Source organism: Pseudalkalibacillus hwajinpoensis (genome assembly GCF_039851965.1).
In the GTDB taxonomy this organism is placed as follows: domain Bacteria; phylum Bacillota; class Bacilli; order Bacillales; family Guptibacillaceae; genus Guptibacillus; species Guptibacillus hwajinpoensis_E.
This window is the reverse complement of record NZ_CP156674.1, coordinates 57,672-173,014: the sequence shown is the minus strand read 5'-3', so window position 1 is coordinate 173,014 and position 115,343 is coordinate 57,672. Positions and strand designations below refer to the sequence as shown.

Genomic DNA, 115,343 nt, shown 5'->3' with positions numbered 1-115,343 from the left:
TCGGACGCATAGGGGTATTTAGCTTTATATACGTTGTTTTTAAAATCGAAAAATCTAAAACGCGTTACATTAAAGAAGATCTTGCTGTCGGTTAAAGGAGCTGTTAATCATGCGAAAACAATTTTTAGTCATAGGTGCGGGACGATTTGCAAGAGGGATCATCAGAGAACTTTACGAGCAGAAATGTGATGTTGTTGTATGTGATAAGGATGAGGGGCCACTAGAAGACATCGATGACTATACAACACACTCTATTGTTGGTGATCTCAGGGAAAATCGGGTGATGGATGATCTAAAGATAGATCAGTATGATGCCGTCTTTGTGGCCATCGGTACAGATGCTTATTCAGCCATTCTAATTACAAACAAGCTTCGAGACAGAAATGCGAAAAAGATCATTACGAAAGCCGTTAGTCGCGAAATCGGTGAAATTTTGACTAATTTAGGTGCCGACCAGGTGATCTATCCAGAGGAAGAAGCGGGTATGAAGGTTGCGAAACAAATTATGATGCCTAACGTACTTGAGTATATTGAGATTACTAAAAATGTATCTGCCATTGAAATCAGGGTACCTGATGAACTTATTGGGAAAACGTTACTCGAACTCGATTTTTCAAGGAAATATGAACTCAACGTTTCACTTATCGTAAGAAATGAATCCCCAATTCTTAGTCGATATGCTGAAGTCGCCTTTCAACAGGGAGACGTTATTTTGATGGTGGGGGAAAATAAGAAAATCGAGCATTTTAAACATAAGTTTTCAATTTAATTACCATGTAAAAATCCGCATTTTAGATACGGATTTTTACATAGAAATACAAAAAAATAAATTTTATTTGAATGCGCTTCCATCCTTATCTCACTGGTCAATAACGTATTTTGTCGAAGGGTGGCACTAGGTCAAAAAAGATGACAAGAATAAAATTTCCTGGTTATAATAAGTTTATTGAAATATTTTTAATATTTGGTTTAAGTCTTCAAAAGAAAAAGAAAGGTTGATCGTATATGACAATTGATACGGCACGTTCTACCCAACAAAGTCACCACGTTGCCCTAAGACGTGACATTAACATGCTCGGAAGTCTACTCGGTGACGTTTTAGTGCAGCATGGCGGCAAAGAGCTTCTTGATATGGTTGAAGCGATTCGTGAAAAAACGAAGTCACTGAGACAGGAAGCAAAACCAGAAACATCCAACGAGCTTAAACAAACGATACAGGAGCTGCAATCGCCAATGCGTGAACAGGTGATTCGAGCATTTGCCCTTTATTTCCATCTCGTTAATATTGCAGAGCAAAACCATCGCATTAGAAGACGCCGGGACTATCAGATGCTTGAAGAAGACCAATCCCAGCCAGGATCTATTCCATATGCGATTTCGCTTCTTAAGAAAAACAATGTACCAGGTGAATTGATTGAAGATACACTTTCTTCGCTATCACTGGAGCTGATTTTAACAGCACATCCTACTGAGGCCACAAGGCGCTCGGTGCTTGAAATTCATAAACGGATCGCATCTTCGCTACAGCAATTAGATAATCCAATGCTAACGAAACGAGAACAAAAAGCGCTTAAAGAGGACCTATTAAATGAAATTACAACCCTCTGGCAAACGGACGAGCTTCGCCACAAGAAACCAACTGTGATGGATGAAGTAAACATGGGACTATTTTACTTTGAAGAAACGCTTTTTGAAGTACTTCCAGAAATTCATCAAGAACTTGAAGAATGCCTTGATGAGCATTACCCAAATGCAACATGGCATGTGCCGAACATCTTGAAATTTGGTTCATGGATCGGTGGAGATCGCGATGGAAATCCATTTGTCACGCCAGACGTAACATGGCAGACTCTTCAAAGACAGCGTGACGTTGTCCTTTCTAAATACAAGGACTCCGTAAAAGAATTAATGAGAAAATTAAGCCAATCCACTAACCGAATTCCAATCTGCGGGGAGTTAATTGCTTCGATTGAAACAGATCAAGCACTACTTCCTGAAGTGAAAGAGTGGGGCGTTCCACATGAATCTTATCGGGTTAAACTTGCATACGTCCTTGAGAAGCTTAACCGTGTTAATTCTGATAACGGATACAACGACGTCGAGAGTTTTATCGACGATTTAAAATTAATTGGAAACAGTCTTCGTCAGCACTATCCTGAAGGTTACCACTTTTCGGATCTAAATAAGCTGATTCGCCAGGCTTCCTTATTTGGTTTCCACCTTGCTACACTTGATATTAGAAATCACAGCGGTGAACATGAAGAAGCGATCACAGAGATCTTTGAAAGAGTTAACGTCGCTTCAAATTATTCTTCTCTTTCTGAGGATGAAAAGCTGAAGGTGCTTGTAAATGTTCTTGAAGATCCGAGACCTGTTCTTTCTACGTACGAAGATTACACAGAGAAAACACAAAAAATCCTTGATATTTTCTCCATGATAAAGAAAGCACATAACGAATTTGGCAAGGATTCCATCTCCGTATACTTAATAAGTATGACGCAGTCTGCAAGTGATCTTCTTGAAGTCCTTGTCCTCGCAAAAGAGGCGAATATTTACCGTCAACATTCAGATGGCATTGTTGAAAGTGATCTGAATATAGCACCATTGCTCGAGACTATCGATGATTTAAAAGCCGGACCTTCCATTATGCAAAAGCTTTTTGACCTTCCCGTTTACAAGAAGCATTTACAGGAGCTCGGTAATCGACAGGAAATTATGCTCGGTTATTCTGACGGAAGTAAAGACGGCGGAACACTCACTGCAAACTGGAAGCTTTACCAGGCACAACAGGAAATCAGTCGCATTGCTTCTGAGCGAAAGTTACGATTGAAGTTTTTCCATGGACGAGGTGGCGCATTAGGCCGCGGAGGTGGCCCGCTTCGCAGGAGCCTGTTGTCCCAGCCGCCTGAGACGTATACAGCTGGCGTTAAAATTACAGAACAGGGTGAGGTTTTATCTTCACGCTACCTTCTATTTGACATTGCCTATAGAAGTCTTGAACAGGCAACGACGACATTGCTAACATCAGCTGTTTCTGGTATTGAAAAAGATCCAAGGCAGATGAAGTGGCAGGAAGCCATGGAATCCATTTCTGAGGTATCTCTAAAAACGTATCAATCACTCGTTTTTCAGGATGATGGCTTCTTAGCTTATTTCAAACAGGGTACGCCATTACCAGAGCTAAGCGCTTTAAATATCGGCAGTCGACCAATGAGCCGGAAAGGAACGGATCATTTTGATGACCTCCGTGCGATTCCATGGGTCTTTGCTTGGACGCAAAGTCGTCAGCTGATGCCTGCCTGGTATGCATCAGGAACAGGTCTGAATCAATTTGCAGAAAATGAAAAAGGCTTGAAACTTTTGAAAGAAATGTATCAAGAATGGCCGTTTTTCGCTTCGTTAATTGATAACCTGCAAATGGGATTAATGAAAGCAGACTTAGCAACAGCTGAAAAATACATGGATTTAATTGACGATCAGCAATTAGCTAGTCGTATATTTGATAAAATTGTTGGTGAGTACCATCGTACGAAAGATGTGATTCTAACAATCACAGGACAGGAAGAGCTTTTGGATGGAACTCCAAATATTAAGGATTCCATTCGCCTCCGAAACCCTTATGTTGATCCTTTGAGTTCTTTACAGGTCGAACTCATATCAACTTATCGTGAAAATAATAGTGAGGATGATGATCTGCTAAAAGAAATTCTCCTCACGATCAACGGCATTGCTGCAGGTCTTCGAAATACAGGTTGATTATGGAAGATCCCTCATTTAGAGGGATCTTTTTTGGTATATTACGAAGCAATTCTCGGTAATTACCACAAATACTTTGCCCTCCATTAGAAAAACTAAGAGCGTAAGAAATAGAACTAAAGGAGGGCAACGCATGTACAAGAAATTAATGCCGTTATTGCTGCCAGGTTTATTACTACTTGGCGCCTGTAATGCAGACAACAATAACGATGAAGCACTAAATATTAATAAAACCAATTCGCCTACAGAAGGGGTCCAGCGCATAAATAGTGGGCAACTTACCAGTGACCCGAATTCATACAGCACAGATACACCGAGTGCTGAATTTCCACATGGTAAAATCGTTCAAAATGGACAATTTGAATTTAACGAGGGACTTCCAGAGGGAGTCGACCCGAGAGAATATTTACCTGAAGGCTTTCCAGAGCAATATGGAATTGGCGGCAAGGAAGAGCAGCAGCGTCAGCAAAAAATGAGACCTGATCAAGGAACCGGTCAAGCTCAGCCAGAGCAACGTGAACAGGCTGCCCCGGACCAGAATCAAAACAATAAAGCACCCGCTTCAGAACCATCAGGTGAAATAAGCAAAGAAGTGCAACAGGTTATCGATTTAACAAATGCGGAAAGAAAAAAACAGGGACTATCCAACTTAAAAGCAATGCCATCATTAAGTGATGTAGCACAGGAAAAATCACAAGATATGCAGGAGAAAAATTATTTCTCCCACACTAGCCCAACGTATGGCTCACCATTTGATATGATGAGGGACTTTGGAGTTGATTTTACTACAGCTGGTGAAAACATTGCACAGGGTCAGCAAACGCCAGAAGCAGTAGTAGATGCCTGGATGAAGAGCGAAGGGCACCGTAAGAACATCATGAACAAGAACTTCACCCACATCGGTGTAGGACTTGCTCAAGACGGTAATTACTGGACGCAAATGTTTATTGGGAAGTAATAAGATGATGGGGGTGGGGTCAGACACGTGTCTGACCCCACCCCCACACTTAATTTAAAACAATCTCTCCTAATAAGAAGGATGTATGCTGAACGTGTCGAAATAAGATACTAACCGGTCAGTAAGTTTCAAATACAATTTGATTGTAAAATAGGTCTTAGGGAGAGATGAATGATGGATTTACGTTTAACTGATGAACAGATTATGGTGCAGAAAACAATTCGCAAATTCGTAGAGAATGAGTTAATGCCATTAGAAAATGATGTGCTTCGCAACGAGCGTGAAGGAAAACCGGGTATATCTGCCGAAAAAATGACAGAGCTCCAAGAAAAGGCGAAAAAAGCAGGATTCTGGGGAATTAACACGCCAGAAGAATACGGCGGAGCAGATCTCGGTCAAATGATGCTCGCGATTGTGATGATGGAAGTATCGAAAACATTCGTGCCATTCCGTTTCGGTGGGTCCGCAGATAATATTCTTTATTATGGTAACGAACAACAAAAAGAAAAATATTTGATTCCAACAATTAACGGCGAAAAGAAATCCTGTTTTGCGATGACAGAGCCAGGTGCAGGGTCTGATACACGTAACATTAAAATGACGGCTTTGCGCGATGGCGATGAATGGGTTCTGAACGGTGAAAAAACATTTATTACTGGTGGGAACGAGGCTGATTTCGTTATGGTAATCGCCATTACGGATAAGGAAAAACACGCAACCACAGGAAGAGACGGAGTAACCTGTTTTATCGTTGACCGGGATATGGGCTGGAAATCAGAGTACATCCACACAATGGGTGAATGGGGTCCTGCAGGATTAGTGTTTGACGATGTACGCGTGCCACATGAAAATATCCTTGGAGAAGTTAACGGTGGCTACAACCTTGGACTTGAATGGATTGGGTTTGCACGTTGGATCGTAGGCGCAACCGCTGTTGGTGCAGGAGAACGTCTCTTAAAAATGGCCATAGACTATGCCAATGAACGTGAAACGTTCGGAAAGCCAATTGCTGAGCGTCAGGCCATTCAATGGCAAATTGCAGATTCTGCTGTTGAAATTGAAGCGGCAAAATGGCTCGTTTTAAATGCTGCCTACACGCTTGATGAAGGAAAAGACAACCGTCACCTGGCCTCAATGGCAAAGCTCTATGGATCGAATATGGGCAATCGAGTGGTAGACCGCGTACTTCAAATTCATGGCGGTATGGGCTACACAAGAGAACTTCCGATCGAACGCTGGTACCGCGAAGCAAGACTGTGGAGAATTTATGACGGAACTGACGAAATTCAGCGTCTCATTATTGCACGCAATCTCTTAAAAGGCCATGTGAAAGTTGGTCAATACGCTTAAGAACGGAGGTTCTATATGTTTGAAAACCTAATCGGAAAACAGTCAACACCAGTGAAAAACAATGTGGAACGCGGTTCTGTGAGAGCGTTTTCAATATCGATAGGTGATCCCGCACCGATTTACACGGATGAGAGCAGGGGGAAACAGTCTCGTTATGGCACAAATCTTGCACCACCAACCTACCCAAGAGTGTTCGACTATGGAACGATCGAAGGCTTTGACCTTCCAAATGTGGGTTTAATTCATGGGAAACAAACCTTTCATTATCAACGACCTCTTTTTGTAGGCGAAACCGTTATTTGTTCTTCGTCTCTAGAAAATTATTACGAACGAAAAGGGAAAAGTGGATTACTTGGTTTTCTCGTTATTAAACGATTTGGTGAAGGCACTGATGGTAACCTGATATTCACTGAGGAACAGGTAGTGATCATAACGGAAGCGGTTAGAAAGGGAATGACCTCATGATTACAGTGAGTGACTTTACGATCGGTACTCCCCTTGAGGGAACACTTCCTCCCGTATCACGACTTGATTTAATTAAATATGCAGGTGCTTCTGGTGATTTTAATCCCATCCATACTATTGATAAGGAAGCCACGAAAGCCGGTTTACCCGGGATCATTGCTCATGGAATGTGGACAATGGGACATCTTTCTAAATTATTCACCCCATTTTATGAAGAAGTTTTTCTTGAAGACTTTTCAGTTTCATTTAAAGGGATGGTTTTCTTGAATGATGTGATTACAATTCAGGCCTCGCTTATATCAATTCAACACGACCGCTACACATTCGCTGTTCAGGTGATTAATCAAAAATATGAAACGGTTCTTAATGGGGAAGCGGTATTAAAGCGATTTGAATAGTTCTATCCGTAAACGGACCTGCACGGCAGGTTCGTTTTTTACATTTTCCTGGTTAATTTGATAAATTCTGAAACTTCCAATCTTCTCACTCGTATTACTAGAGGAAGAAAATTACATAGTAATATTTCAAAACAAAGAGGATGATGATTTTGATATGATGGAATTTATCGGATTAATTGTATCTGGCATTGTTTTATTTTTCTTATTGGTTGTTGGAGGTATTGGCTTTTTCATTTTCAAAAAACGATACAAGACAGCAAGCTCGAATCAGGCCCTCATTATTACCGGTCCAAAACTCGGCGATGCCGAAAAAGACAACCGCATTTTCGTAGATGATAACGGCAGGAGCATGAAAATCGTCCGAGGCGGCGGTATTCGATTGAAGATGTTCCAAACGAGCACACCAATCGATTTAACTTCTTTTCAATTAGAAATTGCCTCACCAAAAGCCTACACCTCAGAAGGTGTTCCAATTAGAGCAACAAGTGTTGCTGAAATCAGTATTGGTAGTAAGCTTGAAATTGTTGCAAACTATGCTGAGAAATTTCTTGGAAAGCCTCAGAAAGAGAAAGAACGCGAACTAAGAGAAGTACTCGAGGGCCACCTTCGCGCAATTATTTCTTCACTTACGGTCGATGAAATCTACAAAGATTTTAATTCGGTTAACAAAAAAGTAAAGAACATTGCAGAAGAAGACTTAAAAAATCTTGGTTTTGAAATCACTTCCTTTGCATTAAAAGAACTGAAAGATGATGATGAAGAGAACGGCTATCTTGAAGCTCTTGGCCGACCTAGAATCGCTGAAGCAAGAAAAGATGCCGACATTGCTGAGGCGAATGCAAGACGTGAAACACGCATGCATAAGGCGAAAACGGACCAGGAAGCAGAAGAAGACGAAATTAGACGCCAAATTGAAATTGCTCGCTCACAAAAAGACAAGGATGTGAAGGCTGCAGAATACAAAGCTGAAATTGAGCGAGGACGTGCTCGTTCTGAACAGTCTTATAATTTGGAGCAAGCAACGCTGAATCAGAAAGTAAAAGAAGAAGAGATGCAAGTTCAATTCATCGAACGACAACGGCAGGTCGAGTTAGAACAAGAAGAACAGAAGCGCAGAAAAACGCAGGCTGATGCAAATGCATACGATATCCGAGCAAAAGCTGAAGCCGAGGCTGAACGAGATCGCATTGATGGCCAGACAAAAGCTGAAATTAATAAGCAGAAAGGGCTTGCTGAAGCTGAAGTGATTCGTGAACGTGGACGTGCAGAAGCAGAGGCAAAAGAATTAATGGCTAAGGCAATGGAGAAATACGGTGAGGCAGCAATTATTGAAATGATTGTTGAAATGCTACCGAAGTATGCACACGAAATTGCACAGCCGCTCTCGCAAATTTCAGAGATGAAAGTGATCGATATGGGTGGTAGTAACAGTAACGGTTCTGCTAAGATTACGGACAACGTGACGAAAACGATGACAGGTCTTCAAGCAAGCCTTAAAGAATCAACAGGAATGGATTTAAAAGCAATGCTTGAGAGCTTCGTATCGAGGGGGAGCTATACCAACTTCTCCGGTAAAGAAAAAGATTCTGAAACAGAGGAAGAGTCATCCCAACCTGTATCAGAAAACAATCGCTATGAAAGTGAAGTGGCTTCAGCTTATGAAGAAGAGATCGAAGAAACTGAGACCGTAAATGGCGAGACAAATGAGGATGAAAAAGAATAGCTGTAATTAAAGCCTGGCAATCGCCAGGCTTTTTTCTTCCACAAAATTGACGAATTTTATAAATTAGTGATAGAGTGATGGAAGCGTTATCAGAAAAATGCCAATTTTACATACGAATGGAGGAAATTCATATGAAGATCGTTTCCTTGCTGTCCACTTTCCTAGAAGATGATCAAATTAGTGTCAATGCGACTATTCTAGAGCAGCACAGTAAAGATGAGTCCTACCATACCCCTCATAACCCCGATGTAGTTGTTTTTCCAAAAACAACCGAAGAAGTGAGTAAGATCTTAAAAATGGCAAATGCCAACTTTGTTCCCATTGTTCCATTTGGGCTTGGCTCAAGTCTTGAAGGTCACGTCATTCCCTATCAGGGAGGGATTTCAATTGATTTTCAATTAATGAACAAGGTTCTTGAGGTTCGTCCTGAAGATTTTCTTGTCAGAGTTCAACCAGGGGTGACCAGGTCTCAATTAAATAAGGAGCTTAAGAAACATGGTTTGTTCTTTACCGTTGATCCTGGGGCTGATGCAACACTTGGTGGTATGGCCTCGACCAACGCAAGTGGAACAACATCAGTACGCTATGGTGTGATGCGTGATCAGGTACGTGATATGGAAGTTGTTCTAGCTGATGGTCGCGTAATTCACACCGGCAGCATAACAGCCAAATCGTCTTCTGGCTATCATCTTAACGGTCTTTTCGTTGGATCAGAAGGCACTCTCGGAACATTTACGGAGCTTACACTTAATGTATATGGCATCCCAGAAGCAACGCTTGCGGGTCGAATCGTTTTTCCTTCTATTGAACAGGCCGTATCAACCGTCACAAACATTTTGCATGCTGCAATACCAGTAGCAAGAATCGAGCTTGTTGACGCACGCTCAGTTCAACAGGTAAATAAAACAAATGAAACGAATTATATTGAAAAACCAACCCTATTCGTAGAATTTCATGGAAACGAAGCAGGACTCGAGCAGGACGTTACTTTTGCGAAAAGCATAGCTGAAGATAACGAATGTGAGGAATTCATTTTTGAACATGATACGAAGAAACGAGCCCTTCTATGGGAAGCCCGTCATAATCTGGCATATTCCTTCAGTCATGGATCACCTGGTAAGAAAATGATGGTAACCGATGTTTGTGTCCCTATTTCAGAGCTCACAGGTGCGATAACAGATGCCAGAAAAGCGATTGAAACCTATGGGTTAGACGGTGCACTTCTTGGTCATGTAGGGGACGGTAATTATCACGCGATTGTGATGATTGATCCTACTGATCCTATGGAACTGGATAGAGCAACCAAATTGAACCAGCACCTTGTTCATTATGCGTTAGAACGCGGAGGCACATGTACTGGAGAACACGGAGTTGGGACAGGTAAGGTCCAGTATCAACAAAAAGAACATGGTCCTGCTTTAGAAGTGATGATGGCCCTTAAGCAAACACTAGACCCGAATGGGATTATGAATCCAGGGAAAATATTTGCTCTTGAAAAGGAGCAGACAACCTCTATTTGATTTTCATTATACAAAAACTGTGACCATTACTCTCGAGGTGAACGCATTGAATTTATCTTCTATAGCTCAATTGCCTTTTCCAGCTTTTATCGCAAGAAAAGGAATCATTAGCTCCGTAAATGAGGCTTTTAACTCTATTATTAGTGATGCTGAAAAGAAGGAAGTTGATGACGTTTTTGACAGTATAGAAGAACATGATACCTTCATCATTACAAGCTACAAAGAAAAGCGAATATTGTTCATTTCAGAACATAATGAACATGACACATTGTACATTGGAAAAGAAAACACTGATTTGTCTCGTCTTGAAAAACAAGTAACAGATCTTGAAAAGCTCAATAGAGAATTGGATTCGATTATCGACAATTCTTATGACGGCATATATATTACAGATAACAAAGGAATAACACTTAAAACCAACGCAGCGATTGAAAGACTAACCGGTATTCCAAAAGAATATTATATTGGTAAAAACGTTGATCGACTTGTGAATAGGGGGATTTTAAAGGATTCAGTAACTAGAAAAGTTCTGAAACAACGTCGGACCGTTTCCGTGGTGCAGGATAATTTTGCGGGGAAAGAAACATTGATCACGGGGAGTCCGATATTTAACAATAAAGGCGATATCGAAAAGGTTATTACAAACATTCGTGATCTTTCCGAGTTAAATGAGCTTCTTTCTGAATTGAATAATGTTCAGAAGAAAAATGCTGAATACGAGAAAGAACTTGAAATGCTTAAGGGCTATTCAGATTCAGGAATTATCATTGAAAGTCAATTCATGAAAGATCTTTATGAAACGGCGAAAAGAATTGCAAACTTTGACGCCACCGTTCTGATTCTTGGTGAAACTGGGGTTGGAAAAGATGTGCTAGCTCGATTTATCTATTCAAAGAGCAACAGATCAACAAAAGGGGAATTTGTAAAAGTCAATTGCGGTGCGATACCACAAGAACTTATCGAATCGGAACTGTTTGGTTATGAAGCAGGAGCTTTTACAGGGGCAAGCAGAAAGGGAAAGCCAGGGATGTTCGAAATGGCAGATAAGGGGGTACTTTTTCTTGATGAAGTTGGAGAACTACCAATGAATACTCAGGTGAAATTACTCCAGGTTATTCAAGATGGAACAATCCAGCGTGTAGGTGCCACGAAACTAACCAAAATCGATGTTCGCATCATTGCCGCAACTAATCGAAATCTACTCCAGATGGTAACCAAACAAGAATTTAGAGAGGATTTATATTATCGACTAAACGTCATCCCACTCTCTATACCCCCATTAAGAGATAGAAGAGATGATATTTTGCCACTTATCCAGTTCTTTTTAAACAGAACAAATAAGAAGTATAACCTCGATAAAATTTTACAAGATGACTTAAAAAATTCACTATACGAAATGGAATGGAAGGGAAATGTAAGAGAAATGACTAATTTAATTGAACGAATCGCTTTGACTTCGTCTGCTAGTAGAATTTCTCTTAACCATCTTCCAGAGGATTATAAATCTATAAAAATAAAAACAGAAAAACCTCATCAGGTAATGAGTCTTAAAGATGCAGTAGAACATACGGAACGCAAATTATTGGAAGAAGCATATGGAAAATATAAAAGCACTTATGAAATTGCCAGAGTCCTTAAATCAAGTCAGCCAACGATCGTCCGAAAGCTAAAGAAATATCAAATTGAAACTATATAACGTCAACTCGCCTCTGGCGAGTTTTTTGTTTGGCATTAAACTTGCATAATACATAGGTAAAGGAGGAACGAATTATGAAAGTTGGCATTGCTGGAACTGGAGCTGTAGGAGGGTATATTGGTGGTACCCTTGCTCTTGCAGGTCACGAAGTTGTTTTCCTATCCAGGGGGACTAATTTACGTACGATGCAAGAAAAAGGGTTAACAATTAGTAATTCTGAAAACGAATTTGTTGTTCATAAGGAGTTTACAAATTCACTAGACAGATTTAGAAATGTGGAGTTAGTTATTATAAGTGTAAAATCAAACGATACGAGTCATATGGCTGAAAAATTGAGTTACACTATATCCACTGGAACCCCGATACTCCTTTTACAAAATGGAGTCGATAATGAAGAGAAAGTCATGAAATACTTTGGAATAAATCGTATTTTTTCAGCCGCGGTTTACTTAACTTCCAGAATAACTGCACCGGGAAGAATTGAGGTTTTTGGCAATCCTCGATTAACCATCGGCTCTATTGATCCTGCAAAAATGAATGAAGCTAAAGAACTCACAAACTTGTTTAGAGAGGCAAGCATTCAATCACATACATCATCAAACATTATGCGTGCTAAATGGAAGAAACTGTTATGGAATGTTACATTTAACCCACTTTCTGCTTATGCTGGTGTTACAGTAGGGCAGATCCTTGATCAAATAGATTTACGACATTTAGCTGAAGTCGCTTTAAGAGAGGGGATGAATATATCTGATTTGAAAGGGTACTTTTTCCAGGAAGAATTGATAGATCAGATCTTCAAAAGTGCTCAAATAGCCGAAACTCATTACACAAGCATGCTTCAGGATAGACTTAGTGGGAAAAACCTTGAGATTGAATCGATTTGTGGTTACTTTGTTAAAGAAGCGGATAAGAAGAGTATTTCGATTCCTGTAATTCAATCCCTCTATACCAGTTTATCTTCTTTAGAGAAAACGAATAGACGCTCATGAACTCATTTGTTCAAAAATCATCCAAACGCAGTTTGTTAGGTTTCATGCTTCTCACAATAACCTTTCTATTTCTAGTTCAACAATTTATTAATTCAAAATGGATAAATGCGATCAGTGACATTTATTTACTCTGCATGATGATTATCCTACTTCCGCTTGTTAAGCGTGGTTTAAATTTATTTTTACTTATCTTAATCCTTATTTCCGCACTCATTTTCATCGTAAATGAGGTTCCCTTTCGCACAATTAGAGAAAGTATTACCATCAATCAAACGTTAGTAGCTCTTTTTATAAGCGTACCCTTCCTTGGAATTCCAATTAAACAGCAGGTTTATCTTGAGGCATTAAAACAATTCTTTGGGCGATACATGAAAAATCCGACTACTTTTTTTCTTCTTACACAAACGTTTACTCATATCATGGCAGTGATTCTAAATGTGGGAGCAGTAACCATATTCTATTATCTAAGTAAAGCTCACCCAACTGTTACTTCAGCAAGGGCGAAAGCGAGTCCATTACTGAGAGGTTTCTCTACTGCTCTTATTTGGTCTCCGTTTTTTGCAGCAATGGCACTAGTTACCAGTCAATTGCCAATTGAATGGATCAATGAATTGCCGTTTCTACTTGGTTTTGTCTTTATTAGTTTTACAATAAGTTTTCTATTAGAGCTTACGATGAATCGGGAGGCTAAACAACAGTGCTTATCCTTAGAAAACAAAGATGAAGGTAGGAAAAGCATCAACTTGATCCCTTTAGTAGATCTCTTTTGTTACTTATTGCTTATTGTTTCTTCTGTACTCCTATTAGATAAATTAACAGCACTATCTATGGTTACACTGGTTATCCTTATCGCATACGTTTACCCCTTTATATGGATGGTTTCACATCATCAATGGAAAAAATTCATAATTGAATCAGTTCATTATCTGTTTGTAACTGTACCTCTCATTAAAAATGAAGTTCTCCTTTTTCTTACTGCTGGATTTTTAAGTGGCGCTATAGCAACTACGAGCTTTGGAGCACAACTTGTACAGTTTTTAAACAACTGGTTTGGCTCCTCTACTATAGGGATGGCCATTTTCATTTCGCTTAGCGTTATTATTCTAAGTATTTGTGGATTTCATCCTATTATGGTAATCACAGTGTATATCACTAGCTTAAACCCTTTAGAGGTTGGAATGAGCCCTATGTTTTTTGCATTGTTATTACTTGGCTCATGGGGTATTGCTACATCAATTTCTCCTATGACAGCTGTTAGTCATCTCTTAGCACATGAAATGAAAGAGAAGGTTTTCAATATCTCAATAAAATGGAATGCAACATATAGCATCATTTCATTTATCCTTTTTATGATGTATTTAACTGTTTTAGAGCAATTTAACTTAATTTAACGGAAAGCAATGCAAAATTGAATCAATGATTCATTTTTGTATTGCTTTTTCGCTTTTTTGGACAACTATTTTCATAATATTGTAAATAGAAAAGTGAAAAATTCAGATTTTATCAGTTCACCAGCATTGGCATAGAACTTGCATATTACAAAGATAACAAAACAAAGGAGGAACACGTCTATGCCTGCAACTATATCTAATGAATTGCATCAAATGAAAACAATGATTCGAAACTTTGTTGAGAATGAAATCGAACCCTATGCACAACAAATTGAGGACGAGGACGCAATCCCAGATCATTTGATTGAAAAAGCGAAAGATCTCGGTCTCTTCGGGATGAGTATTCCAGAGGAATATGGAGGCATTGGATTAAACACCGAAGGAAAAGCAGTTGTGCTTCAACAGCTAGGAAGAACCCATAATGGCTATGTTTCATTAATTAGTGCTCATACAGGAATCGGAAGCACCGGACTAGTTAAATTAGCTTCTGAATCTCTTAAACAAAAGTACTTACCGGAAATGGCTGCTGGAAATAAAATTGCTGCTTTTGCTCTTTCTGAGCCGGGAGCAGGTTCAGATGCAACAAATTTATCAACTAATGCCGTAAAACAGGGTGATAAGTGGATTCTTAACGGCATGAAGCACTTTATTACCAACGGTCCAGTTGCTGATGTATTTACTGTCATAGCATCTACTGACAAATCCAAAGGTGCAAAGGGCGGGATTACCGCATTTCTAGTGGAAAAAAACTTCCCGGGTTTAATTGTAGGAAAACGAGATAAAAAAATGGGGCTGAAAGGTTCCTATACCTGTCAGATCATTTTTGAAGACTGTGAAGTGCCAGAAGAGAACGTTATTGGTGAAGTAGGCATGGGGTACATATCAGCTCTTAAGATTCTTGGAGAGGGTCGCATCGGTCTTGCTGCCCGAGCAGTAGGCTCCTGTGAAAAATTAATTGAGATGTCAGCAAGTTATGCGAAAGAGCGGATCCAATTTGGTAAACCTATTTCATCGAACCAGGCTATTCAATGGATGCTTGCTGATATGGCAACTGAGACCGAAGCAGCAAGAGCATTAACCATTATGGCCGCTAAAAAAGTTGATGATGGGAAGAAAGTTATTAAAGAAGCTTCCATGGCAAAGCTCTTTGCATCAGAAGTTTTTAATCGCGTTGCCGATAAAGCCGTACAAATACATGGAGGAATGGGCTATGTATCAGACTACCCTATAGAGAGGTTTTACAGAGATGCAAGAATTACGAAGATTTATGAGGGAACAAGCGAAATTCAGCGCATGATTATCTCAAGACACATTTTAGATGAGAATTAATCTATCAATCTTTTTAATGACGTTCTAAAGGCATAGAAAGGAGCTGAATCGATTGAGTAATAGTCAATCTGGTAATCCTGTTCAAAAGATTGATACCACGATTAAAGACCGTCCAGCATTTATTGAAGAAATCTGGTTATCACGTAAAGAGAATTGGAACTTTGCTAGAATTCTCATTGTCTTAACGTCACTACTGGCAATTGGATTGTCTTTCTTTCATATTTATACGGCAGGGTTTGGAACACTGTCGTCCTGGCAGCAAAGAAGTATACATGTCGTCTGGGCTCTCCTATTAATCTTTCTAATTTTCCCTTTTAAAAAGGGAAGTAAGTTCGGAGCAATTGATTTATTATTTGTGATAATCACCTTAATTGAATCGGGATTTATCCTTTTCCAAGGAGATGCGATACTAAGTAGACAGGGTAATCCAAATTTGTCTGACATCATTCTTGGTAGCTTTTTCATAGGATTAGTACTTGAAGCAACGAGAAGAACGAATGGGTTCCTCATGGCATGTATCGGATTGTTTTTTATTGGCTACATATTTTTTGGACCTTACTTTCCAGGCGCTCTTGCTCATCCAGGGGTGAGATATGGAAAAATGGTAGATCAAATGTTTAATGGGACTCTGGGGATATTCAGTGCACCGATCTATATCAGCTCAACGGTCTTAATCTTGTTTGTCATTTTCGGGGCATTTTTAATGAGGTCAGGTGGAGGGCAATTTTTTACGAATTTTGCTTTTGGTGCACTCGGGAATCGCGCAGGTGGACCGGCATTATCGGCCGTTGGAGCAAGCGCAATGGTTGCTACTATTACCGGAAATGGAGCGGCAAATGCAGCTGTTACTGGTTCTTTTACCATTCCATTAATGAAGAAACTCGGTTATAGCAAACGATTCGCTGCAGCAGTGGAAGCAGTGGCTTCACAGGGTGGACAAATCATGCCGCCTATTATGGGCGCTTCGGTTTTTATTATGGCTGAAACAACAGGGATTCCCTATATCACGCTAGCGTTATATGCCTTAATTCCAGCAATCATCTACTTTCTCATAGCCGGGTTTATTGTCTACTACCATGCGAAACGCTTACAGATGGAAGGCATTCCTAAAGAACAGCTTCCCGATCCTAAGATGGTTCTTCTCAAACAGGGATATTTATTCCTTCCAATCGTCATGATTATTTATTTAATGATCGATGGGTTTAGTCCCATGAAAGCAGGATTTTACGGTATCATCGCAACGATTTTATTAAGTTGGATCAGAAAGATGACTAGAATGAATCTACTCGATATTCTTGCATCACTGGAAAATGGAGCAAAAAGCGCCCTTGCTGTCATATCAGCTTGTGCGACAGCAGGTATCATTGTTGGGGCAGTATCACTCACGGGGCTTGGACTTACTTTCTCAAGGTTTATGATCGATACAGCAGGTGGCCAATTATTCGTTCTCCTCATCATGTTAGCAATTGCCTCCATTATTCTTGGAATGGGTATGCCAACGGTTTCAGCCTATGTCATCCTAGCCGTTTTAGGGGTACCCGCATTAGTAGAGATGAACGTTAATATTGTTGCAGCTCACATGTTCGTATTTTACTTTGGAGTGATGTCAGGGCTAACACCACCTGTAGCAATAACCGCATATACGACTGCTGGAATTGCAGGATCGAATCCTTCTTCAACAGCATTCTACGCCATCCGAATTGCACTAGGAGGATTTTTTGTACCATTCGTATTTGTTTATAATCCAGAACTACTTCTTCAGGGCGGTGATATTCCTGCCATTGTGACAGCATTGATCTCTGCAGCAATCAGCTGTGTTCTTTTTGCAGGTGCTGTCGAAGGATACTGGTTTGGACATGTAACTCCGCTCAAACGAGTGATTTTATTTATTAGTGCTATTTTGCTAGTAATGCCAGGGATAATCGGAGACCTCACAGGACTTGTGCTTGTCAGTTTCACTTTCATCTGGCAGAGATCACAACGTGTGAGTAAAAGCTCACCACAAGAAATAAGTGGATAAAAGGAGGATTTCAATGCGTAAATCATTAATTAGTTTATTGATAACGCTTACACTAATCATAGTAACTGCCTGTGGCAATAGTGCTTCTGGTGATGGTGAAGGGATAGAGGCACCTGATAAGTTCTTAAAAGTTGGATCCGGTCCAATGGGATCGGGGTGGTATCCAATTACCACTGCTCTTTCAGAACTTTACATGGACCACTTTTCAAGTCTAAATGTTTCCCAAATTGAGGGGGGGAGTACATCAAATCTGAAAGCCCTCCAAATTGGTGATATCCAATTTGGAATCCATTATACATCTGACTTTGCAGATGCGATTAAAGGGACTGGGAGCTTCGATGAAAAGCTGGACCAGGTAACTGGACTTGCATCTCTATATCCGGTCTATCAGACTATCGCAACTCTTGCTGATAATGATGAGATTACTAGTATTGAAGATATTGTGGATAAACACATCTTTTTAGGTCCGAAAGGCGGCGGGGGTCCAGTCGCCTTCTGGAGAATGATGGAGGAATACGGCATTGATGAGAAGTCTATTGAAGAAGCAGGAGGAAAGATTTCTTATGGAAACTATTCCGACGGTGCCTCAATGCTGAAGGATGGAATCGTTGATGTTTTTGTTGGTGGAGGTGCACCTCAAGTAACCTCACTCCAGGAAATCGAAGTAACGAAACCAATAAAGGTGATCCCAATTGATGAAGAAAAGCTAAAAGGGATAAGTGAAAAGGGATTGGGTATCTCATACGACAATCTCCCCGCAGGGACTTATAAAGGATTAGAAGAAGAGATCCCGACATATACACTTGTAGCCATGTTCAGTGTACGTTCAGATCTACCAGAGGAATACGTCTATAACTTAACAAAAGTATTCTGGGAAAATCAGGAGCCATTTGAAGATCAAATCCCACAAAGAGCAAAGAACTTCACTCTGGATACCGCTTTAGACGGGATTGACCCTGAGACACTCCATCCCGGTGCAAAAAGATATTACGAAGAAGAAGGAATCATTGAGTAGAAGAAACAGTAGAGAACTTCTTAAAGGTGGGACTGAGCGTGGAAAAGCTTATCAATCGACCATGGTACCGTTTTTATCCGGAAATCATGAACACTTATCAATCATTCCCCGAGTGTTCTGTTTACACCTTATTAAGCGATAGTGTAAAAAAACACGAAGCTAAAATAGCTATCCGTTTTCAGGATCAGGAAATCACTTACTCTCAACTATTGGATAAAGTTGATCGACTGGCATCTTCCTGGAACCAGATGGGAATTAAAAAAAGCGAACGGATCGGCCTTATGTTATCGAATCAGCCTATGTATGTGTTTGCCTATTATGCTGCGCTTAAATTAGGAGCTACTGTTGTCCAGATTAACCCCTTGTATATGCCCAGGGAAATTGAAGAAATATCACAAGAAGTGCAGTTATCTTATCTTGTGACAGAAAGCCAATACATGGATAAAGTTCAAAAAGTAATGAAGAGCTATTCTTACAAACAGTTATTTATTACAGACCAGGATATCCCCATACATTTGCCGAATGCGCAGCTGATTGAAAAGCTAATTGGAGAAGAAAACACTCCTATTGACGTTGTTCCAATTAAAGCCAGGGAAGATGTTGCTGTGATTCAATTTACCGGCGGAACAACAGGAAAAATGAAAGGAGCGATGCTGACACACTATAACCTTGTTTCAAACGTGATTCAGAGCTTTCTTATGTATGGATCAAAAATGAAAATGGGTGAGGAAGTGACATTAACAGCAACACCTCTTTATCACGTTTATGCGATGACAAGTGGAATGAATTTAAGCATTCACATCGGAGCAACTAATATCATCATTCCTAAATTTGAGGTGAACGTCGTGATGCGAATCATCAAGCGATACCAGCCGACTTTCTTTCCCGGAGTGCCGACAATGTATAATGCATTCGTCAATCACCCTGACGTGCATGAGTATGAACTTAGTTGCTTTAAGTTTTGCTCGAGCGGTTCCGCTCCACTTCCGATCGAAGTCATTAATCGCTTTGAGGAATTAACAGGTGCTGTTATTGGAGAGGGGTTTGGCATGTCAGAAACATCTCCTTCCACACATCGGAATCCACCATTTGGTGAAAGGAAAATCGGCAGCATCGGAATCCCTTTTCCCGGAACAGACAGCCGAATCGTTGATGAAGAGAGAAATGAACTCCCCATTGGTAGTGTAGGAGAACTCGCTATAAAAGGACCTCAAGTCATGAAGGGCTACTGGAACAAACCAGAAGAAACGAGTAAGAACTTAAACGATGGATGGCTATTTACTGGTGATCTAGCCACGATGGATAAAGATGGGTACTTCTATATTGTCGGACGTAAAAAGGAAATGATTATTACAGGTGGGTTTAATGTGTATCCTCAGGAAATTGAAAGTATTCTTTATGATCACCCATCTGTTAAAGAAGCTGCAGTAATTGGAATCCCACACGAATATAGTGGAGAAAGAGTGAAAGCATTTGTCGTTGTTAACGATTCTTGTATCTCTGAAAAAGATTTAATTAACTATTGCTACGAAAACTTAACTCGCTATAAAGTTCCTAAAGAATTAGAAATAAGAGCATCTTTGCCACGCAATACTGTTGGAAAATTACTGAAACGGATCCTTGTTAAGGAAGAGTCTTCAAAGAAAACCGGAGGTATGGCATATGAGTAATGAGAGCATAGACAGGGTTGGGGTAATTGGTTCAGGAACAATGGGTTCCCAGATTGCAATGGTTTGTGCCCTTGCTGGTTATCCTGTTGTATTACATGATATTGAAGGGGAATGTCTAAACAAGGCAATAGGTTCTCTTCAAGGACACATGAATCGAAGGATTAGTAAAGGTAAACTTACAAGTGATGAGGTTGAACAAGCATTCCAGATGATAACCATAAGTACTTCACTTAATGATTTAAAAGAAGTAGATCTAGTCATCGAAGCAGTCATTGAAAAGCTAGACGTTAAGAGAGAATTATTCGCTAAGCTTGATCAGATCTGTCCCAAACACTGCATTTTCGCGACGAACAGCTCTACAATCGTAAGTTCAAAGATTTCAGATGCAACCCATCGTCCAGAGGCCATATGCAACATTCATTTCTTCAATCCGGCGCTCGTTATGGATTTAGTAGAAGTGGTGAAAGGACCCCATACCTCAGAGAAGACAGCAACCAAAGCCATTCAATTTGTGGAATCCATTCAGAAAACACCAGTCCTTTTACAAAAAGAAATTTCTGGGTTTGTAGCGAACAGAATCCTAGGGAAATTAATGGATGAGGCTGTTTTTTTACTTGAAAACGGTTACGCAAGTCATGAAGAAATTGACCTAGTATGTACAAAAGCTCTAAATCACCCAATTGGTCCATTTGCATTGATGGACCTCACCGGTATTGACGTAAACTATTACGTCCGCAAACAGAGGTTTGAAGAATCGGGAAATGAAGCAGATCGACCAGCTCGAATAGTAGAAGAGAAAGTAAACAAAGGAGAACTTGGCAGAAAAACAGGCAAAGGATTTTATAGCTATCAATCTTAGATGAAAGGAGATTTTCCATGAACAATATTCTAGTAACTAGTGAAGATCATATAGCTTTTCTATCAATTAATAGACCAGAAATAAGAAATGCTCTAAACAAAGAAACATTAACAGAAATAAAAGATACTCTTGAAAAGCTTGAAAAACAGGATGAGGTTAAATGTGTCGTTATCACAGGTGAAGGTGAAAAATCTTTTGCAGCTGGTGCTGATATTTCTCAGTTAGAAAAGAAAACAATGTACGATGCATTCAAATCAGGTAGTATGCAGGAAGTTTATGACTATATTGAAGGATACTCCAAGCCGACGATAGCGATGGTAAATGGATATGCGCTAGGCGGTGGATGCGAGCTTGCCATGGCATGTGATATTCGAATCGCTGCTTCTCATGCAAAGTTTGGGTTACCAGAACTCAATCTTTCTATCATTCCTGGTGCTGGTGGCACTCAGCGTCTCACAAGGCTTGTCGGTAGAGGAAAAGCACTTGAAATGATCTTAACAGGGAAAATTATTTCGTCTGAAGAAGCAGTTGCAATCGGTCTCATTACTGAGAGCGTAGAAATTTCGCTTTTAAAAGAAAAAGCAGTTGTAGTCGCCAAGCAAATTATTAGTAAAGGGCCAATGGCCGTTATGATGGCTAAACTCGCAGTTAACATGGGCGCTGATACAGATATGAAAACTGGATTACTAATCGAGAAGCTGTCACAGGCAATTCTTTTCGCATCAGAAGACAAAAACGAAGGAACTAGAGCTTTTCTTGAGAAAAGAAAGCCAGTTTTTCAAGGTAAATAGATGGAGGCAAATTCAAATACTATTTACGAGAGTGTTAGAAATGATTTTGAGACAAGCCCTTTTTTCAACCTTTTAGGTTTTGAATTAACTTCCCTTACTGAAGATGAAGTGATTTTGGAGCTGCCCATTGAAACAAAGCTATTAAACACTCACGGGAGTCTACATGGCGGGGTATACGCAACAATGATCGATAACATCATTAGCCTGAAAATGCGCTCTATGATAGGAAGTCCTGTCATAACGATTAATTTAACAATTAATTATGTAGCACCAATTTCTGGTGGGAAAATCATCGCAAAAGCGCTCATTTATGGAGAAGGAAAACGAACCAAAATGGGTGAAGGCATCGTCCTTGATGAAAACGGTAAGCTTCTGGCTAAAGGAAGTGGCACGTTCAAAGTAATCAATCCTAAATAATTAAGGATTATTATACGCTGAATGACTAGGAAGGGGACCGTCTATTTTGTCTATTCAAAAAATCGCAGTAATCGGAGCAGGAACGATGGGAAGAGGGATCGCATATTCAGCTGCCTCTGCTGGACTTTCTGTCATTGTTCAAGATGTAAGTGATTCATCGTTGAACGAGTCTAAAAATTATCTTAAAAAGCAATTTAATCGTGCAGTAAGGAAAGAGCTGCTTACTCAAGAAGTCGCAGATGAACGATTGAATAGCCTTCAATTCACATCGGAAATTAGGGACGCCGCCGAAGGACGTGATCTAGTGATCGAGGCTGTGCTTGAAGTAATGGAACTAAAAACAAGCATTTTTAAGCAGCTTGATGAGCTGACACCAGATCATGCGATACTCGCTACAAATACATCGACGATGAGTCCGACAGAAATCGCTGCACAAACAAGCAGACCTGAGCGATGTCTTGCACTTCACTTTTTCAACCCGGTTCCTAAGATGAAGTTGATCGAAGTGATTTGTGGGCTGGAAACTTCAGAAGAAACGATTGAAAAAGCGATGAACTTTGGTGAAGCGATTGGAAAGGAATGTGTCAGGATAAGCGAGTTTCCAGGGTTTGCGGTTAGTCGAATGAATTGTTTGATTGGAAATGAAGCGATGAACATGGTTATGGAGGGTGTAGGTTCACCTGAAGACATCGATAAAGCAATGAAGCTCGGATTGAATCATCCAATGGGTCCGCTTGAGCTCGCTGATTTAGTCGGTCTTGATACACGTCTTCGAAACATGCAATATCTGTATGAAACACTCGGTGAAAAATACAGACCTTGCCCTATTTTAACAAAGTACGTTAATGCTGGAAGACTTGGTCGAAAAAGCGGAAAAGGCTTTTATACATACGTTTAAAAAAGGAGAGAGAAAGATGGACTTTCAATTAAATCAGGACATCGAATTTCTAAAGACGAACATCAGAAATTTTGTGGAAAATGAAGTGGAAAAAGTAGCGATGATGATTGAACGTGAAGACCGAATCCCAGAACGAATCATTGAAATGTCCAAAGATATGGGCCTTTTCGGTTTGAGTATCCCTGAGGAATATGGCGGTCTTGGGATAGGGATGGTTGGGAAGTGTGCCCTCTATGAAGAGCTTGGCAAGACTCACAATGGCTTCACGACGCTAATTGGCGCTCACACTGGAATTGGATCCGTTGGGATCGTAGAACTTGGGAATGAGGAGCAAAAGCAAAAGTATCTTCCCGATATGGCAAGCGGTAAGAAAATCGGGGCATTTGCATTAACCGAACCTTCTGCAGGATCCAATGTTTCCAATCTAAAAACAACAGCAGTTAAAAAAGGAAATAAGTACATTTTAAATGGCACAAAGCATTACATTACAAACGCGACGGAAGCAGATGTGTTTACAGTAATGGCTGCAACAGACCCCACAAAAGGAGCCAAAGGAATTACATCTTTTATAGTTGAAAAAGACTTCCCGGGCTTCCACGTCGGCGCAGTTGAAGAAAAAATGGGACTTAAAGGATCTCATTCAGCTGAGCTGATCTTTGATAACTGCGAAGTACATGAAGAAAACATCCTGGGTGAAGTAGGGAAAGGTTATGTCAATGCATTAAAAATTTTAGCAAATGGGCGTGCAGGACTGGCCGCCCGTAACCTAGGATCTTCTCAGAAACTCCTGGACTTAAGCATGGCATATGTCCAGGAACGCGTTCAATTTGGTGTACCAATTATTGAGCATCAGGCTGTTGCTCATATGGTGGCGGAAATGGGGGTTGAAATTGAAGCACTCAGGTCGTTTACATACCGAGTGGCTTGGATGGTGGATCAGGGCGAAAAGATAATCAAAGAGGCTGCTATGCTTAAATTATATGGATCAGAAGTCTACAACAGAGTCGCTGATAAAGCCCTCCAGGTTCATGGAGGTATCGGGTATATTTCCGATTATCCAATCGAGCGATACTTTCGTGATGCGCGTATTACTCGAATTTACGAAGGCACTTCTGAAATCCAGAAAAACATTATAGCGAGTCAGCTACGGAAGGAATACAGCTAAAGGAGGAACATAAATGGCTAATATTGTAATTGTTGAAGCGGTACGAACTCCGGTAGGAAGGTATGGTGGTGCGCTAAGAAGCTTAAACTCTGGTGAGTTAGCGGCAATCACGATTCGAGAGTCGATTTCAAGGGCTGGATTATCGCCTGATCTTGTTGATGAAGTAATCCTCGGGGAGGTCAGACAGACTACGGAATCATCGAATGTTGCAAGAGTAGCAGCTCTTAGAGCAGGGGTTGCGGATACGTCACCAGCTTTTACAATTAACCGCCTTTGTGCTTCTGGCATGCAGGCAGTAGCTTCGGCAGTTCAACAAATTCAATCCGGACAGGCTGAGATTCTGATTGCAGGTGGCACAGAAAGTTTAAGCCACGCTCCCGTTTATTTACGAGACAGCAGGTTCGGTGGAGATAAGACAAAATTAGTTGATTCAAATCTTGAAGCAGGGCAACAGCCGGTTGAATTATTTGGAGAAAAGCTCGGAATGGGGATAACAGCTGAAAATGTTGCTGATTGCTATCATATTTCACGTGAAGAACAAGACTCTTTCGCAGTTGAAAGTCAGAGACGTGCAGCGCTTGCAATTGAAAAAGGAGCTTTCACCAATGAAATTGTTCCTGTGGAAGTGAAATCACGTAAGAAAAACTCGAAAGTAGAACAGGACGAGCATCCAAGACCGGGAACTACAATCGAAAAGTTGTCCACTTTAAAGCCTGTTTTCAAGGAAAATGGAACCGTTACGGCCGGGAATTCATGCGGAAGGAATGATGGTGCTGTAGCCATGCTGGTGATGACGGAGGAGAAAGCAAGGGAACTGCAGCTTAAACCACTAGCTAGAATCATTGATTGGGCTACCTCAGGTGTTTCTCCAGAAATCATGGGGATTGGCCCTATTCCAGCAGTCATGAAACTCCTTAAACGAACAGGCAAGAACCTGAAGGAAATTGGATTAATTGAACTAAATGAAGCGTTCGCCGCTCAGGCGTTAGCCGTTATTCGAGAACTTGATCTTGATATGGATAAAGTCAATGTGAATGGTGGAGCCATTGCACTTGGTCACCCGCTCGGTGCAACTGGTGTGAGAATTCTTACATCACTTATGTATGAAATGCGAAGTAGAGACGAGCGATTTGGTATCGCAACACTATGCGTCGGCGGCGGACAGGGAATGGCAATGATGGTTGAAAATATAAATTGATTGTGATTCCACGTGACAGCACTTCGACTGCTGTCACTTTCCTATTTTCTACTGGTATGAAAGGTGGAGAATTACTTTATGATCAAAAATTCCGCTTTTTTAACCATGTTTGTTGAGAAAATTCCGCGTAATTCCAATTGAAGCTAGTGCCGCTCCAGCCGTTTGTCCATAACTACCTAACGCAATAATCTGTTCTCCCATCTCACGTTTACGTTGTTTAATATAAATAACACCGATCGCTTCAACCGCTACGCTAATGGCTTGAACAATTTCTCCAGCTATAATGATCGGAGCAAATTCAGAAAGATTCAGAGACACACCAAGCGCTTCAAAAGATGCTCCAGTTGATTGGCATACGTCACCAATAAGATCAAGGTTTAAGGCTTCTTGAATTTCCCCTTTTAAAACAAGCGCACCTGCTACTACATTTGCTATATTCCCTCCAGCCTGTAACCACGTACCCAGAATAGCAAAGTCTCGTCCATTATCTTCTCTACGTTTCTTACTGCGTCCAACCGCCTGAAGGGAATTACCTGTAGCTTCAATGCCATTGCCGAGTGTATACAACTTCACTCCAGCTTCCTCAGCTCTTGTATTTATCTCTTCCCTTACAATAATGGTATCTCCTATCGAAGCGACAGCAGCTCCGATTGTTTGAATCCACGCGCCTGTGACCTCGAGTAACTCCGCATACACTACCATGTCAATGAAACACCTCCTAACCCACAACTATTTCCTTTCATTCGTGAGTAGCGACTATTCTGAAGTAGTACGTTTGATTAATATTGGCTTTTATTCATAATTATTTTATGCAGTGCAGGGTACTAACGTTCATAAGATGAACCTGCTAAAATGATCTATCTTTTCACCTGCTTGATTTCCGTTAAATGGATAATACCGCGATCAATAGACCCAGAAATGGAACATGCTTATAAATGATAATAGTTCTCAAGTATCATTGACTATGATAATCATTCTCAACTATCATGGTAGATGCAAGTTGTTGAAAATGATTATCAAGTAGAAAGGGCGTTATCTATATGACAGTTCAAGAATTGATAAATAATCAATCATTATTAGCTCAACAAGAAAAACGGGAATCAAATGCAAGGTCCTATCCAAGAAGAATTCCAATTGCTATCAGTGAAGCCGAGGGAATCTTTGTTACAGACATGGAGGGAAAACGGTATTATGACTGTTTAGCAGGGGCAGGAACACTTGCGCTAGGTCATAATCATCCTGCTGTGATTGAAGCTATCGAGAAAGTTATCCACAACAAACGTCCTTTACATACATTAGATATTACAACTCCGATTAAAGAAGAATTTATTAACGAAGTGTTTGCAAGCTTGCCAGGAAATTTCTCAGATCGGGCAAAGATCCAATTTTGTGGTCCAACTGGCGGCGATGCTATTGAAGCAGCATTAAAATTAGTCAAAACGGCGACTGGACGAAGTAGTATTCTTACATTCCAGGGAGGATACCATGGTGCAACACATGGAACGATGGCAATCAGCGGTAACCTTGCACCTAAAGAACGTGTCCATGGGTTAATGCCAGATACACACTTTATGCCATATCCTTATACTTATCGTTGTCCATTTGGTGTAGGTGGAGAAGAAGGACATCGAATCTCAAGCACCTACATTGAAAATTTATTAGATGATCCAGAGAGCGGTGTTTTACCTCCTGCAGCAATGATTCTTGAAGTGGTACAGGGGGAGGGTGGTTCTATCCCTGCGCCTATTGAATGGCTGAAAGAAATGAGAAGAATTACAAGCGAACGAGGGATACCCCTTATAATTGATGAAATCCAAACCGGACTGGGTCGTACTGGCAAACTGTTCGCTTTCGAACATGCGGGTATTATCCCTGATGTTATTGTACTATCCAAGGCTATTGGAGGGAGTCTTCCACTTTCTGTAGTTATTTACGACAAAGAGCTTGATCAATGGAACCCCGGCGCTCATATCGGAACATTTCGCGGAAACCAAATGGCAATGGCTGCAGGATCAGCTTCACTAAAAGTTATTAAAGAGCAAAAGCTTTCTGAACATGCAGAAAAAATGGGTGAGAAGATGCTTTCATCATTACAAAACCTCCAACAAAATTACAAGGAACTCGGAGATGTGCGGGGAAGAGGGCTCATGATTGGTGTAGAAATTATTGATCCTACATTAACTCAGTCATCATCTGGTAGTTACCCTGCAAAACCTGAATTAGCCAGTCTTATTCAGAGAGAATGCTTTAACCGAGGACTAATCCTTGAAGTAGGAGGTAGAAACGGAAGCGTTGTTAGACTGCTACCACCGCTTATCATTACAAATGAACAGGTTGAAGAGGTATTACGTATTTTCGAAGAATCTGTAGCAGCAGCGATTGGAAAACTAAAATGAATTCATTTTTGGAAGTAATTGATCACATTCAATTAACTGAAAAAGACTCTTTTGATTCACTCTTTCTCCACAGTGGTGAAAAAGGACAAGCAGCTTTTCAGGAGCAGATTGAACAAGTAACCAGGAAAATCGTTCAGACATTCAACCATAATGATGGCCCATTCGTCGGGAAAAAACCTGAAGAAATTCAGTCGGAAATTGAAGGGTTAATGGAATTCCCGGACGATTCTCGATCATTTAATGATGTTATAGAAGAAATAGGTACACCATTATTAAAAAATAACCTCCAAGTTTCACATGAAAAAAGCATTGCTCATTTGCACTGTCCACCGCTTGTACCAGCAATCGCAGCTGAACTTGTTATTAGTGCATTTAATCAATCGCTTGATTCGTGGGACCAGAGTACTTCAGCCACTTACATTGAACAGCGGATGGTGGATTGGTTAACAGGTCAATTTGGTTATTCAGAAACATCTGATGGTACATTCACAAGCGGAGGGACTCAATCTAACTATATGGGGCTTCTCCTTGCCAGGGATGAATACTGTTTCAAAAAATGGGGACGAAATATAAAAAAGGATGGGTTACCAGCAGATTTTCATAGATTAAGAATACTTTGTTCAGAAGAAGCTCATTTCACAGTACAAAAGTCAGCTGCCCAGCTTGGATTAGGAGAACGCGCTGTCATTAGTGTCAAGACAGATGACGACCACCGAATATCAACTCATCATCTTAAACAGGTTCTTACTTATTGTAAGCAAGACGGGAATCTTCCATTTGCATTAGTAGGTACTTGTGGCACAACAGATTTTGGCAGCGTCGACCCTATCGTTGAACTTGCACAAATCGCTGCACAAGAGGATCTATGGTTTCATATTGATGCTGCATTTGGAGGTGCACTTATCCTTTCAAACCGTTTCAAATGGAAACTAGATGGAATTAACCTAGCTAATTCCATTGCAGTTGATTTTCATAAACTCTTTTATCAACCGATTTCATGCGGGGCATTCCTTGTCAAGGATAAGCAATCATTCCAGTTCCTGAATCACCATGCTGATTACTTAAATCCAGCTGAAGACGATGAAGAAGGTATTCCAAATCTGGTTAACAAATCAATCTTAACCTCCAAAAGATTTGATGCTTTTAAGCTTTTTCTTTCCTTGAAAACAGTTGGCGTAAAGAAATTTGCTACCATGATTGATTATACATTTGCGCTAGCTCAAGATACCGTAAACTACTTAGCACTGCAAAACGATATGACTGTCTTGAATCATCATCCAGAGTTAAATACGGTAATATTCCGTTATGAACCGAACGATCTGTGTCCAAACCTTTGCCAGTTAAATCGTAAAATACAACAACAAATGTTGTACGAAGGAAGTGGAGCTATTGCGAAAACAACAGTGAATGGCGATACCTATTTGAAATTCACAATGCTGAACCCAAGAACAAAACTTGAGCATGTGGAAGAAATCGTGTGTGAGATTCGTGCATTGGGAAAGAAATGGAGGAAAGACTTGTGAACCATTCAAAGAAAACGGCTGAAGAAGCTACGATACAAGCTTTTATGAACTGTTACCTGCGAGAAACACGGAATTATGAAGTCATTGCGAAGCCAGACGATCTAAAGTTGTCTACTTTTCAAAAATTAATCTCGTGCCAATTACCAGAACAGAGCATAGAACTGATTGTTCCAGTAGCCTACTGGTCGATAACTGACAGGCATCTTTTTCATTTTCCCTTGTACTATCGGGCTATGAATGGCTCTTTAAACACATTAGACTATGTGACTTTGACGTCACTAATCGTTAAAGAGCTACTTATTGATCAAAACCGTCCTGATGCAGAAGATGAATTGATGATGCGCGTTATATTAAGCTGTCAAAGCATGAAAACATATATTGCGGCCAGAGGCGGGGACAAAGACCGGTTAACTGATGCTGAATTCGATTATATCGAAGCAGAGCAATCCCTCCTTTTCGGTCATTTACTTCATCCTACTCCGAAAAGCAAACAGGGTCTTACAGAGGAAGAAGATCGGAATTTTTCCCCGGAACTTAAAGGAGAATACCAACTTCACTATTTCAGTGTTCATCCATCTCTGATTGTAGAAGACTCAAGCCTTTCTTATAAAGCAAACGAACTCATCAAAAAGGAGTTAAAGGGTGATCCAAAAATCGATCAAAAGTGGCTCGATCAATTTGATGATCGCATTCTACTACCAGTACATCCTCTCCAGGCAGGCACACTTATTAAGAAAGAGAAGCTAAAAGAGTTGATGCTTAAGGGGAAGGTTGATTACCTTGGACCTATCGGACGAGAGTATACAGCCACCTCATCTTTTCGAACAGTATACAGCAAAGGCTCTGAATATATGCTTAAGTTTTCTGTACCTGTCAAAATAACGAACTCACTACGAATCAATCAGCAAAAGGAGCTTGATCGTGGTGTAGAAGTCTCGAGACTACTACAAACGGAAGTAGGAAAAGAGTTAAGAGATCGGTTCTCAGGTTTTGAGATCATCGAGGATCCAGCTTATCTAAATTTACGTGTCCCTGGTTTTGATACAGGATTCGAAGTGATGATTAGACAAAATCCATTTTATAAAGAAAGCAAAAATGTAAGTCTGATAGCAGCTCTCTGTCAGGATAATGCATATGGAGAGAAAGCACGTATTCATTCCATTATCACCTCCATTGCGAGAAGAGAAGGACGCGCAATTGAAGAAGTTAGCTTAGAATGGTTTGACCGCTATTTGTCATTATCTCTAGATCCGATGTTATGGCTACATCAACGGTATGGCATCGCCCTTGAAGCACATCAGCAAAACGCGGTGATCAAAATGAAAGATGGGTATCCATCGAAATTCTACTATCGCGATAATCAGGGATACTACTTCAGCGAATCAAAAGCTGCTGAGTTAACCAGACTCCTGCCAGATTTGAATCAAAAAAGTGATACCATTTGTTCGGATGAAGTGGCTATTGAACGATTTCGCTATTACTTCTTTTTAAATCACTTATTTGGACTAATTAATGCCTTTGGGGTGAATGGACTTATTGACGAACAACGTTTAATCAATCAATTGAGAGAACGACTATTAGCTTATGCTTCCAAACATCATTCATCACTTGTATTAAGCTTACTAGAGGAGCCAGTACTGCCTTGCAAAGCAAATCTATTAACTCGCTTCTATGATATGGATGAGCTAGTTGGTTCAATGGCTACTCAATCAGTTTACACAATGGTAAATAATCCGATTGCAGAGGAGGTTCATGTAGGGAATGGAAGCTGATTATCAACTTTACGACGGACAAAAGCAAAAGACAATATCATTTACAAGAGTTGATTATGATCGCGATATCGAAGTTATTCATAAATGGATGAACGAGGAACACGTTCACCCATTCTGGCATTTAAATTTACCTATTGAACCATTTAGAAACCATTTACGAAAAGCACTAAATGATCCTCATCATACACTATATCTTGGATTAGTAAATAATATTCCGATCAGCTACTGGGAGGCTTACTGGGTTAAGGGAGATATTACTGAAGAAATGTATGAAAGTATCCCTTATGATCAGGGAATTCATCTATTGATTGGCGAAAAAAATTACCTTGGTAAAGGATTGTCCCTTCCTCTTCTTCATGCCATGGTGGCTTTCCAATTTGAGGAAAAACGAACAAAACGTATCATCGCAGAACCGGATATTCGAAATGAAAAGATGATTCATGTCTTTGAGAAGTGTGGGTTTGCGTCTATTAAACCAATCGAATTACCAGATAAAACCGGTCTGCTTATGATCTGTGATCGTGATCAGTTTGAAAGGAAGTGGTTGAATGTCAGCGCGTATTTATGACGCAATCGGGATCGGGATTGGGCCGTTTAATCTCGGATTTGCAGCATTAGCTGAAGAGAATTTGGACGTCCTTCTTTTCGACCAGAAGGAAGAGTTTAACTGGCATCCAGGTATGTTAATTGAAGGAACAACCCTACAGGTTCCGTTTTTTGCGGACCTTGTGAGCATGATCGATGTAAAAAACAAATTTAGCTTCCTTAACTATTTACAGGTTCATAATCGAATGTACCATTTTTATTTTCTAGAGAAATTTCACATTCCTAGGAAAGAATACAACGATTACTGTAAGTGGGTAAGTGATCAGCTATCCTCATGTCGATTTGGCTATGAAGTAACAGAGGTTTCACCATACGAAACGGAAGATGGGGAATCTGTTTATGCTGTCCATGTTCGAAATGTTAAAACACTTCAGTATGAAGAATATATGGCGAAACACCTTGTGATGGGGATCGGGTCCTCCCCTTCAGTTCCGGAGCATTTAAAGCATGCTCTAGGGGAGACTGTGTTCCATTCTTCAGAGTTTATGGAAAGGAAACAGAATGCCCAAAAAGGACAGTCCATCGTGGTCGTCGGATCAGGTCAGAGTGCAGCTGAAATCTTTTTGAATCTTACAAGAGAGCAAGAACTTTATGACTATTCGTTGTGCTGGTATACAAGATCACAGGGATTTTTCCCAATGGAGTATTCTAAGCTTGGACTTGAATATTTTTCACCTGATTACACTAAATTCTTTTACCAGCTTCCACAATCCCAAAAAGATCAATTACTTCAAAAGCAAGATTTATTGTACAAGGGAATAAGTGCTGATACCATCTCGGACATATATGAAGCATTGTATGAAAAATCGATTGGAAATCAAAATCCTGCCCTACATCTTCAGGCGATGAGTGAAATTACTGAATTAGAGAAGAAAAATCACTCATGGCTAGGTAAGGGGCAACACATCGTTACAGGCGAATCTTTTGAATCTGAAGCTGAAGTTGTCATCCTCGCCACAGGCTACAAACAAACAAAGCCGCAATTTCTACCAGACTACCTTATCCAAAAAGATGAGCATGGTAGGTTTCAAATTTCAGAGGACTATCGATTAAAGACGAATATAGCTAATCAGAATGATGTTTTTATTCAAAACGGTGAGCTTCATACCCATGGTGTTGGAGCACCTGATCTCGGTCTTGGACCACATCGAAATGCCACCATCATCAATCAGATTGCACAACGAGATGTATATCCCGTTCAATCTAAAAATGTCTTTCAAACTTTTGGTACGGTAAATAAGCCTGTTCTCACAACAAATTGATTAGAAAGTGGTGAACGTATGAATTCCAGAAATGAATTAGAACCTGTTCTTTCAAAGGAAAGCTGGTCCCTTGTTAATAAAAAGCTATTAGCTAAGATGCTATCAGAGTACATGTACGAGGATATGATTTTGCCTGCAATCCTTAAAGAAGATCAGGAGTATATCCATTATGAATTAGTCGTTTCAAAGCAGAAAGTTTACCGCTTCAATGCTATTCCAAGATTATTTAATAGCTACGATGTTGACTGGCAGTCTATTGAGGTGGTGAATCACGCTAAAAAAGAGGAAAACCTGAGTGCTATAGCATTCCTTCTTGATATAAAGCCACTTATTGGCATGTCTTCTGAAACTGCCGGACATTTAATCAAAGAGCTGAACCAAACCCTTATTGCTGACGCACACCTGCTAAGCAAGCCAATTTCATCTGATGAGCTTGCAGGAGTAGATTATGCTCTCCTTGAAGGCTATATGACCGGCCACCCGTGGATCACATATAACAAAGGGCGAATTGGTTTTGGATATGATGATTATCTCGCATATGCTCCAGAACAACAGAAGGAAGTGAGATTATCCTGGGTTGGAGTACATAAAGACATTAGCTCATTTCAGTCGATTAAAGACCTTTCATTTGAAGAGCTAGTCAATGATGAACTAAGTGAAGATGATCTAAAACGCTTTCTTCAAATATTAAAAAGCAAGGATGTTAATCCATCTGATTACTTCTTGATGCCAGTACATGAGTGGCAATGGAAAAATGTCTTAATCCAAAATTTTGCTGAGGAGATTGCAAATAGGAGGATCATATCGGTCGGAGAGTCTTGTGATCACTATCTTCCGCAGCAATCGATACGTACTTTTGTTAATCAGTCAAATAAATGTCGGCACCATGTCAAACTTCCAATCAGTATTTTAAACACACTTGTTTATAGAGGGTTGCCTTCTGAACGAACGTTGATTGCTCCTAAAATTACGGAATTTATAAAAGGAATCTATGAAAAGGACTCATTCTTAAAAGACGAATGCAAGGTTATTCTGCCAGGGGAAATAGCAAGTATAAATGTCGACCATCCTTACTTTACTGAGTTAGAACAGGCACCCTATCAATATTTAGAAATGCTTGGCGTCATTTTTAGAGAAAGCATCTATACCTATCTCGAAGAAGGAGAACAGGCCATCACACTTGCAGCCCTTCTGTATGAAGATCATGATGGTAAGCCTTATATACAAAGTCACATCGAAAAATCAGGGCTTTCAGCAGAAGAGTGGGTCAAACAATTTTTAGATGTCACGATGAAACCACTATTACATTACTTGTATCAGTATGGAACCGTCTTCTCTCCGCATGGCCAAAACACGATACTCGTCTTGAAAGATCATCAACCATACCGGCTTGCGATTAAAGATTTCGTCGACGATGTTAATATAAGTGATCAACCATTTGAGGAACTAAGTCGATTAACAGAAGAGTTAAAGAATGTTCTTCGTAGTGAAGCACCAGAAGGGCTCACTCAATTTATTTTTACAGGGTTATTTATTTGTCACCTTCGCTACTTATCCAATATTCTTGAAAAATCGAAGTTAATGGATGAGAAGGATTTCTGGAAGTCTCTTTCTGAAACCATTCATTCCTATCAAGAGCGTTTTTCCCATCTAGAAGATCGATTTGAACTGTTTGATTTCTTTAAACCAGAATTTACTAAACTTTGTTTGAATCGAAATAGAATGGTTGATTATGGCTATTCAGATGGAGATGATCGCCCGCATGCCTCAGAATTTGGAAAAGTTACAAATGCTCTTAATCGGTACAAAAAAATAAGAAATTAAAAAAAGGCAGGGATCCCCCGCTTTAGGAGGAATAGTTAAAGATCGAACGATGTTATTACGACGAAGAAGTGCGAAAGTAGTTTATCCCCACCCCTAAAGTATACGAAAGTTTTATGATATCGGTTTAATGATTGTGATAGAGGGAAATTCCCATGTAATGGTAGCTCATTCAAATTTATTGGAGGCTGGTCAAAATTATGAAATATCGTCAATTAGGCCACACAGATCTTAACGTAAGTGAAGTAAGCTTCGGAACATGGGCCATAGGTGGTGCATGGGGAAAAACAAATGACGAAGAAGCATTAAAAGCTCTACAATTCGCAATTAATGCAGGTGTTAATTTTTTTGACACGGCTGACGTTTATGGAGATGGTCATAGTGAAGAACTTCTGGCCAAAGCAACGAAAGGGAAGGAAAAAGATATTCATATTGCAACGAAGTTTTGTCGAGCAGGTGATATATATGATCCAGAAACCTATTCTGAAGAAGCGGTTAGAGCATATCTCGATGGAAGTTTAGAGCGACTTGAACGCGATCAAATTGATCTCTTTCAAATCCATTGTCCGCCGATTGAAATTTTAAGAGATGGAAAGGTATTTGATGTGCTGGACAAGCTGAAAAGTGAAGGGTAAATACGCTATTACGGTGTCAGTGTAGAGACGCTTATTGTGCCTTGATTATCCGAATGTGAGCACACTGCAGGTTATCTTTAATATTTTTCGCCAAAAACCTCTTGAGGAACTGTTTCCCAAAGCTTATAAGCAAGGTGTAGGCATACTTACGCGAGTTCCGCTTGCGAGTGGGCTCCTAACAGGCAAATTCAAGAAGAATTCATCATTTGAAAGTGACGATCACCGGAAGTTTAATCATAATGGAGAGTCATTCAATGTAGGTGAAACCTTTGCAGGTATTGAGTTTGAAAAGGGTGTTGAGTTAAGCGACGAAATCAACTGGATTGGAAGAAATAGAGGAAGCATGACATCCGCTGCTCTGAAATGGATTCTTGAACATCAAGAAATTTCGTGCGTCATTCCAGGGTTTAGAAATGTACAGCAAGTGGAAGAAAATCTTCAAGCAGTTGAAGTCGCAGATTTTACTAAGGAAGAAATGGAAAAGCTCAAGGAGTTTTATCAACAGGAGGTTCATGGATTGATTAGAGGTGCTTATTAAATGAAAGGGAGAGGATCGTATGAGTAACCCCATTGAAATCGCGAATATCCGGATCGAACAGGATAAAGGTAAAAATCGACGTGCTTACATTGCCAATTTCGAAGATCCCGTTCAATATGGGGTACACGGTGGGGTAAAGGAATTTTATAAAGCTTCTCCTGAAGAGGAGCATCCATCAACACTAGACCATATCGTAGCTGCAGCGGGTGGCTGACTAACCGGTACATTATCAGGTGCGCTGGAAGCGCGCCATATACCGACATTTCCAAATAAGCTATCAGGAAATTTTGAGGGGATCATTGAAGCGTCAGACGGTGTTCTTAAAATCACGAAAATAAGATGTCATTACAAGTTGACAATCCCCGAAGGGAAGAGAGAAGCAGCAGAGCGAGCACTTCAAGTGTTTGAACGCGGATGCCCGGTCGCAGAGACATTAAAAGGCTGTGTGGCATTTGAGCATGATTGGGAAATAGAAGAGGAATAGATCAAAAGCTGATGTATGGACCAGACATACATCAGCTTTATATTTTTTCTGTTTTCCTTCTAATTGCCGATCCCACCTAATTGAGGTAGAGGGCATTACTTTTCAATAATCGGTTCTGCTAGTTTAATAAACTCTTTGACAGCAAAAGGCAAATATTTATTTCGTTTCCAGATCATACCGAGCTCTAGATTAACATTTGAACAAGTGAGCTTTAGCGATTTGATTGCAGGGTTTTGGATGGTTAAAGTGATTTTACTAGGAAGCAGGGCAACACCGAGTCTAGCTTCTACCATTTCAATCATGAAATCTTTTTGAGAGCTCTGACAGACGATGTTCGGATAAAATCCTTTGTTAGAGCATTCTTCCAAAATTCGATCATGCAGGGTGAAGTCGTCGCGATATAAAATGAAAGGTTCGTATTCAAGATCAGCAAGGTCAACTTCAGAGTAAACCGCAAGCGGATGCTCACTATGAACAATCAACATTAGCGGATCCTTAATGACTTGGACCGCTTCAAAGCTGTTATTTTTGAGTGGCGTGTTACAAATCAAACCAATATCAAGAGAGCCATCATCCACTCCTTGCTTGATCCTTTTTGAACCAACTTCAGTTAACAAAATCTCTACCGTCGGGTAAAGTGCCTTGAACTGACTGATTAATTTTGAAAAAAAAGCGGCGCCAATGATAGGCGGAATGCCAATTTTAATTTCTCCCTTTTTTAATTCTGTGATATCTGAGAGTTCAGTTGTTAGATTCCGAAAAGCACTCAGTACATGCTGGGCATTGATGAGAACGGCTTTACCAGCATCGGTTAATTCCAATTGCTTTGATCTGTAGAATAGAGGGACCCCAAGCTCAGTTTCTAAATTCTTAATCGCTTTACTAATCGATGGCTGTGATACATGTAGTGTTGAAGCAGCTTTTGTAAAGCTCAGCTGCTTTGCAACTTCTGAAAAATATTCAAGATGACGGATTTCCAAACAATCACTCCAGACATGATAGATTAATAGAAAATTCTGAATTATAACTTTAGAGCATACTCAATATGCCAAATATGTATTTTATAAATAACTGATTTCATTATAAGATATTACATAACGAAAGGACAGTACCTCAATATGGTTCTGTTCACTTTATACGAGGAGGATATACGATGGAAAAATATACACAGATCGGTTCTCTACAAGTTGCTCATGAACTTTATGAATTTATTAATAAGGATGTTATTCCTGAAACAGGGGTTTCAAGCGAGCAATTTTGGATGGGGTTCGGTGACATTGTGAAAGATCTCGCTCCAAAGAATGAGAGATTATTAACCATTCGTGATGATCTCCAAAACAAATTAAATGAGTGGCATAAATCAAATCAGAAAATTGATTTTAATGAATACAAATCATTCTTAAAAAAATTGAATTACCTGGAACCTGCGACAGGTGAATTTACGATTACAACAGAAAATGTTGATGATGAAATTGCCGTTCAAGCGGGGCCACAACTAGTGGTACCTGTCAACAATGGCCGTTATGCGATTAATGCAGCAAATGCAAGATGGGGAAGTCTTTACGATGCGCTTTATGGAACTGACGCGATCAGTGAAGAAAACGGGGCGGATCGAAATGGCGACTACAACCCTGTTCGAGGAGATAAAGTGATTTCGTATGCGAAACGTTTCCTTGATTCGTCAGTTCCGTTAAAAGAAAGAAGTCATTCAGATGTGATCCGTTATTCGATTGAACAGGGCATGCTGAAGGTTCATTTTAATGACGATAATGAAAGCGTTTTAATGGATCAGAATCAATTCGCAGGGTATCAGGGGAATGAAGATGAACCAACCACTATCTTATTGAAAAACAATGAAATTCATCTTGAAATTCAAATTGATCGTTCTCATCCTATCGGTAAAGTAGACCCCGCCGGCACAAAAGATGTTTATGTGGAATCCGCTTTAACAACGATTATGGATTTTGAAGATTCAGTTACAGCTGTGGATGCCGAGGATAAAGTGCTTGTTTACCGCAACTTTCTTGGATTAATTAAAGGGGATCTTTCCGCATCGTTCCAAAAAGGAACAAAAACAATGACAAGAACATTAAACCCAGATCGAGAGTATACGTCGCCGGATGGTCAGTCCTTCTCAGTCCGTGGCCGCTCTCTTATGTTTGCGCGTAATGTCGGGCACCTAATGACGACAAACGCGGTGCTCGATCAGGACGGAAATGAAATTCCAGAAGGCATCTTGGATACGGTTATTACGGGACTAATTGCAAAACATGATGTGCTTAAAAATGGTCAGTATGAAAATTCTTCTAAGGGTTCGATCTATATTGTTAAACCTAAGATGCACGGTTCAAAAGAAGTGGCATTTGCGAATGAATTATTTAATCGAACCGAAGACTTACTTGAACTGAAGAGAAACACTATGAAAATTGGTGTGATGGATGAAGAACGTCGCACAACGCTCAACCTTCGCAACTGTATCAATGAAGTTAAGGAACGCGTTGTTTTCATCAATACTGGCTTTCTGGATCGGACAGGGGATGAAATCCATACGTCAATGGAAGCAGGACCAGTTATCCGCAAAAATGAAATGAAGAACTCGAACTGGCTTCAGAGCTATGAAAAATCCAACGTCCAACAGGGACTGAAAACCGGTTTTTCTGGAGTAGCGCAAATTGGGAAAGGAATGTGGGCAATGCCTGACTTAATGGCAGATATGCTTGCGCAAAAAGGAAGTCAGCTTCAAGCAGGAGCAAACACAGCCTGGGTACCATCGCCAACAGCCGCTACACTTCATGCGCTTCATTACCATGAAGTAAATGTCCCTAACATCCAAAAAGAGCTTTCTAAAAGCACAACGAACTATCAAGACGCTATTCTAGAGATACCCGTAGTTGAAAAAAACAATTGGAGCAAAGAGGAAGTTCAAGAAGAGCTCGATAACAATGCCCAGGGCATTCTTGGATACGTTGTACGCTGGGTAGAGCACGGCGTAGGCTGTTCGAAAGTACCGGATATTCGTAACATTGAACTAATGGAAGATCGAGCTACTCTCCGGATCTCCAGTCAGCATGTGGCAAACTGGCTCCATCACGGTGTTTGCACTCAGGATCAAGTAATGGAAACGATGAAACGGATGGCAAAAGTTGTTGACGAACAAAATGCTAACGATCCTGAATACCTTGCAATGTCAGCAAATTATAAAGACTCCGTTGCTTTCCAGGCCGCTTGCGATCTTGTTTTTAAAGGATTCGAGCAACCGAGCGGGTATACAGAACCTATTTTGCATAAACGGCGTCAAGAAGCAAAAGCAAAGGTATATGCAAAGAAGTAATCTTACTAGCAAAAGTGGCCTAAGGCTGCTTTTGCACTCTTTTACCATTCCGTTATCTGAATAATCTTAAAATACACGCGGACAAACTTGTCTGATATGTGACTTCTGAAAGGTGGTTTTCATTCTGGAGTTCAAACGAATATCCTCCCAAAAAATATCAGAAAAAGTAGAGGAACAAATAGTGCGATTAATTAAGGAAGGCAGCTACAAAGAAGGGGATAAACTTCCTTCTGTGCGAGAACTGTGTGAATCCCTTGAAGTGGGACGCTCCGCAGTCCGTGATGCGCTGACGACACTAAAAGGGAGGGGATTAGTTGAAATCAGGCATGGTGAAGGAACGTTTGTAACTGGGTTTAATCCGAAACGCTATTTTCAACATATGTTAATGCCTCATCAGAAGGAGCTCGAATCTTTATTTCAGGTTCGTGAAATCTTAGAAACAAGCATTGTCAAACTAGCTGCTGTTAATCGGACAGAGCAGGATTTAGTTGCAATGAGAACAGCTCTGGATGAGATGAGTGCTTGTCACTACGACGAAAACGGTTTTCATGATTGTCAGTTTCATCTGGCAATCGCACATGCATCAGGTAATAATATTTTGCATCATTTGCTTGAATCCATATCCCAAACCATGGGGAAATCGATGGCCGATTTTCATAGGTTAATTGCTTCTAAACCAGATCTCATTCATGACATTCATCATCAGCATGAACTTATCATGGAAATGATCGTTTGTGAAGACGCATCCGGTGCACATGAGGCGATGTTATTACACTTATCCTATGTGAAAAAGCATATGAGAAAAGGATTTTCAATACGATCTGAATTTATTGAAACACACTGAGGGAGGGGAAGGAGTTGGACAACCATTTGCTTGTTGAATTACTGACTGATTCTGGGACACGATTCGGGAATCTAAGCTCTAATGTGCTTTTTCCAGAATCTGAGGATGAAGTAGTAGCCATTGTAACAGAAGCAAATCAGTCTGGAAAGAAAATCTCTATTATGAGTGGTGGAACAAAACTCGGGTATGGGGGGCTGAAGTCAGATTATGATCTCACTCTCTCATTAAGAAAATTAACAGGTATCGTTGAACATACGGTAGGTGACATGACCGTCACAGTAAAACCCGGAACCAAGATTCGTGTACTTCAAACATACTTGCGTCAGTACAATCAAATGGTCTCATTAGATCCAGCGTTCCCATCTGCTTCTACAATTGGTGGGGTCGTTAGTGCGAACGAGAGTGGTCCTAAGCGTTTAAAGTACGGGTCGGCTAGAGATCACGTTATTGGTATGCGCGTTGTTTATCCTGATGGAAAAGTTATACGAACAGGTGGGAAAGTCGTTAAAAACGTGGCTGGGTACGATATGAACAAATTAATTATTGGTGCAATGGGGACCCTTGGAGTCATATCCGAAATCACCTTAAAATTGAGGCCGATCCCTAAATATACGAGTCTAGTCACCTTAACTGTTCGAGAAGAAGCTCTCGAGGAATTGAAAGCGTTCACAAAACAAATTCAGGATTCACTTCTAGAACCTGTTTCTCTCGAGATTCTTAGCCCTTCCCTTTCTGATCTGCTTTTTAATAAAAAAGAATATAGTCTTTTGATTGCACTCGAAGATGTTAAAAAAGCGGTGAAGTTTCAGGAAGCCTGGATTGATGAAAACAAGCCATCGGAAGCTGTGTTTTCCATACATGATCATACAGAAGACTTCTGGCAAAAGTTTAGTGATCTAGCCCCTAATGCCCTGACCGATTTTAATGAGATAACTCAGGCAGTCTTGAAAGTAGGAACAAAAAACATGGACGTTTTTCCCTTACTACAAGAGTGTAGCCGTATACAACATGAAGGTGAAGTCAGGATTACTGCACATGGTGGAGCCGGGCATGGACTAAGTAACATAGTGATCTCAGGAAACTCGGAAAAGGTCGTTCGTGTTATTCAACACATTCAAGCATTTTCAGAGAAGTTAGGTGGCTATGCGGTTGCGAAACACCTTCCGATTGAACTGAGAAAACAGCTGAATGTCTGGGGACCACAGAGTGGATATCTCAAGCTGTTTAAAGGAATTAAACTGAAGCAAGATCCCAAGAACACGCTGAATGAGCAACGCTTTATAGGAGGGATATAGCATGTCTGTAAAAGAAAAAGAGCTAACAAAATCATCACCTCCATGCACAAATAACAGTCTTAGCAATTATTTATGGGACGATCATCCTGATGAAAACAAGTGGGCAGACTGCGTACATTGTGGCATGTGTCTTGAAGCATGCCCAACCTATTTAGAAACAGGCCAGGAGCAGCATTCACCACGTGGTCGCGTTCACCTCATTAAATCCGTCGCAGAAGGAAAGCTTGAGGTAAATGAACAGTTCATGGATCCTGTTTTTCAGTGTCTTGATTGTCGGGCATGTACAACAGCTTGTCCTGCAGATGTCGATGTCGGCGGATTAATTGAAGAAGCTCGCGGACAGGTGAGGCAAGCTATGCCATTAACAGGAGTAAAGGGAGTAGTAAGCAGCTTTTTCCTGAAGGGGATTTTCCCTCATCCTAGTCGTCTCCAGTCTGCAGGTGGATTATTAAAGTTCTATCAAAAAAGCGGGCTTCAAAAAGCAGTTCGGTCGTCAGGAGTACTTCGCGTTATGCCTGACCATCTTGCTGAAATGGAAGCGATTATGCCAGAGATTCAGCAATCTGTTCACAAAAGGTATAAGAACGTGGATGTCATTCCTGCAAAAGGAGCTTCGAAAGCACAGGTAGCGATGCTGAAGGGATGTATTATGGATGTGATGTTTAGCGATATTAACGAATCAACGATCAACGTCCTCACCTACAACGGAAACGATGTAGTTCTCCCCAAAAAACAGACTTGCTGTGGTGCATTACATATTCACGCAGGTGATCGGGAGACAGGAAGGAAACTCGCGAAACAAAATATTGAAGCATTTCAAGATGCTGAAAGAGTCGTCGTTAATGCAGCCGGATGCGGTTGTGCACTTAAGGAATATCCAGAGCTTTTCCGGCATGATCCAGAATGGAAAGAAAAAGCGGAAGCATTCTCTGAAAAAGTGGAAGATATTTCGAAGTACCTTTATGACACAGGCTATGAGAAGCCGCAAAGTGCAATAAACAAGCGAATTACCTACCACGATGCCTGTCATCTAGCGCATGGACAGGGAGTAAGACATGAACCAAGGCAGCTAATTAAAGACATTCCAGGTGTTGACTACGTTGAACAGCCTAATGCGGATACATGCTGTGGCAGTGCGGGGATTTATAACATCACAAACCCTGAAATGGCGTCCGCCGTTCTTGAACGGAAAATGGAGCATGTCCCTGAAGACGTCGAAATGATTTCAATGGGTAACCCAGGTTGTATGCTCCAAATGGCCATGGGAGTTCAGAAATATGGTCGGGGTGGACAGGTCGTTCACACCGTACAGCTTCTTGACTGGGCTTATCAGGAAGATGTTAAGAAGGGAATTGGAAATCAGGCTGCGATAAAGGAGTGAGAGCGTGCTGTTATCCAGGAAGAAAAAACAGAACATTGACCCCGATATTTTAGCGCTCACAAACATTGTAGGTGCTAAATCCATTCTTCATCATAAGGAAGATCTTTTATCTTACGATTGTGATGGGTTTACGATTCATAAAGCGATGCCAAAGGCCGTCATTTTCCCCAAAAATACGGAAGAGGTGGCGGCAGCTGTGACGTATTGTGCTGAGAATGATATCCCATTTCTAGCACGCGGCGCTGGAACAGGGTTGAGTGGAGGGGCTATCCCTTTAAACAATGAAGTGATTATTAGTCTTGTGAAGATGAAGCATCTTCTTAGCGTCGATTATGAAAATCGACAGGCTGTTGTTCAACCAGGGTTCGTTAACTTGAAACTAACAAATTCCATTTCTCATAAAGGCTATTATTATGCACCTGATCCTTCCAGTCAATATGTGTGTACGATCGGAGGGAATGTTGCGGAAAATGCCGGTGGTGCTCATTGCCTTAAATACGGGGTGACAACGAACCATATTCTCGGACTTGAAGTTGTTCTTCCTGATGGAGAAATCATTCAGATAAGCTCTAGTGGTGTTTTGGATACCCCAGGATACGACCTCCTTGGAATCTTGACAGGCTCAGAAGGAACGCTCGGCATTGTGACAAAAATCATCGTAAGGATTCTTAAGAATCCTGAAGGAAAGAAAACGGTTCTGGCTTATTTCGATCGAGTGGAAGATGGAAGTCATGCTGTATCTGATATTATTTCTGCCGGCATCATTCCTGCCGCACTTGAAATGATGGATCAAACCGCGATTGAAGGCGTTGAGGCAGGAGCTTTTCCTGTCGGACATCCAGATGATATCGAAGCTCTCTTATTAATTGAAGTGGATGGGATCGCTGAAGGAATAGAAGAGCAAATCGAACAGATTTTATCCGTTTGTGAGAATCACAATGTTCGTGATGTAAAAGTAGCTCGAGATGAAGAGGAGCGCGGACGCTGGTGGGCGAATCGGAAGACCGGATTTGGAGCGATGGGAGCAATTTCTCCTGACTACCTGGTTCAGGATGGCGTCATTCCTCGGAGTAAGCTTCCTTTAGTGCTTGAAGAAATCAGAGCGATCAGTAAAGAATATAATCTTCGCATTGCAAACATTTTTCATGCCGGAGATGGCAACTTACATCCGCTAATCTTGTTTGACTCCAGGATTGAAGGTGAAACGGAAAAGGCCTTGAAAGCGGGAACAGCATCCCTGAAAGCTTGTGCAGATGCTGGAGGCTCAATCACCGGAGAACACGGTGTTGGTATAGAGAAGAAAGAAGAAATGCGCTTTATTTTTAGCGATGATGAACTTGATGCACAGACGGCGATTCGGGATGTGTTTAATCCGGACAATCTATTAAACCAGGGTAAACTGTTTCCAACACCGAGCAGGTGTATGGATATTAAAAAAGTAATTAAGGAAGCTTCAGTAACGTAAATCCCTCATAAAAGGAGAAATGGACATGAAATTCGGAAGATTTACTTATCAGGATAAGATTCATTTTGGTGTAATGGAAGACAAGATTGTAACGATTATTGATGGAAATCCTTTTACGGATTGGTCCTATACAAATGAGAAAGTTTCCATAGAAGATATCGAGCTGCTCTCTCCCATCACACCGAGAAACATAATTGGAATTGGAGCAAACTATGTAGCGGATAAGGAATCATTACCAGACGTAATTCCAGAAATGCCCGTCTTCTTTTTCAAACCTGTGACTTCAATTGTCGGTCCAAATGAACCGGTCGTTATTCCTGACCAATTAGATGAAGTGAAATTCGAATCTGAACTCGCTGTTGTGATTGGAAAGGAAGCAAAGAACATTGAAAAAGACAGGGCGCTCGAGTACGTGTTTGGCTATACCGTTGGAAACGATGTGACTGCACCACAATTTTTCCATAATGATGGCCACTGGACGCTCGGGAAATCTTTTGACACCTTTACACCAATCGGGCCAGTAATTGAAACTGAACTTGATCCTTATCGCATACACGTAACAGCAAAAGTAAACGAAGAATTGAAGCAAGACAGTCCAACAGAGTGGATGATTGTACCGATTAAAGAGATGATTGCTTATCTTTCAACAGTCATGACCCTTCATCCAGGGGATGTTATCCTTACCGGAAGTCCAACGGGTGCACATTTCGTTAAGGAGGGAGATATGATCACATGTCATATCAAGGAAATCGGTTCATTGTCGAATCAATTCACGCAGACCCCTTCTCAAATCGGGGTTACTCAGAAATAAGATAAGTTTCTAACTAATTAGGGGGAAGGAAGGTAATTCCCCTCCTAACAAGATATTATTTGAAATTTCTGAATTTTGTTGAAAATGGGTGAAAATTACTATATGCTAATTTCAGCTGTTGCATAACAGATACATACTACAATAAAGCAATAAAACAGCAACTGCTTCAGGGAGGAGGATAACGTTTCATTACCAACAAATTTAATTATTGGAGGATGAGCAATGAGTACAGGATTATTAGCGATTTTATCGTTACTGCCGATTGCAGCCGTAGGTATTTTTCTCGTTGGATTAAGGTGGCCTGCAAGTAAAGCGATGCCGGTCTCATATATCGTTGCGGTTGTTCTTGCTCTGTTTGTTTGGAAAGTTCCCGGTGCTACTGTAGCCGCTGCATCGATTAATGGATTAGTTGTCGCTGCTACCTTACTGTACATTATATTCGGAGCCATACTACTCCTGAATACGCTCCAAGAAAGTGGTGGAATTAAAACGATCCGCGAAGGCTTTATCGGTATTTCACCTGACCGTCGTATTCAAGTGATTATCATTGCCTGGCTATTTGGTTCCTTCATTGAAGGTTCAGCTGGATTTGGTACCCCTGCAGCAGTAGCTGTACCACTTCTTGTAGGACTTGGTTTTCCTGCTATGGCAGCCGTTATTGCCGGCATGGTCATACAAAGTACACCCGTTTCATTTGGCGCAGTTGGGACGCCGATTCTAGTTGGTGTCCAATCCGGCTTAGCTGCTGATGCAAGCATCACCAATAATTTTCTTGCGCTTGTTACAATGGTTGGCGGCCGTGTAGCCATTCTTCACGCCATTGTTGGTACACTCATTCCTTTATTTGTTGTTGCACTTATGACTCGATTTTTTGGTAAAAACAAATCATTCCGTGAAGGCATTAAAGTGTGGAAGTTTGCGCTGTTTGCAGCTTTCGCCATGACAATTCCATATGTTATTGTAGCAAACGTATTAGGACCAGAATTCCCCTCCATGATAGGTGGTTTAGTAGGGCTCGCAATTGTTGTGACAGCGGCGAAAAAAGGATTCCTCATGCCGCCACCGGAGGAGCAATGGGATTTTGATGATAAATCTAACTGGGATCCGTCCTGGACTGGAAGTATCGAAATAAAAGACATTGCACATAAAAGCGGGCACATGTCTATGGTAAGAGCCTGGACACCCTATATACTTGTTGGTTTACTTCTCGTAGCAACAAGATTGAAAGCGCTTCCTTTAATCGATTGGTTCCAGGCCTGGACAGTTTCGATCCCCAATATCTTTGGGACTGAAATATCATCGAGCTTTCAGCCGCTTTATTTACCAGGAACCATTTTTATCATTGTGTCACTGATTACATTTGTCATTCATCAAATGAATACCACAGCCTACGTTCGAGCGTGGAAGCATTCGGGGAAAACCATGATCGCCGCATCAACAGCGCTTGTTTTCACCGTCCCGATGGTTCAAGTGTTCTTAAACTCCGGCGGAGGAGGGGCAGGGTTTGATAAAATGCCAATTGAGCTCGCCAACGGGGTTGCGGCATTAACTGGTGACTTCTGGCCGTTATTTGCTTCATTTATTGGCGGTATTGGAGCGTTTATCGCCGGTAGTAACACCGTCAGTAATATGATGTTTTCCTTATTCCAATATGATGTAGGATCTCAAATTGGTGTTGATGCTTCATGGATCGTTGCCCTTCAGGCTGTCGGTGGGGCTGCAGGAAACATGATCTGCGTGCATAACGTTGTAGCAGCATCTGCCGTGGTAGGACTTGTTGGTAAGGAAGGCGAAGTTATTCGAAAAACTCTCATCCCGTTCGTCTATTACGCAACAATGGCAGGAGCTCTCGGCTATTCGATTGTCTGGACAACTGAAAAAGGCATTTTTAACCTTGGTACGATTATCGCAACCATCATTGCAGCTGCAGCGATCTATATCATTGCAACAAACCGTTCCCGAAGTCCAGTCATTACGGTTGATAATAAACCGTTTAAATCAGCTAAATAAATTAGTAAAGCATCTGCCGAATTAGGGCAGGTGCTTTTGGATGCTACAATGTTTTTGATTCAATAAGTGATCCCAGTTCAGTTATTCTTTTAGACGGCTGTTACTTAAAAAGCCTGATTCCAACGGAACCAGGCTTTAGAATAATTAACCTTTTGTTATATCAGAAAGAAGCTTGTACGAATGCTTGCGTTTATCTTGATCATAAATGGAGGAAATAACCATCATTTCGTCCGCCTGAGTAGCATCTAGAAATTCTTGCATTTTCATTTGAACCGTCTCAGGTCCACCAATTATGGAAGTTGCAAGTTGTTGATCAAGAGCTGCCAGTTCATATTCACTGGCATTAAGGTTTTCAACCGGTGGCTGCATAGGTACTTGGTTATTTCGTATTAAATTTAGAAATTGCTGTTGAAGTGTTGTTGCAAGGAAGTTTGCCTCTTCATCCGAATCTGCCGCAATCACATTAACTCCAACCATAGCGTAAGGCTGATCAAGCACTTTAGATGGTTTGAAGTGCTGACGATATGTTTCTAAAGCACTAATGGTGTTTTTCGGTGAAAAGTGGCTGGCAAATGAATATGGAAGTCCTAATTCTCCTGCAAGTTCCGCGCTATATAAACTCGATCCAAGTAACCATATCGGAACATCAAGGCCTTCACCTGGCACAGCGCGAACCGGAGAAGTCCCCGCACTTAAAGATGGGTCGAAATAAGACCGTAATTCAGCTAGCAATTCTGGGAAGTCCTGCCCCATAGAACCCTGGCCTCTTCTCAATGCAAACGCAGTGCGCTGATCGGTACCAGGCGCACGCCCCAGTCCAAGGTCAATTCGACCAGGGAAGAGAGATTCAAGCGTTCCAAATTGTTCTGCAATAACAAGGGGAGCATGGTTGGGAAGCATGACGCCACCTGAACCCACTCGAATTGTTGACGTTCCTGCAGCAACATGACCAATGACAACTGATGTTGCTGAACTAGCAATGAAAGGCATATTGTGGTGTTCTGCGAGCCAGAACCGATTATATCCTAAACTTTCTACATACTGCGCTAGATCTCTTGTCCGGTGAAGAGCATCAGAGATGGCTCCAACTTCGGTTACAGGAGCTAAATCCAGCACGGAATATTGAATATCATGTAATTGTTTTTGATGAGTTTTTGACATGTTTTCATCTTCTTTCCATAATATTGTAGATTTCATCGATCTTTCGATTGATAGAATTCCTACATAATCATTACTCTGATCGTTTAGTTCTTCCTAGATTCATAGGCTAAGTATTAGGATCTCAATCTATTAGAATGAAAAACCTATCCTTAATTTTATCAGGGGTGTAATCTAATAGAAAACAATCCGCTCACACTGTGATATCGAGGTATACCAGAAGCTTGAGAGGTTCATACTGGAGATAGACTAAGAGAGGAGCGGAAGAGGATGAAAGAACAGCGATATAGAGTAATGTTTGTTTATCGAATGAGAAGTGTTGGATTCTTATGTATTCATTGTTTTGATACGGTGGAAAAACAAATCGTGACAGTGCCTGTATTTAGTGGTTATCAAGGCATCGAAATGGATCACAGTTCAATGCAGAAATTTCCTGAAGAACTGAAGCTTACACTTTTAAGTGAAAAAGAGAAGATTGATCGAGGGTTTTATTCCATTCGCACATGGGATGTTGAGAATTTCGGATAATAGAAAAGCAGCCATTCATCTCATGAATGGCTGCTTTTCTATTATTAAAGAAGGAGAATAGCAACGAATCCAAGAACTCCTGAAGCTACCGCGTAAAAAATCATCGGTCCAATCGTCATTCGAATGATTGTTCCTTCCTTTCCAACCATATCTACTACAGATGCAGCTGGCTAGGACATTCAGTACACAAATCATATTTCCGGCATTTGCGCCAAGCACCTGAAGCGCGAGTACAAGCTGCTCATTCATTTGCAGCTGATCGGCAACACTGAATTGAAATAGAGAGAACATCATGTTACTGAACGTCGCACTTCCAGAGATTAAGGATCCAAGTACACCGATAGAGGGGGCAACTAGTGGCAGGCATCGCCGACAGAATTAGCTACGAGCGTTGCCAGTTCCATGGGCATGCTCATTAAATCTGCACCATTTACTTCAGAGTTAATAAAAATCCTTACCATCGGTACAGCTGTACCGAGCGCTATGACTGTACCCGCCATGGTTTTTATGGAGCTCATAAATGTACTGGCGACACTCTTAAAGCTCATTTTATGGATAACAATTGTGATTACAATGACAACAATGAAGATGGTGCCAGGCAAATAGAATGGTTCAAAAGACGTGCTGATTTCTGTGCCAAGAATCTGGTTCCACCCAACTTTTACAGAACGCAACCATTCTTTAAGCGGTAGGCGTTAATTCTTGTAAGTACTAAGAAGACCGCTACAAGAAGGTAGGGCAACCACGCAATCCAGAGCGGGAGAATTTTCCTCACTGTCAAGTCAACGTCAGCAGCTTTGGATTCTTCAAAATCCCATGACTGATCAGGGAGTAAAAATCCCTGTTTTGCTGCTGGAACAACAATCCCAAGGCCAACTAATCCTCCTATGATAGAAGGAAACTCCGGTCCAAGAAATGTCGCCACCATAAAGGCCGGAACAGTAAAACTAAAACCTGCAAAGATAGCAAATTTCCATAGAGCTAATCCTTCACGCCAGGAGTGATTCTTGCCAAAAAATTTTGTAAGGATCATGACTATAATTAGCGGAATAAGACTACCTACGAATAAATCAATAATCACAGCACTTTGTGTTACAGACTGGAGATAGTCTGCCATCGTTTGATCACCAAGAGATGCTGCCACTTGATCGGCAATAGCAGGTCCCTGACGAAGCCCCTGGTCAACACCGACGATCACAGGTGTTCCGACTGCTCCAAATGAGACAGGACTACTATCGGCAATAAGGGCAAGGGCGACAGCAGCTAGCGGCTGCAATTTGAATCGCTGGGATTTTCCAGACAAGATAGGCAGCCATTACGGTAAATAGGAAGCTAATTGGCATGGCAAGTGTAGCGGGCAGTCTAAGTGACCAACAATAGATATACAGCCAGTACAGGAGTCAGTGCAGTTAATAGTTCAATACCATTCATGTCATTCACCCTAATCCGTATGACTTTATTTTTTGTGATATGATTCACATATAATGATAAATGAAAATTCATTTACACAAAGTGATATTTGTCACATAGAATTGGTGTGCCCAGTATGAGTTCTGATAAAATAGCATTAGAATCATTACGAAGGAGCTGTTTTGATGTTAAATAAAGTAGATTATTTTTTCTATCCAGTCGAGGTAAGGCAACCAACGGGAGCAGAGGTTACATATTATTGGGAAATTAGTGTTGCGGAATACAATGGTAAAATCTATGCTTATGCCAAAGCCGATGAATTTGGTAGAAAGATTCGCTGGCATGAAAGTGACCAGCCTGATAAAGAAACAGCGCTATCTGTTATTATGGAAAGGTGTAAGTCCCAAAGTAAATAAGGCAAAGAGAAGCTGGCGAAAACTTCGTTGGCTTTTTTTAAAAATTCCTCGTTTTTGTTTTATTCTGTTACTGAAACTAAAATTTTCGAAAAGAAGAGTTTTCCATTGATTAAGGTAACTGAGAATCAATTATTTTTGATGAATTGAAGGAATCCAGACTAACTGGTTGCGACTTGGTTATACTTCTAGTAGTATTAAAATGAATGGCTAAGAATTGAAAAGAGGGTTATACATGAAACAATCAATATACGGATTAACGTTTGATCAGCTAACTGAATGGTTGCTTGAACGTGGCCACAAGAAATTCCGTGCTTCTCAAGTGTGGGATTGGCTTTATAAGAAGCGAGTAAAAGAATTCTCTCAAATGAATAATGTAAATAAAGATTGTATCAAGCTGTTAGAAGAAAACTTTGCGATCCAGACATTAACACAGGAAATTAAGCAGGAATCTTCTGACGGTACGATTAAATTCTTATTCAAATTACAGGACGGCAATGTCATTGAGACGGTTCTTATGCGGTTCCATTACGGTCTATCTGTTTGTGTGACAACTCAAGTTGGCTGTAACATCGGTTGCTCATTCTGTGCAAGTGGACTACTAAAGAAGAGCCGTGACCTTACAAGCGGTGAAATTGTTGAGCAGATCATGAATGTGCAGCACGCACTTGATGAAAAAGCCCAGGAAGAACGCGTAAGTCACATCGTAATTATGGGAATCGGTGAACCATTCGATAACTACGATAATATGATGGACTTCCTTCATGTCGTAAATTCTCAAAAAGGTCTTTGCATTGGTGCGCGTCATATTACTGTTTCAACAAGTGGACTTGCCAAACAAATTTACGACTTTGCGAATGAAGATCTTCAGGTGAACCTTGCGATCTCTCTACACGCTCCTAACGATGAGCTCCGTACGAGAATTATGAAAATCAACAAAGCTTATCCACTTGGAAAGCTCATGCCTGCAATTGACTATTATCTTGAGAAAACTAATCGCAGAATTACGTTTGAGTACATTATGCTAAAAGACGTAAACGATCACAAGGAAGAAGCTGAACAGCTTGCTAAGCTTTTAAGTGATAAGCGTCATCTATCGTACGTAAACTTGATACCTTACAATCCAGTAGATGATCACTCTTATCAGCGTAGTGAAAAAGAGTCAATTCTAGCGTTCTACGACACGCTTAAGAAAAGAGGCATTAACTGTGTCATCCGTCATGAGAATGGTACTGACATCGATGCAGCTTGTGGACAGTTACGTAGTAAGCAAGTGAAAAAGCTTGAGAACGTCGGGAAGTAATCTTACCACTAAAAACACACCTAAATGGGTGTGTTTTTTTTATACACCTTTCCTAGTCTCCCGAATAAAGTAGAAACAACCGGTTTTAGCATAAGGAGCGAAAGAAATGAAAGGTTTATTCGTTGTTGGTGTCCTGATTGTCTTCTGGGTTGTATTTGGTTTAAAGGGAGATCGCCTGCTGAAAGATCCGCCGTTTGTAATGGATGAAGACGACATAGCGACAATGTCAGGATACAATCATGTTCATGCCATTATGGAGAAAGAGGAACTTGTGAGATTGGATATTTATGATCAAACAAAGCAACTTATTAAAACATACACTCCATCTCAACTTGGTGAGTTGTATCCCTCAGGGAGCTTTCAAAGTTTGATTTCAGATAATGACCGATTTTATCTTGTTTATAAACAGGATAATGACATCGAAGTTAAAAAAAGGATCGTTGTAGGAGCGAGAGGGTCGTTAACATTTATGCCAGAACGGTATTAATATAGCAAATCATATTGTATGTATCTCAGTAAGCCTGGAGATACTTTTTTCATGTTCACTTTCCATTAGCCCAATCTATTAGCTTTTTCCTTAATTTACTCTTCTTATTAGATTACGACTCGGGTAATCTTGGGAATATTGAGTTCTTGATTTTTAAAAAAGTCTTACGGTGCTAATTTCCCCGTTTTTTACATGGATTTCCTCTATTAATTTTTAATTCTATGCACCCAAACAGAAGATATTTACTGTTATACTTGCGTTACTATCAATTCAGGAAGTGATTTAGATGAAAGAGACCCTCACGACAACAGAACGTGATCAATTATTTGGGGACTTATCGAATGATCAGCAACATTATGTTTTAAATTATGTTAAAACAGCTAAGAAAACGATATTCGCTACTATACTTGCAAGCTACAAGGGAAGAAACATCCCTCAGGGTGCTTCAGAGCAAGAAATAAAGATGCTACTTGACGATTGGGTATTAATAGATGTTATAGATGCAGGATATGTTTCAGTAGATCACCAATGTGAATGTGGACAAGCCCTAAGATACCAGTATATTGTCAGGCACGTTCAAACAGGTGAAACACGCCATTTTGGGATTGATCATTTACAGGATCATATAGGATTATCACCGATGATCGCGAAAGATGTCATCAATGGCTTTGAGAGAGTGGACGATGAGGTAGAAGAGCTTTTAGTGAAAAAAGCACTCGAAGAATCAACCTATGATATCCCGCTAGAAATGGACTTACCTTCGGATATTCGTGATTTCATTGAGCTTCAACTGCCACTACTATCTCGTCAAGAAAAAATACTGAAAGGCTTAATAAGAGCACATCGTGAAGAATTAGAATCGGTTGAACGTAAAAGCACGATACCTGAACCATTTGTTCAAAAACCAGAAAGGCCAGAGCCAGCATTAGACCAAGAAGAAGAGGCACAGGCCGCATTTGATTTATTCGCAGAAGAAGTTCCTGCTTCTGTTTCCCCAGCTGAGAAGCAAACGCAAAAAAACACGCATGTGGTCGGAGATCTTTCTTTTATTATTCAGGAAGCAATTGATACTTACATTGAAAGGGGAATTGAAAGTGCGTTAATGATCTGCGAACTTTTAATTAAAGATAAGAAAACATTAGATAATAGATACTCCACGCAAAAGCCGAAGGTTTATTATTCTGTGTGTACGTATTTAGATTCATTTGTTCAGCAGCGAAGGATGACAGTTCAATCGAACGGGAGGGAAGATCGTATTTACCGTCTAACACAAAAGGATTCATGTTAGATACAAAGCTTCCTCATATTTCGTAATTTCTTTCTATTATCCCATCTATAATTTTAACCATGTTAAAAATTGAATCTACACTTTTATTAAGAGCGGCTGAGGGATTAGGCCCTATGATGCCCGGCAACCTTTCAAGTAAAGCTTGAAGATGGTGCCAAATCCTACAGACTGAACTGTCTGGAAGATAAAAGGAGGATCATGCGATAAAACCCATTTTCTATTTGGTAGTGATGACTCACTTAAAGCAAATAATTCGGGCTATCGTACTAAAGCATAGTCAGAATGAGACCTCCCTATTATATGTGGAGCTCCTTTTTATTCCTTTTTAGGCACGAACACTATAACACACCTTTCTACATATTAATTACTATAGAGACTTTGAATAAAAAGTCCTCTTCACTTAAATCAAAATCACATCCAATCTTTACAAAACAAGCAGTTCCTTTGGCAAATTGGCCATATTCAAGTTCAAATTGTGTTATTATTTTAATTGTGTTTGAATATTTCAGTAGGACTAGAATCTCTAAAGGAAGCTTCTAGATACTCGCGAAATGTTAATACTACTAAAAAGAACTTGTTCAATAAGTGAGGTAAGCCATGGATAACAAACGTGTTTTAAATGAACTAAGAACAATTCTGCCATCAGCAGAGCTGAAAATAAACGAGCCTTTAAATGAATATACCTACACTAGAATGGGTGGACGTGCTGACGTTCTCGTATTTCCACGATCGGCCGAAGATGCGAGAGCAGCGGTGGAATACGCCTACAATGCTAACTATCCTTTAACGATTCTTGGAAAAGGCTCTAATGTAATTATTCAGGATGGTGGCATACGGGGCATCGTATTGAATCTTTCGTCGTTGAACACCATCCGTAGAACAGAGGACAAAGTGTTGGCCCAAGCAGGGGCACGGATCATCGAGGTGTCCGAATTTGCATTGCACAGTAAATTAACAGGACTTGAATTCGCATGTGGCATTCCAGGCTCTGTAGGCGGTGCTGTCTATATGAATGCCGGTGCATATGGTGGAGAGATTGCCGACTGCCTTGAAAGTGTGCTTGCCGTTACGAAAGAAGGCGAATTGGTTCATCTGGGTGCAGGTGAACTCGATCTATCCTATCGTCACAGTAATGTAGAAGAATCGGGTCTTCTTGTTCTTGAAGCCACCTTTAGTTTAAAAGAAGGAGATCAGGCTGAAATAAAAGCCATCATGGACGATTTAACTGAGAAGCGTGAAACCAAACAACCGCTGGAATACCCATCATGCGGAAGTGTCTTCAAACGCCCTCCAGGTCTCTTTGCTGGTAAATTAATTCAGGACTCAAAACTTCAAGGAACGCGAATCGGCGGGGCAGAAGTATCTAAAAAACATGCAGGATTTATCGTTAACATCGACAATGCGACAGCAACCGATTACTTAGATGTCATCCATCACGTGCAGCGTACAGTGAAAGAGAAATTTGATGTTGAACTCGAGCGAGAGGTTCGTGTTATTGGAGAACCACCCGAGAAGTAATTTTGATAAGCAGCGTATCCCAATTAGAAGGGGGATACGCTGCTTTTTTAATTGAATATGTTATTAATATTGAGAAATTGACTTTCCTGCACAATAAATCCATGATTTGGGTGTAATGTTGATTCCGCATCATAGCTTACACTATGAAACAGAAAATTAAAGGAGGATATTTATGAAAAATAAAATGATGATGCTCGGCATCCCATTCCTTACTTTTGCATTCATACTGGTGGGGTGCGGAAATGACAGCGAGAATTCCAAGCAGGAAAATAGCGAGGAACAATCAAATATGGAATTAAGTTCCAAAGACGACATGGATCACATGGATCATTCGGGTTCAGGGAAAGTTCCTGAGAATTTAGAAGAAGCAATGAACCCGACTTATGAGATTGGTAGTCAAGCAATTATTGAATCTGAGCACATGAGTGGAATGGAGGGTGCTGAAGCAACAATAAAAGGCGCATATAAAACGACAGCCTACGTAGTTTCCTACACTCCGACAAACGGAGGAGAAAGAGTAGAGGATCATAAATGGGTCATACATGAAGAAATCGAAAAGACTAGTAACGAACAGTTTGAATCCGGTAGTGAAGTCACGTTAAATGCCTCTCATATGAAGGGCATGGAGGGCGCGAAGGCGACCATTGATTCTGCTAATGAAACAACTGTATACATGATTGATTATACGCCGACAACTGGTGGTGAAAAAGTATCAAACCACAAATGGGTGACAGAAGATGAGCTTTTTACAAAATAGTCTGAATCCCTAAGTATGCTATTTATTATGATCAAAAACCTGTATTAAGTTTCAAGGCTAACCAGGCTGCTAGAGTGAGAATGGCTTTTTTAATTTGACAAATATTAAGTGATTCCAATCAAGTCAATTATATATTCCCCTGAAATATGGAGAATTTGTGCAGAATTAATGAAATTCCCTTTTAAAGGAATTTAATTGAAAATTAAGTTTAACATCTAATTTTCAGGCTAATAATAAAGTGCAAACAAATTTAGAGGAGGAATGTAAAATGTCACATGAAAAATATGGTTCCGTAATTGAGACGCTTCATGAGTGTATGACCGCTTGCAATCACTGTTATGATTCTTGTTTAAAAGAAGATGATGTAAAAATGATGGCTGATTGCATCCGACTGGACAGAGAGTGCGCCGATATTTGTGGTTACTTAGAACAAGCTCTTGTTAGAGGGACACCTTTTGCATCTCAACTTGCAGAAGTATGTGCAACGATTTGCGAAGCATGTGGTAATGAATGTAAGAAGCATGATCATCAACACTGCCAGCAGTGTGCAGAAGCTTGCTTTAAATGCGCGGAGGAATGCAAGAAGTTAGCCTCATAATAAAAGAGCAAATCAATTTTCTATATAATAAACCTGCTTATACTGTATAAGCAGGTTTTTTGGTGATTTTTATATACGTTTTCCATGAAGAATGATCGTTGGTGATAAGGTTGAGCATATAAAACGTGCACAATTCCTCCATACTTTTTTGATAAAATATGAAAGGATTGAACCTAAAAAGTTGAAAAGGATGAAGTATGGTGAATAAAGAATGGATTAGTGTTCTTGGAACAACGATTTTACTTGTTACTGCGGGTTGTCAGTATGATAAAGAAGCACCGTCTGAAAATAACCAAGAGGTTGTCGAAAAGGAAGAGGGAGTTACCGAGCTCGTCTCTTTACAAGAATCTAGCTTATATAAAATGTTGGAGGATAAACAAATCGAGCATGTGCATGGGATCGGATATCCTGGCAATCGAAATGAGCTCTTCATTGCGACCCATAACGGTCCAATTGTTTATCATAATAATTCCTGGTACGAAGCCACAGCAAATAAAAATGATTACATGGGTTTTACTGCAGTATCTGATGGATTTTATAGTAGTGGACATCCAGGCAAAGGTTCCGACCTCCCTAATCCACTTGGATTAATTAAAAGTTCTGATAGAGGAAAAACATTACAAGAACTCGGGTTCCAGGGGGAGTCGGATTTTCATTATCTAGCAATAGGCTATGAAACTCATGCGATCTATGCTGTGAATCAACAGAAGAATAGCAAAATGGATATGGGTGTTTACTATAGTGAAGACGCAAAAGAATGGAAAAAAGTTCAGCTAAATGGGACGCCGGATCAGGTAGGTGGAATTTATACCCACCCACGTAATTCAAATGTGCTGGCCATTACATCCCCAATGGGTTTATATGTCTCAAATGATCAAGGTAATTCATTTGAGCGAGTAACAGAAGAAATCGGAATTAGTACAGTTGTATTTCTTGAAGATAAACTTATTTATGCCGAGCAATCTCCTAATAATCAGCTAGTCATTCAGGATCTAAGTAATGGTGAAGAAAAGGAAATCTTAATGCCCGAGAACGAAGTAGAAACGATTGATTATTTAGCTATCAACCCGCAAGACGAGAAAGAGATTGTTTTTCACACGATTAATGAAACAATCTATCGAACAACCGATTCTGGTGAAACTTGGAATATACTTGTTGAGCAGGGGCAAGTTGTAAAGTAAACGGTACATACTATTTACTTATTCACCTGAACCCCTTCAGAATATTTCCTCTCGCAGGACACTCCATTTGCATCTCAACTCGCAGAAGTAAGTGCTTCCATTTGCGAGGCGACATGAAATGAATGTAGAAAAACGAGCCTCCAAATTGAAAGGATTGTGCTGTTGCCTGCTTCAAGTGTATAGACAAATGTAAGAATTCATCATCTTAGTCTAAGAACATAACGAAATGAACCTGCTTATAACCAAGCAGGTTTCTTTGTGTATACAAAAATCTTAATAGCTTAAAGCTATAAAATTCTCAAATAAAACTTATGAGACATGATGCACAGTTTCTCGATATAATACTGATAGAATAGCTGTTGTTAAAGGAGCTCAAAATGACATTTAGAAGGAAAAACAAACTCGCAACAAAGTTAGGGCTGTTGTTCCTCATAAGTATATTGTTTCTTGAAGGGATTTTATTTGTTGTGCTTTATTTTGGTTTTCTTAACGAACGGACTAAGGCCGAAACCGACGCTTTGCTAGCACGTGGGAATAGCCATAGAGACGTTCTTGAGAAGCACTTCGATTCCGATACAAGAGAGCACGTTGCTTTGATGGAATCAGAAGCAGAAACGGAAGTTGTCATCACAGATCAAGAGAATAACATTCTAGTCCATTCCAATGAGCTAACATCTGCTGTTCAACAAACAATTAAATCTTCTAATACCATCCCATTTGAAGGGGCAATTATTGAGGGTAATTGGATGAGGGAACCAATCGTTGCAACAGGGTCACCAATTATGAAGAATAATCAAGTGATTGGTTATGTTTATATGATTCTAAACACTCAGGGAATTAGAGATGTACGAGACCATTTAACATCACAATTTCTAATTGTAAGCGGTCTGGCCTTATTCCTTACTGTTATAACCATCATTTATTTATCGCGCTTCATAACGGAACCACTAATCCATATGAAAGAAGCCACACAGAAAATGAGCTTAGGAGAACATGATGTATTTTTAAAAGAAGACCGTAATGACGAACTAGGCGAATTGGCGAGAGCCATTCAGAGCTTATCAGATGACTTGCTTCGATTAAAGAACGAGCGAAGTGATTTCCTTGCAAGCATCGCTCATGAGTTGAGAACACCATTAACCTACTTAAGTGGATATGCCGATATTACTAAACGGGAAAACCTCTCTCCAAAAGAAAGGAACACTTATCTATCCATTATCAAAGAAGAATCAGAAAACTTAACAGCCCTTGTGAAAGATTTATTCGATATAGCAAAGATGGATCAAAAAGGTTTTGTAATTGAACGAGAAAAAATTGATTTATGTACCCTTATTAGACAAGTAAGAGAGAAGGTAACCCCAGCTTTTGAAAATAAAGGAATATACCTTCTCATTTCCTGTCAGAAAGACATTCACATAACCCTGGATCCTGGACGAATTTCCCAGGTACTACTCAATCTTCTTGATAATGCTCTTCATTACACAAAGGAAGGAAATACCGTTCTAATTGATACCTCTGTGAATAATTCTACGGTAGAGGTGAGTGTAATCGATGAAGGAGAAGGGATACCAGAGAAAGACCTTCCTTATATCTTTGATCGTCTTTACAGAGTAGATAAGTCCCGATCCCGGAAATACGGCGGTTCAGGGTTAGGACTTGCGATTGCTAGAGAAATTATCGAAAATCATGGGGGAAGTATTTCAGCATTAAGTCATGAAGGAAAAGGGACAACGATAAAAATTGTTTTACCAGGAGATGATTAAAATGCCGCACATCCTAATCGTTGATGACGAAGAACGAATGGTAGATTTAATTTCCCTCTATTTAAAACCGCATGGGTATACAATATCGAAAGCATACACTGGAGAAGAAGCGCTTCAACTCTTACAGGAAAACAAAATTGATCTTGTTTTATTAGATATTATGATGCCGGAAATGGATGGTTGGGTAACATGTAAGGAAATCCGCAAACTTTCAGATGTACCCATCATTATGCTGACAGCAAGAGAACAAGTTGAAGATATTGTGAAAGGGTTAAAATTAGGTGCCGATGACTATATGACTAAGCCGTTTGAAGAGCAAGTGCTCCTCGCTAGAATAGAAGCTGTTTCACGTCGACTGCACCAAACCAATGGTAGCTTCCTCAATGTTAAGGGACTGATGTGGGACAGTGAGAAACATCTGGTAACTTATAAAAACCAGGTCATTTCCATGACACCACTAGAGTTTAAGCTTCAAGGACTCTTTATGAAAAATCCTGAAAGAGTATTCAGTCGAGAGCACCTAATCCAATTAATATGGGGATTTGAATCCAATACTGAGGGAAGAACCATTGATTCACATATTCGCAATTTGCGTGAAAAATGTAGGCAAACAGGATTTCCCATCGACGATTACCTAAAAACCATCTGGGGTGTCGGTTATAAGTGGAAGAACTAGTTAGCATTTATTGCGTTTAATTATGATTAGACTCCAATACTAAATAGCTGCCACGATAATATGTGGCAGCTATTTTTTTATTGTATAAGTATTTGTCGTTAGGGCACTAGTTGGACCTAGCCAGATAAAGCAGTAGGTTTAGCCACTATATGTGAGTCTCTATTTTTATGAAATAGTTATATTCGTTATCGATCTTCACATAAAAGGTATCGAATTTTGATAATAGAGGAAAAGTAAAGAAGAAAAGTAAAGAAGAAAGAGGGACAAGAGATGAGGTACGATTGTATTATTATTGGTGGGGGAATTGCTGGACTTCAGGCTGCGATCCAACTAGGAAGATACAAAAGAACTATACTGACGATCGATTCGGGTGATGGGCGTTCCACACTTTGCAGAAACTACAAAAACATCCTTGGATTTCCTAACGGGATAAGTGGGCAGAGTTTACGTGCGGCTGGTGTTCAGCAAGCAAAACAATACGGAGTAGAATTCTTTCAAGACACCGTTACACACCTACATAAAATCGAAGATGGTTTTAAAGTTAACACCTTTAAGAATAAAACATTTCAAGCCAAAACAATTTTACTTGCTACAGGAGTGAAAGATAATATCCCTAAAATTCCTGGTATTAGGCCATGTCTTGGTCTCTCTATTTACGTTTGTCCGGATTGTGATGGATATGAAATCTCAAATCAAAAAACAGTTGTTATGGGGAGCGGAGATGTCGGTGCATCTATGGCTTTAACCCTTCTATTCTGGAGTTCAGATATCACGTATATTAATCATAATGGGAAAGATCTCTCTTCTAAATGGCTACAAAGACTTCAAGAAAATAATATTTTAGTCGATACATCTGAGATTAAACAGGTTCTACATGAAGACGGGGAATTTTATGGAGTGGAAACAACCGATGGTAGAAAAATACTAGGTGAAAAGAGTTTTGTTGCTTTTGGAGGTAATCATGTTCGCTCGGAGTTAGCCTTACAGCTTGGTGCCCAATCACTTAAAAATAACCATTTATATGTTGATCCCAAAACGAAAATGACGAGCGTAAAGAATGTATGGGCAGCTGGAGATACCGTCGCTCATTCAGAGCTCGTAACAGCAGCTATGGGAGATGGATCCCTCGCAGCGATTTGGATACACAAAACATTGATGAGTGTTTAGTCATTATTTTAAATACTTAACGAAGATATATGATATGGTGAAATGCGGTTATGGGCTGTCATAAATAGTGTATGACAAAAGAACGGCATTACACGTATACTAGAGGTCTATGTTCGCAACAGAGAGGAGACAGAGATGTTAGATTACCAGTATCACCACAAATATAATAAAGAAACCATCGTTTTATTGCATGGGTTAGGTGGCAATACGACGATGTTTCATAAACAAATGGATGCTTATAAAAAGCACTTTGATGTATTAGCTATTAACTTGCCCGGACATGGGAACTCACCGTGCCCAACAAGCTATACTCAACCTTTTTCTTTTGCCATCATTAATAATGAAATACTTGACACTCTAGATACCCTAAACATTAAGCGCGCTCACTTTGTAGGAATATCAGTTGGGGCCATTGTCGTCCATGATTTCCTACAAAGGAACCCTGAACGTGCCATTAGTGCTGTACTCGGGGGATGCATCACTCGTTACAATGCCTTCTCCGCATTTTTGCTTTTTGCAAGCAACCTTTTAAAAAATGTGATACCTCACATGTTGTTATATAAAGTGCTTGCTCATATTATAATGCCAAGAAACAACCATAAGATCTCACGTGATTTCTTCGTTAGGGAAGCCCAAAAGATAGACAAAAGTCGGATTTTACCCTGGGTGGATTTAGTTCAACATGTTCGAACGACATACGTTGATGTTCAAAAAAATAGTAAGAACGTACCTAAACTTTACATATCAGGTGCCGAAGATCATTTATTCGTCAAAGCGATTCTTGAGGATACAAAGAAAGATCAAAGCTCTGAAAGGCTTATTCTCGAAAAATGCGGCCATGTCTGTAATCTTGAAAAGCCTCGGGAGTTTAATGATGCTTCCTTGAAATTTATAGGAGAAAATAAACGAAACGAAGTGCAAAACTATCCTGTCTAACATGTTGATAATAAAAGCTCAAAGGAGATGGAAGCTAATAATCCATATGATAAAAGCAGCTTCTATTAAGGAGCTGCTTTTATCCATATCAAACGTATAGATTTACCTACCGCGTCTTTCTTCTGATGGTTCTTCATCTGGATCTGGCTGTTCTTCATCCATGTTGAAAGGTGTATCAGGCTCATTAGGTTGCCTTGTATTGCGAGGATCAGTATCAACATCTGGACCTCTATTATTATTGTTCATGTCAATGTTCTCATCATTGCGAGTCGGTTCATACCTAACATCCTCAGGTTGCTCATTCATGTCATTGTTACCGTTGTTTCCACCTGCACAAGCCGATAGCATGCTGACTGAAAGTGCAAGAGACATGGTAAAGAGCATTAATTTCTTTTTCATGAGATAACCTCCATTTTGATTTTGTATAGCGTTTATTAATATTTACTGTGATTTATTTTTTACTCACTAACTGCTCAAGTTCCATATTGGTAATTTTTATATCAACCAGGTAAAAGGCACCAGTATATTAAATCTCAGGTTACTTAAACTAACACGTGTTTCTACAAGTGGTTTAGAAACAAATGTTTTAAATTCTTAATAAGGAAGTGAGCTCACGTGAATAATAAAAAACGAACCAATCAAGGTAGAGGTAGAACGGCAACAATGGTCGCATTAAGCGCATTAGGCGGAGCAGCAGCTTATGGTTTAACTAATCGAATTCGAAACGGTAATGGAAATGATACGTTCCAACAACTTTCTCAGAATGTAATGGGCGCGATGAACAATCAACAAACTAAAGGCCAGTCAAATGCAGGACAGGGGATAGATAACCAAGCAATTGAACAATTTACTAATGCCGTAAAAGACGATTTGATTTAACAAGAAATAACCCCCAGAAATTGGGGGTTATCTTTAATTAAAATCAAGTTTCGACTTTATTTTTATGAGAGATCCATATTGCAAATTGGAGAGTTAATGCATCTCTGAAGCATTTAGGATCGTATCCGGTTTCTTCTTTTATTTTATTTAACCGATAAATTAAGGTATTACGGTGGATATACATCTCATCAGCAGTTTGTTGGATTTTAAGATTTTTCTTAAAGAAACATTCTATTGTCTCTGTATACTTTAAAATCGAGTTATTGATAATTCTCTCTGAAAACCTTTCTGCAATATTGGGCTTAATTTGATAGAGTAAAGCTTTCGCTTCTATGTCAGCAAATGATATGATTTCTTGATCTTTATCGCTAATTTCAAGTGCAAGATCACAATCTTTATAAGATTGGCTAAATCTTTCGATTATCTGAAAAGGAATACTATAAGAAAGTCTGAAACTAAGGGGCAATTTTTTAAGTTCATAGTAAAGTTTCTCGAGCTGTATTTCAGATTCAGATTCGGTAATTCCATAACAAGTAATACACAAGCGATTAACATTAATAAAGCCTACAAGTGGATCCTTTTCGCCAAGTATTTGTTCAATTTTCTTTATCAATGCGGTGTTAGAAATACGCCGCTCAGTCATTTGAATGATATAGGTAATATATGGTGGACTTAAAGTAATTCCTAGTAAATTCAAACCCCGATTTACATGTTCGAAAGAGGGATCTGCCTTTATCAGTTCTTCAATAACCATTTCTTTTGTTCGTTGCTTCCATTCCATTTGGGAGGCGATGTATTCTTGTTTAATCATAAGCTCTGTTGCCATTTTAACCACTCCACCAACGTCTTCCATATCATCAGGATTGCCCGTTATGCCAATAACTCCCACAATTTGGTCTTGAAAAGAAATTGGTAAATTTAATCCAGGCTGAGAACCTCTCCACTTGCCATCTTCATTAGGGAAAATTTTTAATGGCTCTTGTTGCTTTAGAACTTCCAGTGCTCCTTCATGAATATGGTCGATTCTTGTAGTGTTCCCTGAAGCAATAATCACTCCATGGTGATTCATGATATTCACATTCCGATTTAGACGTAATGAAGTTTCAATTACGATTGTTTTCGCAATCTCTCGAGTAAGCATTTACTGTTCCTCCTATTAATTTAGCTAATACTTACTAAAATTTCAAAAAAATCAGTATCTTTTTTATACAATATACATAAAGAAATTCACAGTCAAGAAGCTTATAATAATAGACAACGAATTGAAAGCGCTTTCTATAAGAGGTGATATGTTGAAAATTGTAATAGCTCCAGATTCATTTAAAGGCAGTTTAAGTGCTATGGAAGCAGCAGAGGCAATTGATCGAGGCATTAAGAAAGCAATACCTGAAACTGAAACTGTTCTTCTACCAATAGCAGACGGAGGAGAAGGGACACTAGAAACTCTCGTAGCAGCAACGGGGGGGTCAAAAAAGAAAACGGCTGTAACGGCCCCACTTGGTAACAGTGTTCTTTCCGAATACGGAATACTTGGAGACAACAAAACCTGTGTTATTGAAATGGCTAGTGCATCAGGATTGGGACTAGTTCCAAATGAAGAACTAAACCCTTTAGTTACTACCACCTTTGGTACCGGAGAACTTATTAAACAAGCTCTTGATGATGGGTTTACGTCTTTCATTCTTGCTATTGGAGGTTCAGCAACAAATGACGGTGGGGCAGGTATGCTTCAAGCGCTAGGAATTAGACTTCTTGACGAAAAGGAAAATGAAGTTGGTTTTGGTGGTGGAGAACTAAATAAAATCACCTCAATTGATGTAAGTGGATTTGATGAACGTATAAAACACAGCACGTTTCTCATTGCTTCAGATGTACAAAACCCTCTCATAGGCCTTGAGGGTGCTTCTCATGTTTTTGCACCCCAGAAAGGCGCGACAAAAGAGATGGTGAAGAGATTAGATAACAGTATGATGAACTGGGCAGATGAAGTAGAAAAGGTAACTGGTGTACATCTTCACGACAAACCAGGTGCTGGTGCAGCAGGAGGGATTGGAGGTGCGTTTCAAGCCTTTTTTCCTTCGAAAATGAAACGTGGTATTGACGTAGTAATTGAGTTTACTGGACTGTATGAATCACTTTCCAAAGCTAACCTTGTAATTACAGGCGAAGGCCAAGTTGATTTTCAAACCGCTTCTGGAAAAACTCCAATGGGTGTGGCACAGGCAGCTAATACACTGAATATCCCAACTATCGTAATGGCAGGGTCTGTCGGAACTGGAATTGAGGTTTTGTATCAATTTGGTGTGGTGAGCGTCAATAGCATTATAAATCAGCCTATGTCTCTAAATGAGGCGATGGAATATGCTCCTCAACTTTTGGAAAGGAGTACAGAACAGGTTATAAGATCTTATTTTCATAATCGCGTTTATAACAAACAAGGGGGTCTTGTTTTATGAAGATTAAACAGACGATTGAAAAAGTTCCTGGCGGTTTAATGGTAGTTCCACTTATGTTTGGTGCACTCTTTAACACCATTGATCAAATGCATCTTCCAGTTGTTATGAACTTTTTGAAAACACTGGGTGTCGCACCTACATCAGAAGGCTATTATGAGTTGTTAAGAATTGGTGGCTTCTCAGAAGCTTTGTTTAAAAACGGAGCATTGGTTTTAATTGCACTTTTCCTCTTTTCAGCAGGTAGTCAGATGAATTTGAGAATCGGTGGTGCAGCACTTAAGAAAGGGTCATTGTTGATCGTCAGTAAATACTTAACAGGTTTATCGGTTGGTATTCTTTTCGGGTATTTCTTTGATCCAATGTCAGGCTTGTTTGGATTATCGACACTTGCGATCATAGCAGGGATGACAAATGGAAACGGTGGCATGTATGCCGCGTTAACTAGTCAATACGGAAACCGATCAGATGTTGGAGCAGTAGCCATACTTTCTCTTAATGACGGACCATTTTTAACATTACTTGCGTTAGGACTACTCGGTTCAAGCTTTCCTGTTATTGCCTTTATCGCGGTTCTACTTCCGATCGCAATCGGTATGATCCTTGGAAACCTTGACCCTGAAATAAGAGAGTTTCTTAAGCCAGGTGAAATTTTACCAGTACCATTCTTTGCATTTGCGCTCGGAGCCGGTATGAACCTTGCAAGCTTCTTTAATCCAGATGTTGTTGCGGCTGGGTTAACAATCGGTATTCTTACGACTGTTCTAACAGGCGGGGCTGGTATACTTATTTTCAAATTGTTTAAAGAAAAAAGCTATATCGCTCCCGTTTCTGAAGCTTCTACAGCTGGAAACGCTGCTGCGACACCAGCCGCTATAGCCGCAGCCGCTGCAGTAGCTGCTGGATCAGGAATGATGTCTGCTTCCGAAGCAGCATCGTTTGAAGCAATTGCTGCTGTTGCGACGGCACAGATCTCTATCGCAACCCTTACAACAGCTATCCTTTGTCCAATTGCGGTTATTTTGGTGGATCGTTACCAGAGAAGCAAAGGGATCGACGGCAAACTTGAGACGAATAAAGGTAAAAAGCAAGAAAAAAACGACAAAAACGCCCAATCTGCCTGAGTCCGACTTGGATTAACTCAATTATTTTGAGTCAGTCCTTTTCCATTTTATGTTTTAATAGAGATGTAGAAAAAATAGGGTAACAGTAATGTAGAATTAGATGAAATGGGAGGGAGTTACTATGGAAACAACATTGCTATACGGAAAAGATGGTCTTTCAATTAATATACCTGATAATTCGTTCATGGTAGAGCCCAATAACCTTGAAGGGTTACCAGAGACAAACCGTTCTATTAAGGAAGCGCTTCAAAATCCAATTGGAACATCACCTTTAAAAGAAGTGGTAAAAGCAACGGATACAGTTGCAATTGCAATTAGCGATATTACAAGACCTACACCAAACCACATCTTAATCCCTTTACTTATTGAAGAGTTGAACCATGTGCCACTAGAAAACTTTGTGATTATAAACGGAACAGGAACACACCGTGATCAGACACGTGAAGAATTTATTCAAATGCTTGGAGAATGGGTCGTTGATAACATCCGAATCGTGAACAACCAGTGCCATGATAAAGATTCTCTTGTAAACCTCGGTGAAAGCAAATTTGGCTGTGATGTGTATTTAAACAAAGATTACGTGGAAGCGAATTTTAAAATTGTAACAGGCTTCATTGAACCGCATTTTTTCGCAGGATTTTCTGGTGGGCCCAAAGGAATCATGCCAGGAATTGCTGGTATTGAAACCATCATGACATTCCATAATGCAAGAATGATCGGTGATCCTCTCGCAACATGGGGAAATATGGAGAACAACCCTGTACAGGAGATGACTCGAGAAATTAACGGCATGTGTAAGCCTGATTTCATGTTAAATGTAACCCTAAACAGAGAAAAAGAAATTACGGCAGTATTCGCAGGCGAGCTTTACGAAGCGCACGATAAAGGGTGCGAATTTGCAAAAGAACATGCAATGATTAAATGCAATGAGCGATTTGATGTGGTTATTACATCTAACTCTGGATATCCGTTAGATCAGAACTTGTATCAAGCAGTAAAAGGAATGAGTGCTGCTCACAAGATTGTGAAGAAGGGTGGGGCGATCCTGGTCGCTTCCGAATGCTCAGATGGACTTCCGAGTCATGGAAACTACTCGAAAATATTTGAAATGGCGGATAGTCCTCAGGCACTGCTTGATATGATCAACAACCCGGAATTTAAGATGTTTGATCAATGGCAAGTACAGAAACAAGCGGTAATTCAGGTGTGGGCAGACGTTTATGTGTATTCTAAGCTAACAGATGAGCAGGTTAAGGGAGCTATGCTAAAACCGATATCTAACATTGAAAAACAACTGGATGAGTTAAAGAAAAAATATGGAGAAAACATGTCGGTCGCTGTATTACCGTTAGGACCATTAACCATTCCATACGTGGAAGAATGAGATGGTGTGATAACGTGAATGATGTAAGCTGGCCTCGAATCTCTTGATGTACAGGGGGTTGAACCCCTTTAATTAAATATTGACTGGATTTTGACTGGTTCTCTCAAAAATTACGTCTAAAATCTCAGAAGCCTCTCCCACTGCAGACCTGAAGCACCTAAAATAAATCGATCATAAGCTTGATTTAAGCCAAATTAGGGACCAATTTGATTCATATATGATGTGTCCTCTTGCCATTTTATTAATAATTCAAATAATTTTTAGCAGTATTATTACAATCATAATTTGAAAGTAATCCTATATAAATTGCTTCAATGTAGTTATTAAAAATTTCGTTTGGAAACTGTCCCTTTTTATTATTTAAAGAATCAATCCCATTACTCTTTAAGTACCGAAGAAACTCATAATTAAATTCTTTATATATAATCCTAATGTTGCATAAGTAGATAAAAAATCTCCGGTAGTAAGATTGAAGTTATTGTCTTCTAAATGTTGAAGTAATAATGGAATATCCACATCATCCCAGAAGGAGGCACTTTTCAATGCACTTAGGAATTCATATAAATCTATAGTAGAATGAATTCTCCGATTGTTGAGAAAGGATGTCTTTAACTAAGTTTAATTTTTCTCCTTTTTTGAGTTGGTATAATACTCTATAATTATTCGTTCCATATTGCCTTTTAAAGTTTTCAATAACGGCCGAATTTTTGACTGAATTAATATATATATGAAAGAAGAAGAGGGGTTTTTCAAATTTCGTACTCTACCAAGCATTGGCAGCAGAAGCGTTTGTTGCAATACTTTCAATTTCTAGAATCATCAAGGGAAATTTATGCCCTTTTTCTAAAAACCAAGCCACATCAATTGCTTCTTTAGTTATTCCTTTTTCCACCGGATATTCCGAATTTACATAATAACCCAGCACTTCTCCTAACATTTGTAGATTTTCTATCAAATTAATCCCTGGAGTTTTGCTATGAATACCCAATTAGACCTCAGTTAAATTATAATTATGTAAATATTACCAAATGATTATTCATAATTATTTATATAAGTGAAAAAGTAACTAAATAAAAACCCGTATATACACGGTCCTATACCGACCAATTGTATATTCGGGCTTCTATAACTTCTTTATATTATTCAATATAATGCATCTTTCATTAGCTCACTGAACTTTTCCGATGCTTTTTGTTCCATGTTATTAGTAATATGAGCGTAAATGTTCATGGTCGTATTGATATCCCCGTGCCCTAGCCTTTGCTGGATCTCCTTGGTTCCTACTCCAGCCTCTATTAGAAGAGAGGTATGTGTATGTCTAAAAGAGTGAGGGGTGACATTCTTTTCTATACCACTGAACTTTAACAGACGTCTCATCCTGTTTTCAACCGTTTTTATAAAGTCTGGGTAACCTGGGTTATTAATCTCTTTTGCAAAAACAAATCCCAGATCTTTATATTGATTCCCAAGTGCTAATTTCATTTCCCGTTGTTGGATACAGTATTTTTTTAATTCACAGATTACCTGATTGTCCATTTTGAGAGTGCGAGTTGATCTCTTGGTTTTTGGTGTAAGTAGTTGATAGTTTTTTGTATTATTACTCGGATTGTAGTAAGTTTTAGTAATTCGGATTGACCCGTTTTCAAAATTAACGTCGTTCCATTTTAGTGCCATTAACTCTCCTACACGAATACCACTATAAGCCAAAGTTAAAAACATAACATAGTCTCTATCCAAGCCTTTTTCCTTGGCAGTCTTTAAAAAAGCTATTAGTTCATTTTTTTCTAGGAATTTTAGAACCTCTTCATTTTGTTCAATTTCTTCTACTGTTTCAATTTTCTTAGGGATTTTTGCGAATTCACTTGGATTTAACTTAATTAGGTTATATTCCAATGCTTTTTTAAATAACATACGTCCAGTCGTGTGAATGCCATAGAGAGTATTGTGAGCATATCCCTTTTCGTGAAGACTATTGAGTAGTGCTTGATATTGTTTTCTAGTAATGTCAGATAGCTTCATTTTGGAAAAATATCTTTTAAAATGAATTATTTCCTTTGACCGAACTCTATGGGAACTGACTTTAGAATTTTTCGCATAGAATGTAAGCCATTCATCTGCAAATTCACTAAAATTGATGCTATTCTCATCTAAATAAGTTCCATCTCTTAATTCCTTCTCAATTTCTTCTGCTTCAATTCTTGCATCTGTTTTTCTAGTAAAACCACTCTTAGTTTTTGTCTTTCTTTTTCCTGATAAAGGGTCAATCCACTCAATTTGATAAGACCACTTAGTCCCTCTTTTTCTTAAGTAAGCCATTGGCATTCCTCCCATGTACATCGTAAATTAAATAGGAGGTTTATAATGGTACAATTTCAATAAAAGGGTTGACTAGCGTTAACTACAGTCCTCAAATATATACAAAAGTGTTATTTTTTATTGCTCATTCGGCATACTATTGGTTTTAATTTTTCCTGTATTATGGAATAAGTTGTTGAGTTTTATAGTCGGATTTGAAATAATTGGTATTCCATAAAAGGGCAGGATAACGGAATAACAAAAATTAACATAGAGCATAAAATTGGACATACCCTCTAATAGGAGGTGTTCAATTTGAAAAAGAGTATAATTGGTCTTGTCATAATTGTTTGTATAGCTTTTGGTGCATATTTTGGTTTTAATTACAACTCCGAAGAAAAACCAAATTTGCCTGAAAGTGAACAAATCGTTGACCCTGAGAATATAGGAAGGGAAATGTCTCTATTACAGTTGCAAGTTATGGAAGGCTTAAAAGATAATGGTATAGTGGGAGATATTCTTACTGATTATCAAGAGTCTATAACCATTCAAACTTCCATAAAAAGTTCTGATAAGGATGCTGAGGCTTTAAAAAGTGATATAGAGGAAACAGTAAATGAAATATTGAAGTCGGAAGAACTTAAATCCGTGTCTAAAGTTGATTCATATAAGATTTATGTTAGTAATAAAGATGGTGAAATAATCAAATAAAACATTATATTCATCCTAAAGATGGAATGAATTTTTAACAATCAGCTAGCACCTGCTGGTTGATCTTCTATTAAAGAGGAGCTTTAATAGAAGACTACCTTTTATTTTTGGAGGATGTATATGTCGTTTGAACAATGTCAAAACGTTACTTCTTTGATGACGGATTTTAATAAATCGTGGTTTATTGCCGGTGGTTGGGCTAGTTTGGAAATGGTTTAAAACCAAGGAGTATCAGCACTTAGAACGTATGTCATAATCTATAAAGTGATTCTACTAAAATACAGGAGGATTTATCATGTTAGGAATATACAACCTGGAATTGCCACAGATGATAGTGTTGTTGTTCATTACATAGAGCAAGAAGTTAGTAAAATAGTCAGTTCAAGACCTAATGCTAAAGCATATCAAGTTTCCTTTGATGAGAAGGTTATAGAGAAGGAATTACAAACAAAATTTTTAGGGAATTCCTAAACAATCGAGGAGCGATTACCGCATACTTAGGTAATCGCTCTTTCCAGTAAATTTTTTATTAGACAATTAAAGGTGGTTTAGAAATGAAACGAGTAGATGTAGTATATGCGTTTATTTTTGACCCATTAAAACAAAAAGTATTAATGGTGAATAATGCGCATTCAACTTGGTCATTGCCAGGTGGAGCAGTTGAATTAGGAGAAACCTTAGAACAAGGAGTTATTCGTGAAACAAAGGAAGAGACTGGTTTAGAAATTGAAGCAGGGCCGATTCTAGCAGTTAATGAGGCATTTTTTACAAAGCAGCAACATCACGGTTTAATGTTTACATTTCAAGCTACTGTTATTGATGGAGAGGTTCAACTTGAAGATAAGAATGAGATTACTGAGATACAGTGGGTAGACATTAATACTGCTAACGAGTTAATGCCCTACCATAAAAAAGGAGTAGAGGAATTACTGAAATCTTCTTCAGCTTACACTTTTCAGGGGAATGTTAACTAGCAAACTAGATAATAAGGCACAGCCCTTATTCGATAAAAGAGGAGCTTTTCTGTAATAAGATAAGCTCCTTATTTTATTTAGTTGTGTAAATGAAGTTGTTTTGAAATAATTGTTAGTGAGCAACTTTTGTAACACTACAATGCTTTTTTCGTTATATGGAGGGATTCATTTTGGAAAAGACGTTAGTTAAAACTGGTTTATATTCATTGGCTATTTCCTTTCTAATATTGTTTGCAGGGGTAAATAGAGTGAAGTCTACAACAGATGTAAATGGAATGACTTCAGCTATGGAAATTCCATATCCGGATTTCTTTTTTATGATTTCACGATATTCTATTATCATTTCATTCATTATAGTTATTAGTGTATTTGCAATAATGCAATATAAAAAATACAAACGAAAAAAATCATCCTGAAAGTTGGAGATTTGCTTAAGAGATAAGTGTTGTTAAAGCGAGATAGGTACAGTTTAATATATAAAAGTGATCTTCCTGTATCGAGGAGCAATTCAAGAATAACCTTTGCCTGGAGGAACTACTTTGAGTTTATTTAAATCTATGACTAATAGACAAATGATAAATTGGAAAAAGGGAGCAATAGTTGGCTTTTATACCTATTTGATATTGTTATTTGTGAACTACACTCATAATCTAATTTTTACAGATGATTTCTTTTCATCGGCTATAATCTTTTGGTCGGGTTTAATAGTTGCCTTTGGTTATGAGATTGTTTTAAATCTTAATGATAAAAGAAAAATAAGAAAGAATTTAGAATGAGCGTGAATGACGTATAGATTAAAAGCGATTGATGTTGCGTCTTCCATTATAGGGGGAGATTGCTCAATAGAGTACTCGCCTTTATTACATTAGCATTAGCATAGGAACTATCGGGAATTTAGCATTTTTAACTGACGGGGCAGGAATAAATACTTAGATTTACTTAGGTGGTATAAGACAATGAAAATGAAAAGGTTAAGAAATTGGATAATTGGGTTAATGGTTTTGGTTATGTTGGCTATCGGAGTTGCTTCCAGTTATAACGGATTTGCAAAAGCTAAAAATGCTTGTGTGGGAAATAATAGAACTATCACAGAAGAGAACTTAGATTTATTAGCTATTAATTGGTCAGTATCTTGCGAAAAATAACATAGTTATGAAATTGTGAAAGAAGGTACTTAAATTAAAGGCTGCTAAAATAAAGGACTTTATAAATAAATCTCGATTTCGTGTCTTCAAGGTGTCACTTTTGATTTTATTTTGCACATATATTGAGTGTTATTTTGCACTATCTGACAAGTAAAAAATCTATCTTCATTTCAAAAGATAGATTTTTAAATTTACTTGATTCCGATTACTAAACTGTCTCGTGCAGCTTCAACAACTTCTGTTGTTATGGTTTCAAGATTATTAATTTCAAGTATTCTTTCTATCTGAGTGAAAAGTCTCTGTATGAGCCTAAAGTTTCCTCCAGTAATTTTAATGATACTGGTTATTGCTTAATCGGAAAAATCTTCTAGTTTTATAGAAAGACCTAATTCTTCCCATTTATACTCCAAAATATGATGGGTTTCATCTTTACTAAGTTTATCAAATTCATGAGCAAATCCAATTCTAGAGTAGAGTTGGGGATATCGAGCTAATCGCTTCTCAATCCCAGGCATTCCAATTAATATCATTGCTATGTCATTTCGATCATAGATATCCCTAAGTTGTTCTAGATTTTGTACTTTTAGTCGATCTATTTCATCGACAATAATCAGATCGATATCTTCATAAGCGTCGGCGGAATATTTTTCTTCTTCTCCTTTAGTGAGTACTTTATACATAGTTCTTACCATATTCATTCTGAATCCAATAGTACTAATCTGATCAGTCATTTTAGTCGCTCGTACTACTGGAGCTGTATAAAAAATTGTTCTTGCTTCAAGTATCTTTTCATCTGCATCTAAGCCTACTTCCTTTGCTGTTTTATAAGCTATTTGTTTTTCGATGGAATCCCAATTTGAATAATATCTTGAGGATAACGTTTTTCCAACACCAGGTAATCCATAACAAATTCCTATATATTTATATTTGATACAGGCATCACAAAACTCTGCAAATCTTTTATATTCTTTTGTTTCAATAAACTTTTGTGTTTTATTCATTGAAATACCTCTTTAGTTTCGACTTTTTGGAATTTGATTTATTCCCCTTTTCCTCCAATTCTTTTTGTTTTGACAAGGCAACTTCTGCAACAGTATTTCCAGAATCAAGTTGTTTCCTTAGATTGTTCCGTATTTTATTTCGTGCTGAAACAATATCCTTTAAATCTACTGTATAATCGGAAATTTCAGGGGAAATAGCCGTACATAAGTATTTATCTTGATAGAACACTCGGATCTCCGCAATACCCCTTGGATCATAACGAATAATGACTGTTTCACCAACGTATGCAGCTAGGTTTGTATCTATATATCTTAGTCCTTGGAAGTGAATCCCATCAGAATGAACCTTCCTTGGTTTTGCTACATTTAGTAATAATAAATCAAGACTTTCCAAACTCTCAGGCATATTGGGAAGAAATCCAGAATTATTCCATGCATGTATCGGTTCTTTTTTTGTTGTACCATGAACCCTATGGTGATAGTTAAATATGATGAAATTCAATAATTTTTCATCTAACTCCTTAAGGGTAAGATGTGAAGCGTCAGACTGATTCCCCAAATAACCGGGTAAATCTTCGAGAAACAATTGATTAATGGTTAAAAAGAATCTTTCTATTTTCCCTCGCCCTCTTGGAACACCGATTGCAGAAAAGACTAGGTTAAATTTTAAATCAATTGCTACTTGCTCCATATGGTTGGACGTAAAATCACTTCCATGGTCCGTATAAAACATTTCAGGGATACCACATATTTGCCAATCGGGATTACTTTTTCTCCATATTGCTTGGTGTAAGACCAAAGATGTATGTATGGCAGAGGGGTTTTCAAAAGTTAAAAAGTATCCAGCGATTGCTCGGCTATAATCATCTAAAATGATTGTTAGCCAAGGTCTTTCTGGTTTTCCTTTTTCATTTAAAACTATAATATCTAACGGGGTATGGTCTGCTTGCCAAATTTCATTGGGATAGCTTGCTTCTCTTCGATGAATTAAATCATATTGATTGTCGTATGCTTTTTTGCCATCATGCGCTAACTTTTTCAAGCTTGGCGAAAGGGACTGCGATACCTTATACACTTTATAATAACTCGGTTCTTGCCAGCCTTTTTTCCGACATTGCTCACAGGTCATTCGATGAATAGACGTTAATGAATTCCTTTTGTACTTCAATATCAATTGTTCAATCGAAGCGACAATTTCCGGCTCTAAATGTATTTTTCCAGCATCATTTCTCGTTTTTCGAATTAAACCTTTTAATCCAAATTGTTTATAGTCCCGAATCCAGTATTGTAGCGTTCTTTTTGCAATGCCGGTTTCTTCTGTAATGACAGTTAATGTTTTTTCGTCGGTAAGATAAGGCGCAATGATTTTATACTTTACCATCGCTGCTTGTCGTTGTTCTTCTGAGTACGCTGTTAATGGAGGATGTTCATTTTGCATAGACATCAACCCTTCCGATTTACTGTTTTTCTAAATAGCGATAAATCGTAGTGCGAGACACACCCCACTTTTCCGCAACATCTTTAATCGGTGTGCCACTTTCAATTAAAGCTTTCATCATTTCAATATCTTTTAATCCATACTTCTCCGGGCGTCCACCTAGACGCCCACGTGCTTTTGCGGCTGCTCGTCCAGCAGCAGAGCGCTCCTCAATCAAATTACGTTCAAATTCCGCAAACGCTGCGAACAAGTGAAACATTAATTGCCCTGTCGCATTGCTTTTGTCCATTGTTATGTTTTCTTGTAGACTATGAAAGCCAATACCTCGTTCATTTAAGCTGTTCACAATTTGAATCAAATCGTGCATGTTACGTCCTAGTCGGTCCAATCGCCAAACAACAATTGTATCGCCTTTACGTGCATACTGAAGTACTTCTTCTAAACCGGGACGTTGTTTTTTTGTACCACTCATTTTATCATGAAAAATTTTCGCACAACCGTGTTGCGTTAAAGCATCTGATTGTAAATCCAAATTTTGTAATCCTTTTGACACACGTGCATATCCAATTAACACCAAAATCACTCTTTTCTCATTTTTCCTTATATTCCATTGTAACATAAGATAAATAATAATAGGTTAATACACATAGAATAATGAACGGAGTTTTGTTACATTTTAAGTGATAAAAAGCGCTCGTTTCGAAGTGCAAGGAGCGTGTTCAGAAAAGGACGAGTTTTGTTACAATGACTTCAATTATTCACTATATATGTTTATTGTTTGAGGGGCATTTTCTCCTCTTTTTTTTGTAGGAATAAATGAATTTAATTACTTATACGAATTAAACCTAAAGGGTTGATGTTAACACTTAACATTACTGGTTTTTATTTTTGAAACCGTTGATTACAGCCATCGAATTGAGCCAGTTCGGACATCAAGAGAGCCACTACCAAAAGGTAGTGGCATGAAACAGACTATTCTTTAATGCCATGGTTGTAGTTGGATATGTAAGGTTGATGCCCGGGTGGAGGGTCCCGAATTGTAGAGGAACAAGAAGTCAGGGACTATATCTATCAATACTTGAAATCAGCCACTATAACCATCATTAAATAACGGGTGCGATAGTAAAATTAAGGGAGGACCTATGAAAATAGAAGAAAAAAATGACTTAGTTATTATTGATGACTTTGACTTTGAAGGTTTTATCGATAAAGAACAAGGTTGTTCTATTTGTAAATTCAACTTAGTTTACTATGAAGATTTTGATGCTTATTTTCTTTACCGATCGTTCTCAATATGTTATATTTTCGATGGGAGGAGGAAAATAGAATGGCAAGAAGCAAAGAATTCGAAGAGAACGTAGTATTAGACAAGGCGATGAAGCTCTTTTGGGCACAAGGTTATGAGAAGACATCCTTGACCGATCTGGTCGAGCATATGGGAATCCATCGCAGAAGTTTATATGACACATTTGGCGACAAACATACGCTGTTTTTGAAAGCTATGGATCGATTTCGCGATAAAGTCAGAGCTGAGCTTACGGGAGAAGTTAAACGCTCCAAAACTGCAGCGGAGGCTCTTCACTTTATTTTTAGTTTCATGATATATGGTGAAGAGAACTCGCCTTCAGGCTGTTTAATGGTAAATTCGGCGGTGGAATTGGCAATGCGCGATGCCGACGTGGATTCAAAGTCCACTGAATCGTTCACACTATCAGAGCAGCTACTCAAGGATATTATTCTGTGGGGGCAGGAGGAGGGAGAATTTACCTCAGATTACGATGGCGGCGAACTGGCGGAACATCTGCATACTGTATGTGTTGGGTTAAGGGTAATGACAAGAACCTCCATTCCAAAAGAAAAACTACACGGTATAGCCAATTTATCCATAAAACTTTTAGATAAATAATTATTTTATTCTTAGAATAATAGTTCCTATATGAGTAAGTCTGAGCTGTAGTAAAGCTTACTCCTAAGAAGATATCATTGCTTATGGATTTTTTAGAATGATCAGATCGTTCTCGTATATGAATCTTTCCTTGCTTAAGCTTTCTCCATGAAGGGATCATTCTTTTGTGCTTTTTAGAATGGTCGTTCTCGTATATAAGTCTTGCCTTACTTAAAGCTCTCTCCATAAAGGGATTTTGTGCTTTTTAGAATGACCATTCCCATATAGTGAGACTCGCCTATGTCCAAAACTTTTCCTTAAGGAAATCATTACTTGCGTAGTTTTGAGGAGGAAGACATTTTGTTGTACCAAAATTAAATAATAAAAGGAGCACATAAAAATGAAAATTTCTGAACAAGTCGCATTTGTCACCGGCGCGAACCGAGGTTTTGGACGCCATTTAGCACTTGAACTTCTATCCAGAGGGGCTAAGGTTTATGCTGGTGCAAGAAATCCGGAGTCCATTGACATTCCCGGTGTAATTCCTGTAAAGCTTGATATTACCAACCCTCAAGAGGTAGCTGCAGCCGCTATGGTAGCTAAGGATGTTACGCTTTTGATCAACAATGCAGGATCGTCTACAGGTGCTTCTTTGATTGACGGTGATCTCGATAAAATACATTTGGAGTTTAATACGCATTTCTTTGGCACACTTTCCACGGTTCGTACTTTTGCACCGATTCTATCAAATAATGGGGGAGGATCGATTCTGAATATTCTTTCCGCATTATCTTGGGTTAGTTCGGGATCTGTTGGCGCTTATACGGCTGCAAAGGCGGCAGAGTGGGCATTGACGAACGACCTACGTTTAAATCTCTATCCTCAAAATGTGAGAGTAGCTGGATTACATGTAGGCTTCATGGAGACAGACATGACGTCGAGCTTAGAAGTTCCCAAATCCAACCCTGAGGATATCGCAAAAATTGCTATTGATGGATTAGAATCCGACAGCTTTGAAATTGTTGCTGATGACGTGAGCCGAAAGATCCAAAGAGATTTTGCCGGTGGTGTATCTGCGATATACCCACATCTCTCCTAATACAAATTACTAATTCAGTGATTTGTCCAAGATTTCAAACAAAAGGTAAAAGGACACGTTCCACAATGAGCTGACGTTGTTACCGTAGGAACTTGGTTAATCTCAAACCCTGATTTGGTGGAACGTTTAAAAGTTGGCGCACTATTGAACGAACCTGACCGAAATACAATGTATGCTGGCGGGGCGGAAGGATATATCGATTATCCTTCTATGAAACAATAACTGGCATATAAACAGCAGGAATGATTAATGAAACTTTCCCATATCTATTCAAGTTTTGGGGGAGTTTCATAATGTTTGCGTTTAAAGAGAATGATGAAGTTTCAGGATATCTTGTTTTTACAATAAAATCAGGAATTTACTAGTAATTAATGTAGAGAGGCAGGTGTTTTGGCGTGAGAGCATTTGTAATAGAAGGATATAAAAAAGATCCTACTTTTATTGAACGACCAATGCCCAGAATAAGAGATAATGAGGTGTTAGTGGAAATACATGCAGCGAGTATAAACCCCCTTGATGCAAAAATACGTAAAGGCGAATTAAAACTTTTGTTGCAATACGACATGCCTTTAACATTAGGGAACGATTTTAGTGGAACCATTATCGAAGTTGGTAAAGGGGTAACCAAATTTAATGTGGGTGATGAAGTTTACGGTCGTCCTCGTTCAGAAAAGATGGGTACATTTACAGAATATCTATCTGTTCATGAAGCAGATATTGCTTTAAAACCTAAAAACCTTAGTTTTGAAGAAGCAGCTTCTATCCCTTTAGTTGGATTAACTTCATACCAAGCACTTCACGATATATTGAGTGTGAAAAACGGTCAAAAAGTTCTCATTCATGCTGGCTCAGGCGGCGTAGGAACTTTTGCTATACAACTAGCAAAAGAAATGGGAGCGTATGTTGCAACAACTTCTAGCGAAGGAATTGAATTAACCAAATCACTTGGAGCAGATAAAATTATTAATTATAAATCTGTGAATTTCGAAGACGTCATAAAAGATTATGACGCAGTAATTGATAGTGTTGGAGGTGAAACATTAGAGAAGTCATTTTTGACAGTAAAAAAAGGGGGTAAAATTGTTTCTATCGCTGGAACTCCGAATGGTCGTTTCGCAAAAGAAATGGGACTTGGTCTAATTAAGAAAATAATTCTCTCATTAGCCAGTTCAAAAATAACTGGATTGGAAAAAAAGTATGATATAAAATACACCTTTCTTTTTATGAAACATAGTGGGCAACAGTTAGATATTTTATCAGAACTTTTAGAAGCAGGAACAGTGAAACCAACAATTGACCGAGTGTTTCCTTTTGAAGAAGCTAAACATGCTTTAGCGTATACAGAGACAGGTAAAGCTAAAGGGAAAGTAATTCTTAAGTTAAGGTGATACTGAGTGTCTGAATGAGCACTAACACTATAAAAAAGTTACCTTACTAATACAAATGTTCTTAAACTAACGGGTTAGCGTTAGTGCAAGAAGCTAGTTTCCTTTTAGTACCTAATACCTATCGATTCTTTCTTCAACAATCAGGCGCGATTGCTGAACAATGAGCAGTAGCTTTTTTACTCGAATAGTTCCATAAATGATTGAATGTAAATAATTAAGAAACCCAGCTAATCTTCTAATGTGAAGGTAGCTGGGTTTTTAAAGTTGGATGTGCAAAATAAAACTCAAAATATACGCAAATTATCGGTCAAAGTGACAGCAAGTGAAGCAGTAATCAATCGTTACAAAAATACTGGTTTTTGGTAAAGCTATGTATTAACATGACAGTCATGTTAATCAGCAAACGGGCCAGATTGTTGCAAAAAAAATGAAGAATAAAATGGATATTTATGTTAAAGTACAAATGAGTTTGTGAAAGATTGTACTTAAAGTAACGAGGCAGATTAGTGGAAGAAGAGTTGCTTAACCTCCATATTTTATCTGACCCTTATAAAAAATAAACAACTGACACTTGGATACAGGACAGTTCGTTTATATAATTCTACCAAAGAAGAAAAGGAGAGAAGAATTATGGAGATAACACCAGTAGTATTAATAGGAGATAGAGTAAAGATACAACCTATGGAGGATTATCACGTACAGGAATTATTTGATGCGGGAAACAATCCAGATATATGGGCATACATGCCAATGAAGGTTCAATCGATTGAAGATATGAAGTACCTTGTGAATGGAGCACTTCTAGCGAGAGAGCAAGGAAGCGAATTTCCTTTTGTTATCTTCGATAAGGATTCGGGGAAAATTGTGGGAAGCACTCGTTTTCTTAATATATCCATACCAAACCGTAACTTGGAAATTGGTTGGACATGGCTGTCTCCAACTGTTTGGCGAACTAGAATAAATACGGAATGTAAGTATCTTCTTTTGAAACACTGCTTTGAGACACTTGGGACGATTCGTGTTCAATTGAAAACAGATAGTCGAAATGTGCGGTCTCAGCAGGCAATGGAACGGCTGGGTGCGGTAAAAGAAGGAGTGCTTCGAAATCATGTGGTTATGCCTGACGGTTATCTAAGAGACTCTGTTTTTTACAGTATAATCGACCAAGAATGGGTGCTAGTGAAGGACAATTTGGAGAGTATGCTACGATAATCCAGTATTTTCGAAGTGTTGCTTATTAAACTAACTGGGTGCGTTAGCGCAAGAGCTAGTTGCCTTTTAGTACCTAATTCCTATCGATTATATCTGCAACAAACAGGCGCGTTTGTGAAGTAACAAAAAAGGTCTAATTTCCCAATTTTAATGCTGGGAAATCGGACCTTTTTATATTTACATATAGTGCTAAATAGCACTTGAAAGGGTGCAAAATAACTCCAAAAGTGACAAAGAAAAGAGCTTAATTATAAAAAATTCTTATTCATTTATCTGGAGCTTTTCAGGAAAATCAAATAAAATAAAACACCTAGCCAGTTCTTTAGCACTGGCTAGGTGTTTTATTAATTATTGATTATCTTGAGAAAAACTTACATTTAATCGATTTGTTAATTTATTCAACGTTGGATGCAGTACAAAATAAATCGAAAAAACAATATAACCAGCACCAGATAGTACGAGGATGAATAAAGCGGAACTTATTTCCCCCAATAGACCCCCAAGAAAATAGCCAAGAGGACTTAAGGAACCTAGAAGAGAAGATAAGAAGGCAAACCCAATTCCTAAATATTCTTTAGGTAAATTAACCTGAATGAGTGTTTGTATATAGGTGCTTAAGATACCCACTCCTATCCAGGCAGCACCAAAGAATAAAAAAGGGACCAGAAATAGACCATGGAATTGCTTTTATCTGGATTGAGAGGCATAAAAGTTGGCTAGGGCTCTGGGAAGGAGAAGAATATTTAACCGAATACCATCCATCACTAAGACATGTGGCTTTTAGGATTCCATTTGAAGAGATGGAGAACTCTGTGAATTGGTTGCACAGTAAAGGGATAGAAGCTGTACCTTTCGGAAACAGGATATCAGTGCAGCCATTTGTATGGCCTAATCAGGGGAATGCTTCTGTCTATTTTAAAGATCCAGATGGAAACAGTTTGGAGTTCATGAGTTTTGTTTCTGTTCCGGACGAACTTAAACAAGAAAGTGGGAAATTTGAAATGACAAAGTGGATGGAAATAGTACGCCTAAGAGGAGAAGAGGATACCTTGTGAAGATAAGAAGGGTTACTTTAAAAACAAAAGATCTTGATAAAATGAAAATTTTTATACAGAAATTCTAGGTATGCCATTATCAAAAGAATGCCAAGAAAGTTTTCAGGTATCAATTGGTTCAAGTCAATTGAAATTTACATCAAGAAATGTAAAAGGCGATCCTTATTACCATTTTGCTTTCAATATCCCTTCAAATAAATTCAAAGAGGCTAAAGCATGGCTAGAAGGTAAAGTTGAACTGAATTATGAAGAAGGAAAAGATGAGGCGGATTTTCCGAACCTTCCTGGCCATTCACTATACTTTTATGACCCTTCTGAAAATGTAGTTGAGTTTATCTCCAGACATTCTATAGCCAAAGCTAGTGATGAACCATTTTCACAAAATAGCATTCTAAATATTAGTGAAATTAGCCTTACTGTGGATGATGCAATAAAAACTGGAAGACAATTAATGGACATTGGGATTAACGAGCGTGATAACCACCAAATAAGCGACGAATCACTTAATTTTATGGGGAATCGTGCAATTGGAGTCTTTATTTTGTTAGTTCAACTAGGTAGAAGATGGATATTTTCTGATAAGGTTTCTGCTATTTATCCAATTGATCTAGAGGTAAATACGAATGATCAAATAGTAGTAAATGAGAACCATGCAGTAACAATTAATCCGACTAGCTAATAGATTTTAGGTGCTTATTCAAGTATCTCGGAGCTTATCTTTAATAAGATAGGCTCTTTTAATTTGAAATAAAAGATTGAGTTATGTGGATTGATTTGAAATAATTGGTATTAGAGATACATCCTAAATGTTCTGGTAGGTTAAAGGTGTTGTTAGATTAAATTAATCGTAAAGCGAGTGATTCCAATGTGATTTCTGAGTTGTACAGCATCGATATTATAAAACTCAGGAGGTACTGCGGTTATGACAGAGATAGTTACATTCGCTCCTGAAAAGGAGTTTAGAATAAATGCAGAAACAGTCTTTCAAAAACATTCAGAGTTGATTAAACAAGTATTGCCTGAATCACAGGTTTACCACGTTGGTAGTACGGCAGTTAGAGGTTCTTTGACAAAAGGAGATGTCGATCTTCAAGTTCGAGTGACTCAAGAAGATTTTGCTAAAGCAAAAGAATCATTGATGGCAATGTATAGTCTAAACAATGGTAGTGACCAAACTTCCTTTTTTTGTGCATTTGAAAAGGAAGATGAAATACTCCCTGTTGGTATCCAGCTCACAGTTAATGGTTCTTCGGTAGATAAATTTCGCAAAGTAACTCAATTTTTCTGCGAACATCCATCATATACAGAAGCCTACAATCATTTGAAGATGAAGTTTGAAGGCGAAGATATGGAGGAGTATAGAAACGAGAAATCTTCTTTTATTGCAAAGATCCTTTCCACAACAGAATATGAGCAACTATCCAAAAGGATGGATCTTTATGAAAAAGTAAAATTTGTTGAAGGTGAAACATTTTTAACAATTGAAGAAACGAAGAATCTTACTCATTCGGAAATGGTTGAACTTATTAATCATTTGAAAATAGATCCTTCCATTAGTATCGTTAAAAATGTCATCGTCCTTGTTAACTCTAAGTTTAATAGTGAAATTGACGCACTTTTAGTAAACAATGGTTTTGAGTTGCGTGAGGAAAATATTACTGTACGAAGAGATTTAGATAACATTTCACTAAAAGAAGATGTTCACTTTTCAATTAAATCATTAAATGAAATTTCCACGAGTGATTTTAAGAGAGTTTGGAAAGAATCTATGGCTAACTCGTTAAATGCACCTTCTTCATTAAATGTAGATGAACAAATGCGAAGTGTAGAGGTTGAGCTAGGTCCAACCTATAAAGCATCTTGTCTTGTAGCATATGAAAGTGATCGTCCTTTAGGTGTAGTAATGCCACATATAGAACCAGGTACTACTAACGAAGGTCGACTTTTTTACTTTGGATTAGTTCGAAGTGAGAGAGGTAAGGGGAAGAGTAAGCAGCTTCATAAGCAAGCGTTGGAAATATTGAAAAATGATTTTGATGCTGCCTATTATATCGGGAGTACGGGAAAAGATAACACTCCTATGTTAAAGACTTTTAGAAATAGTGGGTGCACTATCGTTGAAAGCAATAAGGTATATAAGAGAAAAGTATAAATCATATACAAGAAACCATGAAGTTGAACCATCTGTTGTTTGAATTCCTCAGTAAACGTACGCCGTGATCGTTTGGTCATAATAGACGCTCCTCATATAAAGGTTTTAGTAAAGTCTATATGACCTTAATTTATTTGTCTAACTGAGTGTAGCCGATTCAATAAGACTAATATTCAACAAACGGGAGGTTCCTTGAATAATACTTTTGCGTATGTTCACGTAAATACATTATCCTTTTCATTACGATTATAGAGTATTTAAAAGAGGTGTGACTTATGATATTAGTGAGTTCCTGTTTAGCTGGGTTAGAGGTAAGGTATGACGGTCACCATAGTTTAAATACAAATGTTAGAACATTAGTAGAGGAGAATAATGCCGTAACTATCTGTCCTGAATTGCTTGGGGGATTTTCAACTCCAAGAGAACCTGCTGAAATAGTAGGCGGGGACGGTGAAGACGTCTTAAATGGTAAGGCGAGAGTCATTGAAAGATCTGGTAAAGATGTAACCCAACTATACATAAAAGGAGCTTACACCACCTTGGATAAAGCAATAGAAATAGGTGCAACTATTGTTGTTCTTAAAGAGAATAGTCCATCCTGTGGTAGTTCTATGATCTATAATGGGGAATTCATCGGTAAAAGGGTTTTGGGTAATGGTGTTACTTCAGCTTTATTAAAAAGAAATGGATTAAGAGTCATTTCAGAAAAGCAGTTTGCTGAAGGCTCATACTAACTTTTAATTAAACGATTAATATATTAGTACCTATCTTCATGATCTTCATGAAAAGGGAGCAATTCAAGAATAACCTTTGCCTGGAGGAACTACTTTGAGTTTATTTAAATCTATGACTAATAGACAAATGATAAATTGGAAAAAGGGAGCAATAGTTGGCTTTTATACCTATTTGATATTGTTATTTGTGAACTACACTCATAATCTAATTTTTACAGATGATTTCTTTTCATCGGCTATAATCTTTTGGTCGGGTTTAATAGTTGCCTTGGGTTATGAGATTGTCTTAAATCTTAATGATAAAAGAAAAATAAGAAAGATTTTAGAATGAGCGTGAATGACGTATAGAATAAAAGCGATTGATGTTGCGTCTTCCATTATAGGGCCATTTTCTGGAATAAAGAGAAGGGGTTATTAGGAAGTGAAAGAAACTCTAAGTTATTCGATTAATGGGTCTAGTAATGAAAAAAGAAGTAGATGTAAACGCTAGAATGAAGTTAACAGTTTTCCCTAGGCTGAATTTTACACTTTTGCTTCATCAATCTAAAACTCTAGTAAACTAATAATAATTGTTATTTTATTGGGGGGGTAGGATTTTGGAGGAGAAATTTATGTTGTATGTACAGATTCATCAATTGTATGAGCGAAAGTTTAGAAAGTCACAAATCGCAAAAGAACTTAAAGTGTCACGACCTACGATCTATAAATACTTACAAATGACATTTGAGGAGGCTAAAAAACTTTTAGAAGGCCCTCATCGAAACCCTAGAAAGTTAGCCCCTTATCGAGACTGGATTATTGCCTGGCTGGAAGAGTATCCGCACCTTAGTGCAGCACAAATCAGAGATTGGCTCCTGGAGCGTTATCCTAACTTGGTGATTGGGGAAAGTACTGTCAGACATATGTGAAAGAAATGCTTGAGATCTATCAGATTAAGAAAAAAGTAATGGTTAGGCAATATGAAACCATTCCTGAACAGCCAATGGGGAAGCAGATTCAATAGATTAGTTATGAAAGAAGATATAACATGTTAATTTTAGAATAACAAAGTTATAGAAATACTTTAACTAGCCATATTTCCTTGACATAAATTTCTTAACACTATAACATTAAATATAACTTAAATATATGCACTAGGGGTGTTATTTAACTGAGATGAGTATTAGCTCAAACCCTTTGAACCTGAACTAGCTGAAACTAGCGTAGGAAAGTGTAAACTCTAATACATACTTAAAGAGCGATTGTACCTTATTCTTAATATGTAGTTATTTGTTTTTACGCAACTTTCCTATGGGAAGGTTGCGTATTTTTTATTTTATCTATCATTTTATTATTTAAGTTTCATCAAAATTAAAAATATAGGAGTTGTTATGATGACTAGAACAGTATTAGTAACAGGTAGTAGTAGAGGTTTAGGAGCAACTATTGTAAAGACATTGGCACAACAAGGATTTCAAGTGGTTATCAATTACTATAAAAGCAAAGATGCTGCTGAGAAGCTCGTTTCTGAGATTGGTGAAGAGAATGCTATTGCAATTCAGGCTAATGTAACAAATCGTAAAGAAGTAGATAAATTGATAAAAAAAGCAACGGAATATTTTGGTCAAATAGATGTTGTAGTCAACAATGCATTAGTAGACTTCAAATTTGATCCAAACAAACAGAAAACCTTCACAGAACTCACTTGGGATGATTATCAAAAACAACTAGATGGTACTTTAAAAGCAGCATTTAATGTAGTTCAAAGCGTCATACCTCAATTTATTGAACGACAAAATGGAAGTATTATAAGTATAGGTACTAATTTATATCAAAATCCTGTTGTACCCTACCACGAATATACAACAGCTAAAGCTGGATTAATAGGTTTTACACGTAATATCGCTTCTGAATTAGGACTATATGGTATAAAAGCGAATGTAGTTTCAGGTGGATTATTAAAAACGACTGACGCCAGTGCTGTTACAACACCAGAAGTATTCGATTTAATTGCTCAATCAACGCCATTGAAGAAGGTGACCACACCTCAAGATGTAGCCAATATGGTCGCTTATTTATCTTCGGAAAATGCGAACGGTATTACAGGTCAAAATTTCACAGTAGATGGCGGTTTGACAATGAACTAATAGCTTAAATTACCATAGATAATCCTTCAAAAAAAGGAGTATACAAGACAATTAATAATGATGTATTTTGAGGTGTAAACAAATGACAAAAACTAAAGAAAAACAACTACACTTAGGTGTTTTGCTGTATGGTTGTGGACACCATCAAGCTGCTTGGTTAATGCCTGACTCAAGCGTTGAACGTATTGGAGACATTTCTTATTACCAATCTTTAGCACAGTTAGCAGAAAAAGGTTACTTTGACGCAGTATTCTTTGCTGATAATCAATCATTTCAAGGTAAAGATTCTAGTGATATGCCAGCATTTTGGTTTGATCCATTAGTCAATTTAACTGCTATTTCTCAAGTGACGAATCATGTGGGATTAGTTTCAACAATTTCAAGTACTTTTTCTAATCCTTTCACAGCTTCACGACAACTATTAAGTTTAGACCATATTACAAAAGGACGTGTTGGTTGGAATCTCGTTACGTCAATGACTGATTTAGAGGCGTTAAATCATAGTATGGAAGAACTACCTTCTCTTGACAAACGCTATGAGAAGGCAGATGAATTCGCTGCTTTAATGAATAAGTTATTTCTTTCATGGGACAGTAATGAGTTTCTACATCATCGAGAAGAAAGAACATTGATAAATCCTTCAAACATTCAGCCTTTTAATCACGATGGTACCTATTTTAAAGTGTATGGCCCATCCACTACGCCAAAAAGTCCGCAAGGAAAACCAGTATCAATGCAAGCAGGGGCATCTAAACAAGGCATTGCATTAGCCGCAAAATATGCCGATGCAGTCTATTCAGTGTCGTGGAACTTAAAGCAAGCAAAAAAATTTCGTAAAAAATTAGATGAACAAGTTAAACAAAGCGAAGACAGCAATAGACATATTAAAGTATTTCCAGGCTTAGTAACCTATGTAGGTCATACTCATGAAGAAGCTTTAGCCAAAAAAGCAGCATTAGATGAGCAATTACCTCTTGAAACAGCTTTAAAACAGTTGAGTTTCTTTATTCAACAAGACTGTTCTAATTGGAAAATTGATAAAGAAGTACCTCAATTACCCCCAGTAGAAGAATTTACTGGTCCAGTTGGACGTTACGAAACGATACTAGAAATTATTAATGATACACAACCTACAGTAAGAGAATTATTAGGATATCTTAATGCAGGCGGTGGACATCACACGCTGATAGGTACACCCGACGAAATTGTGGATCAGATGGAAGTCTGGTTTGAAGCTGGTGTGGCTGACGGATTTAATCTTATGCCTCCTACATTACCCGATAGTTTAGAAGACTTTGTTGAACTAATTGTTCCTGAAATGCAAAAAAGAGGTATTTTCAGAAAGAAATATGAAGGTCATACCTTCCGTGAACATTTAGGATTAACATAATAAATTATTATAAAATGACTGTACTAGTTGAAGAGGCAAGATGTTGGTATTAGTATAAAAACTTGAGAATCTTCTCGTAAGAGTAATTATAATTGGACTTACTGATTCAGACAATATTTATGTAATAGGGTATAATAATAAAAAAGGTGAAGAAATAACAAATAAAAAAGATGGAAAATACATTGATGATTAGTTCTGCAATCGGGCGCAATTCTTGAAGAGGAATTGTGCCTTTTTCAGTAATAGGGCCAAATTCTTGAACAACTATTTTAAAGTTAATTGGATAATTATGTGAAAATATTGTTGATATTGTGAAGAATGTAATCAACAATAGTAGGGGGCTATGGTTATTCACATAGAACACATTTTTGGCCAATAAAAAAGAGAAGGGATTTCTCCTCCTCACTTTAGCGACCTGCTTCTCTACGTTCTCTCAGTTCGATTTCTTTTTGAGCTTCATATATGTCGCCCACAAAAGCACTGAACGTACGCTTACCGAGTCTGAATGTAAAATTAGCACTTGTGTTACTCTGTTTAGAATCTCCTCCATTCACATCAATTTCAGGCATATTAACCTTAGGAGTGTACACCGCATTACTGGCTGGAGTCGCAACTTCCAAAGGGGGTACTACCAACATTTTGACGTAAAACCCACTCTATGACATTTTTTTGGAATTAAAAAGACTTTCCTGCGCTAAGAAGAAAAATCGTCTTTTTGTTTCTTGTTAAACTAAAGAATAATTAGTTTAATAAGGATTAAAACTACCCTTTGTTCTAATCAATTTAAGCAACATTTAAAGATGACGTATATTCAAGCCTAAGCTCTCCAACAACCTAAAATACTGGGGACAAGTTTTAGAAACACATCCTGGATCATTTATTTGAATCCCTTCAACTTTTGAACCTATAAGTGCTATTGACATAGCAACTCTATGATCATCATGAGTATTTAGCAAAGTTGGTTTCGGATTACCTGGATACACTTTTAATCCATCTTCAAATTCCTCTACTTTAATTCCTAACTTAGTTAAAGATTCACATATTACACTAATACGATTTGATTCATGATGGCGTATATGTTCAACATCCTTTATGGTTATTGGTCTATCTGCAAATGGAGCTATTGATGCTAATGTTAAAGTCTGATCTGACATCTCCCTCATAGAAATTTCAAATCCACCTTTTAATTGGGTAACCCCTTTTAATTCAATAAAAGATGAACCCTTTGTTACCTTACATCCCATTTGTTCAAGGACATCAACCATTTTTATATCTGGCTGTTTTGTTTCATAAGTTAGATTATCGATTCGGATTTTACCATTTGTCAGTGCTGCAAGGGCTAGAAAGTAACATGCTGTAGAAGCATCTGCTTCTAACTCTATATCATGTGGAGTGTAATGCGAAGGATGAACTACTATTTTTTTTAGGTTTTTATCATATTCAACATTGGCACCGAATTTCTCCATTAATTGTAGTGTTAAAAACACATAGGAATGTTGAACAATGTAATCCTTAATGTTCACTGTGATTGATTCTTTAGCATAAGGTGACGGAATCAGTAAACCACTAATAAATTGGCTAGAAATCTTACCCGAAAGGCTAACATCGCCTCCAGCTAATTCTTTACCTTTTATTTACAACGGATAGTAACCTTTATTATTCAAAAATTCTATTTCGGCACCAAGTTCTTTTAAAGCATCTATTAAAGGTGAGATGGGTCTTTTACTCATACTTTCGCTTGCGTGAGGTCATTATTGTTCAAGGGGAAAATACAGAAGATGTTGAGGAATGGATTGAATTTCATACCCATAAATTTCATGAAGATTTCTTTGTTCATACCGTCACCGTTACACGATCGAAAGGTGAAGACGGAAGGAATCATTATGTAGGTACTATTGTCTTCCACAGAAGAGACAAAGAAGAGGATTAAAACCCAACTTGAGTACGGGGAAATCATACAACAAAGGAGCTCATTATCATGTCATCTTATCCATACAAACATTCAGAAGGTAGTTTGATTTATAAGGTTGAAACTTATCGATTTCGGTATCAAGGAGTTACCGCTGCTGATATTAAATTAATCGATGTTCCAGGAGAGAACTTTATGTTTGAATTCGAAATTGAAAAAGATGATAAGCACTGGCCAGAGTTACCGCATACATTCCATGAATCTAGTAGTAACGACCCTGATCTTCAACAAGAGATTGGTATGGAGCCAAATGGTGGAGGATTTGAAACTAAAGAGGAAGCGTTACAAACAGCTATCAACATGATTGAATCCTTACTTAACAAATACCGAAAACAAGGCGTTTTTTGGGAAGATATAAAGAAAAACCTTTCGAAATAAAACGATCTGGAGGATGAATTGAAAATGAAAAGCACTGGTGTAGTAAGAAAAGTTGATGAATTGGGGAGAATTGTCATCCCTGTTGAACTTAGAAGAAACTTAGGTGTAAAAGAAAAAGACCCACTTGAAATTTTTATTGATGGAGAACAGATTATTCTTCAGAAGTATAAATCTAATATGACGTGCGATATAACCGGTGAAATGAGCGAAGAGAATATAAAATTCGCCAATGGAAATATCGTTCTAAGCTCTGAAGGGGCAAGGTTACTCATGAATGAGATTCAAACATCATTTGTAGATTTGAAATAAAGTCACGATATTATAACCCTTTAGATTAGTTATCTAAAGGGTTTTTTTTAGTGAAAGGAAAAGAACATTTGAAGTTGAAAAGTTGACAATAGAGTTGTTCCGTTAAAGGGCAGTTTAGTGGAAGACTCAGTTTCAAGATAATAAGGATAGATGTACCAATTTTTTTATTTGAACAAATAAAAAATGAACGAGCAGGGAATTTTCTTGTTTAATATTGTATAATTCAGAAAAGCAGTAAAATTTACCATTACTCTGATCGAATTAAGGAAATGTTAGTAACAAATCAAGGTAACGTATAGAATATTATTTTAATGGAGTGGAGTTTGTAATTAATAGTAGATATTTATGACCAAGTTTGGGATGAGATAGGTTTTGGTCCAAAAGAAGATGTGCATTTAAAGACTCTATGTTATCAAATAGACAAAAATTTGGAGGAGTTCTCTAGTGAAATTCACAGAACTATAGGGTTTGGGACAGGTGTTGGATTTTTTGTGCATATTAACGGTTTTGAGAATATTACTTTTGTAAGAGTAGAACTTTTCGACACAAGTGAATATTCTTTTATTTCTGTTTTATTAAGAAGCAATGGTCAAGAAATTGACTATCCAAGTCTTGATTCGAACGGGGGTAATAAATTGGTTCATGTGACTAACTTTGAGGAGAGACTAGCTCAGGATTTGATAAATGAATTACATAATAAGTTTGGTCAGCAATTAGCAATTACTCATACTGGGAGAATTTTTGAAAAAGGCGCATCGGATTGGGGGATAGATTTGCTTCTAAGTAATATACCTGCTTCGATAATAAGCGCTTATATATTTGATTTTTTCAAAGAAAGAATTCAGAAAAAGCTGAAGTGAGGATTAATGGTAGTTTTGATAAAAAGTATGTACTAGGTATAGCTGTACAATTAAGTGAAGTTAGCATAAATGACTTAAAATAATTAAGTCATATTACAACGAACACGATGGAACTACATTTTATTTTGTTACTAGTAGATATGTAGATGTCAAAATCACTCTCAATAATTCAAACGAAGTCATCAATTATAGTTTAGACAAGAAAACTCAATTGAATATTTAAACTGCTTCAGCGACTGATAACCACGAGCAAATGGGCTGGATACTTTTAGGCAGCAGTAAAGACCAATTTTCAGATAAAATTAACGGATTTATTTATGAGGTTTTTGTTCTAGAAGCATTCAGATTCTCCAAGGAGGGAGCATTATGATATTAAAGTCTAAAAACAGGAAAGTTCACGTGTTTTTATTGTTTGTAACAGCAGCTCTGGTATTTGCCTCTATATCAGTACTTCCGTTGCAGATAAAAGCAAATGCAAAAGATAATGATGCTTACGCAGAGGTACACAGCAATCGAAAATTCAGTCAACTCGAAAGCAAGTTTGATGCTAGGCTCGGTGTCTACGCCATCGACACTGGAACGGGGCGAACGGTCGCTTATCGACCTGATGAACGATTTGCTTACGCTTCTACATACAAGGCTCTCGCCGCAGGCGCAATCCTGCAGCAGAACTCAATTAGTGAACTCAACAAAGTCATCACTTATACGAGCAAAGACTTGGTCACATATTCGCCCATCACAAAAATGCACGTAGATACCGGAATGACTCTAAGGGAACTGTGTGCAGCTGCTATCCGCTACAGTGATAACACCGCAGGGAACCTATTATTGCAAGAACTGGGCGGACCTGGTGGATTCGAAAAAGCACTGAAGCAGATCGGCGATAACGTTACCCAACCTAGACGCTTCGAGACGGATCTGAATGAAGCCATCCCCGGAGATATCCGTGACACAAGCACACCTAGAACACTTGCTACTGACCTCCAAGCTTTCACGATTAGCAAAAACGTGCTCCCGATTAAAAAACGTACAATCCTAACCAATTGGCTACGAACGAACACCACCGGAGACAAACTCATTCGTGCAGGCGTGCCTAAAATCTGGAAGGTCGGCGATAAGAGCGGTGCCGGAGGCTATGGAACCCGTAATGACATTGCCATTGTGTGGCCGCCCAACAGAGCTCCTATTGTCATGGCGATTCTATCCAGTCGAGATAAAAAGAATGTTACCTATAATGATGCGCTTATAGCTAAAGCAGCTAAGGTTACAATCAAAGCGCTTAAGTGAATAACCGTAATGGAGTACCACAACGCATAATTAGTTATGAGTTATATTAAACATGAAAGGGAGAAATTTCTATATGGAACAGCTTGAATTACAGTTGTATGATTATAATGAATGGGCAAATAAACAAATTTTCAACCGACTAAAAGAGCTTCCAAAAGATGTTTATCGTCAAGAAATTCAAAGTGTATTTACATCGATATCTAACGTATTAGCTCATGTTTATCTTTCTGATCTTGGATGGATAGAGGTTTTCTCTGGTAAAAGTATGAACTATGCATTAGAGTTGGCTGCCCAACAAAAAGGAGAAACAGAGTCAAAAGGAATAGATGAATTGGAAGCAATGTTTTTTAAGTTATCAGAAAGATACAAGTTATTCCTTAGACAAAAGGGGAATTTAGCCAAACCTCTTGAAATTGAGAATCCATCCGGAGCTTTAATGAAAACTAGTGTGTCCGAGCTAGTGACTCATGTTGTGAATCATGGAACATATCACCGTGGTAATATTACAGCTATGTTAAGACAAATGGGTTATGTTTCTGTTGGGACAGATTATGGTCTTTATTTGTTTTTAAGAGAAAGGGAGAATGACTAAGACGCCGTATCAAAAATAAAGTTTATAATCCAACAAAGGAAATACATAGTAAGCTCTAAAAACAGTTCCATAATCCGGCGCTTTAATGGAGCAATAAAAAGCCTAATTTTTCAACTTAATGCTGAGAAATTAGGCTATTAATATTAAAATTCCCTTAACGTTGTAAATCCGCATTTTCCTGACTTTACCCCATACCGATTCTGTTTAGGTTTAAGGAGATGGGGTTATGGAAATTATTATCCAGTCTAAAAATCAGGGTATTAAATTTTAAATTCCTATTCAACAAACTCGGAGCGATTATTTAATAATAGGAAGGAGGATCTAAGTGTCTGAGGGTTTAATTCACCACGTCGAAATCTATGTATCTGATCTGGAAGAATCAGCTTCATTCTGGAGCTGGTTCTTAAAGGAGTTAGGGTATGAACCTTTTCAAAAATGGGATAAAGGACAAAGTTGGAAGCTAGATGAAACTTACTTAGTGTTTGTTCAAACAGAAGAGAAGTTTTTAGATATACCTTATCACAGATGCAGAGCTGGTCTGAATCACCTAGCATTTCACGCTTCATCACGTAAAAGAGTAGACGAAATGGCAAATAACCTCAAGGAGAGAGGTATAAATATTCTATATGAAAACCAGCATCCTTTTGCAGGTGGTAATCATCACTATGCTGTTTACTTTGAAGACCCAGATAGAATTAAAGTAGAATTTGTAGCACCATCCCCCTGAAAGATTTGAAGTTCTTGAATTCTGGTCTTAAGCAATCTTAAAGCGAGTGCATATTAAAGTATATGCGCTTATTAGAAGAAGGAGAGTTCTATGAATATTTCAGATAGATATTTTTTAGAGTTAGCTCTTGAAGAAGCAAGACAGGCATTGAAAGAGAATACATATCCAGTTGGGGCTGTAATCGTGGATGAGAATCAGAATCTAATTTCCAAAGGTCGAAATAGAGTACATCCTCAACAAGATACAACAGCTCACGCTGAAATAGATGCTATACGAAATGCAGGAAAATCAATATTAAATGCAAAAATAAATCGGGAAAAATTTACGATATATACTTCCTTGGAACCTTGTCCAATGTGTACTGGGGGTATACTGTTTGCAAATATAAAAAGAGTAATTTGGTTACTAAACGACGATCTGGGTTTTGGTGGATATAGAAAAATAAAAAATACACAAATCTTTGATAAAAGATTTGATGAGGTTGAAATGATAGAAGAACCATATGCTGATTTGAAAGAGTTACAAATGGAATTAATGAGTAAATGGTCTACAAACCCTAATAATGTAATTAACTTACGAAAGGCCGGTATTCCAGATTAGATCCTTAGCAAAACGGGTTAAGTGGTACTTTGATTTCTTAATCCTAGGAAAGAATAATCGGTGAATTCTATCTTCCACTAGAATTAGATTTTAATTTAATTACTAATGCCTTCATAATAGTGATGGCTGCTTCCATATTAATTTATGGAGTTTGGACATTAATTGAAAAGAAAAGAGCTTAATTATAAAAATTTCTTATTCATTTATCTCGGAGCTTTAATGGAGCAACAACGAATCTCAATTTCTCTATTCTAATGCTGAGAAATTGGGATTTTTAATATTCGAATTTTCCTTAACACTGCAAATCTGCATTTGCATGACGATACCCTATTTGGATCTATTTATTTTTCATTATTCAAACATCATTATTCTCAAGTTAAATTTCCACCTCTAATGATAAGGCGCAAAATTAAAAGAGCCGAACCTATAACAAGACCATATACAAACAAGGTCATTACATCTTCCAGTATGAGTTCCCTAATAATTTGAGAACGCCAAAGAGCTTTCAAGCAATACCAGTTCATTGGTATTGTTTCAAAACAAAACACAGACCAAAGAAAAATTTTTGGTCTGTGTTTTCGCGTTAAGTCTCATCTTTAGAAGTGATGTAAGTTTTTACTTTTGGCGGCTCATAGGAATAAAATTGGTCTAATAAACGAGATGGGTTCGGGTCTGATAAAGCTATGGACAGATCCTTTTCATTTAGAAATTGTTCATTTGTCATGTGCTTAAAGAAAGATAAAATAGGATCAAAATAACGATTAACGTTCAAAAGGCCACATGGTTTTTGGTGGAGTCCTAATTGCGCCCAAGTAAAAATTTCAAAGTATTCTTCCATAGTTCCTGGACCACCTGGTAAAGCAATAAATCCATCAGCTAGATCTGACATTTTGGTTTTTCTTTCATGCATAGAGCCAACGACAATAAGTTCAGTTAGACCTTTATGTGCTATTTCCCTCTTTTCTAGAAAGTCGGGCATAACACCAATCACGTGTCCGCCTTCTTCTAAGATTGTATCTGCAAGGGCTCCCATCATGTCATGCCTACACTTGCCCCGCCATAGACGAGGGTGATATCTCTTTTAACCATCTCTTTTCCGAGCTTTTTTGCCCCCTCTATATAAGCATCAGAGGCACCAGGGCTTGACCCACAGAATACAGCTATTTTTTTCATATTATCCCTCCTGAAATAACCATGAATATTATACAAGATTTAGACTCCTTTGTTAAACTATGGCTAATGTGAGGAGGAGTAAAAATGGATGTTACCGAATTTCAACAATGGATAAAAGAATATTATGAAACCAGAGGGTGGTCTGAGCTAGATATCTTTATAAGGATTGGCTTTTTAGCTGAGGAAACGGGAGAGGTAGCACGGGCCATAAGATCCCTTGAGATAGGAAGAGACCGTCCAGACGAAAAGGATGAGTCTTATGCAAAAAATAAACAAGAGTTAACGGAAGAATTAGGGGATGTATTAGGAAATCTTATCATTATTGCGAATAAATATGATATTCCCTTAGAAGAAGTGTTCCAAGCACATAAAGAAAAACTTTCAAAACGATATGATATTTAATATATCTTGAATTCGAGTCTTCAAGAAACGGGAGCGTTTGCTGAATAAAAGGTAAGCACTCTATGCAGGTGAAGGGCAGTATTTACTTTATATGTAAAATACACTACATTCTTCTTACTACATGTCATTTTTTTAATGAGATAACTCACTCAAATTCAAATTTAGGATTGGATCAAACGTGAAGGTGACTTGCAAAATGGTTTTGTGGTTTTAAAAAAACGTTGATGATTACGAATCATACATAATGTAATTATGTATGATTTACACAAAGACGATGAACGCAGTCGTAGCAAGGGTTTGTATACCATTTGTAATCGAATTTAATAGAGCTTTGTTTTTGAATCATACACAATATATAATAAATGTATATTATGTATGATTCGTTTTTTGTGGAAGGAGGTTGTGAGAATTGGAATATGTACAGCCTATTCGAGATAGAAAGAAGATAGCAGCCATGAAAAAGTATCTGAAAGGTAGCAACTTAAGGGACCATTGTTTGTTTGTCCTGGGGATTGGTTCAGGCTTAAGGATTTCTGATTTATTGCAATTGAAAATAGAAGATGTTATGACGGAGAGGAAAAAAGTGAAAAGTCGTATTCTTCTTCGTGAAAAGAAAACGAATAAACAACGAAGCTTCCCTATATCTGATAATGCGAAAAAAGCGATTGAAGAGTATCTTGCTACGAGGGATTATCAGTTAAACGAACCTTTATTTATCAGTAGAAAAAAGCGTTCAGCTTTGCAAAGAGCCCAGGCTTACAAAGTGATTAATGATGCAGCTCAATCAATTGGACTCGTAACAAAAGAAAATAAGATCGGTACTCATACGTTAAGAAAGACATTTGGCTATCATGCTTATCAATCCGGATATGATCTCACGCTTCTTCAAAAGATTTTCAACCATTCCACCCCTTCCATTACGCTAAGATATATCGGAATTGAGCAGGAAGAATTAGATGACGTGTATATGAATCTGAATTTGTAGGAGGAAAACTCGGGGTCTGTGTAGCAATAGAACCAAATCACGCAACAAGCATTAGCGGACATTGTTAACATTATAAAATAAAGACTTTCCTTTCTTTATAGAGGGAGGATAGTTGAAGACTCAGTTTCGAGATAACAGACAGTTTGAAACTAAATTAGATTAATGTCGTATGTGTAATGTAAGGAGAATGAGGGAAATTGTTGAAGTTCTAATAGAGGAGGTACTAACTCGTCTATGAGCAATGGAAACCAAAATAATCCGTTCAATGATGCTATAGCCCATAAAAAAAATCGAAGAATGAAGAGAGTATGAAAAAAATGAAGAAAATGACAAAACTGGTACATTCTGAGTGGAGATTAAGTGTGATGGCTCTAGCGGCACTTCTTGGGACTTTTATTGCAATCTTTGTCGTCCGACGTGAACTGAACCTAACATTTGCGATAGGGTACCTGGCCGTTTTTGCATTAGTGGTGGCTGGTAATGCGATTTACGTGCTCTATAAGAGAAAGAAAATATTACAATAGTAATTGGAAGGAGAAGATTAAAATGATTGTTGATTGCCATTTTCATGTAGATGAAAAAATGTTGACTCTAGAAAAAATGATAGAGGGTATGGATGTATAACTAAAACAGTGCTAATTGCCTCTATGAATGAAACAATGTTTGAAGTGGATAGCGCTTTTCAACATAATTTACAACACTTTTTCCGGTTTTTAATATTAAATGCACCTCAAATTGGACTTAAAATTTATGATGGTCTAGTAAAGGATGGCTTTTTGAAACTTTATGGCAGTTCATACAAGATTTTCACCAAGCCAAGTAATGATATAGTTGCTACTGCAATTGCTAGATTTCCGGAACGATTTCTAGGCTGGGTAGCAGTGAACCCACTGACTAATGAATCAGTGGAAGAAGTAGAATTCTATCTTAATAACCCTAGTTTTATTGGAGTGAAAGCTCATCCGTTCATGCATGAATATAGTATTAAAGCACTTGATCCAATTGCGGCTTTGTGCGAATCAAAAGGCATACCTATGATTATTCATCTATCTTCAGAAGCTGACTCCTATAAATACTTACCTGAAAATTACCCTAAACTAAAATTAATTTATGCTCACGCAGGTCTTCCGTTTTGGAAAAAACTATGGAAATACGTTAAGGATCAACCAAATGTATATGTTGACACATCAAGTGATTATCTTAACCAATCGATTATAAAGAAGGCAGTTGAATCTTTAGGATTTCGTAAAGTTCTTTATGGTTGCGACGGACCTTATGGAATGAAAAAATTTAATAATTATGACTATTCGGCAAAGAAAAGCTGGATTGAATCACTTCATATTCCTGATAACCAAAAGGAATATATTCTTGGAAAAAACTTTTTAGGATTAATTGACTAATATAGTTATTGTTGACGAGAGAAGAGATATTTTAATAGAAAATAAAGTTGAATATATTATTATTCAGCTAAAGGGGGCAATTGCTCAATAGAGCATTCTGGGTAATCTTTCTACATTGCAGACACAACCAGATTCTAGCTTACATGGCTTAAATTTTGCTGATGGTTTCGTTGGTTTTTTGGGAAGTTCTACCGGAATACCTCCTTTAATCCTTTATTTCAAAATGTAGATGATTAGAAGGTATCCTATACAAAAGAATACTAGACTCCTATAGTTGAAAATTAGATTCTAGATGATGTATTATTTAGCTTAGGTTTACGAAATAAACTTAATAAAGGAGTGACTAAAAATAAGTAAACATGAGGCGGGTACTTTATTTCTAAGAGTAATATTAGGAGTTATATTTTTTGTTCACGGATTGGATAAATTCCAGTCAGGAATTGGAAACACCGCCGGATTCTTTGACAGCATTGGAGTCCCCGGCTTTTTAGCATACATTGTAGCAACAATTGAGCTTGTTGGCGGAGTTGTAATGATTTTAGGAATTGGAGCAAAAATCGTTGCATATCTATTTGCCATTATTATGCTGGGGGCCATTTTTACAGTTAAACTTTCGGCCGGCTTTCTGGATGGATATGAATACGATCTTGCGTTACTAGCTATGTCTATTCATGTAGCACTTTCTAATAACAAAGCTCTTTCACTGGAAAATGCCATGTTTTCATCGAAACAGGATTAGATAGAACGGTACGATTAAAGCATTAAAAGCAAATACGGCAGAGTAAAAGGGGAAAGCTGACTAAATGTGTTAGTCGGCTTTTTTTGATGCATGTATTTGGATTAATAAAAAGCTTAATATTATCTTGGAATCGAGTCTTCAAGAAATGGGGGCGAATCTGAAACAGTGATTCTCCCCTAATTATTTTTTAAACAGGGGTAGAAAAAGATCTGGGTTTGTTATAATTACAATAGTTAAATGTAAAATAAAGGTATTTGTTAAATGGTAAAGAAAACATTGGAATGTCAACACTAAACTAGACAGCTATTTTAAGGTTCATAGACTTGTATTCAATCGGACTTAAATAGCCCAAAGTACCATGGATTCTAATGTTGTTGTACCAGTGTACGTAATCAAAAAGTTCTATATTGAGCTGCGCTTGGCTTTCGAAGTGGGTTTGATAAACAAACTCAGTTTTGATGACCTTAAACATCGCTTCAGCGACGGCATTATCATAAGGTGATCCTTTAAAGCTTAAGGAACGTTTGATTTGGAAAGTTTCTAAGGCCTCATCAATCAATCTATTCTTAAACTCATTGCCATGATCCGTGTGAAATAGCTCAATGTCATGCAGATTTCCTTTAATGCTAGAGAAAGCACGGTAGACAAGGCTGGCGTCTTTTCGTGGACCTGCACTGTAGCCAATTATTTCGCGGTTAAATAGATCGACAAAGACACAGATGTAGTGCCATCTTTGTCCGACACGAACATACGTTAAGTCACTGACAACCACTTTTAATTTTTGATCCTGATGAAATTCACGGTTCAATTCGTTTGCCTGCTCAGACTCATTACACGAGCTTTTCGATGGTTTGAATTGAGCGATGGTGTATTTTGAAACAAGTCCAAGCTCTTTCATGATGCGCCCAATCCGACGCCTGGAAACAATCCAATCTCGCTTTTTGAGCTCGATTTTAATCTTACGTGTTCCATAGTTTTGACGGCTTTCGTGAAAGATTTTTCGGATAAGCTCTTTCAGTTCGTCTTCATTTGATTCCACCACTTTAGCTTCATAATAATAAGTACTTCGAGGAAGTTTCAGGACATCGCACATTGCTGATACCGAGTATTTGTGACGATTATTCTGAATCACATTTACTTTCGTCCCATGATCAGCGCGGCCTGCTTTAAAATATCATTCTCCATCGATAAGCGTTGATTTTCTTTTCGTAACTTCATGAGTTCCGTTTCTTCAGGCGAACGATTATCACTTTCCTTGAATGAACCACTTTCTGTAAACTGACTAATCCACCGATCCAATGAAGAAGGTGTTAGCTCATACTCTTTAATAATTTCACTTCTGGGCTTACCGTTTTCATGAAGTTGAACCATCTGTTGTTTGAATTCCTTAGTAAACGTACGCCGTGATCGTTTGGTCATAATAGACGCTCCTCATATAAAGGTTTTAGTAAAGTCTATATGACCTTAATTTATTTGTCTAACTGAGTGTAGCCGATTCACCACTCATCTTATGGCTTGTTGGGACGATTAAAAAGAAAAGGAAAGAATAAGAAAACCCTTCTATTAAAAATGTCGAGTCGTAAAGGAAATCAAGTTGTACCTTATTTAGTTGGTTCACTTAGAAACTAGGAAGGAAGCTTGTTAAGAAAAGTTCATCCTCACACTCACTAAAAAGCAGTCGCTGAAATTGATTTATTAAAATCAATCCAGCAGGCTGTTTTTTATTTAGCATTATTTTATCTATTTTATTTTATTTTATTTTATTTTAAAAAACTAGAAGATAAATGCGTAATATAAGATATTTTTTGAATGATTAAGAGGACAAAGAAGACAATAAGGAAAATGAAAAATAATGGATGGTGTTCCAATAAGCTATAACGTCCACTGAAAAACTTTTTTACTGTGGCTACGCTAAATAATCAAAGGGGTGCTGTTTATGAAAAAACGTGGATATCCTGTCCCTCAAGGTCTCTATCATCCTGAAAATGAACATGAAGCATGCGGCATCGGTATGATTGCCAATATTAATGGAAATAAATCGCATGATATTATCCAGGATGCAATCACAATCTTATGTAACTTGGAGCATCGTGGTGGACAATCTGCCGATATTAGTACAGGAGATGGGGCTGGAATTATGACACAAATCCCGCATACTTTTTTCAAAAGGCAATGTGATAAGGAAAATATTGTTCTTCCTGAAGAAGGACATTACGGAGTTGGAATGCTCTTCCTTCCCCAGAATCAGGAAGGCCGGAAAATGGTGGAGGAATTAGTCGAAAGTGTGATTGAAGGTGAAGATCTTCCGTTGCTTGGATGGCGTACCGTTCCTGTTAATGATTCCTTTGTCGGCGACATTGCGAAAAAGACGAAACCCTTTATCCGGCAAGTATTTATCGGGCGACCTGGGCAGATGAAAGAACAAATGATGTTTGAAAGAAAACTATATGTTCTGCGAAAGCAATTAGAAAAAGTCATGGACACTTCAAAGGCTGAAGGGGCAGAGGATTTTTATATTTGTAGTTTATCAACACGGACCATTGTATATAAAGGAATGCTTATACCCGAACAGCTCAATTCTTTTTATAGAGATTTGAATCATCGTAATTTTAAGTCTGCCTTAGCGCTGGTGCATTCCCGTTTCAGTACGAATACTTTTCCGAGCTGGCAGCGATCTCACCCAAACCGTTTTACGATCCACAATGGAGAATTCAATACGGTAAGGGGAAATGTCAACTGGATGAGAGCCCGTGAAGGTATGTGTGAATCTGAATTCTTCAAGAATGAAAATCTAAAAAAAGTGCTGCCTGTGATTGATACAGAAGGCAGTGATTCCTCCATGTTTGATAATTGTTTTGAGTTTCTACATTTGTCGGGCCGGTCACTTGCCCATACAGCTATGATGATGATTCCTGAACCTTGGGTAAACGATGAAAGCATGGAGAAGAAAAAACGCGCGTTTTATGATTATCACAGTTGTTTGATGGAACCTTGGGATGGTCCGGCGGCAGTAGTTTTTACGAATGGTCAGCAAATCGGAGCATGCCTTGACCGAAACGGATTAAGACCGGCACGCTATTATATCACTAAAGATGGGAAAATCGTTTTGGGATCAGAAGTAGGGGCACTGGACATTGACCCTGAAGAAATAGAAGTTAAGGAAAGGCTGCAGCCCGGCAAAATGCTGCTAGTCGATTTGGAAAAAGGAAAAATTATTCCCGATGAAAAAATCAAACATAAAATAGCTTCCGAGCACCCTTACGAAAATTGGCTTTCCAAACACTTGATTCATATGAACGATATCCCTGAGCAAAAAGAAAAAAACAGTTCTGTATTAAACGCTGATGCCGTTGTCCAGGCACAAATGGCTTTCGGCTATACAAGGGAAGAATTAAACAAATTAATAAAACCGATGGTCACGGATGGAAAAGACCCAATCGGTTCGATGGGATACGATTCTCCACTCGCAGTTTTATCAAAGCGCCCACAGCTTTTATACAATTACTTTAAGCAACTGTTTGCTCAGGTAACAAACCCGCCGATTGATGCGATTAGGGAAAAAATAGTGACTGCAGTTGAAACAACAATTGGTGGGGAAAGGAGTCTGGTGAACCCTGAACCAGAGAACTGCAAGCAAATTCGTTTAGATACACCAATCTTGACCAATCAACAGTTGGAAAAGCTGCGTCACGCTCATTTGGAAGGCTTCCAAACTAAAACATTATCCATCTTGTTTGAATCAGACAATGAGAAAGGCCGGTTGGAGCAGGCATTAGAGACTCTCTTTAATGAAGCCTATACGGCCATTGAAGAAGGGGCATCCATACTCATCCTGTCTGATCGCCGTATGAACAAGCAGTATGCCGCCATCCCGGCTCTTTTAGCTGTATCTGGTTTGCATCACCATTTAATAAGAAGGGGTGTCCGTACGAAGGTAAGCCTTCTGGTAGAATCCGGAGAACCGCGGGAAGTCCACCATTTTGCAGCATTGCTTGGGTTTGGGGCAGAAGCCATACATCCATATTTAGCTTTTGACACCCTGAGGGAGCTGAGTCGGAAAGGGGACTTGCGTGGAATAACAGTTGAAGAAGCTATTGAAAAATACATCAGAGCTGCAACCGATGGCGTTGTAAAAGTTTTATCAAAGATGGGGATCTCAACCATTCAAAGTTACCAGGGAGCTCAAATTTTTGAGGCCATCGGGATCAACTCAGACGTGATTAATAAATACTTTACCCGGACATCGTCGCGTTTAGGGGGCATCGGCCTAGAGACAATAGCCGAAGAAGTATTAATTAGGCATAAGTATGCATTTGAACAGAAGCGGAGCTGTGAGAAATCCTTACCTTCCGGCGATGACTTTCAGTGGCGTAAAAACGGAGAGGATCACCAATATAATCCGGCAACTATTCATAAGCTTCAGCATGCATGCCGCACGAATAATTATGAGTGGTTCAAAGAATATTCCGCCATGCTTACCGATGCGAATCGGAATCTTCAATCCATCCGCGGTCTTTTGTCCTTCAAAAAAAGAGACAGCATTCCAATAGATGAGGTTGAATCCGTTGAAGACATTTGCAGGAGGTTCAAAACTGGTGCCATGTCCTATGGTTCGATCAGCCAGGAAGCGCACGAAACGCTCGCCATTGCTATGAACCGAATCGGGGGGAAGAGTAATTCCGGCGAGGGCGGGGAAGACCCGGAGCGTTTCACTCCGGATCCCAATGGAGATTTGCGAAGGAGTTCTATTAAACAAGTGGCTTCAGGCAGGTTTGGGGTTAACAGTCATTATCTTGTGAATGCGGATGAAATTCAGATCAAGATGGCTCAAGGAGCAAAACCAGGCGAGGGAGGTCATCTGCCTGGAAAAAAAGTTTATCCATGGATTGCAGAAGTTAGAGGATCAACGCCAGGTGTCGGGTTGATCTCACCGCCGCCGCACCATGATATCTATTCGATCGAAGACTTGGCTGAGTTGATTCATAATTTAAAGAACGCGAATCCGAAAGCACGGATCAGTGTTAAGCTCGTATCAAAAGGCGGTGTAGGCACGATTGCCGCAGGGGTGGCAAAAGGACGGGCGGACCTTGTTTTAATCAGCGGTTATGATGGCGGAACAGGGGCAGCGCCGCGCACAAGTCTGAAGCACACGGGTCTTCCGTGGGAAATTGGCCTAGCTGAAACTCATCAAACCTTGCTTATGAATCGCTTGCGTGACCGTATTGTTGTAGAAACAGACGGCAAAATGATGACAGGCCGTGATGTAGTAATTGCTACTCTGCTTGGTGCAGAAGAATATGGTTTTTCAACTGCACCTCTTGTGGTACTCGGCTGTATTTTAATGCGGGTATGTCACCTCGATACGTGTCCAGTTGGTGTCGCCACACAGAATGAAGATCTGCGGAAAAAATATAACGGTAAAGCAGAATATGTTGTTAACTTTATGCGCTTCATTGCCACCGAAGTGCGTGAACTTATGGCAGAGCTTGGATTCAGAACCATAAATGAAATGGTCGGCAGAACCAATGTATTAGAAGCGAATCAGGCAATAGACCATTGGAAGGCTAAAGGACTCGATCTTACTCCGCTTCTTTACCAGCCGGATATCCCAGACGGAGTTGGCTGGTATCAAATGACCGAGCAAGTGCATGGTCTGGACAAATCGATGGACGTACAAGAATTGATCCCTCTATGCAAGCCCGCGATCGAACATCAGGAAGCTGTCGAAGGAACATTTTCCATTCGAAACATTAATCGTGTAGCGGGAACAATACTTGGTCAAGAGGTTACCCAGCGTTACGGCATGCATGGCCTGCCTGAAGATACCATCCGCTTAACTTTTAAAGGGTCAGCCGGTCAGAGCTTTGGAGCCTTCATCCCATCTGGTTTAACGATGAGGTTGATCGGTGACGCCAATGATTATGTAGGAAAAGGGTTATCAGGTGGGAAAATCATTGTCCATCCTTCCGACAAGAGTACGTTCAAAGCAGCAGAAAATATGATCATTGGCAACGTATCTTTTTACGGAGCAACGTCTGGAGAGGCGTATATTAACGGTCTTGCCGGCGAACGTTTTTGCGTAAGGAACAGTGGTGCAGATGTTGTTGTCGAAGGCATCGGCGACCACGGGTGTGAATATATGACCGGCGGGCGGACAATTGTCTTAGGGGGAACTGGAAAGAACTTTGCTGCAGGGATGTCAGGCGGAACTGCTTATATTCTTGATACAGGTGGCGAGCCTTTCCGAGAAAAATGTAATACCGAACAAGTTGATCTGCAATCACTGGCTGATCAAAAAGAAATCGATGATGTGTACAAATTAATTGAAAAACATGTGCAATACACCAATAGTGAGCTTGGAAAAAAAGTACTGGATTATTGGAAGTCCATGCTGCCAAATTTCGTAAAAGTCATTCCTAAGGATGATTTAGAAATGAAGAGAAGAATTGAAAGACTGGAAGCGAGCGGACTAAATAAAAGAAATGCAGCACTAACAGCCTTTAAGGAAAGTAAAAAAGAAGTAGAAGCAGCGAAATAGTAGATAGGAGGCGAGTAAATGGGAAAGCCGACTGGATTTATGGAATATGAGCGGGAGCCACGGCCTGAACGCGATCCCTTTGAACGGACGAAGGATTGGGAAGAATACACACTTCCGATGCCGGAAGAAAAAGCAAAGCAACAAGGGGCACGCTGTATGGATTGCGGCATACCAACCTGTCAGACAGGAGAAATGATCAATGGGATTACGTCTGGCTGCCCCGTCTATCATTTGATACCGGAATGGAATGACCTTGTTTATCAAGAACAGTGGCAGGAAGCTCTTCAGCGGGAACATCAAATGAACAATTTTCCGGAATTTACAGGGATGGCTTGTCCAGCCCCTTGTGAAGGAGCGTGCGTCCTGGGCATTAATGAGCCACCAGTGGCCATTCGGAACATTGAACTCTCCATCATTGAAAAGGGATTTGCAGAAGGGTGGGTGAAACCAGAGCCGCCTGCTTTTCGAACGGGAAAGAGGGTAGCTGTCATAGGTTCAGGTCCCGCTGGATTAGCATGTGCCGCTCAACTCAACAAAGCAGGCCATCATGTCAACGTCTTTGAGCGCCATGACCGGCTTGGAGGTCTCTTGACATACGGGATACCAGAGATGAAACTTCCTTATCATAAAGTGGAGCGCAGGGTCAAGCTGCTTCAGGAAGAAGGAATTACGTTTGTTACAAACACAGAAGTTGGAAAGGATTATCCTTTAGAAAAGTTACAACAAGATTTTGATGCGGCTGTGATCTGTGGAGGAGCTGCCAAGCATCGTGACTTAAAAATAGAAGGAAGAGAGTTGAAAGGCATTCATTTTGCCATGGACTTTCTCCATCAAAATACGAAAAGCCTGCTGGATTCGAATCATAAGGATGGAAATTTTATCTCTGCCAAAGGAAAAGATGTCATTGTCATTGGCGGCGGAGATACAGGTACAGACTGCCTCGCTACTTCGGTTCGCCACCAATGTAAAAGCTTGACCCAGTTTGATATTTACCATAAAAAAGGGGACGTTCGGAAAGAGGATAACCCTTGGCCTCAGTGGCCGATCATCCATCGAATCGAATACGGACAAAAAGAAGCTGCCGCTGTATTTGGTAAGGACCCTCGCGCTTATGCTGTTATGACAACTAAGTTTGTCGGTGATAAAAATGGTCATGTTAAGGAAGTTCATACGATTAATGTGGAAACATTTATAGATAAGAACGGACAGCGCGCCAGAAGAGAGGTTCCCGGGACAGAAAAAATATGGCAGGCCCAACTCGTTCTATTGGCAATCGGGTTCAGTGGACCGGAACAAGGTTTCCTTAAGCAGCTTGGAGTCGAAATGGATAATAGATCTACCGTCAAAGCTGATTATGGAACATTTACTACAAATGTCGAAGGGATTTTTGCTGCTGGCGATGTCCGTCGCGGGCAAAGTTTGATCGTGTGGGCCATCAACGAAGGAAGAGCAGCAGCAAGGGAATGTGACCGCTATTTAATGGGAGAAACAGAGCTGCCCTGACTAAACCAAAAGTCTAAGCGTGGAAATATTTAGGTTATAAATTCAATAGGATAAGCCTCTTTCTTTACTTTTGAGGCTTCTATTCCATTAACTCCCTGTGAACTTCATTTCACCTGCCTGGAATATATCGCACATATATTTAACACCATAAGGCTTAACAAGATAACGCTTTTCCATAGAAATCCTCATGGGCATTAAACTGGTGTATTATATTAAGTGAATATCGAATAAACACGCTTAATGAAAAGTTGACCATATGATACTTGTAAACCAATAAGAGATGACATACCCTTTGACATACTCTTTCTCACTTTTGAATATTTTCTTTTGTTCATGACAAAAGAGATAAGCCTAATTTAACTTATAATCACATATAACTTGTACATTATTGTTCATTATTTATCTAAGGGAACCTATGGGCGGCATTCCACCCAAACTTAGCACCTTAGCAAGGTGCTAATGGCAGAACGGTCATTAATTATAGTTGTTGATGAATTGTTGACCTAATTCGTCAACAACTACTTTTTAAAATCATAGTTAATCATACACCTATTTTAAGAAATGGCTCTTTTCGTATAGATTGTTGCTATTTTGACCATCTTTTGAGAGGTGATTAAATACTCTTTCAGGAGGGGTTTTAGGATGTGGGAAGATTTATGCTAGTTTTTCAGATTTACCTAAACACGAGCAAATCAAGCTATTTAATCTATTAAAAGAAGACTTCATTTCCAACGAAGATGAGAATATGAAGGATGCGTTTACCACCATTAGGGAAACACGTTTTAAGGAAGGATTAGGCTGCATCCATTGCGGGAGCGTAAAGGTAAAGCGGAACGTAAGTACAGAGGTAGACAACGCTATTTCTGTCGTAACTGCGGCAAGTCTTTCAATGACCTTTCGAACCCATACTCAATCATTCTGTTTTTAAGTTGATCTACGACATCAGCATCGTGGATAGCTTGGACAGCAGTGATATGGTATTCCTTGTAGTAATTCCGATTTTAACTTTTCTATTATTTTGGGTTATAGGGATCTTTATATTTCAAAGAAAAGAAATTAAGTAAACAAGAAAGCAGGTGAGGTCAAATGCTCTATTTAATCCTAATTGTCATAAAAGCTTTCGCATATGTCCTCACTCGTTTGTATTTGCTGAAAAAAGAAATAAAAAATACAACTCGGTAGCTTCAGAATTTCAACCAAAATAAAACAGCAATGAAGATCGATATCATCTATCATGATCCTAATTTTGAGGAACTGGCAAAGGAAATGAATAACCTGATTGATCTGAAGAAACAAGCAGAGGCAGTCAAGCGTTCCACAGAAAATGAGTTGAAACAGGCCATATCCCATATTTCTCATGATATTCGAACGCCTATGACATCGATCCTAGGGTATACAGTTTCTAGAATCGGATGAAATCAGTCCTGAAATGAAAAAGGAATACATAGAAACGATAAAAAATAGTGCAGGAAGGTTAAAAATACTACTTGAGGATTTTTTCGAGCTATCGATTATCGAACAAGCAGATTATCCTTTGAAAATGGAGATAGTTAAGTTCAACTCTTTGATTATAGAGGCACTATTTGGATTTTATGAGGAGTTTAATAGAAGAAATATAGAGCCTGAAATTCATATCCCAGACAATGATATTATGATAATGGTCGACCCATCTGCAGTTAAAAGAGTGGTAGAAAATCTAGTTATAAATACAATTAGGTACTCAACTGGAGATGTTACCATCCACCTAAGAAGAATTAATTCAGTTGTTCAACTTAAAATTTCCAACTCTGTTCATCAACTTAGTAAACAAGAAGTAAACCTAATGTTTGATCGCTTTTATAAGGCGGATCAGACAAGGACTGGAAGTGGTACTGGGCTAGGTTTATCAATTGCTAAAAGCTTGATGGAAAAAATGGACGGGATTATTTATGCTGAGTTAAAAGATAATCAATTAACTATGATTTGTGAATGGGAATCTAAATACTCTTAATTCAATAAATACCTTCTTCCACAATTTGTGAGCTTTTTTAATACAACTAACAACACAAAGTCATAATTTGTGAAATCCGAAATATTATACTCATATCTTGATTTCGAGTCTTCAACTAATGGGGGCGAATCTTGAATAAGAAGATTCGGAACCGTCCCCATGCAAAAAAAGAATGAAGCTTTGAAAAACGCCTGTCCGTATTTTGGGACAGGCGTTTTTACTTATGCTTTCGTCTTATAAGATGTAATGTGATCCTGCAGCGTGTCGTCACTGCCGAACAGGAAATGTTTCTCCATATCCGGGGAATACGTGGAGTTTTCAGCTGTACGGCCGACGGTTTCTGCCACTTCACGAAGCATAGCCGGAGAAGCTCCACAGCAGAGTCCCAGGTAGTTCACACCAATACTGTGCGCTTCTTTGGCCCACTCAGCAAGCTCATACCGGTTCGTGTAGAGCGGATCCAGGGACGTTGGGAACGTTGTTTCCGTTGGAAGTGTACAAGCACAGCTACCGTCCGGCAGGTTGAAGAAGGTAGGGTGTTCTTCCGTCGTGCGGTAAGGAATGGGAAGGGCACCTACATAACCGTCCACCGTATTACGGATTTTCTCTACATACGGCTGCATCGTTGCTGGTCCGCGGAAGCAGTTCATCCCCACAACAAGAGCGCCTTTTTCTTTTAATAAGCGGCAGGCTTCTTCTACTTCGTAGCCATCTCGCAGAATGTTTTCGCCCATCAGACCGAATGTGATCACGGCAGGGAGATTTTGTTTTTGGATTTCTTCGAGAGCAATCAGCGCTTCTTCATAGTAATAGAAGGTTTCGCCGTTCACAAAGTCTACGCCTTCTTCCTTACACCAGCCGATCATCTCCGCAAACATGCTTCTTGTTTTTTCAACAGCTTCAGGATCATCCGGGTTGAACAGGTTCGTGTTGGAAATGTTCCCGGCTACGAGTGCTTCTTCCTCAGGGTGCTCCTGAGCAACCTCTTTGGCTAGACGGATGGCCTGGCGGTTAAGCGGCTCTAATAAATCCTCTTTGCCGATGATTCTCATTTTTTCGCGGTGGCCGTTATAGGTAAAGGCTAAGACGACGTCGGAGCCTGCGAGCATATAGTCACGATACGTCTGTTTTAGTGCCTGGGGGTTATCCAGGGCTACTTCAGGTACAAAGGATCCGGCCTGTAAATAGCCGCGGCGCTCTAGCTCAAATAAGTAGCCTTCTCCACAAATAACGGGTCCATCCTGTAATCTTTGTTCTAATGATCGTTTCATTTCATTCAACAACCTTTCCATGTGTAATAGTAGTTTATTATTAGAAAGCGAATGCCCTTCAACAGGGAGACGCTGACTTTCTGTCTGGTACGGGCTAAAATCGTTTCAATCCTGTTGGGTGACATGGTGATCATCTTCTTCGAAAAAAATAAAGGACCTCCTTGGATAAGGGGGTCCTTTATGTATAAAGAGTCTCCTTATCTTCAAGGTATAACTACTACCTTCTGGATTTAGCACCGTGCCAATGGCTGGTTGCTGAGGTATCAAAGGGCCAGTCCCTACACCTCTCTGGATAAGTTTTACTATTATGTGGTTTTTGAAAAAACAGTTGCACACTTAACATGAGACGTATGCTTAAATCATGAATCAAATAAAGAATTCATTTTGAAAATTAGATGTTTATTATTTCGCTTGCGTTTTACAATACAGGAAAACGAATTAAGAATCAATGGAATTTTCCAAAATGGTGGGTTTATCATTACTTTCCTTCTGATCATGAAGAAGACTTAAAGAGGTTTTGGAATAAGGAATTGATATACCAAGAACTTATTAAGAGGGATTTTGAAGTTAAACTAAGGATGGAGTATCGAATGGAACAAATAGCTGTAGCTGATTACGTCCATCACGCTGAAAACAGAGACATCTCTGTACTGACTTTAATAAACGATGCTGATTATAAAGATGGTTTAGAGAAAATGAAAAGTGATTTGAAAGTAGACCCTTACAAGCAAATAACTAATGATTTTGCTGAGGTGTTTTTTATTTCGAAAAAATTGTAGCTCGGTTTCCATAATCAATAAACAGTCTTGAACAATTTATTCTACATTAAAGAAACATCTCGATGTCGAGTCTTCTGTTATATCGGAGCTATACTTTAGTAATAATAATGATGTTTACTGGTTTGAAAAATTGTAAAATACAATCGGTGTTTGATCAGGGGATAAGGGGGGAGATCATATGTTTTCGGATGTAGAAATTAAAATGAAGAAAAAAAATAAATTGTTGTTTTCTCGTGATAGCATTTGTTTGCAAGAATTGAAAGAACTTATTCAACTACAAAATCATAGAACTCTCGTCATGTGGGCGTTAGATTGCGCAAAATTACCTTTAGATAAATTTGAAGCAAAATATCCGGATGAACGGCGACCAAGAGCTTGTCTAGAGCTTTGTGAGGATTGGGCAAGGGGAAAAATCAAAATGCCCATAGCAAAGAGGGCTATCTTAGAATCGCATGCCGTAGCAAAAGAAATTGACGACATTGAATACGGCACTTTATGCCAAGCAATTGGTCATGCTGGGGCTACTATACATGTGGAAACACACGCTTTAGGATTGCCCATTTATGAACTGACGGCAATAGTCAATAAATACGGTAAAGATGACTTTCGAGAACCAGTAATCGAAAAGATATATTATTACTATACTCGCCTTCTATACTGGCAAGAAAATACCGATAACCTTGGACTAAATTGGGCTGGTTTTTTATTGGATGATGACAAACCTAATAAAGAAAGATTATTGAGCGAGAAAAGGGATGTAGATCAATAAGTCTCAGTTTCAAGTATTCAATTAAAGAGGAGCGTTTGCTTAATAAAAAGTAAGCGCTCTATGTAGCTTTAAGACAGATAAAATGGAATAAGAAGTTATAGTATTAATGAGGTTATAGTATTAATAAAGTAGAGAAGAGAAATAGGGGGAAGAAATGAGTACGAAATTATATCTTACACGACACGGAGAAACTTTGTGGAACACTAAGAATCTTATGCAAGGGTGGAAAGACTCTCCCCTAACCGATAGAGGAATAAATCAAGCGAAGCAATTGTCGAAAAGACTATTGGATGTTCCATTAGATGCTATATATTCCAGCACGAGTAACAGGGCAGTTCACACTGCTGAAATAATTAAAGGGGAAAGACCTCTTGAAGTATTTAGCTTCAATAGTCTTAGAGAGATTTCTTTTGGAATTTGGGAAGGTAAGACTTTGGAAGAAAACGAAAAGGAAAGTCCTGAAGAATGGTTATCTTTTTGGGAAACACCACATCTTTTTTCAAGCGATAACATTGAGTCATTTGTTAAAGTCCAAGATAGAATGGTGAAAACGGTAAGAAGTATAGTTAATAAAAATCGAAATGAAAATGTTCTTGTAGTAACGCATTCAATTGCACTTAAACTATTGATAGATTACTTTGAAAAAAATACACTTCAAAAACTATGGTCTACTTCAGCTATACCATCAGCAAGTTTAACTTTGGTGAAAACAAACAATGAGTATTATGAGGTAATCTATAAATTTGATACAGTCCATATGGATGAATCAAAAAACTCAAACTGTTCATAGGGTATTTTAGTTGTAAAAAGAATTTGATTTTTTGGAAGTGTTCCAAACACTATATTCCATTTATGGTATATAACTAGTAGGTCGAATATTGATCATTTTCAAAGGTGGATGCCGAAAAAGTGATTTAACGAAATTAGTACATAGCATTGGTTAAAAGGCTTTCTAGTGACTGGATTTTGACTGGGTTTTATTCATATGTTTCAGTGTCCTATTTATCAATAAGTTCTATAAATCATTTGATATAGTGATTAAATAAGGATTTTAATTCTCAATTATTCACTATTTTATTCTCAAAAGGTATAACGTGAATGCCTCCTTGATTGCTGATGATTTAATAGGAGCATGTGTCGAAGTTTTAAATCATCCAAATACTAGTAACAAGTCAAGTTGCTAAAAAAGCGAATGGGATTTCTATAATGAAGCCCATTCGTTTATGCTTTACTACCAATAAAGGTCTGGTAGTTCTTATCATTTCTTGATAAAATAATATGAAACTGATTTCAGATTTCAAGTTGTGGAGTGAGCAAAGTTGGTAACTATTTCAGATGTAGCAAAGCGATCCGGTTTATCAAAATCGACTGTTTCACGTGTAATAAATAATCATCCTTACATATCAAAAGAAAAAAGAGAACTTGTACAAAAGGCAATGGACGAACTAGGTTATTACCCAAATCCTGCTGCAAGAAGGTTACGAGGTCATCTTAAAAGTACAATCGGAGTTATTGTTCCAAGGATTATTAATCCTTTCTTTTCTTACTTAGTTAATTCAATCGAACAAACAGCTTATCAAAATAATTTTCAGGTTTTAATTTTTCAAAGCAACGAAAATAAGGAGAAAGAATTATCCTTCTTAAATTTATTGAAAACAA

Annotated in this window: 106 protein-coding genes, 6 pseudogenes and 3 riboswitches (2 of these 115 cut by a window edge); of the genes and pseudogenes, 94 read left to right on the top strand and 18 right to left on the bottom strand. The window is 38.7% G+C overall.

Annotated features, from left to right (window positions below):
* The 22 genes from ABFG93_RS00835 to ABFG93_RS00730 all read left to right on the top strand — a co-directional run.
* Positions 1–95, top strand: partial view of a TrkH family potassium uptake protein gene (locus tag ABFG93_RS00835; RefSeq protein ID WP_347550097.1) — the 3' end only. Its footprint begins 1,219 nt before the window's first position; only the last 95 of its 1,314 coding nucleotides appear in the window; its start codon lies off the left edge, out of view; it ends in the stop codon at positions 93–95.
* A gap of 14 nt (positions 96–109) precedes the next feature.
* Complete coding sequence (locus tag ABFG93_RS00830) at positions 110–769, top strand: potassium channel family protein (protein ID WP_347550096.1); 660 nt, start codon at positions 110–112, stop codon at positions 767–769.
* A 236-nt stretch (positions 770–1,005) separates the two neighbouring features.
* Positions 1,006–3,756, top strand: coding sequence for a phosphoenolpyruvate carboxylase (gene ppc, locus ABFG93_RS00825; protein ID WP_347550095.1), 2,751 nt, complete (start codon positions 1,006–1,008; stop codon positions 3,754–3,756).
* Between the two features lie 133 nt (positions 3,757–3,889).
* Positions 3,890–4,714, top strand: coding sequence for a CAP domain-containing protein (locus ABFG93_RS00820; RefSeq protein WP_347550094.1), 825 nt, complete (start codon positions 3,890–3,892; stop codon positions 4,712–4,714).
* A gap of 174 nt (positions 4,715–4,888) precedes the next feature.
* The gene (locus ABFG93_RS00815; RefSeq protein ID WP_347552716.1) at positions 4,889–6,064 is read left to right on the top strand and encodes an acyl-CoA dehydrogenase family protein; all 1,176 of its coding nucleotides are present in this window, start codon (positions 4,889–4,891) and stop codon (positions 6,062–6,064) included.
* Between the two features lie 15 nt (positions 6,065–6,079).
* Positions 6,080–6,529: a MaoC family dehydratase N-terminal domain-containing protein gene (locus ABFG93_RS00810; protein ID WP_347550093.1), complete on the top strand. Its 450-nt coding sequence runs from the start codon at positions 6,080–6,082 to the stop codon at positions 6,527–6,529.
* The gene (locus tag ABFG93_RS00805; protein ID WP_347550092.1) at positions 6,526–6,927 is read left to right on the top strand and encodes a MaoC/PaaZ C-terminal domain-containing protein; all 402 of its coding nucleotides are present in this window, start codon (positions 6,526–6,528) and stop codon (positions 6,925–6,927) included. Before ABFG93_RS00810 ends, ABFG93_RS00805 begins: the two co-directional genes overlap by 4 nt.
* Positions 6,928–7,081: 154 nt before the next feature.
* Positions 7,082–8,650, top strand: a complete 1,569-nt coding sequence (locus ABFG93_RS00800; RefSeq protein WP_347550091.1) for a flotillin family protein — start codon at positions 7,082–7,084, stop codon at positions 8,648–8,650.
* Between the two features lie 131 nt (positions 8,651–8,781).
* Positions 8,782–10,170 carry an FAD-binding oxidoreductase gene (locus ABFG93_RS00795; RefSeq protein WP_347550090.1) on the top strand — a complete coding sequence of 463 codons (1,389 nt, stop codon included), beginning with the start codon at positions 8,782–8,784 and terminating at the stop codon, positions 10,168–10,170.
* 37 nt (positions 10,171–10,207) lie between these two features.
* On the top strand, positions 10,208–11,866 hold the full coding sequence (locus tag ABFG93_RS00790) for a sigma-54 interaction domain-containing protein (RefSeq protein WP_431522071.1): 1,659 nt from the start codon (positions 10,208–10,210) through the stop codon (positions 11,864–11,866).
* Positions 11,867–11,940: 74 nt separating this feature from the next.
* Positions 11,941–12,858, top strand: coding sequence for a ketopantoate reductase family protein (locus ABFG93_RS00785; RefSeq protein ID WP_347550088.1), 918 nt, complete (start codon positions 11,941–11,943; stop codon positions 12,856–12,858).
* 44 nt (positions 12,859–12,902) lie between these two features.
* Entirely contained in the window at positions 12,903–14,249 is a 1,347-nt protein-coding gene (locus ABFG93_RS00780; protein WP_347550087.1) for a hypothetical protein, read from the top strand.
* A gap of 180 nt (positions 14,250–14,429) precedes the next feature.
* The gene (locus ABFG93_RS00775; RefSeq protein WP_347550086.1) at positions 14,430–15,578 is read left to right on the top strand and encodes an acyl-CoA dehydrogenase family protein; all 1,149 of its coding nucleotides are present in this window, start codon (positions 14,430–14,432) and stop codon (positions 15,576–15,578) included.
* Between the two features lie 52 nt (positions 15,579–15,630).
* Positions 15,631–17,598 (top strand): TRAP transporter permease, encoded by a 1,968-nt coding sequence (locus ABFG93_RS00770; protein ID WP_347550085.1) that lies wholly within the window; start codon positions 15,631–15,633, stop codon positions 17,596–17,598.
* Positions 17,599–17,611: 13 nt separating this feature from the next.
* Positions 17,612–18,613: a TAXI family TRAP transporter solute-binding subunit gene (locus tag ABFG93_RS00765; protein WP_347550084.1), complete on the top strand. Its 1,002-nt coding sequence runs from the start codon at positions 17,612–17,614 to the stop codon at positions 18,611–18,613.
* A gap of 38 nt (positions 18,614–18,651) precedes the next feature.
* The gene (locus ABFG93_RS00760) at positions 18,652–20,283 is read left to right on the top strand and encodes a long-chain-fatty-acid--CoA ligase (RefSeq protein ID WP_347550083.1); all 1,632 of its coding nucleotides are present in this window, start codon (positions 18,652–18,654) and stop codon (positions 20,281–20,283) included.
* Positions 20,276–21,142: a 3-hydroxyacyl-CoA dehydrogenase family protein gene (locus tag ABFG93_RS00755; protein WP_347550082.1), complete on the top strand. Its 867-nt coding sequence runs from the start codon at positions 20,276–20,278 to the stop codon at positions 21,140–21,142. The genes ABFG93_RS00760 and ABFG93_RS00755 overlap by 8 nt, the downstream gene beginning before the upstream one ends.
* Positions 21,143–21,159: 17 nt before the next feature.
* Positions 21,160–21,933: an enoyl-CoA hydratase/isomerase family protein gene (locus ABFG93_RS00750; RefSeq protein ID WP_347550081.1), complete on the top strand. Its 774-nt coding sequence runs from the start codon at positions 21,160–21,162 to the stop codon at positions 21,931–21,933.
* Positions 21,934–22,350, top strand: a complete 417-nt coding sequence (locus tag ABFG93_RS00745; RefSeq protein ID WP_347550080.1) for a PaaI family thioesterase — start codon at positions 21,934–21,936, stop codon at positions 22,348–22,350.
* 46 nt (positions 22,351–22,396) lie between these two features.
* A complete protein-coding gene (locus ABFG93_RS00740) occupies positions 22,397–23,248 on the top strand; it encodes a 3-hydroxyacyl-CoA dehydrogenase family protein (protein ID WP_431522030.1) in 852 nt (283 codons plus the stop codon).
* A gap of 16 nt (positions 23,249–23,264) precedes the next feature.
* Entirely contained in the window at positions 23,265–24,413 is a 1,149-nt protein-coding gene (locus tag ABFG93_RS00735) for an acyl-CoA dehydrogenase family protein (RefSeq protein ID WP_347550079.1), read from the top strand.
* A 13-nt stretch (positions 24,414–24,426) separates the two neighbouring features.
* Positions 24,427–25,611, top strand: coding sequence for a thiolase family protein (locus tag ABFG93_RS00730; RefSeq protein ID WP_347550078.1), 1,185 nt, complete (start codon positions 24,427–24,429; stop codon positions 25,609–25,611).
* Between the two features lie 99 nt (positions 25,612–25,710).
* On the opposite strand, the gene ABFG93_RS00725 is transcribed toward ABFG93_RS00730, so the two are convergent.
* Positions 25,711–26,313: a DUF6944 family repetitive protein gene (locus ABFG93_RS00725; RefSeq protein ID WP_347550077.1), complete on the bottom strand. Its 603-nt coding sequence runs from the start codon at positions 26,311–26,313 to the stop codon at positions 25,711–25,713.
* Between the two features lie 338 nt (positions 26,314–26,651).
* Between ABFG93_RS00725 and ABFG93_RS00720 the strand changes: the two genes are divergently transcribed.
* The 9 genes and pseudogenes from ABFG93_RS00720 to ABFG93_RS00680 all read left to right on the top strand — a co-directional run bounded on the left by ABFG93_RS00720 (position 26,652) and on the right by ABFG93_RS00680 (position 36,648).
* Positions 26,652–28,007, top strand: coding sequence for an aspartate aminotransferase family protein (locus ABFG93_RS00720; protein WP_347550076.1), 1,356 nt, complete (start codon positions 26,652–26,654; stop codon positions 28,005–28,007).
* Positions 28,004–29,530, top strand: coding sequence for a pyridoxal phosphate-dependent decarboxylase family protein (locus tag ABFG93_RS00715; protein ID WP_347550075.1), 1,527 nt, complete (start codon positions 28,004–28,006; stop codon positions 29,528–29,530). The genes ABFG93_RS00720 and ABFG93_RS00715 overlap by 4 nt, the downstream gene beginning before the upstream one ends.
* Positions 29,527–31,302, top strand: a complete 1,776-nt coding sequence (locus tag ABFG93_RS00710; protein WP_347550074.1) for an IucA/IucC family protein — start codon at positions 29,527–29,529, stop codon at positions 31,300–31,302. The genes ABFG93_RS00715 and ABFG93_RS00710 overlap by 4 nt, the downstream gene beginning before the upstream one ends.
* Positions 31,292–31,870, top strand: coding sequence for a GNAT family N-acetyltransferase (locus ABFG93_RS00705; protein WP_347550073.1), 579 nt, complete (start codon positions 31,292–31,294; stop codon positions 31,868–31,870). Before ABFG93_RS00710 ends, ABFG93_RS00705 begins: the two co-directional genes overlap by 11 nt.
* A complete protein-coding gene (locus tag ABFG93_RS00700; RefSeq protein ID WP_347550072.1) occupies positions 31,851–33,170 on the top strand; it encodes a lysine N(6)-hydroxylase/L-ornithine N(5)-oxygenase family protein in 1,320 nt (439 codons plus the stop codon). The genes ABFG93_RS00705 and ABFG93_RS00700 overlap by 20 nt, the downstream gene beginning before the upstream one ends.
* A gap of 18 nt (positions 33,171–33,188) precedes the next feature.
* A complete protein-coding gene (locus ABFG93_RS00695) occupies positions 33,189–34,994 on the top strand; it encodes an IucA/IucC family protein (protein WP_347550071.1) in 1,806 nt (601 codons plus the stop codon).
* 197 nt (positions 34,995–35,191) lie between these two features.
* Positions 35,192–36,164 (top strand): annotated as a pseudogene (locus ABFG93_RS00690) (aldo/keto reductase).
* A gap of 19 nt (positions 36,165–36,183) precedes the next feature.
* Complete coding sequence (locus tag ABFG93_RS00685) at positions 36,184–36,378, top strand: hypothetical protein (protein ID WP_347550070.1); 195 nt, start codon at positions 36,184–36,186, stop codon at positions 36,376–36,378.
* Between the two features lie 24 nt (positions 36,379–36,402).
* The gene (locus ABFG93_RS00680; protein ID WP_347552714.1) at positions 36,403–36,648 is read left to right on the top strand and encodes an OsmC family protein; all 246 of its coding nucleotides are present in this window, start codon (positions 36,403–36,405) and stop codon (positions 36,646–36,648) included.
* A 95-nt stretch (positions 36,649–36,743) separates the two neighbouring features.
* On the opposite strand, the gene ABFG93_RS00675 is transcribed toward ABFG93_RS00680, so the two are convergent.
* Positions 36,744–37,628 (bottom strand): LysR family transcriptional regulator, encoded by an 885-nt coding sequence (locus ABFG93_RS00675; RefSeq protein WP_347550069.1) that lies wholly within the window; start codon positions 37,626–37,628, stop codon positions 36,744–36,746.
* 173 nt (positions 37,629–37,801) lie between these two features.
* Between ABFG93_RS00675 and ABFG93_RS00670 the strand changes: the two genes are divergently transcribed.
* The 7 genes from ABFG93_RS00670 to ABFG93_RS00640 all read left to right on the top strand — a co-directional run bounded on the left by ABFG93_RS00670 (position 37,802) and on the right by ABFG93_RS00640 (position 47,785).
* Positions 37,802–39,979: a malate synthase G gene (locus ABFG93_RS00670; protein WP_347550068.1), complete on the top strand. Its 2,178-nt coding sequence runs from the start codon at positions 37,802–37,804 to the stop codon at positions 39,977–39,979.
* 181 nt (positions 39,980–40,160) lie between these two features.
* Complete coding sequence (locus tag ABFG93_RS00665) at positions 40,161–40,823, top strand: FadR/GntR family transcriptional regulator (RefSeq protein WP_347550067.1); 663 nt, start codon at positions 40,161–40,163, stop codon at positions 40,821–40,823.
* Between the two features lie 14 nt (positions 40,824–40,837).
* Positions 40,838–42,118, top strand: a complete 1,281-nt coding sequence (locus ABFG93_RS00660; RefSeq protein WP_347550066.1) for an FAD-binding oxidoreductase — start codon at positions 40,838–40,840, stop codon at positions 42,116–42,118.
* 1 nt (position 42,119) lies between these two features.
* Positions 42,120–43,499, top strand: a complete 1,380-nt coding sequence (locus ABFG93_RS00655) for a (Fe-S)-binding protein (protein ID WP_347550065.1) — start codon at positions 42,120–42,122, stop codon at positions 43,497–43,499.
* Between the two features lie 7 nt (positions 43,500–43,506).
* A complete protein-coding gene (locus ABFG93_RS00650; protein ID WP_347552713.1) occupies positions 43,507–44,964 on the top strand; it encodes an FAD-linked oxidase C-terminal domain-containing protein in 1,458 nt (485 codons plus the stop codon).
* Positions 44,965–44,989: 25 nt separating this feature from the next.
* Complete coding sequence (locus ABFG93_RS00645; RefSeq protein WP_347550064.1) at positions 44,990–45,775, top strand: fumarylacetoacetate hydrolase family protein; 786 nt, start codon at positions 44,990–44,992, stop codon at positions 45,773–45,775.
* Between the two features lie 222 nt (positions 45,776–45,997).
* Entirely contained in the window at positions 45,998–47,785 is a 1,788-nt protein-coding gene (locus ABFG93_RS00640; protein WP_347550063.1) for an L-lactate permease, read from the top strand.
* Between the two features lie 144 nt (positions 47,786–47,929).
* Here ABFG93_RS00640 and ABFG93_RS00635 read toward each other — a convergent pair whose 3' ends face one another.
* Positions 47,930–48,946, bottom strand: coding sequence for an LLM class flavin-dependent oxidoreductase (locus ABFG93_RS00635; RefSeq protein ID WP_347550062.1), 1,017 nt, complete (start codon positions 48,944–48,946; stop codon positions 47,930–47,932).
* Positions 48,947–49,213: 267 nt separating this feature from the next.
* On the opposite strand from ABFG93_RS00635, the gene ABFG93_RS00630 reads away from it, so the two are divergent.
* Positions 49,214–49,471 carry a hypothetical protein gene (locus tag ABFG93_RS00630; protein ID WP_347550061.1) on the top strand — a complete coding sequence of 86 codons (258 nt, stop codon included), beginning with the start codon at positions 49,214–49,216 and terminating at the stop codon, positions 49,469–49,471.
* A gap of 15 nt (positions 49,472–49,486) precedes the next feature.
* Here ABFG93_RS00630 and ABFG93_RS00625 read toward each other — a convergent pair whose 3' ends face one another.
* From ABFG93_RS00625 to ABFG93_RS00615, 3 genes are read right to left on the bottom strand one after another with little or no spacing between them, the layout of a single operon-like run.
* A complete protein-coding gene (locus tag ABFG93_RS00625; RefSeq protein WP_347552712.1) occupies positions 49,487–49,792 on the bottom strand; it encodes an L-lactate permease in 306 nt (101 codons plus the stop codon).
* A 32-nt stretch (positions 49,793–49,824) separates the two neighbouring features.
* Complete coding sequence (locus ABFG93_RS00620) at positions 49,825–50,145, bottom strand: L-lactate permease (protein ID WP_347550060.1); 321 nt, start codon at positions 50,143–50,145, stop codon at positions 49,825–49,827.
* Entirely contained in the window at positions 50,133–50,774 is a 642-nt protein-coding gene (locus ABFG93_RS00615) for an L-lactate permease (protein WP_347550059.1), read from the bottom strand. Before ABFG93_RS00615 ends, ABFG93_RS00620 begins: the two co-directional genes overlap by 13 nt.
* Before the next feature lie 292 nt (positions 50,775–51,066).
* Here ABFG93_RS00615 and ABFG93_RS00610 point away from each other — a divergent pair, with 292 nt between their 5' ends.
* The 12 genes from ABFG93_RS00610 to ABFG93_RS00555 all read left to right on the top strand — a co-directional run bounded on the left by ABFG93_RS00610 (position 51,067) and on the right by ABFG93_RS00555 (position 62,968).
* A complete protein-coding gene (locus tag ABFG93_RS00610; RefSeq protein WP_347550058.1) occupies positions 51,067–51,297 on the top strand; it encodes a hypothetical protein in 231 nt (76 codons plus the stop codon).
* A gap of 232 nt (positions 51,298–51,529) precedes the next feature.
* Positions 51,530–52,597, top strand: a complete 1,068-nt coding sequence (gene rlmN, locus ABFG93_RS00605) for a 23S rRNA (adenine(2503)-C(2))-methyltransferase RlmN (RefSeq protein WP_347550057.1) — start codon at positions 51,530–51,532, stop codon at positions 52,595–52,597.
* A gap of 106 nt (positions 52,598–52,703) precedes the next feature.
* Complete coding sequence (locus tag ABFG93_RS00600) at positions 52,704–53,084, top strand: hypothetical protein (RefSeq protein WP_347550056.1); 381 nt, start codon at positions 52,704–52,706, stop codon at positions 53,082–53,084.
* 286 nt (positions 53,085–53,370) lie between these two features.
* Complete coding sequence (locus ABFG93_RS00595) at positions 53,371–54,372, top strand: DUF3895 domain-containing protein (protein WP_347550055.1); 1,002 nt, start codon at positions 53,371–53,373, stop codon at positions 54,370–54,372.
* An 80-nt stretch (positions 54,373–54,452) separates the two neighbouring features.
* A riboswitch (SAM riboswitch) is annotated at positions 54,453–54,563 on the top strand.
* Positions 54,564–54,969: 406 nt separating this feature from the next.
* Positions 54,970–55,890 carry a UDP-N-acetylmuramate dehydrogenase gene (murB, locus tag ABFG93_RS00590; protein WP_347550054.1) on the top strand — a complete coding sequence of 307 codons (921 nt, stop codon included), beginning with the start codon at positions 54,970–54,972 and terminating at the stop codon, positions 55,888–55,890.
* A gap of 172 nt (positions 55,891–56,062) precedes the next feature.
* Entirely contained in the window at positions 56,063–56,647 is a 585-nt protein-coding gene (locus ABFG93_RS00585; protein ID WP_347550053.1) for a YdhK family protein, read from the top strand.
* A gap of 268 nt (positions 56,648–56,915) precedes the next feature.
* On the top strand, positions 56,916–57,245 hold the full coding sequence (locus ABFG93_RS00580; RefSeq protein WP_347550052.1) for a four-helix bundle copper-binding protein: 330 nt from the start codon (positions 56,916–56,918) through the stop codon (positions 57,243–57,245).
* A gap of 197 nt (positions 57,246–57,442) precedes the next feature.
* Entirely contained in the window at positions 57,443–58,426 is a 984-nt protein-coding gene (locus tag ABFG93_RS00575; RefSeq protein ID WP_347550051.1) for a F510_1955 family glycosylhydrolase, read from the top strand.
* Positions 58,427–58,803: 377 nt separating this feature from the next.
* Entirely contained in the window at positions 58,804–60,189 is a 1,386-nt protein-coding gene (locus tag ABFG93_RS00570) for an ATP-binding protein (protein WP_347550050.1), read from the top strand.
* A gap of 1 nt (position 60,190) precedes the next feature.
* Positions 60,191–60,865: a response regulator transcription factor gene (locus ABFG93_RS00565; protein ID WP_347550049.1), complete on the top strand. Its 675-nt coding sequence runs from the start codon at positions 60,191–60,193 to the stop codon at positions 60,863–60,865.
* Between the two features lie 270 nt (positions 60,866–61,135).
* Positions 61,136–62,032, top strand: coding sequence for an NAD(P)/FAD-dependent oxidoreductase (locus ABFG93_RS00560; protein WP_347550048.1), 897 nt, complete (start codon positions 61,136–61,138; stop codon positions 62,030–62,032).
* Positions 62,033–62,167: 135 nt separating this feature from the next.
* Complete coding sequence (locus tag ABFG93_RS00555; protein ID WP_347550047.1) at positions 62,168–62,968, top strand: alpha/beta fold hydrolase; 801 nt, start codon at positions 62,168–62,170, stop codon at positions 62,966–62,968.
* A gap of 102 nt (positions 62,969–63,070) precedes the next feature.
* Here ABFG93_RS00555 and ABFG93_RS00550 read toward each other — a convergent pair whose 3' ends face one another.
* Positions 63,071–63,367 (bottom strand): hypothetical protein, encoded by a 297-nt coding sequence (locus ABFG93_RS00550; RefSeq protein ID WP_347550046.1) that lies wholly within the window; start codon positions 63,365–63,367, stop codon positions 63,071–63,073.
* A 264-nt stretch (positions 63,368–63,631) separates the two neighbouring features.
* Between ABFG93_RS00550 and ABFG93_RS00545 the strand changes: the two genes are divergently transcribed.
* Positions 63,632–63,847, top strand: a complete 216-nt coding sequence (locus ABFG93_RS00545; protein WP_347550045.1) for a hypothetical protein — start codon at positions 63,632–63,634, stop codon at positions 63,845–63,847.
* A gap of 43 nt (positions 63,848–63,890) precedes the next feature.
* Here ABFG93_RS00545 and ABFG93_RS00540 read toward each other — a convergent pair whose 3' ends face one another.
* A complete protein-coding gene (locus ABFG93_RS00540) occupies positions 63,891–64,988 on the bottom strand; it encodes a CdaR family transcriptional regulator (RefSeq protein WP_347550044.1) in 1,098 nt (365 codons plus the stop codon).
* A 151-nt stretch (positions 64,989–65,139) separates the two neighbouring features.
* Here ABFG93_RS00540 and ABFG93_RS00535 point away from each other — a divergent pair, with 151 nt between their 5' ends.
* The 3 genes from ABFG93_RS00535 (at position 65,140) to larA (ending at position 68,808) form a co-directional block, all read left to right on the top strand.
* Positions 65,140–66,303 carry a glycerate kinase gene (locus tag ABFG93_RS00535; protein ID WP_347552711.1) on the top strand — a complete coding sequence of 388 codons (1,164 nt, stop codon included), beginning with the start codon at positions 65,140–65,142 and terminating at the stop codon, positions 66,301–66,303.
* A complete protein-coding gene (locus ABFG93_RS00530) occupies positions 66,300–67,424 on the top strand; it encodes a 2-keto-3-deoxygluconate permease (RefSeq protein WP_347550043.1) in 1,125 nt (374 codons plus the stop codon). The genes ABFG93_RS00535 and ABFG93_RS00530 overlap by 4 nt, the downstream gene beginning before the upstream one ends.
* A gap of 121 nt (positions 67,425–67,545) precedes the next feature.
* A complete protein-coding gene (gene larA / locus ABFG93_RS00525) occupies positions 67,546–68,808 on the top strand; it encodes a nickel-dependent lactate racemase (protein ID WP_347550042.1) in 1,263 nt (420 codons plus the stop codon).
* Between the two features lie 763 nt (positions 68,809–69,571).
* On the opposite strand, the gene ABFG93_RS00520 is transcribed toward larA, so the two are convergent.
* Together ABFG93_RS00520 and ABFG93_RS00515 are read right to left on the bottom strand one after the other, a co-directional pair.
* Positions 69,572–69,796: a hypothetical protein gene (locus ABFG93_RS00520; protein ID WP_347550041.1), complete on the bottom strand. Its 225-nt coding sequence runs from the start codon at positions 69,794–69,796 to the stop codon at positions 69,572–69,574.
* A gap of 155 nt (positions 69,797–69,951) precedes the next feature.
* The gene (locus ABFG93_RS00515) at positions 69,952–71,124 is read right to left on the bottom strand and encodes a tyrosine-type recombinase/integrase (protein ID WP_347550040.1); all 1,173 of its coding nucleotides are present in this window, start codon (positions 71,122–71,124) and stop codon (positions 69,952–69,954) included.
* Between the two features lie 294 nt (positions 71,125–71,418).
* Between ABFG93_RS00515 and ABFG93_RS00510 the strand changes: the two genes are divergently transcribed.
* The 5 genes from ABFG93_RS00510 (at position 71,419) to ABFG93_RS00490 (ending at position 73,933) form a co-directional block, all read left to right on the top strand.
* The gene (locus ABFG93_RS00510; RefSeq protein ID WP_347550039.1) at positions 71,419–71,814 is read left to right on the top strand and encodes a hypothetical protein; all 396 of its coding nucleotides are present in this window, start codon (positions 71,419–71,421) and stop codon (positions 71,812–71,814) included.
* Positions 71,815–72,368: 554 nt separating this feature from the next.
* Positions 72,369–72,788 carry an NUDIX hydrolase gene (locus ABFG93_RS00505; RefSeq protein ID WP_347550038.1) on the top strand — a complete coding sequence of 140 codons (420 nt, stop codon included), beginning with the start codon at positions 72,369–72,371 and terminating at the stop codon, positions 72,786–72,788.
* A gap of 170 nt (positions 72,789–72,958) precedes the next feature.
* Positions 72,959–73,204 (top strand): hypothetical protein, encoded by a 246-nt coding sequence (locus ABFG93_RS00500; RefSeq protein WP_347550037.1) that lies wholly within the window; start codon positions 72,959–72,961, stop codon positions 73,202–73,204.
* A 123-nt stretch (positions 73,205–73,327) separates the two neighbouring features.
* Complete coding sequence (locus ABFG93_RS00495; RefSeq protein ID WP_347550036.1) at positions 73,328–73,564, top strand: hypothetical protein; 237 nt, start codon at positions 73,328–73,330, stop codon at positions 73,562–73,564.
* A gap of 180 nt (positions 73,565–73,744) precedes the next feature.
* Entirely contained in the window at positions 73,745–73,933 is a 189-nt protein-coding gene (locus tag ABFG93_RS00490) for a hypothetical protein (protein ID WP_347550035.1), read from the top strand.
* 191 nt (positions 73,934–74,124) lie between these two features.
* Here the strand turns inward: ABFG93_RS00490 and ABFG93_RS00485 are convergent.
* The 3 genes and pseudogenes from ABFG93_RS00485 to ABFG93_RS00475 all read right to left on the bottom strand — a co-directional run bounded on the left by ABFG93_RS00485 (position 74,125) and on the right by ABFG93_RS00475 (position 76,946).
* Positions 74,125–74,934 (bottom strand): annotated as a pseudogene (locus ABFG93_RS00485) (AAA family ATPase).
* Entirely contained in the window at positions 74,927–76,372 is a 1,446-nt protein-coding gene (locus tag ABFG93_RS00480; protein WP_347550034.1) for a Mu transposase C-terminal domain-containing protein, read from the bottom strand. The pseudogene ABFG93_RS00485 and the gene ABFG93_RS00480 overlap by 8 nt, the downstream one beginning before the upstream one ends.
* Positions 76,373–76,391: 19 nt before the next feature.
* A complete protein-coding gene (locus ABFG93_RS00475) occupies positions 76,392–76,946 on the bottom strand; it encodes a recombinase family protein (protein WP_347550033.1) in 555 nt (184 codons plus the stop codon).
* A gap of 568 nt (positions 76,947–77,514) precedes the next feature.
* On the opposite strand from ABFG93_RS00475, the gene ABFG93_RS00470 reads away from it, so the two are divergent.
* From ABFG93_RS00470 to ABFG93_RS00415, 12 genes and pseudogenes are all read left to right on the top strand, one after another.
* Positions 77,515–77,733: a hypothetical protein gene (locus ABFG93_RS00470; protein WP_347550032.1), complete on the top strand. Its 219-nt coding sequence runs from the start codon at positions 77,515–77,517 to the stop codon at positions 77,731–77,733.
* Complete coding sequence (locus ABFG93_RS00465; protein ID WP_347550031.1) at positions 77,700–78,278, top strand: TetR/AcrR family transcriptional regulator; 579 nt, start codon at positions 77,700–77,702, stop codon at positions 78,276–78,278. Before ABFG93_RS00470 ends, ABFG93_RS00465 begins: the two co-directional genes overlap by 34 nt.
* Positions 78,279–78,657: 379 nt before the next feature.
* Positions 78,658–79,356 carry an SDR family oxidoreductase gene (locus ABFG93_RS00460; protein WP_347550030.1) on the top strand — a complete coding sequence of 233 codons (699 nt, stop codon included), beginning with the start codon at positions 78,658–78,660 and terminating at the stop codon, positions 79,354–79,356.
* 395 nt (positions 79,357–79,751) lie between these two features.
* The gene (locus tag ABFG93_RS00455) at positions 79,752–80,744 is read left to right on the top strand and encodes an NADP-dependent oxidoreductase (protein ID WP_347550029.1); all 993 of its coding nucleotides are present in this window, start codon (positions 79,752–79,754) and stop codon (positions 80,742–80,744) included.
* Positions 80,745–81,374: 630 nt separating this feature from the next.
* Positions 81,375–81,956: a GNAT family N-acetyltransferase gene (locus ABFG93_RS00450; RefSeq protein ID WP_347550028.1), complete on the top strand. Its 582-nt coding sequence runs from the start codon at positions 81,375–81,377 to the stop codon at positions 81,954–81,956.
* Between the two features lie 812 nt (positions 81,957–82,768).
* The gene (locus tag ABFG93_RS22985; protein WP_431522029.1) at positions 82,769–83,011 is read left to right on the top strand and encodes a hypothetical protein; all 243 of its coding nucleotides are present in this window, start codon (positions 82,769–82,771) and stop codon (positions 83,009–83,011) included.
* A gap of 70 nt (positions 83,012–83,081) precedes the next feature.
* A complete protein-coding gene (locus tag ABFG93_RS00440; protein ID WP_347550027.1) occupies positions 83,082–83,690 on the top strand; it encodes a hypothetical protein in 609 nt (202 codons plus the stop codon).
* A 243-nt stretch (positions 83,691–83,933) separates the two neighbouring features.
* The gene (locus tag ABFG93_RS00435; RefSeq protein WP_347550026.1) at positions 83,934–85,163 is read left to right on the top strand and encodes a GNAT family N-acetyltransferase; all 1,230 of its coding nucleotides are present in this window, start codon (positions 83,934–83,936) and stop codon (positions 85,161–85,163) included.
* A 275-nt stretch (positions 85,164–85,438) separates the two neighbouring features.
* Positions 85,439–85,897 (top strand): DUF523 domain-containing protein, encoded by a 459-nt coding sequence (locus ABFG93_RS00430; RefSeq protein ID WP_347550025.1) that lies wholly within the window; start codon positions 85,439–85,441, stop codon positions 85,895–85,897.
* Between the two features lie 611 nt (positions 85,898–86,508).
* Positions 86,509–86,897 (top strand): annotated as a pseudogene (locus ABFG93_RS00425) (helix-turn-helix domain-containing protein); the annotation flags it as partial.
* 125 nt (positions 86,898–87,022) lie between these two features.
* Positions 87,023–87,123: riboswitch (TPP riboswitch) on the top strand.
* A gap of 147 nt (positions 87,124–87,270) precedes the next feature.
* Complete coding sequence (locus tag ABFG93_RS00420) at positions 87,271–88,023, top strand: 3-oxoacyl-ACP reductase (RefSeq protein WP_347552709.1); 753 nt, start codon at positions 87,271–87,273, stop codon at positions 88,021–88,023.
* A gap of 82 nt (positions 88,024–88,105) precedes the next feature.
* Complete coding sequence (locus ABFG93_RS00415) at positions 88,106–89,413, top strand: LLM class flavin-dependent oxidoreductase (protein ID WP_347550024.1); 1,308 nt, start codon at positions 88,106–88,108, stop codon at positions 89,411–89,413.
* Between the two features lie 407 nt (positions 89,414–89,820).
* Here ABFG93_RS00415 and ABFG93_RS00410 read toward each other — a convergent pair whose 3' ends face one another.
* A complete protein-coding gene (locus ABFG93_RS00410) occupies positions 89,821–90,033 on the bottom strand; it encodes a hypothetical protein (protein ID WP_347550023.1) in 213 nt (70 codons plus the stop codon).
* 174 nt (positions 90,034–90,207) lie between these two features.
* Positions 90,208–91,143: pseudogene (gene aroA / locus ABFG93_RS00405) on the bottom strand (3-phosphoshikimate 1-carboxyvinyltransferase).
* Here aroA and ABFG93_RS00400 point away from each other — a divergent pair.
* The 8 genes from ABFG93_RS00400 to ABFG93_RS00360 all read left to right on the top strand — a co-directional run bounded on the left by ABFG93_RS00400 (position 91,122) and on the right by ABFG93_RS00360 (position 96,135).
* On the top strand, positions 91,122–91,343 hold the full coding sequence (locus ABFG93_RS00400) for a hypothetical protein (RefSeq protein ID WP_347552920.1): 222 nt from the start codon (positions 91,122–91,124) through the stop codon (positions 91,341–91,343). The pseudogene aroA and the gene ABFG93_RS00400 overlap by 22 nt on opposite strands.
* A 48-nt stretch (positions 91,344–91,391) precedes the next feature.
* Positions 91,392–91,760, top strand: a complete 369-nt coding sequence (locus ABFG93_RS00395) for a hypothetical protein (RefSeq protein ID WP_347550022.1) — start codon at positions 91,392–91,394, stop codon at positions 91,758–91,760.
* A 24-nt stretch (positions 91,761–91,784) separates the two neighbouring features.
* A complete protein-coding gene (locus tag ABFG93_RS00390; protein WP_347552708.1) occupies positions 91,785–92,069 on the top strand; it encodes an AbrB/MazE/SpoVT family DNA-binding domain-containing protein in 285 nt (94 codons plus the stop codon).
* A gap of 389 nt (positions 92,070–92,458) precedes the next feature.
* Positions 92,459–92,929 (top strand): hypothetical protein, encoded by a 471-nt coding sequence (locus ABFG93_RS00385; protein WP_347550021.1) that lies wholly within the window; start codon positions 92,459–92,461, stop codon positions 92,927–92,929.
* A 366-nt stretch (positions 92,930–93,295) separates the two neighbouring features.
* Positions 93,296–94,216, top strand: coding sequence for a class A beta-lactamase (gene bla, locus ABFG93_RS00375; RefSeq protein ID WP_347550020.1), 921 nt, complete (start codon positions 93,296–93,298; stop codon positions 94,214–94,216).
* 73 nt (positions 94,217–94,289) lie between these two features.
* A complete protein-coding gene (locus ABFG93_RS00370) occupies positions 94,290–94,808 on the top strand; it encodes a DinB family protein (protein ID WP_347550019.1) in 519 nt (172 codons plus the stop codon).
* 325 nt (positions 94,809–95,133) lie between these two features.
* Entirely contained in the window at positions 95,134–95,535 is a 402-nt protein-coding gene (locus ABFG93_RS00365; protein WP_347550018.1) for a VOC family protein, read from the top strand.
* Positions 95,536–95,625: 90 nt separating this feature from the next.
* Positions 95,626–96,135: a nucleoside deaminase gene (locus ABFG93_RS00360; RefSeq protein ID WP_347550017.1), complete on the top strand. Its 510-nt coding sequence runs from the start codon at positions 95,626–95,628 to the stop codon at positions 96,133–96,135.
* 583 nt (positions 96,136–96,718) lie between these two features.
* Here ABFG93_RS00360 and ABFG93_RS00355 read toward each other — a convergent pair.
* Positions 96,719–97,308: pseudogene (locus ABFG93_RS00355) on the bottom strand (TIGR00730 family Rossman fold protein).
* Between the two features lie 84 nt (positions 97,309–97,392).
* Here ABFG93_RS00355 and ABFG93_RS00350 point away from each other — a divergent pair.
* From ABFG93_RS00350 to ABFG93_RS00330, 5 genes are all read left to right on the top strand, one after another.
* A complete protein-coding gene (locus ABFG93_RS00350) occupies positions 97,393–97,710 on the top strand; it encodes a MazG-like family protein (protein WP_347550016.1) in 318 nt (105 codons plus the stop codon).
* A gap of 409 nt (positions 97,711–98,119) precedes the next feature.
* Positions 98,120–98,695 (top strand): site-specific integrase, encoded by a 576-nt coding sequence (locus tag ABFG93_RS00345; protein ID WP_347550015.1) that lies wholly within the window; start codon positions 98,120–98,122, stop codon positions 98,693–98,695.
* 317 nt (positions 98,696–99,012) lie between these two features.
* Entirely contained in the window at positions 99,013–99,219 is a 207-nt protein-coding gene (locus ABFG93_RS00340; protein WP_347550014.1) for a hypothetical protein, read from the top strand.
* A 135-nt stretch (positions 99,220–99,354) separates the two neighbouring features.
* Positions 99,355–100,095 (top strand): amidohydrolase family protein, encoded by a 741-nt coding sequence (locus tag ABFG93_RS00335; RefSeq protein ID WP_347550013.1) that lies wholly within the window; start codon positions 99,355–99,357, stop codon positions 100,093–100,095.
* A 349-nt stretch (positions 100,096–100,444) separates the two neighbouring features.
* Entirely contained in the window at positions 100,445–100,834 is a 390-nt protein-coding gene (locus ABFG93_RS00330) for a DoxX family protein (RefSeq protein ID WP_347552707.1), read from the top strand.
* Between the two features lie 295 nt (positions 100,835–101,129).
* Here the strand turns inward: ABFG93_RS00330 and ABFG93_RS00325 are convergent.
* Positions 101,130–102,253 (bottom strand): IS3 family transposase gene (locus tag ABFG93_RS00325; RefSeq protein ID WP_347550012.1). Its coding sequence is split into 2 segments (ribosomal slippage): positions 101,130–102,004 and positions 102,004–102,253, totalling 1,125 coding nucleotides; the frame shifts between segments, so codons are not numbered across the junction.
* A gap of 517 nt (positions 102,254–102,770) precedes the next feature.
* On the opposite strand from ABFG93_RS00325, the gene gltB reads away from it, so the two are divergent.
* The 5 genes and pseudogenes from gltB (at position 102,771) to ABFG93_RS00300 (ending at position 110,865) form a co-directional block, all read left to right on the top strand.
* Positions 102,771–107,372, top strand: coding sequence for a glutamate synthase large subunit (gltB, locus tag ABFG93_RS00320; RefSeq protein ID WP_347550011.1), 4,602 nt, complete (start codon positions 102,771–102,773; stop codon positions 107,370–107,372).
* 18 nt (positions 107,373–107,390) lie between these two features.
* The gene (locus tag ABFG93_RS00315) at positions 107,391–108,875 is read left to right on the top strand and encodes a glutamate synthase subunit beta (RefSeq protein WP_347550010.1); all 1,485 of its coding nucleotides are present in this window, start codon (positions 107,391–107,393) and stop codon (positions 108,873–108,875) included.
* Between the two features lie 652 nt (positions 108,876–109,527).
* Positions 109,528–109,778: pseudogene (locus ABFG93_RS00310) on the top strand (transposase); the annotation flags it as partial.
* A gap of 309 nt (positions 109,779–110,087) precedes the next feature.
* Positions 110,088–110,291: a histidine kinase dimerization/phospho-acceptor domain-containing protein gene (locus ABFG93_RS00305; RefSeq protein WP_347550009.1), complete on the top strand. Its 204-nt coding sequence runs from the start codon at positions 110,088–110,090 to the stop codon at positions 110,289–110,291.
* Positions 110,292–110,304: 13 nt separating this feature from the next.
* Positions 110,305–110,865, top strand: coding sequence for a sensor histidine kinase (locus ABFG93_RS00300; RefSeq protein WP_347550008.1), 561 nt, complete (start codon positions 110,305–110,307; stop codon positions 110,863–110,865).
* A gap of 221 nt (positions 110,866–111,086) precedes the next feature.
* Here ABFG93_RS00300 and ABFG93_RS00295 read toward each other — a convergent pair whose 3' ends face one another.
* A complete protein-coding gene (locus ABFG93_RS00295; RefSeq protein ID WP_347550007.1) occupies positions 111,087–112,136 on the bottom strand; it encodes a homocysteine S-methyltransferase family protein in 1,050 nt (349 codons plus the stop codon).
* A gap of 194 nt (positions 112,137–112,330) precedes the next feature.
* Positions 112,331–112,435, bottom strand: a riboswitch (SAM riboswitch).
* 291 nt (positions 112,436–112,726) lie between these two features.
* On the opposite strand from ABFG93_RS00295, the gene ABFG93_RS00290 reads away from it, so the two are divergent.
* The 4 genes from ABFG93_RS00290 to ABFG93_RS00275 form a co-directional block, all read left to right on the top strand.
* The gene (locus ABFG93_RS00290) at positions 112,727–112,915 is read left to right on the top strand and encodes a hypothetical protein (protein ID WP_347550006.1); all 189 of its coding nucleotides are present in this window, start codon (positions 112,727–112,729) and stop codon (positions 112,913–112,915) included.
* A 178-nt stretch (positions 112,916–113,093) separates the two neighbouring features.
* Positions 113,094–113,684 carry a putative immunity protein gene (locus ABFG93_RS00285; RefSeq protein ID WP_347550005.1) on the top strand — a complete coding sequence of 197 codons (591 nt, stop codon included), beginning with the start codon at positions 113,094–113,096 and terminating at the stop codon, positions 113,682–113,684.
* A 154-nt stretch (positions 113,685–113,838) separates the two neighbouring features.
* Positions 113,839–114,474, top strand: a complete 636-nt coding sequence (locus ABFG93_RS00280; RefSeq protein WP_347550004.1) for a histidine phosphatase family protein — start codon at positions 113,839–113,841, stop codon at positions 114,472–114,474.
* Between the two features lie 529 nt (positions 114,475–115,003).
* Positions 115,004–115,343 carry the 5' portion of a LacI family DNA-binding transcriptional regulator gene (locus ABFG93_RS00275; protein WP_347550003.1) on the top strand. 653 nt of this gene lie beyond the right edge of the window, so the window shows 340 of its 993 coding nt (coding positions 1–340); its start codon is at positions 115,004–115,006; its stop codon lies beyond the right edge, outside the window.

Bases quoted from the DNA above. Each gene is read 5' to 3' on its own strand.
- ABFG93_RS00595 (WP_347550055.1), top strand. From the start codon at position 53,371: ATGAAAGAGACCCTCACGACAACAGAACGTGATCAATTATTTGGGGAC.
- ABFG93_RS00570 (WP_347550050.1), top strand. From the start codon at position 58,804: ATGACATTTAGAAGGAAAAACAAACTCGCAACAAAGTTAGGGCTGTTG.
- ABFG93_RS00765 (WP_347550084.1), top strand. From the start codon at position 17,612: ATGCGTAAATCATTAATTAGTTTATTGATAACGCTTACACTAATCATA.
- ABFG93_RS00390 (WP_347552708.1), top strand. From the start codon at position 91,785: ATGAAAAGCACTGGTGTAGTAAGAAAAGTTGATGAATTGGGGAGAATT.
- ABFG93_RS00315 (WP_347550010.1), top strand. From the start codon at position 107,391: ATGGGAAAGCCGACTGGATTTATGGAATATGAGCGGGAGCCACGGCCT.
- ABFG93_RS00490 (WP_347550035.1), top strand. From the start codon at position 73,745: ATGAAAATGAAAAGGTTAAGAAATTGGATAATTGGGTTAATGGTTTTG.
- ABFG93_RS00645 (WP_347550064.1), top strand. From the start codon at position 44,990: ATGAAATTCGGAAGATTTACTTATCAGGATAAGATTCATTTTGGTGTA.
- gltB (WP_347550011.1), top strand. From the start codon at position 102,771: ATGAAAAAACGTGGATATCCTGTCCCTCAAGGTCTCTATCATCCTGAA.
- ABFG93_RS00640 (WP_347550063.1), top strand. From the start codon at position 45,998: ATGAGTACAGGATTATTAGCGATTTTATCGTTACTGCCGATTGCAGCC.
- ABFG93_RS00480 (WP_347550034.1), bottom strand. From the start codon at position 76,372: ATGCAAAATGAACATCCTCCATTAACAGCGTACTCAGAAGAACAACGA.
- ABFG93_RS00430 (WP_347550025.1), top strand. From the start codon at position 85,439: ATGATATTAGTGAGTTCCTGTTTAGCTGGGTTAGAGGTAAGGTATGAC.
- ABFG93_RS00800 (WP_347550091.1), top strand. From the start codon at position 7,082: ATGATGGAATTTATCGGATTAATTGTATCTGGCATTGTTTTATTTTTC.
- bla (WP_347550020.1), top strand. From the start codon at position 93,296: ATGATATTAAAGTCTAAAAACAGGAAAGTTCACGTGTTTTTATTGTTT.
- ABFG93_RS00505 (WP_347550038.1), top strand. From the start codon at position 72,369: ATGAAACGAGTAGATGTAGTATATGCGTTTATTTTTGACCCATTAAAA.
- ABFG93_RS00580 (WP_347550052.1), top strand. From the start codon at position 56,916: ATGTCACATGAAAAATATGGTTCCGTAATTGAGACGCTTCATGAGTGT.
- ABFG93_RS00360 (WP_347550017.1), top strand. From the start codon at position 95,626: ATGAATATTTCAGATAGATATTTTTTAGAGTTAGCTCTTGAAGAAGCA.
- ABFG93_RS00700 (WP_347550072.1), top strand. From the start codon at position 31,851: ATGTCAGCGCGTATTTATGACGCAATCGGGATCGGGATTGGGCCGTTT.
- ABFG93_RS00805 (WP_347550092.1), top strand. From the start codon at position 6,526: ATGATTACAGTGAGTGACTTTACGATCGGTACTCCCCTTGAGGGAACA.
- ABFG93_RS00435 (WP_347550026.1), top strand. From the start codon at position 83,934: ATGACAGAGATAGTTACATTCGCTCCTGAAAAGGAGTTTAGAATAAAT.
- ABFG93_RS00560 (WP_347550048.1), top strand. From the start codon at position 61,136: ATGAGGTACGATTGTATTATTATTGGTGGGGGAATTGCTGGACTTCAG.
- ABFG93_RS00565 (WP_347550049.1), top strand. From the start codon at position 60,191: ATGCCGCACATCCTAATCGTTGATGACGAAGAACGAATGGTAGATTTA.
- ABFG93_RS00600 (WP_347550056.1), top strand. From the start codon at position 52,704: ATGAAAGGTTTATTCGTTGTTGGTGTCCTGATTGTCTTCTGGGTTGTA.
- ABFG93_RS00655 (WP_347550065.1), top strand. From the start codon at position 42,120: ATGTCTGTAAAAGAAAAAGAGCTAACAAAATCATCACCTCCATGCACA.
- ABFG93_RS00785 (WP_347550088.1), top strand. From the start codon at position 11,941: ATGAAAGTTGGCATTGCTGGAACTGGAGCTGTAGGAGGGTATATTGGT.
- ABFG93_RS00530 (WP_347550043.1), top strand. From the start codon at position 66,300: ATGAAGATTAAACAGACGATTGAAAAAGTTCCTGGCGGTTTAATGGTA.
- ABFG93_RS00575 (WP_347550051.1), top strand. From the start codon at position 57,443: ATGGTGAATAAAGAATGGATTAGTGTTCTTGGAACAACGATTTTACTT.
- ABFG93_RS00715 (WP_347550075.1), top strand. From the start codon at position 28,004: ATGAATTCATTTTTGGAAGTAATTGATCACATTCAATTAACTGAAAAA.
- ABFG93_RS00340 (WP_347550014.1), top strand. From the start codon at position 99,013: ATGAAGAAAATGACAAAACTGGTACATTCTGAGTGGAGATTAAGTGTG.
- murB (WP_347550054.1), top strand. From the start codon at position 54,970: ATGGATAACAAACGTGTTTTAAATGAACTAAGAACAATTCTGCCATCA.
- ABFG93_RS00555 (WP_347550047.1), top strand. From the start codon at position 62,168: ATGTTAGATTACCAGTATCACCACAAATATAATAAAGAAACCATCGTT.
- ABFG93_RS00635 (WP_347550062.1), bottom strand. From the start codon at position 48,946: ATGTCAAAAACTCATCAAAAACAATTACATGATATTCAATATTCCGTG.
- ABFG93_RS00300 (WP_347550008.1), top strand. From the start codon at position 110,305: ATGAAAAAGGAATACATAGAAACGATAAAAAATAGTGCAGGAAGGTTA.
- ABFG93_RS00540 (WP_347550044.1), bottom strand. From the start codon at position 64,988: ATGCTTACTCGAGAGATTGCGAAAACAATCGTAATTGAAACTTCATTA.
- ABFG93_RS00810 (WP_347550093.1), top strand. From the start codon at position 6,080: ATGTTTGAAAACCTAATCGGAAAACAGTCAACACCAGTGAAAAACAAT.
- ABFG93_RS00440 (WP_347550027.1), top strand. From the start codon at position 83,082: ATGCCATTATCAAAAGAATGCCAAGAAAGTTTTCAGGTATCAATTGGT.
- ABFG93_RS00335 (WP_347550013.1), top strand. From the start codon at position 99,355: ATGTTTGAAGTGGATAGCGCTTTTCAACATAATTTACAACACTTTTTC.
- ABFG93_RS00280 (WP_347550004.1), top strand. From the start codon at position 113,839: ATGAGTACGAAATTATATCTTACACGACACGGAGAAACTTTGTGGAAC.
- ABFG93_RS00685 (WP_347550070.1), top strand. From the start codon at position 36,184: ATGAGTAACCCCATTGAAATCGCGAATATCCGGATCGAACAGGATAAA.
- ABFG93_RS00285 (WP_347550005.1), top strand. From the start codon at position 113,094: ATGTTTTCGGATGTAGAAATTAAAATGAAGAAAAAAAATAAATTGTTG.
- ABFG93_RS00550 (WP_347550046.1), bottom strand. From the start codon at position 63,367: ATGAAAAAGAAATTAATGCTCTTTACCATGTCTCTTGCACTTTCAGTC.
- ppc (WP_347550095.1), top strand. From the start codon at position 1,006: ATGACAATTGATACGGCACGTTCTACCCAACAAAGTCACCACGTTGCC.
- ABFG93_RS00350 (WP_347550016.1), top strand. From the start codon at position 97,393: ATGGATGTTACCGAATTTCAACAATGGATAAAAGAATATTATGAAACC.
- ABFG93_RS00775 (WP_347550086.1), top strand. From the start codon at position 14,430: ATGCCTGCAACTATATCTAATGAATTGCATCAAATGAAAACAATGATT.
- ABFG93_RS00670 (WP_347550068.1), top strand. From the start codon at position 37,802: ATGGAAAAATATACACAGATCGGTTCTCTACAAGTTGCTCATGAACTT.
- ABFG93_RS00730 (WP_347550078.1), top strand. From the start codon at position 24,427: ATGGCTAATATTGTAATTGTTGAAGCGGTACGAACTCCGGTAGGAAGG.
- larA (WP_347550042.1), top strand. From the start codon at position 67,546: ATGGAAACAACATTGCTATACGGAAAAGATGGTCTTTCAATTAATATA.
- ABFG93_RS00750 (WP_347550081.1), top strand. From the start codon at position 21,160: ATGAACAATATTCTAGTAACTAGTGAAGATCATATAGCTTTTCTATCA.
- ABFG93_RS00815 (WP_347552716.1), top strand. From the start codon at position 4,889: ATGGATTTACGTTTAACTGATGAACAGATTATGGTGCAGAAAACAATT.
- ABFG93_RS00705 (WP_347550073.1), top strand. From the start codon at position 31,292: ATGGAAGCTGATTATCAACTTTACGACGGACAAAAGCAAAAGACAATA.
- ABFG93_RS00420 (WP_347552709.1), top strand. From the start codon at position 87,271: ATGACTAGAACAGTATTAGTAACAGGTAGTAGTAGAGGTTTAGGAGCA.
- ABFG93_RS00745 (WP_347550080.1), top strand. From the start codon at position 21,934: ATGGAGGCAAATTCAAATACTATTTACGAGAGTGTTAGAAATGATTTT.
- ABFG93_RS00830 (WP_347550096.1), top strand. From the start codon at position 110: ATGCGAAAACAATTTTTAGTCATAGGTGCGGGACGATTTGCAAGAGGG.
- ABFG93_RS00755 (WP_347550082.1), top strand. From the start codon at position 20,276: ATGAGTAATGAGAGCATAGACAGGGTTGGGGTAATTGGTTCAGGAACA.
- ABFG93_RS00290 (WP_347550006.1), top strand. From the start codon at position 112,727: ATGGAACAAATAGCTGTAGCTGATTACGTCCATCACGCTGAAAACAGA.
- rlmN (WP_347550057.1), top strand. From the start codon at position 51,530: ATGAAACAATCAATATACGGATTAACGTTTGATCAGCTAACTGAATGG.
- ABFG93_RS00295 (WP_347550007.1), bottom strand. From the start codon at position 112,136: ATGAAACGATCATTAGAACAAAGATTACAGGATGGACCCGTTATTTGT.
- ABFG93_RS00795 (WP_347550090.1), top strand. From the start codon at position 8,782: ATGAAGATCGTTTCCTTGCTGTCCACTTTCCTAGAAGATGATCAAATT.
- ABFG93_RS00450 (WP_347550028.1), top strand. From the start codon at position 81,375: ATGGAGATAACACCAGTAGTATTAATAGGAGATAGAGTAAAGATACAA.
- ABFG93_RS00610 (WP_347550058.1), top strand. From the start codon at position 51,067: ATGTTAAATAAAGTAGATTATTTTTTCTATCCAGTCGAGGTAAGGCAA.
- ABFG93_RS00305 (WP_347550009.1), top strand. From the start codon at position 110,088: ATGAAGATCGATATCATCTATCATGATCCTAATTTTGAGGAACTGGCA.
- ABFG93_RS00630 (WP_347550061.1), top strand. From the start codon at position 49,214: ATGAAAGAACAGCGATATAGAGTAATGTTTGTTTATCGAATGAGAAGT.
- ABFG93_RS00735 (WP_347550079.1), top strand. From the start codon at position 23,265: ATGGACTTTCAATTAAATCAGGACATCGAATTTCTAAAGACGAACATC.
- ABFG93_RS00820 (WP_347550094.1), top strand. From the start codon at position 3,890: ATGTACAAGAAATTAATGCCGTTATTGCTGCCAGGTTTATTACTACTT.
- ABFG93_RS00470 (WP_347550032.1), top strand. From the start codon at position 77,515: ATGAAAATAGAAGAAAAAAATGACTTAGTTATTATTGATGACTTTGAC.
- ABFG93_RS00780 (WP_347550087.1), top strand. From the start codon at position 12,903: ATGCTTCTCACAATAACCTTTCTATTTCTAGTTCAACAATTTATTAAT.
- ABFG93_RS00695 (WP_347550071.1), top strand. From the start codon at position 33,189: ATGAATTCCAGAAATGAATTAGAACCTGTTCTTTCAAAGGAAAGCTGG.
- ABFG93_RS00460 (WP_347550030.1), top strand. From the start codon at position 78,658: ATGAAAATTTCTGAACAAGTCGCATTTGTCACCGGCGCGAACCGAGGT.
- ABFG93_RS00545 (WP_347550045.1), top strand. From the start codon at position 63,632: ATGGTCGCATTAAGCGCATTAGGCGGAGCAGCAGCTTATGGTTTAACT.
- ABFG93_RS00415 (WP_347550024.1), top strand. From the start codon at position 88,106: ATGACAAAAACTAAAGAAAAACAACTACACTTAGGTGTTTTGCTGTAT.
- ABFG93_RS00585 (WP_347550053.1), top strand. From the start codon at position 56,063: ATGAAAAATAAAATGATGATGCTCGGCATCCCATTCCTTACTTTTGCA.
- ABFG93_RS00370 (WP_347550019.1), top strand. From the start codon at position 94,290: ATGGAACAGCTTGAATTACAGTTGTATGATTATAATGAATGGGCAAAT.
- ABFG93_RS00720 (WP_347550076.1), top strand. From the start codon at position 26,652: ATGACAGTTCAAGAATTGATAAATAATCAATCATTATTAGCTCAACAA.
- ABFG93_RS00465 (WP_347550031.1), top strand. From the start codon at position 77,700: ATGGCAAGAAGCAAAGAATTCGAAGAGAACGTAGTATTAGACAAGGCG.
- ABFG93_RS00395 (WP_347550022.1), top strand. From the start codon at position 91,392: ATGTCATCTTATCCATACAAACATTCAGAAGGTAGTTTGATTTATAAG.
- ABFG93_RS00725 (WP_347550077.1), bottom strand. From the start codon at position 26,313: ATGGTAGTGTATGCGGAGTTACTCGAGGTCACAGGCGCGTGGATTCAA.
- ABFG93_RS00515 (WP_347550040.1), bottom strand. From the start codon at position 71,124: ATGGCTTACTTAAGAAAAAGAGGGACTAAGTGGTCTTATCAAATTGAG.